An 86,495-nucleotide genomic window follows, 5' to 3' on the forward strand; every position below is an offset into this window, starting at 1 on the left:
TTTGTTACGTTCGAACTTAGCCTTAGCCATGAGATCTTCCTTATTAAACTACTTATGGAGGGTTAGCTCCATAAGTGATTTTGGTTTTTAACTATGAATTAGTTTGGGCTTATAGTAATCGAAAGATTACTCGTCGTCACCTTTTTTACCGCCAGACTGGAATTTAGAAATGATGCCTTCAGCCACGTTACGTGGAGTTTCAGCATATTTAGCAAATTCCATAGAGTAAGTTGCACGACCTTGAGACATAGAACGCATAGAAGTTGCGTAACCAAACATCTCAGCAAGTGGAACTTCAGCTTTAATCGCTTTAGTACCGCCAGGAAGGTCATCCATACCTTGAACCATACCACGACGACGGTTTAAGTCACCCATGATATCGCCCATGTAGTCTTCTGGAGTTTCTACTTCAACTTTCATGATTGGTTCAAGAAGGATAGGATCCGCTTTCATGAAACCATCACGGAAGGCATAAGAACCCGCCATTTTGAACGATAATTCGTCAGAATCGACATCATGGTAAGAACCATCGAATAGTGTCGCTTTGATACCCACAACAGGGTAACCAGCCAATACACCATTCTTCATACGTTCTTGAATACCTTTGTCAACCGCACCAAAGAATTCTTTAGGTACAGTACCGCCGACAACTTCTTCAGCGAATACATATTCTTTACCAGCTTCTTCAACATCCATAGGTTCTAAACGAACATACACATGACCGAATTTACCTTTACCACCAGTTTGACGTACGAATTTACCTTCTTGCTCAACCGATTTTTTAATCGTTTCGCGATAAGCAACCATTGGTTTACCAATGTTCGCTTCAACGTTAAATTCACGTTTCATACGGTCAACAAGGATGTCAAGGTGAAGCTCACCCATACCCGCGATGATTGTTTGACCAGATTCTTCGTCAGTGCGAACACGGAACGATGGATCTTCTTTCGCCAAACGACCAAGTGCGATAGACATTTTCTCTTGGTCAGCTTTTGTCTTAGGCTCTACAGCTAAAGAAATTACTGGCTCAGGGAATTCCATACGCTCAAGGGTAATGATGTTTTTCTCATCACACAGTGTATCACCAGTCGTAACGTCTTTAAGACCTACACATGCAGCGATGTCACCAGCGCGAATTTCTTCAACGTCTTGACGTTCGTTTGCGTGCATTTGCACGATACGACCGATACGCTCACGTTTCGCTTTAACTGGGTTATAAACTGGGTCACCTTGTTTAAGCACACCAGAGTAAACACGTACGAAAGTCAAGTTACCTACGAATTTGTCGTTCATGATTTTGAACGCTAACGCAGAGAACGGAGCTTCGTCAGATGCTTCACGAGTCGCTTTAGTTTCAGCTTTATCGTCAAGAATACCTTCGATTGCTTTAACTTCAGTCGGTGATGGCAAGAATTCAATTACAGCATCCAACATACGTTGAACACCTTTGTTTTTGAACGCTGTACCACAAAGCATTGGTTGGATTTCACAAGCCAAAGTTTGCGCACGAATACCAGCAATGATTTGCTCTTTAGTCAAATCGCCATTGTTTAGGTATTCATCCATCAATTCTTCAGATGCTTCAGCCGCAGCTTCAACCATGTTGGTGCGCCATTCTTCAGCAGTTGCTTGAAGGTCAGCAGGAATATCACCATATTCGAATTGCATACCTTGAGATGCTTCATCCCAAATGATGGCTTTCATTTCGATCAGGTCAACAACACCCTGGAAATTTTCTTCAGCACCAATTGGAATTACTACAGGTACAGGATGAGCGCCCAAACGGGTTTTCATTTGTTCAACAACACGGAAGAAGTTTGCACCAGTACGGTCCATCTTGTTCACGAATGCTAAACGAGGCACTTGGTATTTATTTGCTTGACGCCATACAGTTTCAGACTGAGGTTGTACACCACCTACAGCACAATAAACCATACATGCACCGTCAAGAACACGCATAGAACGCTCAACTTCAATTGTGAAGTCAACGTGTCCCGGGGTGTCAATTACGTTAATACGGTGTTCTGGGAATTGTTTACCCATACCAGACCAGAAACAAGTCGTAGCAGCAGAGGTAATTGTAATACCGCGCTCTTGCTCTTGTTCCATCCAGTCCATTGTTGCTGCACCATCATGTACTTCACCAATTTTGTGAGATACACCTGTGTAGAACAAGATACGTTCAGTAGTCGTGGTTTTACCAGCATCAATGTGAGCTGAAATACCAATGTTACGGTAACGAGAAATAGGGGTTTGACGAGCCATGATTTCTTGCATTCCTAAATTTTGTTGTTTAAAACAGGACGCTTTAAGCTGCCAGGCAGCTTAAAGCGATTCGATGACAAAACAGTGAAAACTGGTTTGCCACCCTCCTGAATAGGGGCTGTTTTATCCGCTTAGAAACGGTAGTGAGAGAAGGCTTTGTTGGCTTCAGCCATACGGTGCACATCTTCACGTTTTTTAATCGCTGAACCCTTACCTTCAGCTGCATCAAGCAACTCGCCAGCAAGACGTAAAGCCATTGTTTTTTCAGAACGCTTAGCAGCAGCATCTACCAACCAACGCATAGCTAGGGCAGTACGACGGGATGGGCGTACTTCCATAGGCACTTGATAAGTAGCACCACCAACACGGCGTGCTTTTACTTCGACCATAGGACGAACTTTTTCAAGAGTAGTCTCGAAAAATTCAACTGGGTCTACTTTAGATTTTTCTTGAACGCGATCTAAAGCACCGTAAACGATACTTTCAGCAATAGATTTTTTACCATCTTGCATTACGTGGTTCATGAATTTAGCGATTGTTTGGCTGCCGAACTTAGGATCCGGAAGGATTTCACGGGCAGCGACTACGCGACGTCTTGGCATTTTAATACACCTATAAATATGACACTTCAGGTTTATCCAGCATGAGTACAAAGTGTCATGTACTGTTCGCTGGCCTTACTACACGTCGCTTGAATTTCACAAAATTAAATGCAGAAATCAGACAAGCGAGACGATAAAGGATTGCAGTTCTACGGTCTTAAGAAGTTAATCTAAAAAGATTATTTCTTAGGACGTTTAGTACCGTATTTAGAACGAGACTGGTTACGATCTTTAACACCAGCGCAGTCTAAAGAACCACGAACGGTATGGTAACGTACACCTGGTAAGTCTTTAACACGACCACCACGGATAAGCACAACACTGTGCTCTTGTAGGTTATGGCCTTCACCACCGATGTAGCTTGATACTTCAAAGCCAGAAGTTAAGCGAACACGGCAAACTTTACGCATTGCTGAGTTAGGTTTTTTAGGTGTAGTTGTGTAAACACGTGTACAAACACCACGACGTTGTGGACAAGCCTTCAACGCAGGAACTTTTGATTTTTCAATCAAAGTCGTACGACCCTTACGGATCAACTGATTTGTTGTTGCCATTTGGCAATTCTCCCGTTAATAAAAAGCCTCAAAAAAATACCACTTTTTGAGGGCACACAATTGTAAGCGAAGATAGAAAAATGGTCAATATTCGAGGCCATATCAAATATCGAACACTTCCTAATATGTAGGTCAGTAGTTGCGTTTTTAAAGACGTTACCCTAGGCTTTTTTGTACTCTATTTTGTAACTTTTTTCTTGGTTGGCTTAGCTGCTTCATTTTGTTCAGATTGGGAAGCAGCAAGTTGCTCACTGCCTACATCAATTCCTTGAACATCTGCCTGAGCATATTCATCTATTTCCGATTCATCTACTGGTATGGCCGGTTTTTGCGGTTCAACCTGTGCATGAGGTTCAACCATATGTTCAGCCAAATACTCTAATCCTTGTTCTACCCGCTCACTTTTACGTTCATCATCCACAATGGCATCATCTGCTTTCTTCTTAATAATTACTTTGGCAATCGTGCCATGCCCTTCCACTGCTATGTCTTGATCAAGCTTAAGCTCGGCATTCAGATCAGTTTTAGTAAAGGGATTTAATAATCTTGGCGTTGCCTGTGCCAACAACTCCAAGGATTTTTCATAAGCCGCAATAGGAGACAGCTCTACCCCTTGGTGCTGCTGCAAATAGCTTCTGGCATGGGAAAATATCTGCTGGGCTTTCTGGTTGACATCTTCCACCAGTTTCCAGCTATAGGCTGCACCTATACCTGCTCCGGCAACCGGGGTTAATTTACTGATCAATGAAACTTTTGGCAGATGATTCAACCAGTTCCATTTCATTTCACCATTTTGATTGACCAGCCATTTTTTCAGTGACTCGCTATCATTGCTGGAACCTAGCATGTTTTGCAATTGAGCGATGTCATGGGTTTGCAGCATATTGGACACTATTTTGAGTGCCATCAATACACTCTGTTTTTCAGCAATCTGCCCCAAGTCGATTTGTTTAAACACAAACTGGACAATATCCTGTTCAGTGTCTTTGTTCAGCTCAAAGCCATAAGCACGTCCCACCTGATAAATCATGCGTAGAGACATCAGCAGTGACAAAGGTACGTCAATCGCTGAGCCAACTACACCTGTAGCACCCGTCACGGCACCCTGTATAGAGGCAAGCCATTTATTTTGTTCAGCCAAAGCCTGGCTCAGCCGTTTTGAACGTTCAACATCTTGAGTCAGTTCCTGTAAATCTTTTGCACCGGCCTGATCCAGCACGGCATCTACAGAACTCAGATTTGAAGTAAATTGATTTAAATGTTCAAAAAAATAGTCCGATACCTTGTCTGAAAAATCCGGTGAAACAAAATTAGCCACGCGACTGACCTTGCCGTACTGACGACCCAGCAATTGCCGCGATACATTAGGTAAATACTCGCGCATCATTTGTTGAGGATTATCATATTTCCTGGATTCAAATACGCTTTGAGAACGGGCACTTCCCTCAATGACATGACCATTGCTCAAGGCTCCATTGGCCTTACCAGCACGTTCGGCAGCTGCATGATTCAGTGCACTCATTCCTGTTGCACTGATCTTTTTAGCCACTCCCAAAGCATTTGAGAAGAATCCACCTGAATGTTTATTATTGGTATCTGTCATTCTTTACCCTCATCTTCTATTCTTACAATTATTGATAAATACTAGGTGTAGTCTAAGTTTATCTCAATATTAATGTGTATCTTTTAGTTAATTATTCTGGGTAAACATTACAGATGCATACTGTCAAAATAGGCATAATATTTGCCATAAGAATTCAAAAACCTTTCTGCTATCATGAATGCAACCGAAAAACATGAGTAATGCGCTGGATTGCGGTTTTTAGTTTTCTCCCTGAATCAGCTGCCTTTACTCAAAATATCACCATATAAGGGATCTGTAGATGAAGCGTGTTGTAATCACTGGTATGGGTATCAACTCATGCATTGGTAACTCTTTAGAAGATGTCACTCATTCTTTACAAAACGGGGTTTCTGGAACACGTTTTAACCCGACTTATGCAGAATTAAACTTTAAGAGCCATGTCAGTGCAGCAGCTGAACAAGATTTTGACAACATTGACCGCAAATTGAAACGCTTCATGGGCGTGTGTGCAATGTATGCCTACAACTCGGCACTTTCTGCTGTTGAACATGCCGGTTTACAAGTTGAAGATTTAGCCAATAACCCGCGTTACGGTATTACTGGTGGTTCAGGTGGCGGTTCAACCGCCTCTGTCATTGAAATGAACGAACTATTGCAAACCAAAGGTGCGCGTAAAGTTGGTCCTTTCTTTGTTCCTCGCAACATGACCAATACCATTACCGCAAACGTCGGTGTTGCATTCAAACTGCAAGGTGTAGCGCATACCATTACCAGCGCATGTGCAACTTCTGCCGATGCGATTGGTTACGCATATAACCTGATTCAATTGGGCAAACAGGATTTAATGCTTGCCGGCGGTGGTGAAGAAGATCATTGGTCACAAAGCTTGTTGTTTGATGCCATGGGTGCGCTTTGCTCTAAATACAATGACACCCCTGAAAAAGCTTCTCGCCCATACTCTGCTGACCGTGACGGTTTCGTAATTGCTGGTGGCGGCGGTTTTGTGGTGCTTGAATCACTTGAGCATGCACAAGCTCGTGGTGCAAAAATTCTTGCTGAAGTAGTGGGCTATGCAGCTAACTCTGATGGTGCAGACATGGTGGCTCCAAGCGGTGAAGGCGCAACACGCTGTATCCTGATGGCACTGGAAGAAGCGAAACAACATGGTGTTGACAAGATTGACTATGTGAACACTCATGGTACTTCAACTCCTGCAGGTGACGTGACTGAACTGAAAGCCATGGAACGTGCATTCGGTGAAGGCCAAGTACCGCCTATCAGCTCAACCAAGTCTATGACCGGTCACAGCCTGGGTGCTGCGGGCGTGCATGAAGCCATTTACTCAGTCTTGATGATGCAAAATGACTTTATTGCGCCAAACATCAACGTGACTGAACTGGATGAAGGTGCAAAACCGTTTGATATCGTACTTGAAAAACGTGATGCAAAATTGAATACTGTGATGAGTAACAGTTTCGGTTTTGGCGGTGTAAATGCTTGTCTCGTTTTCAAAAAATGGGAAGGCTAAGCTAAGAAGTGTTGATCATTCAGCCATGGATGATCAACTTCTGCCACACTGCCCTTTAAAAGGGTGAATGGATGGATGCTCCTTCTGATGCTTTCTTGTGGGTAAAAGCATTACATATTATTGCAGTCGTTTGCTGGTTTGCGGCCTTGTTCTACCTGCCACGTTTGTACGTTTACCATGCCATGAGTGAAGATACGGTGAGTCATCAGCGTTTTGAAGTCATGGAACGTAAACTGTACCGTGGCATCATGTGGCCTTCCATGATTGCCACACTGATCACCGCGCACTTTTTGGTGGATTGGGGTGATGCAACGCGTCATTACCACGATGCACTGTGGTTTTACCTGAAAGTCGGATTGGTCGGATTATTGGTAATTTATCATTTTGTTTGTGGTTATTACCGTAAAAAACTGATCGGCAATGCGCATTACAAATCACACAAGTTCTGGCGCTTCTTTAATGAAATGCCAACGCTGATTTTATTTGCCGTAGTAATTCTAGTGGTGGTTAAACCGATCTTCTAAGCATCAAAAAAGCCCTCAATCGAGGGCTTTTTTTACATTTGACAGAGAAACTTAGTTCAACATTTCCTGATTGCGTTTCATCAGCATGTCCTGATGACGTTTACGCATCCGCGGTTTATACAGGAGCTGATAAGTCACGGTCAAAATAATCAGCCAAATAGGACTGATCATCAGGGCACGCAAGGTATCGGCTTCCAGACTTAAAATAATCAAAGTAAAGAACAAGAACACCAGTACCACATAGGACATCCATATCCCGCCCGGCATTTTAAAGGTTGACTTGGCATGCAGTTCTGGGCGCAGTTTACGGTAACGGATATAGCACACCATGATGATGCTCCAGATACTGATAAACAAAATCACGCACAGCGAACTTGCTAAAGTAAAGGCTTCAACCGTATTCGGTACAAAATATTGTAATGCTGCACCTGCCATAATAAAGGCACAAGAGAATAATAAACCTTTAGCAGGCACAGCACGCTTAGACAATTGCGCCAGATTTTGCGGAGCCTGCCCTTCCCGCGCCAAGCCAAACAGCATGCGTGATGTTGAAAACACACCACTGTTCATGGAAGACATGACCGATGACAGCACCACCAGGTTCATAATAATCGCTGCTGCACCAATACCCGCATGCATGAACAATGACACAAAGGGACTTTGATCCGCAGGAATCTGGTTCCATGGGGTCACCGACATCACAATGAACAGCGACAACACATAGAACAAAATAATCCGGGTCGGAATGGCATTCACCGCCTTTGGCAAGTTCTTTTCAGGGTCTTGGGTTTCTGCTGCCATGGTTCCAATCAGTTCCACTCCAACAAAAGCAAATAAGGCAATCTGGAAACCAGCCAGGAAACCGCTGCCACCTTGCGGGAACATGCCGCCATGCGACCAGACATTACTAAAGCTGGCCAGCGAACCTCCTGGCGCATGAAAATGGTTAAACACCATAAATCCGCCAATACCAATCAGCCCTAAAATGGCCAAAATCTTGATGAGCGCAAACCAGAATTCAATTTCACCAAACAGACGTACGGCGAGCATATTAATACCGAGCACCAGTAACACGCAGGCCACGCTAATCATGGCCTGTCCTGATGGCGTAAAGGCCATACCTTCAGGCAGCCAAAAGCCAAGATAGTTGATAATGGCTGCCAGGTCTGCAATGCCAACCAGCACCCAGCCCAGCCAGTATGACCAGCCAATATAGTAGCCTGCACCCGGACCAATCAGGTCATGCGCCATATCGATAAAGGATTTGTAATGCAGGTTGGAGAGTAAAATTTCACCCAATGCACGCATCAGGAAAAAGAACATGGTACCAATGATGGTATAGATCAATAAAATTGAAGGGCCAGCCAGGGAGATGGTTTTGCCTGAGCCCATAAACAGGCCTGTCCCAATCGCGCCACCAATGGCAATAAGTTGCAGGTGACGGTTGGACAGTTTTCGTTGTAGTTCATGCGATGATGCCTTGGCATCGTCTGCTCGTGGTGTAGTGGTCATAACTGAACATCCTTTTAACATACGATTGCGTGTAAACCATGTGCTTTACATTGCCGGTCATCCCAACCAGCGACATTTACACGCCAGGCAGCACATCGGTCTCAACCGCTTTGCTGCCATACGGGGGAGATTTTTGACATTAAGGCTGTGCCGCCGTTACCGCAATTTCAATCAACCAGTCCGGATTGACTAGATCTGCCTGAATGGTGGCACGCGAAGGTGGAGTACAACCTTTCATCCAGTCAATCCAAATGGCATTAACTATCGAAAAGTCAGCAAGATTTTTAATATAAAGCTGTGCAGACAACAGTCGGGATTTATCGGTTCCAGCCAAAGCCAGCAATTCATCAATAGTGGCTAAAATTTCATGGGTCTGGCCTGCGACACCATTACCGGTGTTTTTAGGTACTTGTCCTGACAAATACACCACCTGATTAAACACAGTGACTGCGCTCATCACGGCGTTGCTATTGAACTTTTCTATATCGCTATGGGACATCTACATTTCCTTGTATCAATGAATTGAATGAATGATCTGATTTTTTAAAATTTAATCTTGAATAAAATTGACACGTGCAGTGACAGCACACATCAGCTCATAGCCAATCGTGCCTGAACCTGCCGCCACTTCATCAATACTGAGCACAGTGCCGTGTTTCGATGTACCCCACAGCACCACTTCACTACCGACTTGGGCACTTGGGAGATGAGATAAATCGACCACGAGCATATCCATGCTGACACGTCCGACCAAACTGCTGCGTTGACCATCGACTAAAATGGGCGTACCTGTTGCGGTAATACGCTGATAACCATCGGCATAACCGCAAGCCACCACACCAATACGCATATCGGTTTCAGCAATGAACTTTGAGCCGTAACCTACACTATCCCCCGCTTTAAGCTGTTGAACGGCAATGATCTCACTACGCAGACTCATTGCAGGCTGCAAGTTCCAGTCATCAATGCTATGTGCGGGGAAATCTGGAGAACTGCCGTAAAGCATGATGCCGCTACGAATCACATCTGACTGCAACTGCTGATGGCGTAAGATGGCTGCACTGTTGCTGACTGAACACGCACCCGGTAAATCATGGGTGATTGCCTCAAACAACTGGCATTGATGCTCAATGCCGTCACGTCCTAAACGCTCACCATCAGCATCGGAGAAATGCATCATGTGAGTGATGCTTTGAACATTATTCAGTTGAGATAATTGTTGCCAGATGTCGCGGTAATGAACAGCCGCAAAACCCAGACGGTTCATGCCACTGTTCATTTTCAGGTAAACATCAAACCGGGCGGGTCTGGGGAATCGGGCTAACCATTCAATCTGATATTGGCTATGAATGGTGAAACTCAAATTCAGCTCATCACAGTCAAACAGGTCTTGCTCGGAAAAGATGCCTTCAAGCAATAAGACGGGGCCTTTCCAGCCCAGAGCACGAATGCGTTTCGCCTCTGCCAAATCAAGCAGTGCAAAACCATCGGCAGATTTGAAAGCTTGATAGACGCGTTCAATACCATGACCATAGGCATTGGCTTTCACCACCGCAAAGACATGGCTATTCGGCATTTTGGTACGGGCAACATTTAAATTGTGCTGCAGTGACTGACGATGAATCACTGCAGTAATGGGACGTGGCATGTTGTTCTTCCTTGAATCAATATGACCTAAAACAGATTAGGCTGCTGAAGGGTAACGTTGGATCGATAGACCTTCGGTACTGATGTCTGGTTGATGATTCATGACCAGGTCACTGATGAGCTTGCCTGAACCGCAGGCCATGGTCCATCCCAGCGTGCCGTGTCCGGTGTTAAGGAACAGGTTTTTAAAACGTGTTGCACCAATAATCGGGGTAGAGTCCGGCGTCATTGGACGTAAACCGGTCCAGAAAGTTGCTTCTGCCAGGTTTCCGCCCGGGAATAAATCCTTGGTGACCATTTCCAGAGTTGCACGACGATCCTGGTTCAAGCCATGGTTAAAACCACTCAGCTCAGCCATACCACCCACCCGGATACGCTGATCAAAACGGGTAATCGCAATTTTGTAAGTCTCATCCAGCACCGTAGACTGCGGTGCAAATGCAGGGTCAACAATTGGAATGGTGAGTGAATAGCCTTTCACTGGATAAACCGGTAAATTCAAATTCAATGGTTTTAAGAAGTCACGTGAATAACTGCCAAATGCCAAGACATAACGGTCTGCTGTTAGCACTTGACCATCGACTACTACGCCCTTGATGTCATCCCCTTCGAACACCAGTTTTTCGACGTTTTGGTTGAACTTAAACTCTACACCCAGCTCTTTGGCCAAGTTTGCAAGTGCATTGGTAAATAGGTAGCAGTCGCCGGTTTCATCATTCGGTAAATGCAGGCCACCGACCAGTTTATCTTTAGCAAATTCCAAAGCAGGTTCCACTTTGGCCAGATCATCTTTGAGCAAAAGTTCATGCTCCACACCACATTCTTTTAACACCTGAATGTCACGTTGCACCATGTCTAGTTGCGCTTCATTACGAAAAACTTGCAAAGTGCCTTTAGAACGGTTTTCATAATGAATGCCAGTATCTTTACGCAGCTCTCTGAGGCAGTCACGGCTATACTCTGCCACCCGGGTCATGCGCTCTTTATTAATGGCATAGCTGTGCGGATTGCAGTTCTTGAGCATCTGCGCCATCCACTGTAATTGCCACATGCTGCCATCCATATTGATGGCAAGCGGAGCATGATGCTGAAACATCCACTTGACTGCTTTGAATGGAATACCCGGTGCTGCCCATGGCGTCGAATAACCTGGTGAAACCTGACCTGCATTGGCAAAACTGGTTTCTTCAGCAGGCCCAGACTGACGGTCCAAGACAGTAACAGTTGCTCCCTGTTGTGCGAGGTAATACGCACTGGCAACCCCGATTACACCACTACCCAAGACAATTACACGCATTGCTTATCCCTAACGCATACTAGTTTATTTCACTAGTATATTTTTTGATTGATAGTTTTTTTCACTGTTTTAAATACTATAATCTAGGTAATTTGATAGTTTTGTCGCGAAAAAATTCTAAAAAAAGGAAAATCATAATGCGTAAATTAGACCGTATAGATCAGCAGATTCTGGATATTTTGCAGCGCGATGGACGGATTGCCATCAGCGAATTGGCATCTCGGGTCAACCTGTCTACCACACCCTGTTCGGAGCGGGTCAAACGCCTAGAACGCGATGGCATCATCATGGGCTATTACGCACGACTTAACCCGCAACTGGTCGATCGCAACCTGCTGGTATTTTTAGAAATCAAACTATCCGCCAAATCAGGCGATGTGTTTGATCAGGTTGCACGTGATTTGGTGGAAATTCCTGAAGTTCTGGAATGTCACCTGATTTCAGGCGAATTTGATTATCTGGTGAAAGCACGTTTAAAAGAAATGAGCGCCTATCGACGTCTACTCGGCGACTTACTCAAAAAACTTCCCTCCTCCGCTTCCTCACACAGTTACATTGTCATGGAAGAAGTGAAGGAAAGTTTTTATCTGGATCTACGTTAAAAGCACAAAAAGCTTGATTCAGGGGAGATACTCAGGGAACTAATTGCTTGTATTGAGTGATCAAAAAAATTGAAGCAGATCGGAAAATTTGACTATCCGTGCTTTAGGTTGTGCCTGAGTGAGCTCTGCATTAGAGCCATAACCATAGTCCACTGCGATGGTGTCTATACCATTGCTGCGAGCACCAAAAATATCATGCTCACGGTCACCAACCATCACACATTCAGCTGGGTTTAAATTTTCCTTTTCAAGGATATAGGCAATCAGCTCCGCTTTATTGGTACGCTCACCATTCAGCTCACTGCCATAGGCATAAGTAAAATATTGCAGCAGATCAAAATGTTCTAAAATCTGCTTGGCATAGATTTGAGGTTTTGCCGTAGCCAAATACAAACGGAAACCTTTTTGCTGCAAGGTTTGCAAAGTTGCAGCCACATCTTCAAAAACATGATTTTCATATAAACCGGTCACGGCAAAACGTTCCCGATAGCCCATCAAGGCCTGTTCAGCCAAAACATCATCCACCGGCACATTTAAAATTTTCGCCAAAGAAGCCTGCAAAGGTGGACCAATAATCCAGTCGATGTTGACGTCATCGGCAATCGGATGACCTACTTTGGCCAGACCATAACGCGCTGAAGTGGTAATCCCCACTTTGGGATCAGTTAATGTTCCGTCTAAATCAATCAAAATATTCTTAATCACCAACCAACCCTTCAACTTAAATTTTTACTTCACAAATACTATCGAGACTTGGCTCAAAGTTGCCTATACTAACGCAAATTTTGTGATTTAAGGACATCATTGTGCGCCCTACTGTACTTTGCTTTTCTGGTTTAGATCCATCGGGTGGCGCTGGCTTGCAGGCAGATATTGAAGCGATTGGCCAAAGTGGCGCACATGCAGCTATTGCCTGTACTGCGCTGACCATTCAAAACTCGCAGCAGGTGTTTGGTTTTGAAGCAACCTCCAAAGAATTATTGCTGGCTCAAGCCCATGCTGTAGTCGGTGATTTACCGATTAAATGTGTGAAATCCGGTATGTTAGGCACCACAGACAATATTGCCGCTTTGGCTGAATTTTTACGTGAACATCCTGAGTATCTGTATGTACTCGATCCAGTACTGGTGGCCAATAGTGGCGGCTCGTTAGGTGATCAAGCCACACTGGTGAAAGCATTTGTGGAACTGATTCCGCTGGCTACTGTGCTGACCCCGAACACCGTCGAGCTTCGTGCCTTAACCGGCGTGGAAGATATTGACCAGGCAACGGTAAAACTTTTTGCTATGGGCGCTAAAGCGATTTTAGTCAAAGGCGGACATGAAGATACTCCTGACTATATCCGTAATGCTTTATATGTAGATGGCAAGCTGGTATCTGAAACCCGGTGTCCTCGCCTTGAAGGTCAATATCACGGTTCAGGCTGTTCGCTGGCCAGCTTTATTGCCGGCCGTTTAGCACAAGGTGACGATTTAAAACAGGCTGTCAACCATGCCGAAACCTGGCTGTTTGGCGTGCTGAAAAAGGCGGAATCCCCTGTACCGCATGGCCAGAAAATCCCTAAACGCTTTTAAACCCATGTACTGGATAAAAACTTGATGATCAATTCATTGTCCAGACTTGATCTCAGTTTTTTTACATTGTTTTTCTCTACTCAAAAATAAAGCATGTATCAATACATGCTTTATTTTTGAGCAGTGATTTGATTTATGCAATCAGGTCTTTAATGGTGGTGCTGGAACCATTATTTTTTACCGATTCAATGCCTTTTTCACGGGATTGCTCGCTTGAATAAAGTTGACTGGTGCCAATAATTTGATAATTTGCTGCCTTTAAATTGAAATAAGGCTTACCGTTTTTCGCTTCCAGACGTTCATAGCGGCTATCCTCAGGGCTATTTTTTTGCACTGATTCAATGCCATTCTGTACCGAAGCTTTAGTCTTGTACAATTCGCTAGTCAGAATCACTTCCCCATTGCCAGCTTTCAAAACAAAGCGATATTGCCCATCGCTCGCCTGACTTACTTCATACCATCCTGCCATATAAAACACTCCGCTTGTTATTGTAAAAGTTATAAAAGAATAGAATTACATTGTTAAAAAATACGCTATTTATATTAAATATAAATGACTTTTTATTTCAAAAAAAGCACATTTTATGATCACAATTTAAATCTAGATGGATATGATTTATCGCATTAAAAGGACACTGAGCTATTCTTATCAAAACCCAGTTTTCTCCAAGTACAGTTTCGATCGCAGCCCAATAACAGGCCGCCAAGAGAATAAATTGCCCATCTATTCTCTCTCTGGCTGTTGATTAAATAGGCAGACTAGCCTTAAACAATTTTTTTAGCGTAGGTCGCTTTCTGCATTTCCAATATTTCCACACAAATCTGTACATTGACTTGGCTTTGGGCTGGCATGTGCTGTTCAAGGGTGTGCAGAATCACTTGAGCAATTTGCTGTTGTAACTCTACACTACGTCCAGTCAATAAAGAAACTTTGGCATGAACATAGGCTTGTGAAGCATCTCCCAAACCAATGACATAATCGTGCTGGCAAATGGCGCGGCTTTTTAGCTCATTCGCGGCAGTGACATAAGCTCCCTCAACCAGGGCCTGATTTAAAGCAAGCAAGAGGGGTTTTGGTTCAAAATTTTCTACATTGTCGGAATATTCGAGATGGATATGCGGCATAACAACAATTCTTTAAGATGAATGACTATAGTTATAGCATGAGGGTGCTTTAATCATAAAACAGATCTGTCAATGTTTAATCAACAATGCTTCTGATAAAAACCAGTAATATGAATTCATGCAGTCACTACTTCATAAAAAAAGCTCCGGCATGTTGCCAGAGCTTTTTTGGTTTTTAATGTAGTGAATTAAGCTTTTTTTACAAATTCAGATTTTAATTTCATTGCACCAAAGCCATCAACTTTACAATCCAGATCATGACCATCACTTGAATCAGGTAATAAACGAATATTCTTCGCCTTAGTTCCGACTTTAATAACCGATGAAGAACCTTTAATTTTCAGATCTTTAATCAGGGTAACAGTATCGCCATCAGCAAGCACATTGCCATTTGCGTCTTTAATAATTGTAGACTGCTCAGTACTGCTTTCGCCTTCTTTCCATTCATGAGCGCATTCTGGGCAAATCAGTAAATCGCCATCTTGATAAGCATATTCTGAATTACATTTGGGGCAATTTGGCAAAGACATAAAAAAACCTCAAAAACGCTACTATAGCATTTTATCCGCAACACGCCTGCTAAAACCTTATATAAATTATGGAATAAAACTGCTCATCAGATGCTTTCAGCTTTCCTCTAAAACCTGTTTAAGTACAATAACATGGTTATATTTTTCACTTTTTGCTGCAGTGATGAGGCTAATTTTTTCCTGTTTAGCGATTTCGCTAATTTGCTGCAATAGCGCTACTTGTTGCTGCAATTCAGCTCTGTAACGTTGCTGAAATTCGTCCCAATGTTCGGGGTCATGCCCATACCATTTTCGCAGCTCAGTCGAAGGGGTAATGTTCTTGAGCAACAGATCAATTTTAGCATCTTCCTTTTTAATGCCTCTGGGCCACAACCGGTCAACCAAAATCCGCTTTCCATCTGAAGCTAGAACTTCAGCATAGGCACGTTTGATTTGAATTTGCATTGCAAGTGGCTACTGATCTGGAATTTCAGCATTGACCAGTAAAGTGAGCAGTTGCAAGGATTCCTGCCATCCCAAATAACAAGCTTCTACAGGAATGACGTCGGGAATACCCGATTGGGTAATATGCACTTCTGTTCCCACCGACACTGCTTTGAATTGAATGCTTACTTCAATAGTTCCCGGTAAATTCGAGTCATCAAACTGGTCTGTATAGCGTAGCAACTGGTTAGGAATAATTTCATGATAGGTACCACCAAAGGAGTGGCTGGAACCGGTAGAAAAATTGCTAAACGACATTTTGTAAGTCCCACCGACTTTGGCATCCAGATGATGAACTTTAGCGGTAAAACCATGTGGCGCCATCCATTTAACCAGAGCGTCTGGATCAATAAATGCTTTAAACACCCGTTCTGGTGGTGCGGTAAATACACGGTGCAGTTTTACTGTATTACTTTCTGTATTGGTTTCACTCATTTGCTGATCTCGCCTTATTTTTATTTTTCAAAGTTCAGTTTACTGTTGTTATGCCATGCCTATGTATGGCTTTAGTACGATATGAAGCAAGGCTTCCTTTTCTACAACTAAAAGCCACATGGCAATTTTCAAAGTCTCTCCAGATTAAATATACCTGCATTCAATCAGAAATTTCTTCATTAAAATCTGACATTTATTTCTAAATATTCTCTAAATATTTTAGTCTGGCATGTCATCAATATCATTGGGTTCTGTGCGCGGCTGGATGTTCATACAGTGCCGAAAACAGGATGAACGTTCATACGCCTGCATACGTACACGCATGATGGAACCTAGAGGCTGATGTTCTTTTACCCCATGCCATGGGTTGAAAGATAGCACATCATCCGAATAAACCCGACGTGCCGGACTGAAGGTATTTTGCTGCGGAAAATGTAAAGTTCCAATGACCTGGTGCGGTGACTCATCCTCATCCCACAACACGGCGGCATCTTCGGCATACGGTCCAGATGGGTACATAGCTGGGCGCGAATCGCATAATCGGCCGTATTACGCTTAAAAAAATCCTGTACCAGATCACGTATGCTGGAATCATCTTGAATTTGCATCGTTATGCCGGTCAGCTGCTTCACCGATTCAGATTCAGGCGCCACACTGATTTTGGCAATATAGTTGCCATAACGTAGGGCTGCCATACTGTGATAGGTTTCCCCAAGTATATGATGCTGACTACGCGTCAGTCCCTGGATAGTCGCAGAGGCCGGCAAGCCTGCACGATTGACCAGATGATCGACCCCACGCATAACTCCTCGAAAACCATGCATGACCAGTTCAGGTGCCCTTTCCCCTTCAGTAATAAAAGGCAGCATTTGCATATATTTGCGTACCGTTCCAAAAACCAGCACCGGAATATTGACCAGCAGAAAGTCCTGATTTTTTCCATCACTTGAATCTTCTGGTAATAAGCGCTCGCCCGGCACATTTAAAATTTTAGCTGCAAAACCATGTGGAGCCGGCGTTCTGTCACTTCGCAAATCACCCGGTGCAGCAGACAGACGGACTATGACATAATAATAACCAGGATGGGCAAAAACTCCCTGCGCCAGGTAATCTGGCAGGTTTTCAGGAATGGTCAAAATACCTTTTAAGAAACCATGGGATTTAGCGTGTGCATCTCGAACTGCATGACGATGCTTGTCAAAAACCTGAATATGGGTTTGAGCCATATGCTCTACAATGTACTGAATATCTTCTTGTTCATTTTCCTGTTTTTGTTCTACTTCTGGACGATAGGCCACATAATTATTGACTGCCATGCGGTGCTCCTTTCGATTCTTCGAATATGGATGAACTGCTTTTTAAAATTTATGTATTAATCTAGCAAGGAGTACTCATTATAAATGCAGTGCTTAGTAAATAATTTGAGTGTGTTTAGTAAACAAATGGGCAGATAAAATTAAGATGATGGGTTCTAAGAAAGATAAAATAATGAAGAAAAATTTTATTTTTAAATTTCAAATCAGAAATTTAAGCAGCAATATCTACAAGATTAAGAACAGACTGAATGTAATCATCCAAAAAGGTTCATTTTTAACTATGCCCTGTTCAGTTTTAATTCATTGATAATGATTTCATAAAATCCAAGTGTTAAAAAAGCCCTAAACATTAAAAATTTTAGGGCTTTTTTAAAAAGGTAAAATCAGATTTTGGATGAACCCCGATGAATTCAGACAGGCTATAAATATTAACAAAATGAATTAACTTCTAATTTCGCCTTCTAAATCTTCGTCATCATAAACATAGGCCATGCAACCCCAGCCATCGTATTCACCGCCATGCTGTTCAGCAATACTGCCAAACCACTCTTCAAGGTCGACAATGTCTGAATATTCAGGTTCCATATACACATAGATCGTGATAATCCACTCGACCGTGTCAGCGTCTTCATCTTCAAACAGGCTGATTTTTTGTTCTTCTTTCAGCAGATAAAGTGCGCATTTTTCTGCCTGTTCTTGAGTTTGAAAAGCGATGGAAAATTCAATTTCATGAGCTTCGGTCAAGTCGTCGCCATCTTCAGCCATTTGCCAAAGTACATTACCGTTTTCGTCATCGGGAAATTGTTCAAAATCGCGTGTCATGGAGCGCTTCCTTATTGTAATCAGGTACAAGCTATATCATGCTACACAGATTAGCTCAAGTTTGTTTCAGTTTCTCGATTTAACTGCGTCAATATTACTGAGGAAGCATTTCTTTCTTTGTAAATTCTTATTTTTTCAATAGATAGGCTGTTGTTAGCCTTCTATCATCTGTTCTTGCAACTCACTTTGTTCAGCCTGTTGCTGTGCCTTAAATGCTAAAACCAGGCCTGCAAACTTTAACTCTTCCAGACGTAACTTTAAAAATGATTCATTAATTCGCGCATGACTGAATGCTGTTCCATAATGATTGATCAGGATAAAGTCATCTTGCAGTGCCTGAATAAACTCCCCCATCGTGTCATGAGTCAGTTGTGATAAATACAGATCGGCCTTACTGTTAAACACATGCGTAACCAGAGCGATAGCCGAAAGCCTGCGCTTTTCTTCAACATAATCACATTGTCCCACCGTGTTTGCGGCAATGGCATTTTTTATTTTACGGCGCACTTCTTTTAACTGCTGCACGGCATGGATTTCATCATAGCCATCAATTAACTGATCCAAAACTGTTTGTGCAGGATATAAATATTGGATGCCATAACCATGAATCTTATTTTCCAATGCTTTCGAAATTGCCGCTAAGTTTTCTTGTTCTACCGCTTGATTATAAACACCACCTAATCGTTCTCTCGCCTGGGCTTCCAGGTTAAGTCGGCTATTTTTTTCCAGTTTTTCCAGATAATGTCGAACACTTTCAATCTCTGCCTTGATTTTTTCCAGCAGAAACGCTGCTTCAGTTTTAGTGACTTCTACAAAGCTCTCGACCTGGTTTTTTCGCTCTGCAACATAGTCTTCAATATCTAAAACATCCTGATACTGACTGAGCTTTTCAACCTTGTTTTTTAAATTTCCGATCTCTATACGACAGGTATTCAATTGATGATGCAGCGCATCATTTTGCTGCTCATGCTCTGCCAGATTATTGCGCGTGCGATCCAGATTCACCTGTAAAGACTCAAGATTGAGCTGTTTTTTTCTTATTCGTATGATTGCCCGATAAAGCAATCCCACCAAAATAATGGTGGTCAGGATATATAGATAAATCATTATTATTATCTCAAAATTATTATTTCAAAGAAATGTGACACATTATTTATTATTAATTTGTTTTTCAATCACTAGAAAAAGGGATATTGTGTGCGAATGATCGCACTTTTTTATTATTCCAAGATTTTCATCATCATAAATCAGTTAGCTGACAAGAAGAAGATAGCCTTCATATCATATATGTAACTTATTATTAAGATTATAGAATACTGAACAGATAAATACTTAAAACATTGATTAAAAAGGTACTTTTACCTTAATTTCAACATCTGCTCCGCTTAAAGGCTGTTTAAAAGACAGATAACTGGCATGTAAAGCCATACGTTTTAATGAACTTTGGTAGGGTTCTGGATGATAGAGCTTGTCGCCAGTAATCGGATGCCCGATATATTGCATATGCACCCGCAACTGATGCGAGCGCCCGGTAATTGGGGTCAGCAATACCCGGCTAATGTCTTCCGCTTCAGAATATTCCAAGGCCTGATACAGGGTTTTGGCAGATTTTCCCAATTCAAAATGCACAATTTGGCGCGGCCGGTTTTCCCAATCGGTAATTAATGGCACTTCGACACAGCCCTCAGCTTCAAGCTTGCCTTGAACCAGAGCAATGTAATTTTTTTTGACGGTACGTGCCTGAAACATTTTACTGACTGCCACTTCTGCTTCACGGTGTTTGGCAAACATCAAAATGCCCGAGGTGGCCATATCTAAACGGTGGGTAATTTTAGCATTGGGATATTTTTCCAGTACGCGAAAATAAGCACTGTCATGGTGTTCAGGCAAACGCCCCGGAACCGACAACAACCCGGCCGGTTTTTCAATCACCACCAAGTCTTCATCTTCATAGACAATAGCAAGCGCTTCCTGAGGCGGCATATACACGAAGTTATCGTTAATGGGCATAGTGAATACGGCATAGGGGAGAATGGGCGCAAAATAACAATCTCTGCTACCGCTGTCAATGCCGCAACACCCGGCCAGAATTATGCCTGATGCGATTTTTCCCGGGTGGTTTTATAGCTGTCTTTCAGGGTTTCTAGCTGACCATTTAAAAAATGGTTAAGGTATGCTCTGGCCTGATCCAGACTGAGCTGTTTAAAGGCCACATAATCCTTGTTTTTTAAGGTGACTAAACCAAACAGGTTTTTTTGCGGCGTGATAATTTCAATATCACTGTCCAGCTTAAATGCTAGCTGATCGGAAGCCGAATAGGCATTTAAACTAAGGCGCACGCTTTGCTGGGTATCGGTATCGGTTACGGTAAACGTGGTAATGGCCCCATTCATTTCCAGTTGCGAAACCAGTTGGCGACGCCAGTTGATTGCATCGAATTGGCTTAATATTTCTGTACTTTCAAATAATCCTAAAGCTTCTGCATCCTGCTCACTCAAGTGTTGCGGATGACGAATTTCCAATTCGTATTTTTTCATTGTTATTGGCTCATTTTAAAATGATCAACTTGCATTCTAGCAAGAGTTTTTTCAGCCGACTATTTTGTTTTTTGATGGAAAATCATTTTATATCAATTGATAAGTATACTTTTAATGATGGAATGCACATTCAGCTGGGTAAAATTTGATGCAGATTAAACAAATGAAAAGAAAAAGAATTGTTATTTTTTATTGTTTGGAAAAAATTTTTAGGGTGTTAGGGAAAACATTGGAGTTTACTTCAACTATCCCACTTTGTAAGTGATGATCTTATAGCCTATAAACTTATGATCTATAGCGTCCTAAGCCGAATCGAGACCTTTTGGGTAAGTACTACACTCACGTTGTACGCAACTGGCAGCAATCTACTCTTTCCGATCCCTTATCACACCCTTGAGACATATATTAGCCAAAGCGAATCGGGATTAATTTCCTAAGATTTTTGATTTTCTATTAATTTTGGGAATTTTTTCCTTCAAATAATTCATTCACAGAATTTTTTATCTCTTCAACCAAAATAAAGATTTTTTATTGCATAAAAACCAGAATTACTGGAATTTATCTCCAATATTCAGCGTACATCCCTGCTCACTTTAATCGGCAAGATAATAATCCACCGTAGACACTACCCGGACTTTCTTTAAATACGGCGTATTACTGTCGCGGTCTTCAATACTAAACAGGCCCTGATTGGCCGCCTTGATTTTACCTAAACGGCTTTTGGAATCTGCGGCAAATTTTTCTGCTACAGTGCGGGCATTTTGAGTCGCCTGTTCAATCATGGCCGGTTTAATGTCATTTAACTTGGTAAATAAATATTCGGTTCTTTGTCCTGAATCATCGCCACCAAAAGCAATGCCCTTTTTACCCAAGGCCACCAAGCGGCTCTGTGCAGCCCGTACTGCATCAATTTTATGGGTATAAACAGTAATGGTTTGATGCGCGGTATAACGCAGTGCCACATTGGCATCGCCGCCATATTGCTGGGCATATTTATCGGTGGTGACTGGAGCTCCGGTAGTAATTTCCGCGACGCTAAAACCTTCCGCTTTCAAGAAAGTCTGTATTTGCTGGGTTTGTATTTCCATGGTGTCGTACAGCTGGGTCAGATCCTGACTGGCAGAACTAAAACGAATCGGCCATACCGCCACATCGGCTTTGACCTCACGTTCAGACAAGCCTTTGACCGAAACAATGCGTTCATATTGTTTAATTTTGACTGCACTACTGCCCAGAATCCATCCTGCCACAATCATCCCCAAGCAAATAAAAGCGCCTAAAACCAGTGCCGATTTAAATTGATTCATGGTTCTGAATTCCTCTTCTGCTTGATTTTTTATTGTAGTTTGACCATTTTTTAGCTTGGAAACTGCAGTTTAAGTAGTGATGCTCTATCCGCATGTTTGCACCAGGCTTGTTTTTTGTAAATTGCTCAATGCGGTTTAGGTAGCCCGTATTAGATATAGGGCAACAAATGGCACTACATTCAGCAATAAAATGCCAATTTTATATATGGCCATACCACCATAATGAATGGCATCAAAAGTGGTGTCTGAGAGCTGGAACCACTTGCCATGTAGCTGTTTCATCCAGTCACGGGCAAAAATAAAGGCTAAAAACCAGATCATTAATATAATGTAATTAATCAGCAATGAACTAAGTAAAAAGCGACTCCATAAATCATCATTCATCATTTTTATTGTCTGCCTGAGTAGTAGCTTATGATTTCTAAATTAGCAGATAATGAACGGAAATGAACAACTGATTTGTATCTGGTTTCAGGCAGTTAAATATAGTTTTATCAATTTGATTTTTAAAATTTTTATCATTTATTGTTACTACAGAGAATTTTTTAGGGTGTTAGGGAAAACATGCTGTTTCACTTCAACTATTACAACTGGGTAAGCTGTAACCTGATGCCTATAAATTGGTAATCTATAGCGTTCTAAGCCGAATCAAGACCTTTTGGGTAAGTACTACACTCACGTTGTACGCAACTGGCAGCAATCTACTCTTTTCGATCCCTTTCACACCCTTGAGATATAGAATAGCCCAAGGCGTGTGGGATTAATTTCCGAAGATTTTGCAATTTTTATTATTTTCAGGATATTTTCCCGTTTTATCTGAATTTATAAAAAAATTTCCCAATTCGAGTGAAAATATCGTTTTTAATTGCGCCAAATCCATACAGATTGCAATTTTTTTCTCTACATGGAGGGCTGGCATCACAAGAGATACCAGCCCTGTTGATCCTGTTATTTCTTCTTGGTCATTTCTGAAAGCAAATCCAGTTGTATTTCCTGAATCTTAGCCAAACGATCCCACTGATGCATTAAAAGATGATCAAGTTTTTCATGTAAATGCCGAATTTCCAATTCAGCTTTCAAGTTGACCTGATAATCATTTTGCGAACGCAAACGGTCTTTGGCTTCCTGCCGGTTTTGGCTCATCATGATTACGGGCGCTTGAATAGCTGCCAAACAGGACAGCATTAAATTTAATAAAATAAACGGATATGGATCTGCAGGATGTTTCACCATTACCACCGTATTGACCAAAATCCATAAGGCCAAGAAAATGGCAAAGCAGATCAAAAAGGTCCAACTTCCGCCAAAACTTGCAATTTTATCGGCCAGTTTTTCTCCAAAGGTCCAATTCTGATCGAGCTTGTTCTCTATATTTTTGCTGATCAGCTCATGCTGTTGCATACTGTTCAACACTTCATATTCCAGATCAGTGACTTCACCTTGTTCAGATTTTAATATGGACTGCACATACTGCATACGATATTTGGTTAAATCGGCTTGGCATATAAAGTCTCCAGATGACCACTCCGGAAAATCCTTTGAGATTTCCTCTGTAATGACTTTTCGAATTGTTCCGATAGGAATCAGGCTTTTTTTAGGAAAGCTTTTCTTGCAGACCATACATGTTTGACATTCTGTTTTTCCATTCATAAGCGCGCTCTTGTTCTATTGTCACTTTTACTCTGTTTCAAAGCCACTATCCGGCTACATGGCTTGCAATATAGGCTGGGATAAATTGTATTGATTTTATACCAGCTTGCTGCAAAGACCGCTGCGTCTTTTCTACCTGAGTCGAATTTTTTAAGCGTCCTGTCGGGATTGACTTTAAATATTCAGATCATAAACAGATACGTTATCTAACAAATAGCTGACGGGTATGATGATTGATATAGGCATTTAAACCATCGCCATACTGGGCCAACTGTTTCATGTTTTCGACATGTTGATATCCGGCACTGGCATAACTATAGGTATAAATTTTTGATTTTTTCCTGAATTGAACCCGAATGAATTCCCGGCCAATTTCATAGTTGGCCACACCTGAGTCATGATTGAGATCAAGATAGTGTTGCAATTCAGTTGCCCTAAAAACTGTGAATCTAGGGTTTTACATGGGGATAATTTGACTAATTTTCAAACAAAATTGAATGATAAAATCCTCTGCTTAAGAATCAGCGATTTGCATTTTTTAATGATCAATCAAAATACAATTCATCAAAGTCTTTTATCTTAGACAGGTAAATAGGTGCGAAATTGATTTTGCTCCATGTTTCTTTAAATTTGGGATCAGCTTCAGGGTCTTCGTTTAAATTTTGCCGAACCAACTTTTTCGCGGTTAAAAAATTAATACTGGTTTCGCTTTGTATATATGGACCATGATTTTCTGAACTTTCATAACCTATCAGGCGCAGGTCATTGCCTTCTACTCTAAAGCTATATCCCCACCAACCATAGCGGCCATGTCCATAATTGACCAAGAGTTTGTTTTTCTCTATGCCCAGCATTAAATCTGGCGCGAAATACACGCCTCCATCTTCATTTTCTGAACTGAAACAGGACAGGTTTTGCAGCAATTTTTTGTATTTGCCATTTTCATTCAGCAGCACAATGAGACCACGGCGGTTACGGTCAAGCTTGCCACGGTATTCATCCATAACCCACTGCTTGGGATCTGTACTTTTGACAATCAATACCAAGTCATTTTTAGCATCTTTGTTTAAATCACCTTCAACTGCTTCAAACAGCACATATTTTTCAGGAATATAGGCTTGGTATTTGAGGCGGTCTTTTTGCAGTTTGACCTGTTCGGGTGAAGCTGAAGTTTGGGCCAGGCTTAGTGTGGGCATTGCAAGCGCCAACAGCATATAGACAGATAAAGTAAAGCACTTAAACATAGCAAATATGGCTCTCATTCAATTTATTCTTTTGTCAGCTGAACTGATGCCTTCAGAATAGCATTTACGAGCAGATTCATCGAAGACTCCGCTCACAATATATCAAATAAGGTCATCATTTTATTTATGTTATCTATTTCCATTTGAACCCATCAAAAAACCCACCAAATAGTGGGTTCTTAGACAGCCATAATCATTGCTATAAATTTTATTCTACACAGCACTTGCTACAGCCTTCCACTTTTTCAGTCGGCCAATTCATTCTTGCACGTTTATATGCCAATTCGTAATTTGCAAAATATCCAATCACAATTTGGTCATCAAATTTTGGCAGGTCTTCGCAGCCCAGTGTCGCATTATGTATATAGTGTATGCCTTTAGCTGCAGGTTGTTCATCTACAATAAATTTGATCATTGATAGTCCCCTAATAATTTTTATAAAGTTCAACTATAAATAAACCCATATAAATATTATGGATTTAATTCAATATTAAAATTATGCCTTTATTGAGTGAAAATCAAGCGGTTTTACATGAAATATCAGTGACATTCTTTAAATAAATATTTCTTAAAAATTTTGTATAAACATATATTTTCTTTACATTTTCAAGGCAGTTTTTTCCTGTTATTTTCTTGTCCAAAGCGTACCCAGCATATCAGCATAATAATTAGTATCCTGATACATCAGGGCACCCGCACAGGCAAGGCAAAGACAGAATGGACAGCAAAGTCGCCCAAATTCATTCACCTGTGGAAATCACGGAATTTGCTATTCCGCCTGTAGTCGCGGTTGATACACTGCGATAGAATGCCCAGCCAACAAAAAAGCCCTATGGATGAATAGGGCTTTTGTTCAAAACAGAGGGTAACTGTTTGAGGTGTGCAGCTTAGGCAATTTTTTCGTTAAATTTATTGCCAAGGCATTTGGTACACGGTGGTAGACGATCAGTACCAATTTCTAAGTAGACGCGATGTCCACATTGAATACAAAAATAGAAGCCTGTTCCGGGTTTTTCGCCAGCAGTAACCATTTTTGTTCTCCATAGGTTTTAGAAATGGTGAACTCAGTATACCCCTATCGTGATGATTGTCTATTGATCATTTCGACAATTGATAATGGCATAATTGCAATAAATAATTTCTGTAAAAAATTTTGACTGCCTATAAAATTATCGAAAACTTACCCATTTGGAAGATTAAATAGGTACGTCCTTCCTTTTTATATAAAAATCTAATTAGGAATTCCTTTGCGCATAGGATTTAAAAACCAATTAGAAATTTTTTCTATAAACACCCAAACATCATTATTTTCAGGTTTAATATATTCATTTTTATTAGGATCTTCACCCATCTTTTCAAATATTTGAATCAACCAATTCGGACCATGACTAGTTGCTTGTAAATTTGTTAACCAAGATTCCAGCTCACCATTTGGAACCACAAATAATCCGTATTCTGCAAGTTTTTGGAAAAGATTAGATAAGGCTTCTTTATCTTGACCTCCTAAAATATTTATACCTCCATCTCTTTTCATATCTCGACCAGAATCAATAAACTTTTGTTTAAGTGCTTGTCTTGTATGGGCGAGAGGATTTCGCTCAATCTCTGGCAATGAAGCACAGTCTAAAAAGTCACTCCATACACTACCACCATCTTTCAGAATATCGATATCCACTATACCAGCTACTGGTATACCTAACTGACGCAATGGCTTGATGATAGTTTTGACTGTTTGCTTGTTCTGAGCATTAAGAAACAGACAATTTGGAATCCCCTTGTCAGTAAATTTTAGCAATCTATCATTGATTTCCTGATAGAAAGCACGGTCAGCATCTGACTCTGTTACTACGACAAATTCGTAAAATAATGCGCTTAGTACGCCTACAGAACGTAATAAAGGATTTCTCATCAATGTCAAAATATCTTCATTAGGTAGAATTCTTGAAGTAGCTACTCCGTCTCTATATGTTAAGCGGACTATATTTACAGGTGCGCCAGACTGAATACATCCCATAATAAAGTTTGGACTATGTGTGGCGACAAATAATCTCTTATCCGAGTGAGACATAATACTTGCCACTTCTTTACCTAAATTAAATGCTAAAGATGGGTGTAGAAATGCTTCAGGTTCATCCATTAAAAGAATAGATGGATCGCCGGCTACCATTTCCGTAACCATTCCAGTAAATGCCTTTACTCCATCACTAGCATGCTCAATAGGCACTGCATTTCGATGAAACTCTACAGCTTCTTTATGAATTCCCCTTTCCTCTAAATCATTTTCAGGTTCTTTAATCGATAAACGTAATGAAAAATTTCCTAAGTTTGTGGGATCAATAACAAGATACTTCCCAAAAGCTTCATAAATTATTCTTCGTACTTGAGCTCTCTTTTCATCATCCCTGAATAGCATTTGAAAGCTTGAATGCGGTGGGCCTTGAAGATTTCCAGCAGATTGAGAATTAATAAGATTAATTCTATTATTTCCATTTAAAATCAATGTACTATATCTCAAAAACCAACTGCAAAATTGAGAAACTCGTGCATTTGGATTCATTAAAGCATTTTTATATTCAGGTAAATGTACTTGTTGTCTTTCACCATTTCGACCAACTAAAATATGATCTGAATAGACCATTTCATTAAAATGTGGCTCTAGTTTAATTTTATTTATTGTTTCTTCAATTGCGTTCTCTTGAATAGCTACAAACTCAATTCTGTCTATGATCTTATTATTTGAATTATTGTTACCATCTATACAAAATTGATTTAATTCTCTAAGAATTTGACTTTTTCCTGAGTTATTCGGTCCTACAAATACAGTAATTGGCAAAGCATCAACATTTGTTTTCTCTGTATCTAAAGCTCTACCTGACTTTAATTGAATATTCTTGATCATAGTTATTTTCTGAAATAAAAAACCCACTTAACAGTAGGTTCTTTTTTAAACAATATCAACAACTTTAATCCACCCCAACCCTCCTTTTTAAAAGGAGGGAGTTTCCCTCTTTTTCAAAAAGGGGCTAGGGGAGATTTTAAAAAAGATTAAGCCACATTCCCTTCCAAGAAGTCCTGTGCAAAGCGTTGCAATACACCGCCCGCTTCATATACAGAAACTTCTTCTTAGGTATATAAACGGCAAGTGACTGGCACTTTAATCATTTCATTCTTACCGTCATCGGTAGAGTTCTCAATCGCTAAAGTTACATATAGAGGTTTTTCATATGTTATCTTTTAATTATCATAAACACTTAAATTACCTGTTCTCCACATCTCACCATCCCAACATAAAACATCATCTAAATTCTTCATTATGGGGTGCTGACGTAATCGAGGTGATCCATCTTTTTTGTACCATTTATTGACAAGCGTTATAGGTGTAGGTGGATAGACTTTTTTTCTATCGTTCAGATTAGGCTGCCAAAAATAAACAATTATAGATTCAGCCTTTTCTAAAAAAGTTCTAGTTGCTTCAGCTGGATATTCTGCTTGTGCTAACCAAATTTCTTGTTCTCGGGTCACTAAAGGGGCTTTATGATGGTTTTTCAACCTATTGTAAAAACTACCTTCTGTTATTCCACAATACTGAATATCCAAATCTCTTTCGTATTTACCTTTTCCAGTAATAATATATAACCCATTAGATTTTTGCTTATTTTCTAGAACTTCATCGAGAGTAAAAGGACCTTCCCAATTCAGAATTATAGTATGTTGTTCCATTTGTATCTCTATTAAAAAACCCCACTTAACAGTAGGGTTTTTTTCAAACAATATCAATAACTTTAATCACCCCTAACTCCTCTTTCTTACAGAGGAGAACACCCTCCTTTGGAAAAGGAGGGTTGGGGTGGATTTAACAAAAATCAAGCCACATTCCCTTCTAAGAAGTCCTGTGCAAAGCGTTGCAATACACCGCCCGCTTCATAAACGGAAACTTCTTCTTCGGTATCCAGACGGCAGGTGACAGGCACTTCCACAATCTGGTTTTTACCATCATCGGTTGAACGTTCAATCACCAAAGTCAAGGTCGAACGTGGCGCAATATTACCCACTACGCTATACAGCTCGGTACCATCCAGCCTCAAAGTCTTACGGTCTGTGCCCGGTTTAAACTCAAGCGGCAACACGCCCATACCCACCAGGTTAGTACGGTGAATACGCTCAAAACCTTCAGCAACAATTGCTTCTACACCGGCAAGACGTACACCTTTGGCAGCCCAGTCACGGCTAGAACCCTGACCATAATCCTTGCCTGCAATCACAATCAAAGGCTGTTTACGGTTCATGTAGGTTTCAATCGCTTCCCACATACGCATCACTTCGCCTTCCGGCTCTACACGCGCTTTTGAACCTTGCTTAATTGTGCCGTCCGAACGAACCACCATTTCATTAAACAGTTTCGGGTTTGCCAAAGTCGCACGCTGTGCAGTCAAGTGGTCGCCACGATGAGTTGCGTATGAGTTGAAATCTTCCTCAGGTACGCCCATTTTCGCCAGATATTCACCAGATGCACTATCCAATACAATCGCATTCGATGGTGATAAATGGTCAGTAGTGATGTTGTCACCCAAAATTGCCAGCGGACGCATATTGCTTAAAGTACGCGGTGCAGCCAATGCCCCTTCCCAATATGGCGGACGGCGGATATAAGTACTTTGCGGACGCCAGTCATACAATGGACTTGCCGCTTTTTCTCGCTCGCCCAAATCAAACATTGGAATGTAAACTTTCTTAAATTGCTCTGGTTTTACCGCAACTTTTACCAGCGCATCAATTTCTTCATCCGATGGCCAGATGTCTTTTAAGTAAATTGGATTGCCGTCTTTGTCTGTACCTAGTGCATCTTTTTCGATGTCAAAACGAATCGTTCCGGCAATCGCATAAGCCACAACTAAGGGTGGAGATGCCAGGAACGCCTGTTTTGCATAAGGATGGATACGGCCATCGAAGTTACGGTTACCTGAAAGTACCGCAGTGGCGTACAGGTCACGGTCGATAATTTCTTGCTGAATTTTTGGATCTAAAGCACCCGACATACCGTTACAGGTGGTACATGCATAAGCCACAATACCAAAACCGAGTTTTTCCAGATCATGCAGTACGCCTGCTTCTTCAAGGTATAAAGCCGCTGCCTTGGAACCCGGTGCAAAAGAAGATTTCACCCAAGGCTTACGGGTTAAGCCCAGTTCATTGGCTTTACGTGCCAATAAACCTGCTGCCACTGTATTACGCGGGTTTGAGGTATTGGTACAAGAGGTAATCGCCGCGATAATCACCGCGCCATCTGGCATTAAGCCATCGGTACGGTGTTCAACTACACCGGCAATGCCTTTTTCTTTCAAGTCAGATGTAGATACACGGGCATGCGGGTTCGATGGCCCTGCAATGTTACGGGTCACAGTTGAAAGGTCGAAACGCAACACACGCGGATATTCCGCCTGCTTCATGTCTGATGCCCAAAGACCAATTTCTTTGGCATAAGCTTCAACCAGTTTCACCTGCTCTGCTTCACGACCGGTTAAAGTCAGATAATCAATGGTGTTCTGGTCAATAGAGAACATCGCCGCAGTTGCGCCATATTCAGGGGTCATGTTGGAAATGGTGGCACGGTCACCCACAGACATGCTGTCTGCGCCTTCACCAAAGAATTCCAGATACGCACCCACGACACGTTCTTTACGCAGGAATTCAGTTAAAGCCAACACGATATCGGTTGCGGTAATACCTGCCTTACGCTGACCCACCAGTTCCACACCAATAATGTCTGGTAGACGCATCCAAGATGCACGGCCCAGCATCACGTTTTCAGCTTCCAAACCGCCCACGCCCACAGAAATCACGCCCAAGGCATCGGTATGCGGGGTATGTGAATCGGTACCGACACAGGTATCCGGGAATGCCACACCTTCACGGTTTTGAATCACTGGAGACATTTTCTCCAGGTTGATCTGATGCATGATGCCGTTGCCCGCAGGGATCACATCAACATTTTCAAAAGCAGTTTTGGTCCATTCAATAAAGTGGAAACGGTCTTCATTACGACGGTCTTCCACTTCGCGGTTTTTACGGAATGCATCCGGATCGAAACCGCCGTATTCCACTGCCAGTGAGTGATCGACAATCAGCTGGGTTGGAACAACCGGATTGACTTTAGATGGGTCACCGCCCTGATCAGCAATCGCATCACGGAGGCCTGCAAGGTCAACCAGTGCCGTTTGCCCCAAGATGTCATGACACACCACACGTGCCGGATACCAAGGGAAATCGTGATCTTGTTTACGTTCAATCAGCTGACGTAAAGACTGTTCCAGAATGGCAGGATCACAACGGCGTACCAGCTGTTCGGCAAGTACTTTTGAAGTATAGGGAAGTTTTGCATATGCGCCTGGCTGAATATCTTCTACGGCTTGGCGTACGTCATAATATTCGAGCTGGGTACCTTGCAGTGGTTTGCGGTAGTTGTTGTTCATAGCTTACCTGCCTCTTGAATCATTTTTTCTTTACTACGTAATTGTTGTTGCGAGTTACAATCGGTTCAACGGCATAGTACACCGCCGAAAACCCATTTCCCAAATCTTTTATATTTCATATATTTAGATATAAAAACAGGTGTTTTAGAAACATATTGTTACATAATTTTTGGGATATTTGCTCTAATCGTGCTTTTTTTGGAAAAATAGCGGGAAATAGGCCTCATTCTTTAGTATTAGATGTGCCTAAGCGAATACAAAAACAATCTTGTTCTGTAATATTTATCCCAATCGTTTAAGTAGATGTAAAGCTTATATTTTTTATATTGCATTCGCTCTTGTCAGGCATTAAAACCTAAAAAATAGCGTTAAGCTGCAAATCTGATGATCTAGCACTGCTTTGGATGCTTATCTTTTGAATATGCTTGTTGGGTAATACCTATTTTTTCATCATTCCATCATTCTAAACCCTTGGAATATCGCGTCACAAAAGATATTCAAATGACAAAAAAATGATAAAGGGTAAAAATAAAAAAATAGCCATTCTTGGCTTAGAGCAGCGTTTTTAAAGCTGTCGATCTTGTAGTTCACACATGGTCATTTCAACAAAACCACATTATCCTGAATTTCAGTAAAGCTAAGCAATCTGGGCTTTTTGTTTGCCTATCTGCCTGGCATGCTGCAAAATATCTACAATTAATGATTTGTGAAATATACCCAGAGGCTAATCATGGCAACGTCGACTGCTTTTATATCATTCACTTTAAATGGTGTAGATGCACAAAAATTCCTTCAGGGCCAAGTGACTTTAAATACCGAAGCCTTAGCAGAAAACCTGCCTCGCTATACCGCGATCTGTAGTTTAAAAGGACGTATCCTGTTTGGCTTATGGCTGAAAAAAATCAATCCGGAAAGTTTTGAAATTGTCGTCACTGCTGACCAGGCAGAAGAATTTGCCAAGCACATTAAAAAGTTTGGTGCATTCTCAAAAATGAAACTGGAACAAGCGGGTCAAGTATTCCCTACACTAAATGGCGATAGCACCGATTTTTCTACCACTGAAACCGATATCGCTGCTTGGCAGCTTCAAGCCATTGAAGCAGGTCAGGCCTGGATTGAAGCGACAACGGCACAAGAATTTCAGCCGCAAGAACTGCGTTTACATCAACGTGAAGGTGTACATTACGACAAGGGCTGTTACTTGGGTCAGGAAATTATTGCACGCCTCTGGTTTAAGGCCAAACCAAAACACTGGTTGCATTTGGTTCAAGGTACCGGTGATGTTCCTGCTGCTGCAACACAATTGAATAATGATGTAGAAGTGGTCAACAGCATTGCTGTGGATGGCGGCTATAAAGCCTTAGTCGTAGCGAAACCTGCTGCGCTTGAAGAGCTGGGATTACAAGTGCTAGATTTGCCTGAAGCCTTAAATGGCGAGGTGGCACGTCCACAATAATATTCAAGTTGAGCAATCCCATTAAAAAAGCCTCCCGAATCGGAGGCTTTTTAAAATCACAAATTAAAATCGTGAAAAAGTTTGTTCATGTCTTTAATGACATACTCTTTAAAATGGAATGCACGCGCATGTTTTGCATCAATACGTGCAGTCTTTCCCTCATGTTCAAAGATATAAACACCATCTTCTTTGCTCACCAAAAAGTTTTTGCCTAATCTCATCAACAATGCATCAAATTTATCTTCATCTGGAATGCTTTCATCCAGATTAATCTGATCATATGCCCGTTTAATACCTTTGATGAACATTTATCTACTCACACATTGATTCAGCCGCGATTTAAACAAAGTTTGACTTAAAAACAAAGTAGCGTTTACCTGTTCTGCATTTATATCTGGTTCAGTGCGTTATAGTTTTAAATTTTAAGATGCTAAACAATACATGTACAAAGCTCTTCAACAACTTAAGGCTAATTTAAGCTCGTCGGCCCAAAATTTACCCAGTAGTGATTATGTAAATATCTATGAAATTTTATTGCAATGCACAAATCATGTATTTACATTCACATAAATAAACTTATGATGTTGTATGAAGTGTTCCACATCCATTTTTAAACACATAAATGGAATTATGTGCATGTTTATAAAAGGTTTTTAAAAATATGAAAAAAATTATACTTGCTAGTCTTATTGCTTTGTCTTCAAATCTAGCGATGGCTGAAATGGCAACCAAGTCGGTTGATCCTGCATTTGCTAAAGTAGAAACACTGGTTAAAGCCAACAATATGAAAGGCGCTTATGAAGAACTTGATAAATTAGCCAAAACTGGGAATGCACAAGCACTTTATAATTTGGCCTACCTGACCCAAACCGGTCAGGGCACAACCAAGGACGAGAAAAAAGCCATCAAGCTATATCAAGAGTCTGCAAACAAAGGCTATCCGGTGGCGAACTATGTATTAGGCAAAAACTACATGACCGGCACTTTAGGTCTTCCACAAGATACAAAAAAAGCCAAACAGTATTTAGAAAAAGCATCTAAACAAGGTTTTGATGATGCCAGTGTAGATTTGGCAGTGTTGCTGTTTTCTGAAGCTACGCCAGCATCAGATAAATTGGCTTTGCAAAAATTAAATCCACTGATCAAAAAAGACAATTATCAGGCCATTCATGCCAAAGCTTTATATGACATCAGCCAGGGTTTTAAAACCAAAAAAGAAGAGCCAATTAAGCAAGGCTTAAAGAGCATTCAGGACTTGGCACAAAAAGGTTATATTCCGGCTTTAATGGCCGTGGGTAACATGTTTGCAAACGGTAAAATCGTTCCGCAAAACCTACCAGAAGCGAAAAAGATTTTTGAGGCTCTAGCCAAAGAAAATATACCGCAAGCGAAAGAATCTTTAGCTGTGGTGGATAAAATGATTGCTGATCAAGCCAAAAACCCACCTAAAGATGCAAAGAAAAGCTAAGCACTGAAAATCAAAAGCCCCAATCTCGGGGCTTTTTTTATAGGTGTGATTTTGTGGTTATTGAAGTCAGCTAAAACTTTAAGCCCACCAGACAGTAATTAAAATGCTCACTACAATGAATCCAAAAATGGTGCTCATCAATAAGGGCGTTAAGGTTTTCTCATTTAAACCATAGGCTTGACCTAATATGCCAAAGATGGTCGGCATCGGTAAAGCGGCTATCAGGGTTCCGGCATAGACCATTTCCTGACTGACATCGGTTAAATAACTTAAACCCAGAAACATCAGCAAAGGCATGAGCAGGTTGCTGGAAATCACCAGATAAAAGCTTTGCATATTGACGTATTTTAATGTCAATCCCACCATTCCCCCACCAATCGAGAACAAAGCCAAAGGCGAGGCAGTTTGCCCCAATAGAGCCAAAACCTGATCCAATAGTTTAGGAATATGAATCTGGAACACGGCACAGGCTATCCCCAGCATCACGCCCATAAATAAGGGGTTTTTTAATAAGGTCAGTACCGTGCCCTTGATGATTTGTGCAAGGTTGGCTTTTTGCGAAGTTCCGAGTTCTGCCAAAATCAGTACAACTGGAATAAGCAGTACACTTTCAATGATCACCACCAAAGAGGTATAGGTCATCGCCTTTTGCCCCATCAGCAAGGTCAATACTGCGGTACCAATCAGCCCGGTATTCGACATGGCCGCACCCAGCGACAGAACTGAAGACTGCGAACGATTATTTTTAAAATAATGTGAAACAATAAAAAATGCCGTCACATATAAAATAAAAGTCACGCCACTATAGACAAAGAAGTATTCTGGATACCAAATTTCATGCAAATCTTTTGCGGCCAAGGATTGAAAAAATAAAGCAGGTAGCGCAATTTTAATGACAAAAGCACCAATGCTATTCACCTGTTCTTTTGTTAAAAGCTGCAACTTTACCGAGAGATAACCTAAAGCTAATAGAAAAAAGATCGGTACAATGACCGCAAAGACCATATTGAAATTGTCCTTTCAATCAATGAAATAACAGGGTCAGGCCCTGATCAATCAGAGCCTTCAAGTGAAACATTCAAGCTAAATTTAGAGATGTGTTATTAAAAAGCACGAAACAACGCTTTTAATCCATGCGGCTGACAACGCAAATATTGCGGTGCGATTTGAATATTTTCACCCAATTCTGCTGCAGCATGCCATGGCCAACGCGGGTCATACAGCATAGCACGAGCAAGGCCAATCGCATCTGCCTGCTCATAATGTAAAATGCCTTCAGCCTGCATCGCTTCGGTAATTAAACCCACGGCAATCACAGGAATGTTGACCGCCTGCTTAACAGCATGGGCGAATGGAACCTGATAATTGGCTTCCAGGTGGATGTTTTGATTTATATGCAAACCACCACTCGACACATGAATATATACTGCACCGAGTTGCTCTAGAGCCTTGGACAATCCAACCGATGAGGCCACATCCCAGCTGTCCTGCCCTTCCATCCAGTCTGTTGCAGAAATACGTACGCCTATAGGATAACCTTCTGGTACTGCATTTTTCATCGCCTGAAAAACTTCCAGGGTCAAGCGGATGCGGTTCTCGAAACTGCCGCCATACTCATCGCTACGTAGATTCGATAACGGCGACATAAATTGGTGCAGCAAATAGCCATGCGCTGCATGCAATTCGATTAAATCAAAACCGGCATCCACAGCGCGCTTGGCAGATTCAGCAAAGTCTTGAATTATTTGCTGGATTTCATCCTGCGTCAATGCATGCGGTGCATGGTCGTCCGGATTAAAAGGAACATCACTTGCCGAAACAGTCTGCCATCCCTGAGCATGTTCAGGTGCAAACTGCCCACGGCCCGCCCAAGGTTTATCAGTTGAGGCCTTACGCCCAGCATGAGCTAATTGCACGGCAAAAGGCATAGGCGAAAGTGTCTTTATTTTTGTCAATAATGCCTTGATCTGATCACGTTGCCTATCATTCCACAGCCCCAAATCGGCATAACTGATGCGTCCTTCAGGTTGCACTGCAGTTGCTTCGACAATACATAAGCCTGCACCAGACAAGGCATAATTTGCCCATTGCTGTTCATGCCAATACGTCACTTCTCCCTGTTCTGTTGCCGAATACTGGCACATCGGAGCAATCACGATTTTATTAGTTAATTTTAATGAGCCAAATTGAATTGGTTGAAATAATAACGACACTGTTACCCTCTTAAAAAGCTTTAGTTATGCTTAATCCTGCGCTCCAGTTTAAACCATCCGCTGGTTCAAAAAAGCGCCCATTCCCATCATTTACAATCACGGAACCGACATAGTTTTGATCAAATAAATTATCTACCCGGGCAAAAGTACGGACTTTCCAATCGACCTGTTTCCAGACATAACCGGCATTGGCCGAGACGACACTATAGCTTGGTGCAGCATCGCTATTTGCATCATCGACATAGACTTTATCCATATAGCGTACATCCACACCTGCATTAAATCCGGTTTCCGGTTGCCAGCCCAAAGCTGCAAAAGCCTGATTTTTGGCGATGCCTGGAATCTTGGTTCCCTTCTGCACAGTGCTGTCTGGAATCGCCGCATCAAAAGTGGCATCAATAAAGCTATAACTGGCTTCAGCCTTTAAATGTTGCCACAAGTTTTTATTCCAGGACAGCTCTAAACCTTGGCGCAAAGTTTGATCTGCATTTTTATAGGTTGCCCGCCCATCAATGGTGCCTGCCGAGACAATGTCATCTTTAGTTTTGGACTGGAAAATGGCGGCAGTAAAATGACCTAAAGGGTTTTGACTTTTTAGCCCCAGTTCATAGTTGTCACTACTGGCAGGTTTTAAATTGAAATTCATGCCATCATTTGCGGAATAGGCCATTTCAGTAAAGGTCGGTGTTTCAAAACCTTTGGCATAGCTGGCATAGGCATTGAACTGGTCGTTGATTTTCCACGTTAAAGCGGCTGATGGTAAAACCTTGTCATAATCGGTCTTACCGCTGTCATCCGCATTGCCTGCCACAATATAGTGATCTTTAGACTCATAATGCACATTGCTATAACGTAGCCCGGCATCCAACGTCCAACTTGGCAACACATCCCAAGAGGCTTGTAGATAAGGGTCTAAGTTCCATAAAAGATTCTGTTCATCACGGCGTAAATTACCTTTTACGCCAAACTGCCCATTGGCATTAAAGTTTTCATAACCTTGACGGTCTTCATCCATATAATCGAAGGCCAGACCTGCTGTCAGGCGTGTATTTGGTAAAAGATTCTTTCCAATCCAGCGGATATCTGTACCATAATAGCCACGGCTAAAATCTATCACACCACCTGCATGGCGCGGATTATTTTGCGGCGCTTGAGGAATCGATTGATATTGTGTGACTTCACGATGCCCTACATAAGCCATGGCATACAGTTCATGCTGATCAGTGACTGGTTTTGACCAGGTCAGCCCGGTCTGGGTTTGATTAAGTTCCTTGCGCACGTCATAGATATTGTTGGCATCATTGACCTGTTTAGGATTGGCTTGCCACTGTTGTCGGGTTAGGCCTTGCGGATCATCCGCATTGATGTCGACATGATTCACAATCCAGTTTAGCTTGGAGCCATCTGCTAAGTCCCAGCTCAGTTTGGCATTGCTTAAGACTTTATTAGCAGCGCTATGATCACGGTAGCCATCGGTATCGAAATAAGATGAACTGACCTCATAGCTCGGCTCACCGGCTTGATCTGCACCGCCTTGCAGTACCACATCGGCACGACTTTTATGATGACTACCGCCTGAATAACCCACTTCAATGGAATCTTTGCCTTCACCCTGTTTGGTCGAAGTTAAAATTGTACCGCCAGATGAGTTGCCATAGAGTGAAGAAAATGGCCCACCCAGTACTTCAATATGGCTCAGACTGCTTAAATCGATATTTGAGGTTTGTCCCTGGCCATCCGGCATGGTTGCTGGAATTCCATCAATATATAAACGGACACCACGCACCCCAAAGGTTGAACGTGCGCCAAAGCCACGCATAGAAATCTGCAAATCCTGCGCATAGTTTTCACGATTATTCAGTTGTAAGCCCGGTACACCTTTTAATGTTTCAGAAAGATTTACCCCTAAGTTATTTTCATTTTGCTTTTGTTCAACACGATAGACCGATGCAGGCGTTTCAAGCCATGCGGTATCTGTTCGGGTCGCTTGAATTTTTATTGTGGGAAGTAAAACGGGTTCCGTAGAACCTGTTTGTGCATATAAGCTTTGGCAGATACATGCGGTCAAGCAAAGCAAACTTGTATTCAAGGAACCCCGAAGATATTTACTTTGCATAGATCGGTACCTGCTTTTTAAATTAGAAGATGATTTTTGATCCTAAGCCTAATACAAATGCATTATCGACATTATTGGTTGAACCCGGGTTAATCACGTATTGTAAATTTGGACGAATCATTAACCACTTGGTCGGATAATAGCTATAGTTCAATTCCACATTATATTCCGCACTGGCATCAAATACAGGGTTTGTTACACGATCGTTTACATGTACCCGGTTTACCGCTAAACCAAGAATATCGTTCGGCTGTGAGTCGAATAAGCCAATATATTTCACGCCCAGTTGCTGTGAATTATCCACTTTATTGGTGGTGCGATCATGCCAGGTAAAGTTGGCAAAACTATGCAAACCTTGCTTGCCAGAACCGGTAGAAGTCAATTGCTGCTCTACAGCCAACCAGCCTGCAAAGCTACGGTCTTCGCCAACAGTGCCTTTTGCATAAGCAACATCATATTGGTTTTTAGCTTCATCGGCCGTGTTGTACATACCACCTACACGGTAACTACCCGGTAAACCATTCACCAATGATTTAGGCGTCCAGATCACTTCCACAGGAATAGTGACACCATCTGCATTGTCAGTATCCAGATTCCAGCCGTGACGTTCCAAAGCATTTTCAGGATTAAATTCATATACACCCACTTGTGCCGCAATTTCAGGAGTCGCCTGGTATTTCACGCGACCACCCCATTGCGCAACCGGGGTATTCATCCAGATATTGCCTTGCCATTTACCCATTTGTGCTGCACAGAAAGCATTGCTCTGGAAATCACAAGCCATCACGTTAAAGTCCATCCCCATGCCTAAACGGCCGACTTTCACGCTGATGCCTTGTTCTTTAAAATTCTTTTCAATCGACAATTCGCTTAGACGAGTTTTTTGGTTGCCACGACCAAAGTTAGCCTGCACATTGGCAAGTTGCGGTGCAGCAGGATCTTGCAAATCATCCAGCGTTGTACTTTGGCCTTGGCGTGCGCTGACTGCAGCACGAATCGTTACCCCATCCCAGCCTGCCAGTTTTTCCATATCTAGCGCCGAGCCTAACCAGAGTTGGCTGGCTACTGTTGCAGCATGATCTTCATGACGACCACCTTCTGCCAGATAAGCAGCATCTGCAGCAATATTGGCATCAAACTTCACCCCTTGCCCGGCCAGTTCGCTACGTTTACCGTTCCAGTCGCCCAATAAATACTGACCATTTAGATCAAATGCTTCAGCGGCTTGAGTTTGGGTCATGGCAGCCAACATAAATGCAGGTAATAGAGCTAGACTAAATTTTTTCATGAGAGAACCAGAATATGGGAAATTTTTAGGTAAAAATCAATTCATTGAATTGACATTATTATGTGAAAATTACCTAATTTTTAAACTCTTATCTCAGCTTTTTTTTTATCACTTATTCAATAAAAAGTTATAAATTAGTATAATTAAAAGTATATATGTTTTTATTTTTCATTATTTTAAGTAACCAAAATTTCAACAAAACCACCTAATCTTTGATCTGCTATTTAATTCAACCATTTGGTTTATTTTTAAACTATTTATACATTATCAAAAAACCAATAAAAATGAGGCTTTACCCAGCCTCTTTATAATCAGTACTTGCATTCACTGACTTACAACCCGATATTAGCTCTAAATACGCACCATTGAACCGCATATGCCCGAATTACCTGAAGTCGAAACCACAAAAACCAGTTTATTGCCTTTGCTTGATCAAGCAGTAATTTCCGTAAAAGTCCGGGAATCACGCCTGCGCTGGCCTATTCCGGAAGATATTGAAAAACTCAACGGGCAAAAATTAGTCAAACTGACCCGTCGCTCTAAATATATTCTGGCTGAATTCGAACACGACAGCATGCTTTGGCATTTAGGCATGTCGGGTAGTTTTCGCCTGTGTGATCCCCATACGGAATTGCGTAAACATGATCATCTGATTATTCAATTTGAAGGTATTGAACTCAGATATCATGATCCGCGCCGTTTTGGCTGTATTTTATGGCTTGATCAAAACTCGCAAACAAAACTGATTGATACTTTAGGCCCAGAGCCGTTAAGTGAAGCATTTAATGCCGAATATCTGGCTGAAAAATTTAAAAAGAAAAATGTCGGGGCCAAAGTTGCGATTATGGACAACCATATTGTGGTCGGTGTGGGTAATATTTATGCCACTGAAAGCCTATTCAATTTAGGCATTCATCCTGCACAACCCGCTTCCAGTCTCAGTTTTCAGCAAATTGAACAGTTGGTTGTAGAAGTTAAACGGATTTTAAAACAGGCCATTGACCTAGGTGGATCAACCTTACGTGACTATAGTAATGCCATGGGTGAAAATGGTTATTTCCAGCAAACCCTGTTAGCTTACGGCCGTGCCGGTGAGATGTGTGTGAACTGCGAAACCACTTTGGAAAATTTAAAACTGGGACAGCGTGCATCGGTATTTTGCCCGCAATGTCAGCCCTTAAAAAAAGTTAAAATAGCCAGTCAGAAAGCCATTAAAGGAAGCAAAGCATGAAATCTGCCATCGTTCGACATATCCTGGTTAAGGATAAAGTGCTTGCTGAACAGCTAAAAAAGAAAATTAAGGATGGGGCTGATTTTGCCAAAATTGCCAAACAGCATTCCACTTGTCCATCGGGTAAAAAAGGTGGTGAACTGGGTGATATCAAGAAAGGACAACTGGTAGGCCCGATTGATAAAGCCGTGTTTACCTTGCCTGAGCGTGAACTGCATGGGCCGATCAAAAGCCAGTTTGGCTGGCATTTACTGGAAATTAAATTTCGGATGGATTAGTCATCAACCCCTTCCTCCTCTTAGGAGGTGAGGAATATATTCCGCAAGGGAGAGGTAAAAATAAAAAACGGCACCCAAAGTGCCGTTTTTTATTTACTTGAAATTACAGGGGTGGACGTTTTTTCAATTCATCACGAATTTCGCGAAGCAATTCGATATCGGCTGGGGTAGTTGGTGTTTCCTCTACCGGGCCTTCTTGTTTACGTAAGCGGTTCATAAATTTAACCAACCAGAACACCACCCATGCCAATAACAGGAAGTTAATCAGGATGGTCAGAAAATTACCATAGGCCAAGACATTTACACCTTGTGCCTGTGCTGCCGCCAAGGTAGTTGCATTGTTCGGATTATCACCGAGGACCAGGAACCAGTTTGAATAGTCAACATCACCACCGAGAATCCAGCTGACCAACGGCATGATGATATCTTTTACAAATGAATCAATAATTTTACCAAATGCACCGCCAATGATCACACCGACAGCCAAATCCATAACATTGCCTTTGACAGCAAATTCCTTAAACTCTTGAATAATACTCATGACTTTCTCCAGCTTATCTTGATGCTATTCTTTATTAAAATATTTTGAGAGCTGTATCGCACTATAAATGTGAGGTTAACAGCCTATTATTTCTTGTAATTTACTTGGAATTTAACATCTTGAACATATTGATTTTCCAATTATAAACAAAAAAAATGCTACCACTGACGTGATAGCATTTTTTCAATCATTTAAATCAGTTCAAACTGATTAAATCATTATTTACCAGAACGGTTACGTTTACGTTCATTTTCAGTCAAGTAACGCTTACGAATACGAATTGACTTAGGTGTTACTTCAACTAATTCATCATCTTCAATGAATTCAAGTGCCTGTTCAAGCGTATATTCAACAGCAGGAACTAGAGTTAACGCTTCATCAGTACCAGATGCACGTACGTTGGTTAACTGTTTCGCTTTAGTTGGGTTAACTGTCATGTCGTCAGAACGTGAGTTAATACCAATGATCATGCCTTCGTAAACTTCTAACTGAGGTTTAGCGAATAGACGACCACGGTCTTGCAGTGTGAACAATGCATAGCCAAGGCAAGTACCTTGAACCATAGAAATCAACACACCGTTTTGACGTTTCGCAACAGTACCTTGTTTCATTGGACCGTAATGCGAGAAGCTAGACGTCATGATACCAGTACCAGAAGTCATGGTCAGGAATTCAGAACGGAAACCGATCAAGCCACGTGAAGGAACAGTAGCTTCAATACGGATACGGCCTTTACCGTCAACTTCCATATTGGTCATTTCGCCTTTACGGTGACCCATTTGTTCCATTACAGCGCCTTGGTGCTGTTCTTCAACGTCAAATGTAACGTTTTCATAGGGTTCTTGTTTTACGCCATCAACTTCTTTCAAGATTACTTGTGGACGAGATACGCCCATTTCGAAGCCTTCACGACGCATGTTTTCAATCAGAACTGAAAGGTGAAGTTCACCACGACCAGAAACTTTGAAACGGTCTGGAGAATCAGTATCTTCAACACGTAATGCTACGTTATGAATCAATTCGCGATCTAAACGTTCACGAATGTTACGTGAAGTTACGAATTTACCTTCTTTACCAGCAAACGGTGAGTTGTTTACCTGGAATGTCATGGTAACTGTTGGTTCATCTACAGAAAGCGCTGGAAGTGCTTCAACAGCTTTCGGATCACAAATCGTGTCAGAAATGTTAAGCGCATCGATACCTGTTACACAAACGATATCGCCTGCAGAAGCTTCTTCAACGTCAACACGATCTAGACCATGGTAACCCATGATTTTTAAGATACGGCCGTTACGTGTTTTGCCTTCTTTGTCGATCACAGTCACTTGTGTATTCAATTTAACTGAACCACGTTGAATACGACCAACACCGATAACACCTACGAAGCTGTTATAGTCAAGTGAAGACACTTGCATTTGGAATGGACCATCAACGTCAACTGCTGGTGGTTCAACGATGTCTACGATTGTTTGGAACAATGGAGTCATGTCGTCAGCAAGTTCTTCTGGAGAAGGACCAGCAACACCACGAAGACCAGATGCATAAACAATTGGGAAGTCTAACTGTTCGTCAGTACCACCAAGGTTGTCGAACAAGTCGAATACTTGGTCAATTACCCAGTCAGGACGCGCACTTGGCTTGTCGACTTTGTTAATAATCACGATTGGTTTCAAACCGCGTGCGAACGCTTTTTGCGTTACGAAACGAGTTTGTGGCATTGGACCTTCTTGTGAATCCACAAGAAGAAGTACGCAGTCAACCATCGACATTACACGTTCAACTTCACCACCAAAGTCGGCATGTCCCGGGGTGTCCACGATGTTAATGCGGTATTCAGTGTTAGTACGAGCATCAGTCCATTTAATTGCAGTGTTTTTTGCAAGAATGGTAATACCACGTTCAGACTCGATAGCGCCCGAATCCATGACACGCTCGATCTCACCCGCGCGATCGCCAAGAGCACCTGATTGTTGCAAAAGTTTGTCTACAAGAGTGGTTTTACCATGATCGACGTGCGCAATAATGGCAATGTTACGGAGAGTTTTAATATCTGACATGTAAATTCGATACGTATTAAATTTGAGGGCAAATTATACAGAAAAAACTAAACTTTTAGTAGTGACAGTTTATTGACAGTTACAAGTTTTTTTGGCTATTCGCCTTTTTTTGGGTTTGTAAACGCGTGTAACTCGATTAGAATAACGCCAAATTGCTGCTGTACCTTCCTTACATGTCTGATTTAAAAAACTCTCCCGAGCAACAAAATCGTCTTGATTTGGTCTACGGATTAAACGATCGACCTAAACCATTTATCGCTTTTTTGGCTGCTCTGCAACATTTACTTGCGATTATTGTCCCAATTGTCACGCCCGGATTGCTGATTTGTTTAGCGCTTGGCGTTTCAAAAGAAGACACTAATATGATTCTTTCGATGTCTTTGGTGATCTCAGGGATTGCAACCTTTCTACAATGCAAAAAAGTCGGCCCTTTTGGCGCAGGCTTACTGATTGTTCAAGGAACTAGTTTCAACTTTATCGGTCCTATTATCGGGATTGGTTCTGCTATGGTCGCTGCAGGTACGCCGGTTGAAGCGGTGATGGCTTCTATTTTTGGTGTGGTGATTGCAGGTTCATTTATTGAAATGGGCGTTTCACGCATTTTACCTTGGGTAAAACGACTGATTACTCCGCTTGTTACAGGTATTGTAGTACTGCTGATTGGTTTAACCTTAATTAAAGAAGGTTTAATCAGTATGGGTGGCGGTTATCAGGCCATGGGTGATAAAACCTTTGCCAATGCAGATAACCTGATCATGTCATGTACCGTATTGGCGATTATCATTGTCTTGAACCGTGTCCGTATTACCTGGGTAAAAAGCTCAGCCATTCTGATTGCCCTGATTATTGGTTATGCCCTTGCCGGTTTCATGGGACATCTTGATTTTTCCGGCTTGAAAGATGCACCATTAGTACAAATTCCAACCCCAATGCACTTTGGTATAAGTTTCTCATGGAGCTTGTTTATTCCAATGGCATTCATTTATTTGGTGACCTCACTAGAAGCGATTGGTGATATTACCGCGACCTCTAAAATTTCCAACCAGCCCGTAGATGGTGCGAAATGGATGGAACGTATTAAAGGTGGTGTATTGGTCAATGGGGCTAACTCATTCCTTGCAGGTATTTTTAACACTTTCCCAAGTTCTGTTTTTGCGCAAAATAATGGCGTGATTCAGCTTACTGGGGTGGCGAGCCGTTATGTGGGTATCTGGATTGCCGCATTATTGGTCATTCTGGGCTTGCTGCCTGCTGTTGCTGGCGTGATTCAGGCTGTGCCACAAGCCGTACTCGGCGGCGCAGTCATGGTGATGTTTGGTGCAGTGGCTGCCTCAGGTATTAATATTCTGTCAAGCATTCATCTTGACCGTCGTGCCCTACTGATTATTGCCATTTCTCTGGCACTCGGTTTGGGTGTTGCACAAGTCCCACAAATTTTGGAACATCTTCCAGAATTATTCCGTAACATCTTCAGTTCAGGTGTAGCGACTGGTGGTATTGCCGCATTGCTCTTAAATATTATTCTTCCTGAATCGAAGAAATAATTTCATTTCAGCATCAACTCTGCCCAGCATTGTCTGGGCAGAGTTTTTCAATGGCGAGATAAAAAATGGATCCAAGAAGTGAAGTTGTCATTCGACAGCATGAATATCTTTCTGGACGTGTGCTTTTAGTCAATGCACCGACTGATGATTTACTTTCCAATCTAGAGAAAGACATCACCCCATGTTTGTGGACATGGAATTATAATGAATTTCAATATTTTCAGTCACAACAGCCCGCTGTACATTTTGGCGTAGAGCTTCCTGAAGGCAGTTTTGACCAGGCCATTATCTTTGTACCGAAGTCCAAAGAACTGTTAAATTATGTCCTGCATAATGTCGTCAGCCGTCTAGGTTTAGGGGCTTCCATCTTCCTGGTGGGTGAGAAGAAAGGTGGCGTTGAGCGTGCAGCCAAACAGCTGCAGCCTTATGGTAAAGCCGTCAAACTGGATAGCGCACGCCATTGCCAGTTATGGCAGATGACGATTGAATCGACGGTTAAAGAAAAAGCTTTGGCAGATTGGGCCCAAGAATATACTGTTAGCACACCAAAAGGTGATCTCAGCATTTGTGCCCTTCCCGGCGTATTCAGTCAAAATCGTCTGGATGTCGGTACAGCGGTATTTTTACCGTTTTTATCGCAAGTCACTTCAGGTAAAATTGCCGACTTTGGCTGTGGTGCAGGGATCATCAGTGCTTATTTGGCCAAACTGAATCCCAAAAACCGTATTTTTGCCATGGATGTTGACGCATTCGCATTAGCCTCTACCCGCATGACCTTTGAAAAAAATAGCCTATCACCAGAACAGCTGGAAATTACCGCTGTGACGGGTATTGAAGACGCTCCTCTTTTCTTGCATGCCATTGTCAGCAATCCGCCTTTTCATCAAGGCATTCATACCGATTACAATGCCAGTGAAAACTTGTGCAAGACTTCACGACGTCATTTGAAATCGGGTGGCGAATTATGGATTGTGGCAAACCGCTTTTTAAATTATCCATTACTCATTGAACAAAGCTTTGGTCAATGTACCACCAAAGCAGATCAACAAGGTTTTAAAGTGCTGTTCGCTAGCACTGAAAAAAATCTTAAGGAACAACGATGAGCGAAACTCAATCTGCACATTTACAGCGTAAGCTGGGTGCACGTCATTTGAATATGATCGCCATTGGTGGTTCTATCGGTACAGGCTTATTCCTGGCTTCTGGTGCAACAATTGCCAATGCCGGTCCGGGCGGTGCTTTACTGGCTTACTGTCTGATTGGCATCATGATTTATTTCCTGATGACCAGCCTGGGCGAGCTTGCAACCCACAACCCAACTTCAGGTGCCTTCTTTACCTATGGCACCAAATATGTCGAAGGCGGTTTTGGATTTGCATTGGGATGGAACTATTGGTACAACTGGGCCATTACCGTTGCATTTGAACTGGTTGCAGTTCAGTTCATTATGAAATTCTGGTTCCCGGATATTCCAGGATTCTACTGGAGTGCCATTTTCCTTGCCGTTATTTTTGCTATTAACTCACTCTCTGTAAAAGGCTTTGGTGAAACTGAATTCTTATTCTCTTTGGTCAAAGTCATTGCCATCATTGTGTTTATTATTATTGGTATTGCCATGATTGCGAAAATCATGCTGACGCCAAACATGGTGACTTTTGCCAACTGGACTAAAGGTGATGCACCATTTGTTGGTGGTTTGCAGGCCATGATCGGTGTCGCCATGATTGCCGGATTCTCCTTTCAGGGCACAGAGATGGTGGGTGTGGCTGCGGGTGAATCGAAAGATCCTAAAAAGACCATTCCAGTAGCCATCAAGCAAATTTTCTGGCGTATTTTATTGTTCTATGTGGTGTGTATATTCATTATTGGTACGCTAGTGGCTTATGATGATCCACGCCTGTTACAAGCGGCAGCAAGTGAAAACATTACCCTTTCACCTTTTACCTTATTGTATGAAAAAGTCGGTTTTGCTTTCGCCGCAGGTTTAATGAATGCCGTAATCTTAACTGCGATCCTGTCCGCAGGTAACTCAGGCATGTATTCATCCACCCGTATGCTGTTTGACATGGCACGCAAAGGCAGTGCACCAAAAATCTTTGGTAAACTAGATTCGCGTGGTGTACCCATGAATGCACTGTATGCCACCACAGCAATTGCCGCGCTTTGCTTTCTCACCACTTTTATTGGGGAACAACAAGTATTTAACTGGTTGTTAAATATGTCAGGCATGTGTGGTTTTATTGTCTGGCTAGGCATTGCCATTTCACATTACCGTTTCCGCAAAGGTTATTTGGCACAGGGTTATAAACTGGAAGATTTAGCGTATAAAGCCAAGTTTTTCCCGTTTGCGCCTTGGTTTGCGTTTATTCTTTGTACCATTGTCGTGTTGGGACAAAATTATCAAGCTTTCCTTAGCGGTGACTGGCTTGGCATGTTATCTACTTATATCAGCATTCCATTATTTTTGGTGATTTGGCTGGGTTATAAATGGAAAAACAAAACCAAGTTGGTTTCTTATCAAGACATGGATGTTAAGCCCATGAATCCTGATCAGGACTAACTCTACTGTTGTCATAAAAAACAGCCTTTTGGCTGTTTTTTATGTTTATGATCCTCAGTAATGTGCCAAAAATTCTTTCAAGGCAAAGCTGACTTCATTTTTATGGGTGGTACATAAACCATGCGGTGCACCCTTAATTTGCTCTTCTACCCCATGTTTTAAAAGTTTGACCGCCTGCTGACTACAAATTTCTGGCGGTACAATTTCATCTGCTGTTCCATACATAACCAAAGTAGGTACAGTAATCTGGGTTAAATCTTCACGTAAATCTGTTTCTGAAAAAGCATGGATACAATCGTAATGTGCTTTGATTGACCCCTGCATGGCAATACGCCAGAAATTTTGTATCACCCCTTCTGAGGTTTTATTTAATAATTTGTCGTAGCCATAAAATGATTTAGCAAAATCCAGATAAAAATCGGCTCTATTGGCCAATAAATTGGCACGCATTTCATCAAATACGTTTGAATCTACACCGTCTGGATGATCCTCTCGCTTAATCATCAGAGGCGTTACCGCGGCAATGAGCGCGAGTTTAGTCACCTTTTGCTGGCCATATTTTGTCGTATATCTTGTTACCACTGCTCCACCGGTAGAATGTCCGACTAAAGCAAACTCGGTTAATCCGAGGTGTTCAATAAGTTGATGCAAATCTTGTGCATATTGATCAATACTGTGCCCTGCCCAAGGTTGACTTGACCTTCCATGACCACGTCGGTCAAATGCAATCACCCGATAGCCATGTTCAGCCAGAAATAACATCTGGTCTTCAAAAGCATCACTCGATAAAGGCCAGCCATGGGAAAAGACCACCACAGGACCATCGCCCCAATCCTTATAATAAATCGAGGTTCCATCTGTTGTTGTTAACATCTGTGTCATTTTTTCACCCTCTTTTTATTGTGTATATGGGTATTTATTAGAACAAGATCAAAATAAAACTGTGTATTAAACAAGTTATGCTTATGTAGCACGCAAAAAAAAGCAGCCTTGCGGCTGCTTTTTTTAAATCAGTTCAATAATAAATTATTGAGCTGCAGGAGCTTGTTGAGCAGGTTCTGCAACAACTGTACGGCTACCAGAAATAGTCGCGAATACACGACGGTTCATAGCACGGCCTTCTTTAGTGTTGTTGTCAGCAATCGGTTGATCCCAAGCGAAACCTTGAGTAGACAAACGAGCTGGATCTACATTGTATTCATTTACAAGTGAAGATTTAACAGAGTTAGCACGAGCTAAAGATAAACGTTCGTTCAATGCACGTGGACCAGTGTTATCTGTGTGACCTTCGATGCGAGCAGTAGCGTTTGGATATTCAACTAACTTCTCAGCAACTTTAGCGATTTCTGGTTTGTATTGGTCTTTGATGTTTGATTTGTTTGTATCAAAGAACACGCGAAGTTCCATGTTAAGGTCTTCAGTCAACTCTTGTGGAGCTGGTTGAACTGGAGCTACAGGCTCAACTGGAGCAACTTCTACTACAGGAGCAGCAGGCTTCAAGTGACCGCCAAGAACTACGTTAAGACCAGCTAAAGCTGTATAGTTCCAGAATTTTTCGTCGAAGTTATAAGTACCACGAGCTTCAGTACGTAGAGATAAAGCATCGTTTAAGCGCCAGAAAGCACCAAGACCAGCGTTACCTAAAGTACCTTCTTCGTCACTATGGAAAGCAACATCATCGATGTCATATTTGTAATGACCAGCACCTAACAATACATAAGGCTTAATTTTGCTGTCATAGTTTTTAGTGATCAAATCAGAAGTAGCATAGAAGTTACCATTGATTTGAGTTTGTTTGTATTCTGAACCAGCAACGCCAGTACCGTCTACATCACCTTTAACTTGGTTATATTCAGCTTCAAAACCTAACCATGGAGTTAGTTCTACACCAACTGCAGCACCTACAAACAAATCGTCTTGTAGTTCAGGACCATTTGTTAATTCGCCATCCTTACCGCCATTATTGTGTTGGGTGTCTTGCCAAGTATAACCCAGCATTAATGGAGTAATAGTTACGCCTGCGTTTGCAGCAGCTAAAGGAGCAGCTACGAGCATTGCCAATGCAATACGACTCATTTTCATGGATTTATCCTCCAGAGATAACAATTGTTGTTCAAGCTCAAGCCTTAAGTTTTTACTACCCTGAGATAGGCTTTTTTATACCCCAGTTTTATTCTTAAGCTAGTCACTTTGAATCATACAAACACTTTATTTTTTTTCCAAGTGCTTGATAATTTTAATCAAGTAAATTATTGACAAAATTACTTACAATTTCCGTTGTAATTCGGTAATTTTTTACTCAATTTATTCTTATGAATAGCTTATTGTCACTTGCAAATTATTTTAACAGCTTTCTTATAAAGTTGAGAAATAAATCTTACCCGCAAAAAAAACAATTAAAAAACAAAATATTAATAACACACATAATTAAAAAAAAATATATTACAGGATCACTTTAAATGCTTTTTCAAAACAAAAATGGCTTCACGTTGGTTGAACTCATCGTTACTTTGGCAATTTTTGCCATTCTGGCGACCATCGCTTTACCTTATTTTCAAGATATAAAAGCCAAACAGGAAGTCAATACCACTACCAATAAACTAATTTCAACGATTCAATTGGCCAAATCTCAAGCCGTTCTCTATCATAGCAATGTGGTGATATGTCCAAGTCAAAATAAAGTGAATTGTCAAACAAACCAATGGACTACCGGTTTACTGGTTTTTTTCGACAGCAATAAAAATAGACAAATTGATACGGGTGAAAAAATTATTTATACAGAATCTACCGATTTAAAATATGGGCACTTAGACTGGAAAGGAACTTTGAGTGTTCCCAGCTTAACTTTTCAAGCGGAAAATGGCTTGCCCATAGGTTCAAATGGTAGTTTTTATTATTGTTCAATGGTTTCTGATCATCACCAAAAACTGGTTCTGAGTGCGATGGGACATATGCGGATAGAAAACCTATCGAGCTGCTAAAAAACTTGTCAGTCTAAAGACGTAGAGCAATCCCACTTTATTCCTGCTCATTTTTCAATATACTGCTTAGGCTTGGAAAATAATTCCCTAAAAAGTCAATCTCGGAGAAAAACAATGACAGACATCGTAATCGTAAATGGGGCACGTACTGCAATGGGCGGCTTCCAAGGTAGCTTGGCCAGTATCACAGCTCCTGAACTTGGCGCAGCATGTATCAAAGAAGCGATTGCACGTGCTGGATTACAAGCAACCGATGTCGAAGAAGTCATTATGGGCTGCGTGCTCCCTGCTGGTCTGAAGCAGGGACCAGCCCGTCAGGCAATGCGCAAAGCCGGCTTACCTGATTCAACTGGTGCAGTGACTATTAATAAGTTATGTGGTTCTGGCATGAAAGCGGTGATGCAAGCGGCTGACATGATAAAAGCCGGTTCTGCTGAAATTGTGGTTGCAGGTGGCATGGAATCTATGACCAATGCACCATATATCCTGCCTAAAGCACGTGGTGGCTTCCGTATGGGGCATGGTGAAATCAAAGACCATATGTTCCTGGATGGTCTTGAAGATGCCGAAACAGGCCGCTTAATGGGTTCATTTGCACAAGACACGGCAAATACACGTGGCTATACGCGTGAACAAATGGATGCCTTTGCGATTCGTTCATTAGAACGTGCACAAAAAGCCGTAAACGAAGGTTACTTTGCCGATGAAATCGTGCCTGTAACCGTATCGAGTCGCAAAGGTGATGTGGTGGTTGATAAAGATGAACAACCCTTTAACGCGAACATTGCCAAAATTCCAACGCTTCGTCCTGCATTTGCTAAAGATGGCACCATTACGGCTGCCAATGCCAGCTCGATTTCAGATGGTGCTTCTGCGCTTGTACTCACCTCGAGTAAAAAAGCTGCTGCGAAAGGCTTGAAGCCTCTTGCAAAAATTGTGGCTTATGCTTCAAATTCACAGCATCCCTCAGAATTTACCATTGCTCCAGTCGGTGCCATTCAGAAAGTTTTAAATAAAACTGGTTGGGATGCACAAGATGTCGATCTTTGGGAAATTAACGAAGCATTTGCCATGGTGACCATGTGCCCAATGGATGACTTCAAACTTGATCCAGCTAAAGTAAACATTAATGGTGGTGCATGTGCACTCGGCCATCCGGTGGGTTCTACCGGTTCTCGTATTATCTTGACGCTAATCCATGCACTTAAACGCACTGGCGGCAAAAAAGGGATTGCTACCCTGTGTATTGGTGGTGGTGAAGCAACTGCAGTGGCGATTGAGTTGCTTTAATTGTTTTGAAGTCTCCCTGTGTTAAAGAGGGAGACCGGAATATCCCCCCTCTCTCTAACTCTCTCCCTGAGGGAGAGAGCATAAGAAAATCCCTCAACAGAGGGATTTTTTTATGCTTACACTTTTTTATATTTTCATCATCAAAATTTAAGCTGAAGCCTGCTAAATTAGAACCATCAAAAACAACAACAAAGGCTTATCATGCAACTCAATCATTATCTGAATTTCCAAGGTGAAACCGAAGCTGCCTTTAACTTTTATAAATCAGTTTTTGGTGGTGAGTTTTCCAATCTTACCCGTTATGGTGAGTTGCCAGCGCAAGAAGGTGTCACGCTATCTGAAGCAGATAAAAATCTGATCCTGCATGTCTCACTACCGATTAATGCATTTACAGAACTGATGGCATCCGATACCAATGATCAATTCTGTGCACAAAATAATACCGTTTTCACCCAAGGTAATAATCACTATATTTCAATCAATCTGAATGCCCATGAACAAGCAGAAGCAAAACGTTTATTTGACGCGTTATCTGTGAATGGACAAATTGAAATGCCATTAGACAAAACTTTTTGGGGTGCGCTGTACGGTGCATTTACCGATCAGTTCGGCATTAAATGGATGGTGAATTGCCAATTAGAAGCAATGTGATCTCAATTTTTTATTCAAACACGCATAAAAAAGCCGGAATCAATCCGGCTTTTTTTAACATCTGCTTAAAACAATCAAGCACCTGTTTGATAATGGGCTTTTTCAACTGCAGTTGAAGCTTGGTATGGGTTAGTAAAGTCGCCTAAACCAGCCGCTGCGTCCTGAATGTCTTTACCTTCTTTAATCACGAAAGTATCGAAACCAGAACGCTTCATGTAGTTCAACACGTCTTTGAATACATCGCCAGTTGCACGTAGTTCGCCTTGGAAACCTTGACGGCGAAGAAGCGCTGCAAATGAATAACCACGGCCATCGTTAAAGCCGGCAAATTCGATAAAAATTGCATCTAACTGGTCAAGCGGAAATTCATGGGTTTCAGGAGAAGCATCTACAGTGATGTAGAGTGCTTTTTTGCCTGACACATTAGCAAGCTGGTCTAACTGTTCAACAGTTAGAACCATGTCACCTTGTGGTAATACGCCATCTTCACCAATAAGCTGGTAGGTATTGTCTGCAATCGTGCCATCTTTAGAGAGCACTTGTAGTGCGGTATTAAGCATATGCACGCTCCTTGAATGGTTGAATGCCAACACGGCGGTAAGTATCGATAAACTCTTCACCCTCATTACGCAGGTCAAGATAGGTATTTAGAATTTCTTCCACTACATCTGGAATACGGTCTGCTGCAAATGATGGCCCAAGGATGTCACCAATTGAAGCATCGTGGTCCGCATTACCACCCAAAGTGATTTGGTAGAACTCAGCGCCTTTTTTGTCTACACCCAAAATACCGATGTTACCGACATGGTGATGACCACAGGCATTCATACAACCTGAAATGTTGAGATCCAATTTACCTAAGTTGTAAATAGTATCCAGATCATCAAAACGTCGTGAAATCGCTTCTGAAATCGGAATTGATTTTGCATTCGCCAATGAACAGAAATCACCGCCTGGGCAGCAAATGATGTCAGTCAAGAAACCAATGTGCGCACGAGCAAGATTGTGCTGATCGAGAATTTGCCACAATTCAAACAGGTCTTTTTGTGGCACATCTACCAAGGCAATATTTTGTTCGTGTGTGGTACGGAACTCACCAAATGTGTACTTGTCTGCAAGATCTGCAATCAGGTTCATCTCTTCAACCGTCATGTCACCCGGTGCGATACCGGCACGTTTCAAAGAAATCGTAACAATACGGTAGCCTTGCACTTTATGAGCATTGGTGTTGATGTTGAACCACTGCTTGAACTTCGGATGCGCTGCAAACTGTTCAGTAAAGTCTTCATCGGCATAAGCTTGATAATCAAATGGCGTGAAGTTTTCATCCATTTTTGCCAAGGTGTCTGCATCGATTTTTAAAGTTTTTACAGTATGTGCAAATTCAGCTTCAACTTTTTCTGCAAATACGGCTGGCGTTAAAGCTTTTACTAAAATCTTAATACGGGCTTTGTATTTGTTGTCACGGCGACCGTGCAAGTTATACACACGCAGTACTGCTTCTAAATAAGCAATCAAATCTTCACGTGGCAGGAAGTCACGAATAAAGCTACCAATCACAGGGGTACGGCCCAAGCCACCACCGACTTTGATTTTATAGCCGATCTCGCCTGCTTCATTACGCACGATGTATACACCGATGTCATGGAAGGAAGTTGCCGCACGGTCAGTTTCTTCTAATGCAGAAACCGCAATTTTGAACTTACGTGGCAAGAAAGCAAATTCCGGGTGGAATGTAGACCACTGACGAATCAATTCACAGGTCGGACGTGGATCTGCAATTTCACCCGCAACCACACCGGCATACTGGTCAGTGGTGGTATTACGGATACAGTTACCTGAAGTTTGAATTGCATGCATCTGTACTGATGCAAGTTCTTGCAACATGTCCGGTACATTTTCTAGTGCAGGCCAGTTAAACTGAATGTTTTGACGTGTTGAAACGTGTGCATAACCACGGTCATAGTCTTTGGCTAATTCCGCAATTTTACGCAATTGTTTTGAATTCATCAGACCATAAGGTACTGCAATACGCAACATTGGCGCATAACGTTGTACATAAAGGCCGTTTTGCAGACGAAGCGGACGATATTCATCTTCCGTCAATTTACCTGCTAAATAACGTTCCGTTTGGTCACGGAACTGTGCAACACGTTCATTGACCAGTTGCTGGTCAAAATCAGTATATAAATACATGGCGTACAGCTAGTAGTTTCTATTATAACGGCGGACAGCATAACGAGATTTGATCTATCAACAAAATGCGTTTTTTACATATTTAATAGCGGTTTTATTGATAAGTGTGCCAGATCTTCACAGATATAAAGCCATTCGGCCTTTTTGGATTCATTTCCAGTGATATTGCTTATTTTATTTATTCTTTAGCATTTATTTTCATAAAAAAAAGCCCAACGAATTGGACTTTTTAAATTTAACCTAAATAACCCGAATCGCGGATAAGGTTTTTTCTTTAAAATCATAAAATAACTATAATTTTATGATTAATTTGAATCAGTTTTTAGTGTTATCAGATCAAATCATAGGCTTTTTTATGCTCAAACTGATGGATAAGTCTCAAGATGAATGATCTCACTTCCTTAAGCAGGATTCGGGTTAAATAGGCAGTTTATTTTTTATCGGGTAAGGCATAAGCAACCACTGAGTCACCCATCTTGGTACCGAATGAACCATGACCACCAGCCATGATTACCACATATTGTTTACCATTGGCTTCATAAGTCATTGGAGTCGCCTGGCCACCTGCAGGAAGACGACCTTTCCAAAGCTCATCACCGTTGGTGACATTGATGGCGCGGATGTAATTGTCCTGGGTTGCACCGACAAACATCAGATTACCCGCAGTAGAGATTGGACCACCCAGCATTGGTACACCCATTTTGAATGGAGGCAATGGAATAACCGGAAGACTGTCACGGATGGTACCGATACGACGTTTCCAGGCCACTTTATGGGTATTTAAATCGACACCCGCGACAAAACCCCAACTTGGTTGTTTACAAGGTAGGCCAAATGGAGAGAGGAACGCGCTGATTTCAACACCGTAAGGCACACCATACATTGGCTGTACACCAGCTTCGGTACCTGCACCTTTAGCAGTTTTAGGACGGTTTGGATCTTCAGGGATCAGTCTGGACACAAATGGCAAGCCAATCGGGTTCATCAAAGCAATTTGACGGTCTGGGTTGACCGACATACCGCCCCATTCAAACACGCCCAGGTTACCCGGGAATACCAAAGTGCCATTTTCAGAAGGTGGTGTATAAATACCTTCATAGTTCAATTTCTTGAAAGATACACGGCACATTAACTGGTCAAACATAGTGGCACCCCACATCTGTTTATCGGTTAATTTTTCTTTCGGTGCCATGTCAAAATCAGAGAACGGTTGAGTTGCTGAATAACGTTCGCCTTTGGTTTGCGGACCGCGTTTCACCGTTTGTGACACTGGACGCTCAGTAATCGGCACAATTGCTTTACCGTTACGACGGTCAAGCACAAAGGCATTCCCTGTTTTCGTCAATACATAGATGGCAGGAACGATGTTGCCTGATTTATCTTTAATGTCAGCTAAAGAAGGTTGTGCTGGTACATCCATATCCCATAAATCATGATGGGTGGTTTGGAAATTCCAGACCAACTTACCGGTAGATGCATTCAGCGCAAGCATTGAGTTGGCATAACGTTCATCTAACTCGGTACGGTGACCGCCATAAATATCAGGCGTACCTACACCGGTGGGCACATAGACAATATCCAGTTTTGCATCATAGGCCAAAGGTGCCCATGCATTTGGAGAGTTGTGAACAAATTTTTGACCCGGTGCTGGAATCGCATTTGGATCTTCTGCACCTGTATCAAACACCCAAAGCAGTTCACCGCTATTCACATCGTAACCACGAATGACACCAGAAGGCTCTTCGGTCGAATAGTTATCGGTGGTTGAACCGCCAATAATAATGGTTGTACCCGTAACCACTGGCGGAGAGGTCGGGATATAACCGCCTGGGTATGGAAATGGCATATCTTTTTGCAGATCCACTTCGCCATTGGTACCAAAGTCAGAACATGGCGTACCGGTTTGCGAATTCACCGCAACCAGACGACCGTCATTGACAGGTAGAATCACTTTTTGAGGACATTCAGCAGAGGTGGTTTTCTTTGCAGCTAAACTGGTTTCAAAACCAGCCGTATTGTTGACATCAAAATAAGAGACACCACGGCAAGTTAAATGCTGATAGGTATGATCAGCTTTAAGTTTAGGATCATAGGTCCATTTGGCCTGACCTGTTACAGGATCAAGTGCAGTCAATTTTTGGTGAGTTGTACACATGTACATATTGTCACCGACTTTAATTGGCGTGACCTGATTGGTGGTTTCAGCTGAGTCGTTTGCAGTTTTGAATTCACCAGTGTGATATTCCCAAGCCAACTCCAAGTCTTTTACGTTTTCAGAATTAATTTGTTTTAATGGAGAATAACGTAAACCAGACTGAGTACGGCCATAAGCTGGCCAGTCAGCATCTGCTACACCCGGAATGGGCTGCGATGTTGCAGGCTGTTTGGCGCTTAACTCACCCCGAATTTCTTGAGGATCATTAAATACCGAGTAGATCATTACAGCAATGGTGATGGCCAATGTGCCTGTAAGCGCCAGTTTTGCGCCTTTAGTATTTTCAAATCCGCGAGTCGCGGCAGGAATCAGTAATAAAAGACCAAAGACACCTAAAATGTCCAGACGTGGTGCGAGCGCAAAGAAGTCAGAACCCACTTCCCAAAGCCCCCAAACCACAGTACCCAATACCAGCAATGCATAAACCAGAAGTGCCGAACTTTTTAGTCTTTGCAATAAAACTGCAGTAACGATGAAGAATAAACCTGCAATAATGTAGTACCAAGACCCACCCAACACTGCAAGATATATTCCTCCGAGCAGCAGCACTAAACCGAAAATGATGGCAACTACAGCCAAAACCGTTTTTAAAACTGAACCTGAAGAGGGAGTGCTCATATTGACCACCTATTTTTAAGATTCTTTTTAAAGCTCATACCTAAATTTAAATATGAGCACCTTTTTTAATTTTTAGATTTTAAATATCTGAATTAAATCAGCCTTTATAAAGAGAGGTGTGCTCCAAGCATCTCATGATAAAATCCAAGTACTTATCATCTAGAAACTAGAACGCGGTTTGGAATTTAATACCGCCAACCCAGGCATTTTCTCCATTTTTATATGCACCCACCTGGTGGATATATTGAACATTGGGACGAATGGTTAGCCAGTTTGTGGCATGGATACCGTAATAAATTTCGGCATTGTATTCTTCATTTTGTAGACCACGGACATCTACATTATTGTTAGCGATGTTTGCATCATTGACATCATCATTGATATTGATGCGAGCTACACCGACCGCAATCTCATCTTGAGGACGAGAATCCATTAAACCTTTATAAACCAAACCAATATTTTGCATGTCGCTAACTTGGTTTGTGTCAGTATCATGTACAGTTAAGTTTACAAAGCCACTCAAGCCACGAGAAGCATCGCCGTGATGAGCAGTCAGTTGCTGTTTGGCAACCACCCAGCCACCTTGATGATGATCTTGTTGATTGGTGATGCTACCGATGACAGCTGCAACTGCAGTACTGTAGTAATAACCGGCACGGTATTCACCCGGAAGTTTTGCAGCACCGAGTTTCGGTGTCCAAACCACTTCAGCTGGGATCATCGCGCCATGAGAACCATCGGTGCTTAAATTGAAGCCTTTACCACGCTCTAAGTTTTCAGGGTTATATTCATAAGCACCGACTTGTGCATACACTTCCGGAGTCAGGTTGTATTTCACCCGTGCAGCCCATTGGCTGACTGGCCAGTTGTACCATTGATCACCGACCCAGTTACCCACTTGTGAACCACAAAGCGCTAGGTTCTGAAAATCGCAGTCGAAGCTGTTGAAGTCTTCACCTTCACCAAAACGACCGACTTTCACGTCTAATTTTTGGTCCAGAAATTTTTTCTTGATCCAGAAGTCAGTTAAACGCCAGGTTTGACCACGGCCCCATACTTCTTGTACTGAACTTTTATGACCGGTCAAGGCATCGGAAGTTTGAGAGAGTGAACGACCATTCCGTTCGGTCACGGTAATTTGCGCTTCAGTGTCTTGCCAACCTGCAATTTTCTCTAAGTCTAAATGAGCACCTAAAGCGAATTGATCGGCATATTCAGTGCCATGACTTGAATGGTTCTTGGAGTCCAGCAGCGTCGCCAGTTCACCTGTGTAGCCAAAGCTGAAATCGTAACCTTTAGCTTGGAGCTCGCTACGTTTACCATTCCAGTCGCCAAACATCCACTGGCTTTGCGGGTCAAAAGCTTCTGCTGCATGTACTGTTGAAATGACGCAGCTTAGGGAGATTAAGCTCACACCCAAACTAAATGTTCTACTTAATTTTTTCACAGTAGATCACCTTTATATTATTTTTTTGTAATATTTATGCTACTCCTGTTTTTCTGTAACCTTGGGCACAAATTGTTAATACATTGTTTTTAAATTTTAATATTTTAATCGCCTGTTAAAGCTACCACTTTCCAGTACCTAAACGCTGCCCCACATGCAGATATTCTGTCTTTGAACGTGAAAACTTGATTGGACAAGCCAGCTGTGTTTCAGTCTGTTGACTTGCTTCATCCAGCGGGACTTCAACCACCCATTGTCGTTCTTGTGCCAGTGTGGAATGTAAGGCTTCATCCAGATTTAAAACCGGCTCTACACACACATCCTGATCGGCAAAGATCACTTGCCACTCTTGCCAAGTTTTCGATTGAATCTTTTCCTGAAGCGCCCGTTTGACTACTTGCTGATCTGCCGGGTCAAAGGAAGCACCTTTTTCGCTTAGTAGCGGCAAGTCTAAAATTTGCGCCAGTCCCGACATAAACTGGGGTTCCAAACTTCCAATCGATAAATAACGGCCATCCTGAGTCTGGTAATAATCGTAGAAGGTTCCGCCATTTAAATGCGACTGCTGCGGATATTGTTTGGTATTTCCTGCCAATGTGGCTGCTGCGGCCATATTATTTAAAGTGGCTACACAATCAGTCATGGAAACATCAATATATTGCCCTACGCCGCTTTGCTCGCGCTCCACCACGGCAGCCAGAATTCCAATCACGGCGTGCAAGGAACCGCCTGCAACATCGGCAATCTGGATGCCCATCGGCGGGGGTCCACTGTCCTGCCGACCGCTATGCCCTGCCACCCCCGATAAAGCTAAATAATTAATGTCATGTCCTGCCTTATCTTTATAGCTTCCGGTCTGGCCATAGCCGGTAATCGAACAATAGATCAGCCGGGGATTCAGGGCTGCAAGCGTGGCATAATCCAAGCCCAGCCGTTGCATCACTCCCGGCCTAAACTGCTCAATGACAATATCGTATTCAGTAATCTTCTGTTTAATCAGTTCGATACTCTGCGGATCTTTTAGATTTAAAGCGATAGACTGTTTATTACGGTTTAAGTAACTGTGTGCCGTCGCCTGTCCATTGGCATAAGGCGGTAACAGCCGAATCAAGTCTGGACGGGTAGGCGATTCAATATGGATCACTTCTGCCCCCAGGTCTGCCAAATATAAAGTCGCGAATGGACCAGGGAGCAAGGTAGAAAAATCAAGAACTTTTAATCCTTTTAAAGCCGTTGTCATATCCAGTTTTACTCTTTTTATGTTGATTTTCCATTCATCTTAGAAATATAAAACTAACAAAACAATGTCATGTTCAGCCATTTACCTTGATCATTTCGGCAATTTAAGATGTAAATAAGGTAAAACAACTATTGTAAATTGCCATCCAAATCATTTTTAGCGTCATTTAGGTCAACTGCAAGTGAATATAAAAGAGAAAGAGACTGAAGGATTTAATATGAGTCGCGATACCATCAGTATCCACTTTGTTAACGCGGCTCTAACAGGCGTAAAACGTCTAGGAATGGACGTCGAAACTTTATTGTCACATGTGGGGATTGAGGCGGAACTATTACGTCAGCCTAAAGCGCGTATTTCTCCAGAACAGTACACCCGATTTATTAAGATGTTATGGATGGTGACCCAGGACGAACATGTCGGCTTTGATGTACAGCCACGTCGTTTGGGCACTTTTGCCATTATGTGTCAGTTGATTATTCACGCGAAAACGCTAGGAGATGCCTTAGAGCTTTCTTCTCAGTTCTACAAACTGTTTGGCGATGATTGGGCGGTGACTCTAGAACGTGACAAACATGAAGCACGTCTGGTTCCGCAAATTCCAACAAGCATGGATCCTGATCATTTCATCACTGAAAGTATGCTGATGATTTGGCACGGTTTGGCATCTTGGCTGATAGAACGTCGTTTACCGCTTGAACGTGTACATTTTAGTTATCCACGCCCAAATCACGCTGAGGAATATGATGCGCTGTTTTTTGCACCAGTCATGCAGTTTGATATGCCTCGTACCGAAATTACCTTTGCTGCGGACTATTTAGATTTACCCATTCGTCAAAATGAAGACACGCTGGAAGAATTCCTCAAAGCAGCGCCGGCACAGTTGCTGGTCAAATTCAAAAACACCAACTCGCTGACCTCTCGTATCCGTGAAGTGTTGAAGAGCCAGATTGGTGAAGAAATGCCTACCTTGAATGATGTGGCATCGATGTTGTATCTATCTCCGCAAACCCTGCGCCGTCGTCTGGCTGCGGAAGGTAAAAGCTATCAGGGCGTTAAAGATGCCTTGCGTCGTGATGCAGCCATTCACCTGTTGCTCAATCCGGGCTTGACCCTGGAAGATGTCGCGCAGCAAGTCGGTTTCAGTGAAACCAGCACCTTCCACCGTGCATTTAAGAAATGGACTGGGGTAACACCGGGTCTGTATCGCCAGTTGCACGGTTATCACTGATCAACATCAGTAAATCTTTTTTAAGACTCTCTTGCCCAGGTTTCGACCTGGGCTTTTTTTATTAACCAAAAACATCATCTGACCTGAACCGTTCTCATCATTGCACTTCAAAAATTAATCATTACACTCAAGAAAGTATAAAAATTTTAAACGCATAAAAGGGACAGACTATGAGCGAGGCTTACATCATCGATGCCATTCGCACACCGCGCGGAAAAGGAAAAAAAGACGGTTCACTACATGAAGTGAAACCGATTAGCCTGCTGACCACCTTGCTGAATGAACTGAAAGACCGTCATCAACTCGATACATCTAAAGTAGATGACATCGTGCTGGGTTGTGTTACCCCGATTGGTGACCAAGGTGCCGATATTGCCAAAACTGCTGCCATTGCCGCAGGTTGGGACAATGATGTGGCCGGGGTACAGATCAACCGCTTCTGTGCCTCAGGTCTGGAAGCCGTGAACCTGGCTGCGCAAAAAGTCCGCTCAGGCTGGGAAGATGTTGTGGTCGCTGGAGGAGTCGAATCCATGTCCCGTGTGCCGATGGGTTCAGATGGTGGCCCTTGGGCACTGGACCCTGAAACCAATATGGCCTGCGACTTTATTCCGCAAGGCATTGGGGCCGACCTGATTGCCACCATTGATGGTTATAGCCGTACCGATGTAGATACCTTTGCCGCAGATTCGCAAAAGAAAGCCGCAGCTGCACAAGCCAATGGCTATTTTAACAAGTCCGTCATTGCGGTAAAAGACAAAGCAGGCGTAACTATTTTAGCCAAAGATGAATTCATCAAACCTACCACGACAGCGGAAAGCTTGGGCAAACTCAATCCAAGTTTTGCCATGATGGGACAAATGGGTTTTGATGCCATCGCACTGCAAAAATACCCTGAAGTGGGTACAGTCAACCATGTACATCATGCCGGAAATTCATCAGGTATTGTTGATGGTGCTGCAGTGGTTCTGGTGGCATCAGGAAAAGCCGTGAAAGAACAAAATCTAAAACCGCGTGCCAAAGTGTTATCGACTGCACTTGTAGGCTCTGATCCGACCATCATGCTGACCGGCCCTGCTCCGGCTGCACGTAAAGCACTGGATAAAGCGGGTTTAACTATTGATGACATCGACCTGTTTGAAGTCAACGAAGCTTTTGCAGCAGTAGTGATGCGTTTCATCACTGAACTAAAAGTTGATCCTGCCAAAGTCAACGTCAATGGTGGTGCGATTGCTCTGGGACATCCACTAGGTGCAACCGGTGCGATGATTTTGGGCACACTACTGGATGAACTTGAACGTCAAGGCAAAAAACGCGGTTTAGCTACGTTATGTGTTGGTGGCGGTATGGGCATCGCAACCATTATTGAATTGGTATAAGGAGAACAAAAATGAGCGCAATTCAATTTGAAAAAAATGCCGATGACATTGTCATACTCACACTAGATTCTCCCAACCAGTCTGCCAACACCATGAATGCAGATTTCCGTGAAGCCTTGACTGAAACTGTGGAAAAACTAAAAGCCGATGACAACATTGCAGGCATTATCTTCCGTTCTGCCAAAAAAACCTTCTTTGCTGGTGGTGACCTGGATGAACTGATTCAGGCCACACCTGAACATGCCACAGAATTCTTCAACATGATTGAAGACATGAAAGCCAAGCTGCGTTATATCGAAACCCGTGGCATTCCTGTGGTTGCTGCACTGAATGGCACAGCACTGGGTGGCGGCTGGGAACTGGCATTGTGTTGTCATCAGCGTATTGCATTAAATGATTCCAAAGCAAAATTCGGCCTTCCTGAAGTCACACTCGGATTATTGCCTGGCGGTGGCGGTATCGTGCGTATGGTGCGCCTGCTTGGTCTGCAAAATGCTTTTCCTTTACTCATGGAAGGCAAGCAATTTGCTGTTGATAAAGCCAAATCTTTAGGACTGATTCACGACACAGCCGATTCTGAACAGGAACTTCTATACAAGGCCATTGCCTGGGTCAAAGCCAATCCGCAGTCTGTACAACCTTTCGATGTAAAAGGCTATAAAATTCCGGGCGGTACGCCATCTTCACCGGCGGTAGCACAAATGCTGGCGATTGCTCCTGCCATGCTACGTGACAAGACCAAGGGCTGCTACCCTGCACCTGAAGCGATTATGGCAGCTGCGGTAGAAGGCGCTCAGGTCGATGTCGATACTGCGCTAACCATTGAATCGCGTTACTTTACTTACCTCGCCACCGGTCAAATTTCCAAAAACATGATCGGCACCTTCTGGCATGGTTTAAATGCGATTAAATCTGGTGCCAGCCGTCCAAAAGACATCGCCAAATGGAAAACGTCTAAAGTTGGCATTTTAGGTGCTGGCATGATGGGTGCAGGCATTGCCTATGCCACGGCGTCCAAAGGCATTGCTGTGGTTTTAAAAGATGTATCTCTGGAGGCTGCTGAAAAAGGCAAAGCCTACAGCCAAAAGCTACTGGATAAAAAAGTATTGCAAGGTCGTTTAACTGCCGAGAAAAGGGCTCAGATTTTAGCATTGATTCAGGCAACGGCAGATGCTGCGGATCTGCAAGGTTGTGAGCTGATTATTGAAGCGGTATTTGAAAATCCGGAACTGAAAGCCAAAGTCACGCAAGAAGCTGAACAGTATTTGGCGGACAGTGGCGTGATGGCATCCAATACATCGACCCTACCGATTACTGGGTTGGCTCAAGCCTCTAAAAATGATCAGAGTTTCATTGGACTGCATTTCTTTAGCCCGGTCGATAAAATGCAGCTGGTGGAAATCATCAAAGGTCAAAATACATCCAATGAAACCCTAGCCAAAGCTTATGACTATGTGCAGCAAATTGGCAAAACTCCGATTGTGGTGAATGACAGCCGTGGTTTCTTTACCAGTCGCGTGTTTGGAACTTTTGTGCAGGAAGGTTTACGCCTGCTAGCAGAAGGTGTACACCCTGCCCGTATTGAAATGGCCGCACTGAAAGCGGGTATGCCTGTGGGTCCACTGGCTATTCAGGATGAAGTCTCTTTAACCTTATCTGAACATGTTGCGAATGAAGCGCGAAAAGCATTACAGGCTGAAGGCAAAGACCTGCCACGTTCAGGGGCAGATGATGTAATTCACAGCATGATTCACGAATTTGGCCGTAAAGGTAAAGCTGCAGGTGCAGGCTTCTATGACTATCCGGAAGGTGGCAAAAAACAGCTTTGGGATGGCCTGAAAAAATGGCAGCAAGACACCGACATTTCTGAACAGGAAATGATTGACCGCTTCCTGTTTGTGCAATCGCTGGATACTTTACGCTGCCTGGAAGAAGGTGTACTGGAATCGACGGTTGATGGCAATATCGGCTCTATTTTCGGAATTGGTTTTGCCCCTTGGACCGGCGGTGCGTTGCAATACCTGAATCAATATGGCCTAGAAAAAGCCTTGATTCGTGCCAACAGCCTTGAAGCTAAATACGGTCAACGCTTTAAAGCACCGCAATTGCTAAAAGACAAGATTGCCCAAGGCGAAAAAATTTAAACTTCATCTTGTAAAAAAAGAGAGGCGAAATGCCACTGCTGTCCCATAGTTGAAGTCCATGTGTTAGATTCGCGAGTGTGGCAGGGATGCCACACATTCCCCATGCCCTTGCGCTGCGTTTTAAAGCAGTGCTTAAAACTGGCTCAGGATGTCGTGTATGGGGAATAAGGACTTTTCTTGCGAACTCAAAATATATTTTGAGTTCTCATTTTGGTCTGTCAAAAGTAGGGTTCAGCCTACGCAAAGCCATTTACACTTCTAAATAAAAGACAAGGCTGTAAAAAATATAAATATCAAACACTTAAAGATAAAAAAATCATTATACTGATTCAATACTGAAATAAAATTCAAATTATGGGATAGCAGTGGGCAAAATGCTTCTCTTTTTTTGCACTTGAGCACGATGCTTTTTCAAGCCACAGAATCCCATCTGCTTTTGCTGGCTTTTATGTTATAAAGTTACATAAGTTTTAAATTTTTTTATTTATCCAGTGGGTAGACCTCTTATGACAAATCACTCTTCTCCTGAAAAATCACCTTGGGGTTGGAAAGCCGTTATTATTGTTTGTATTTTAGGCGCAGTATTTATGGGCATCTTTTATCTGGCCCTGAGCAATGACCCAGACTATATGCCAAGTCAAAAACGTAATCAGACGCATACCGCACACCAGCAGCAGTCTTCAGCTTCTGAACCTAATGCTGCAGAAATGAACATGACTGAAGCAGAACATGCGCATATGGCCGATCATGACGCATCTGCTGCCGCTGGTCACTGATTCTAGACCATAAAAAAAGCGAGATCATCTGTCTCGCTTTTTTTGAGTCTTATGTGATGATTTCTTTGATTAATCCAGTTTTAAATACATATCAATATGCGCAATGCCGCAATCCAGATATTCCTCACCCTGCACAGTAAAGCCAAGTCCTGCATAAAACTGAATGGCATGTACTTGCGAAGATAGTTTCAAAAATTTGCGCTGTTCATTCTTAGCTCGCTGAATGATCTGCAGCATCAACAACTTGCCAATGCCCTGCCCCCGATAAGATTTTAAAACTGCAACACGACCAATACTGTTATTTTGCAATAACCGCGCAGTCGCAATCGGTTGATCCTGATCATAAACCACAAAATGCAATGAGACGGCATCTTGCGCATCCCATTCGTCGGCAGCAGCAATGTTTTGTTCATGAATAAAGACCTGCTCACGAATCAATTTGGCATCATTGTGCAATTCGTCCCAACTGCCTGTGCGTATCGTAAATGGGGTCATCAACCATCATCTTCCTAAAAATAAAAACATCTTTTAAACTGCTTTATTCATTTTAAATTAACACTTACAGCCAATATCCTGCTGATCCCATTGATCATTCAGCAGCAATTCCAGGGAATGTTTTTGAATGCCATACATCTGTTTTAAGGCCTGAATCTGCGCCAAAACCTGCGGGTCTGGCGCTTGATAATCTTTGCGTTTGGTGGCCAGAATCATCTTGTTTTTACTGGTATGTTCCAGCGCCACAAACTCAAATACCTTGGTTTCATAGCCATACGCTTTGAGCAGCAAGGCACGAATGGTATCGGTCAGCATTTCGGCCTGCTGTCCGGCATGAATGCCAAACTGCAGCATCGGTTTCAGCACTTCAGGGCTTTTTAATTGTGGACGCAATTCTTTATGACAACACGGCGCGCACATGATCATTTGCGCATTTAAGCGGATACCGGTATGAATGGCAAAGTCAGTTGCCACATCGCAGGCATGCAGCGCAATCATGACATCCAGATGTTCAGGCTGATAGGTACGGACATCGCCCTGAAAAAAATCCAGTTGCTGAAAGTCTGAACGTTGCGCAACGCCTTGACAAAATTCCACCATTTTCGGATTCAGCTCGACCCCGGTCACAAAAGGAGTTTGGTCGTGTTTGGCCAGATAATCATATAAAGCAAAAGTTAAATAACCTTTGCCTGAACCAAAATCAACCACACGCAGTGCATGATCGTGTTGGCTAATCTGTTCCAAGGCGCCCGAGAAAATTTCAATAAATTTATTAATCTGTTTCCATTTACGCGCCATGCTCGGAATAATCTGTGTGTTATGATCGGTAATTCCAAGCGGTTGTAAAAAGTAACTGTCTTGATCGACATAGCGATGCTTGGTACGGTCATGGCCTTGCTGTGTCTCTGCCGGATTCACGGTAGTAGTCGCCTTTTTACTACTGCTCAGCAGGGCTTTCTTCTTATTTTTTTTCAGTTGCAGTTCTTCGCTCGTGGTAAACAAATTGGCCTGTTTAGATTGAGCCAACAGCGATTGCACCAAAGACACAGCTTCTGCCAAAGGATAATTTTTAGTGACATCTTGAGTCTTGTAACGATACAGACAGCTGAGCACAAGCTGGTTTTGCAGTGAAATGACTCGTAAGGTCATTTTCTCCAAATGCTCAAGTTCACCTTTATACTGACTAATAATCATTCGATCAAAACTATGTGTTTCAATGGCTTGCTGAAAGGCATCTAAGAATTTTTGTTCCTGAATAAAAGGAGAAGCCGGTTGAGACATACAAATCACTCGAATAAATGAAGCTATAGTTTAAAACTTCTTACTTTAAAGGTAAAACTGCATTATTATACAAATGTATTTTTAATTATAGAAAATAAATAATGACAACATCTCAGCTGCAGGCTTACGATCCACATGAAGAAAAAATTAATGCGATCAGTCATGCACTTGGCGCACTATTAGCCCTTATTGCCAGCATTTTTATGCTGATTAAAGGCAGCTATTTACCGCTCGGGCAATTTATCGGCTTATGCGTTTATGCACTAAGCATGATTTTACTTTTTTCTGCATCGAGCCTGTATCATTATGCAGAATCGCCACAACGACGCGGCTGGTACAAAAAACTCGACCACACTGCTATTTATTATCTGATTGCGGGAACCTACACCCCATTCTTGGCCATCGCCATTCCTACAGCTAAGGCCCATTATTTATTGATTGCACTTTGGCTGATTGCTCTTATTGGTACACTATTCAAGTTAATTTTCATCCATCGTTTCCAAAAAATTTCCCTGCTTGCTTATTTGGGCATGGGATGGATGGCTTTGCTGGTAATGGATGATATGCAACGCTTTTTAAGTGCTCAAGCTTTGACCTACTTAGTTATTGGAGGGCTTGCTTACACCGTGGGTGCATTGTTTTATGCCTTAAAAAGAGTAAGATATACCCACGCTATCTGGCATATTTTTGTATTAATAGGTGCAGGATCACAATTTCTGTCTATCTATCTGTACGTGATTTAACCCTCTCATTCTTCATTTCAGTGACCCTGAGCGAGTCGAGTAGAGACGGTTGTTCGTTGTTTTTTTAAGAAATTACGCCTTTTTTAAAAAGATTACGCTTTTAAAACTAAGTTTTTTTATTTTTAGTAAGTGTAAGGTCATCCATGGCGTCATCAAATTCTATTGTTGCTTCAGAAGAAGTAGCAACTAACTCAAAATTCCGCGTTCTTACTGCGAGTCTTGTAGGTACAACAATCGAGTTCTTCGATTTTTATATTTATGCAACAGCGGCAGTCATTATTTTTCCACATCTGTTCTTTCCAGCAAGCACAGATCCAACCACTGCAACCATTCAGTCTTTAGCCACCTTTGCGATTGCCTTTATTGCACGCCCGATTGGTGCTGCACTGTTTGGACATTTGGGTGACCGGATTGGTCGTAAAGCAACCCTGGTCGCGGCATTACTCACGATGGGTGTTTCGACCGTATGTATTGGTTTACTTCCAACTTATGCACAAGTTGGTCTTGCTGCCCCCTTATTGCTTGCTCTTTGCCGTTTAGGTCAAGGCCTTGGCTTAGGTGGTGAATGGAGTGGTGCGGTTCTTCTGGCCACTGAAAATGCACCTGAAGGCAAACGTGCATGGTACGGCATGTTCCCACAACTTGGGGCGCCGATCGGCTTTATCTTGGCTACCGGTTCTTTCATTACCCTTGGCGCATTCATGTCTGAACAGGACTTTATGCAATGGGGCTGGCGTATTCCGTTTATTTCAAGTGCTTTACTGGTCATTATGGGTTTATGGATTCGTTTGAAACTTCATGAAACTCCTGCCTTTCAAAAAGTATTGGATAAGCAAAAAGAAGTAAATATTCCGTTTAAAGAAGTGTTGACCAAACACTGGGGCATGCTCATTCTGGGTACGATTGCAGCTATCTGTACCTTCGTTGTGTTCTATTTGACCACAGTATTTGCACTAAACTGGGGAACCACCAAACTCGGTTACACACGTTCTGAATTTCTGGAACTGCAATTGGTTGCCACATTATGCTTTGCTGTATTCATTCCACTTTCTGCCGTTTTTGCGGAAAAATTTGGTCGTAAAGCCACATCCATTGGCGTATGTATTGTTTCAGCATTGTTTGGCCTGGTGTTCTCAAGCATGCTTGAATCTGGCAACACTATTATCGTGTTCTTATTCTTATGTGTTGGTTTGGCGATCATGGGCTTAACTTATGGCCCGATTGGGACAGTACTTTCTGAAATGTTCCCAACTTCAGTACGTTATACCGGTTCAGCATTAACCTTTAACCTTGCAGGTATTTTTGGGGCGTCTTTTGCACCATTAATCGCAACTAAGCTTGCAACGACCTATGGTTTATATGCTGTCGGTTATTACTTAACCGCTGCTTCTCTCCTTTCACTGCTTGCCTTCCTGGCCATTCGTGAAACCAAAAATGATGATGTAAACAACCAGGTTTAATCTCATTTCTGAATAAAAAAACCAGCGTTATCCACGCTGGTTTTTTTATATGTTTTTTCTCACTGCTTCAGATCTGTTCATCACTTAACATCTGTTGATAAAGCTCTTCAAAGACTTTTCGATCGCCACCTGACTGGTAATAACTGGGAACAATGTAAGTCACCAGCTGACGGTATCTTTCAGTTCCGTATAAGTGATCCAAGAAAGCTTCCACATTCTTTTCATCAATCCCAAAGGCCGTGATCAGTTGCTGAAACTTTTGATAAAACCTGCTGGCAAATTCTGGTGTATTGACCACATCGCTTTCGGCTTGTTGAAAAGCCTGTTCCAGAGCAATTAAACCCGCTTCAAGCTGTGCCGATTGAGGTTCTGTTAAAGCAAAAAACTGACCGACCTCTTCTGAAAAAGACATGCTCTTCTCCTATTCCGTTCTCATTGTTATAAAACAATCTTGTTTTACAGTATGTCAAAAATTGTTCCTGAAACCGATCTTCAAGATTTAAACCAATTCAATAATATCAATCGTCGGCGGTACCCGAAAACGAAACGGCACACCGACCAGCCCTGTACCTACTGTGACGAATACATCAGCATTTTGATGCTCATATAAACCTTTTTTATGTCCAAGAATGGAAACTTTTTTCATGATGTAATTGGTCAGCCAAGGCAGTTCCACCTGCCCGCCATGGGTATGCCCCGACAGCATGAGCGGACGTGTCGGTAATTGCGGTACCATATCTACCGTATCCGGATTATGTGACAAGATGACCCAAGGTTTGTCTTGCGGCAAATCTGGCATATAACGCATATCGGTTTTACCGGCCCATAAATCCCCCACGCCTAGCAATCTGAACTCATCGAATTCAATCATCTGTCCTTCAATATCAATCACATTATTGACTTTGAGCGCATGCCGCAACAGGTTTTGAATCGGTGGTCCCGGGTACTGCTCATCATGATTGCCATTGACTGAATACACCGGAGCATTGATGTTTTGTAAAATGGCCAGCTCATCTGCCAGTTTGTTTTCTGGTTCATAGGTCCAGTCCCCTGCCACCACCACCAGATCGGGATTCTGCTGATTGATTTTATCGACAATAATTTTCAGCTGACGTTCATGCCCGGAAAACAGTCCAATATGTAAATCGGCAATCAAGGCCAGTTTGACCGGACGCTGCAGGTTTTGTTCCGAATTGAGCTGATATTGCAGGGTTTTAACCCCGACCATTTGCGGTTCAATAAAGCGCGCATAAATCAGCACGCAACTCAGCAAGAAAATAAACACCGCTTGGTGAATAGAGTAATAACCACTCCAACCGGCAAATAAGCTAAAGAAAAATAATGGGAAAAGTAAATAAGATAAATAAAAGGCCAATAAATGTACAAAGGCCTTAAAGGGATGAATGGTTTCTGTCCGTGTCTGGCTTAACCAAGCCTGTGCGATACCCCACACCGCAAGCAGAGCGAAACAAATATAAAAATAAAAAGCAACTGCGTGCGAATCCCACATATTATCGTCTCTAATCATTACGATGATATTACATCATTCATCTATTACGATATTTATCTTTTCACAGCTGGCAATTATACTCAAACCAAATTTTGGTATCGTTTTACAATATATGACGCAATCTTCTCATCGACTTACACACTTAAATACTGCGAAATCATATAGATCTCATAGCTATAAAACCGCAGTATTACTTAGTTGTAGCCTGATTCTGGGGATTCCTGCATGTTCAACCCTGCCTAAACAGATTCCCCAACCGGTTGAATATTCATTCGACACCAAAACCGAACAGACTTCCCTAGCTAAAATCATTGTGCCGTTGAGGGAGCATAACCCGAATCTGACCGGTTATCATGTTTTATATGACCCGCTGGAAGCTTTGGCGGCACGTATCCATTTAATTGATAAAGCAGAAAAAACTTTAGATTTACAATACTACATTTGGGACAATGATAAAATTGGATCGCTGGCCCTACACTCCATCATTAAAGCAGCTGACCGTGGCGTAAAAGTTCGTTTATTGATGGATGACAACAATGCCAAAAAGATGGAAGGCATTTATCTGGCTCTCGATCAGCATAAAAATATTGATGTGCGCCTGTATAATCCTTACCGTTTTAGACATTACCGTGCCATGGACATGGTGCTGGATTTAAAACGCATTAACCGTCGCATGCATAACAAAAGTTTTATTGCAGATAACCAGATTGCATTAATTGGCGGTCGCAATATGAGTAACCAGTATTATAACGTCAGTGACAATTATCAGTTTTCCGATGTCGATGTGATGCTGGTCGGTGCTGCATCGGATGAAATTATTCATTCCTTCGATGAATACTGGAATGACGATTATGCTTTTCCGGTCAAACAAATAGTCAATCCAAGGCATTATTCATTACGCTTTGACAGTCTGAAGCAACAGCTGGAAGAGCACTATCAAAACATTACCGTACAGAATTATCTCGATTTAGCCACCCGATCGCATGCTTTTGAAGACTGGCTCAATAACAGTATTCAATTTGACTGGGTCAAAGCCGAAATCGTCAGTGATTCACCCAGTAAAATCAGGGCAAAGGCCAAAAAAGAACAACATCTGAATTTTCAGCTGATTAATCGTTTAGAAAAACCTGAACACAGTGTCGATATTATTTCCGCTTATTTTGTTCCGGAAAAAAAAGGCGAAAAGATGCTGAGTGATCTGGCTCAAAACAATATTAATGTGCGGGTACTGACCAATTCCTTTAAAGCCAATGATGTGGCTTTGGTGCATGCCTTTTATGGCAAATATCGTAAAGATTTACTCCAGAATAATGTCCAGCTTTACGAGTTTCTGTCTGTACCGGAAACCGAAAACCTGAATGCCAATACCAAGGAAATTGCAGAAAAAGCCAAAGTCAGCATCAAAGGTTTAAGCCGTTCCAGCTTGCATGCCAAACTCATGACCATAGATGAGAAGCAGGTTTTTATTGGTTCTTTTAATTTCGACCCACGTTCTGCTTATTTAAATACCGAAATTGGTGTATTGCTGGACAGTCCGAATCTGGCCAAAGCGATTCATTCCACTATGGATCAGAACCTGTCTAAATATGCCTACAAACTGGTGTTAAATGCCAACAATCAAATCAACTGGCAGATTAAACGGCATGATGGCAGCATCAAAACCTATCAGAAAGAACCCAAGATGAAATGGTGGCAAAAAGCAGGTGTTATAATGATTTCCTGGTTACCGGTTGAAGGCTTTATGTAAACCTTCATGACTGCTTGGCCAGAAGTGTTGAAGGTGTAGTCTTCAGTACTTTGTGCTGTAAGCGGGCCAAGCCTTCGATCATTTGATTTTGCACTTCCTGAGTTAAGCTTTCAACATTATGCCCTTCTACAGAAATCGCCGGCAATGCCATTAAATGTGCCGTTACTTTAGGCATTTCCAGCACTTTTTTGACATGTTCGGCAAAGCCCAGATCATCAATAAACGGCGCCACCGTATCCAGTTGTCCATCCTGATTGACATAGCAGATCAGGCAAATTTGCACCGGACGCTGGGCTTCAATCGCTGCACCTAAAATACGGCCATAGATTTTTTTAATTTTGCTGCCATCCGAAGTGGTCGCTTCAGGGAAAAACAATACCGGAATATCCTGTTTTAAAAAGCTGGTAATTTGCTCTTTGATTTTAATTGAATCCCCAGAACCGCGTTTAATAAATAATGTGCCACCGCCCTTGGCCAGTTTCCCCAGTAAGGGCCATTTTTCAATTTCCGCTTTTGCCAAAAAGAACACCCGGGCACCGGAACCTAAAACGGCGACATCCAGCCAGGAAATGTGATTGCTCACCCATAAGGCCGGTTCACGCGGAATTATTCCATGTACCTGAATTTCAAGGTTAAAAACCTTACACAACTCGCGGCAAAAATGCTGCACATAACGGGTATTACAGGGATTATTCGGATCTTTATATAAACGGTGACGATAAACCAGATAAAATCCTTGAATAATCGCCCCTAAAACAGCCACTAACTTTCTGCTATATAAGAAAAATTTAGACAGGCCATTTAACGAAGAATGTTCAGTTACAGAGGATTGATTCATAGAGGGATCACTAATTACCAGCTACAGCGTTTAATCATTTATTTTCTGCATTCTATACTGTTCATTTTAATCTTGCATTGATCATAAAAACCCAAATCGGCTATTTATTTTCTCAATTTAGCAAACAGAGTTCATAAATTATTTATTTCTATCATAAATAAAGAGATTAAATCATGCGCTGAAAATTAAAAACTAAATGCATATAAACCTGCATTCTTTGATGCTTTTAATCATTTACTCTGAGATTTCCCTCATCATAACAATGCGGGGTGGACTGAATATCTTGTTACGATGCTTTGCTAAGTTTTTGCTATTTTTCCCTCTCCCTGCTCATTTTCAACTAAAATGAAGTTTTAACGCAGTAGAGATCATATTTAGTGGAATATTTTGAGCAACATCAAGGGAGTGAACGAACAATCCTAGTGAGTGTATCGGTACAGCTGTTAGATGACCTTGATGCAGAAGAATTTCATTTACTGGCCCAATCTGCGGGTGCCGAAATTTTAGAACATATCACCGCTCAACGTATAAGACCTGATCCCAAACTGTTTATCGGTTCTGGCAAAGCAGAAGAAATTGCCGCTCTGGTACAAGATCTCGAAGCCAACCTGGTCATTTTCGATCATTCGCTGACGCCGGCTCAAGCCCGTAATTTAGAAAAAATCATGCTATGCCGCGTGGTTGACCGTACCGAACTGATTTTAGATATTTTTGCTCAACGTGCACGTACCTATGAAGGTAAATTGCAAGTCGAACTGGCACAATTACAGCATTTATCCTCACGTTTAGTGCGTAGCCGGAGTAATCTCGACAGTCAAAAAGGTGGGATCGGCTTACGTGGTCCGGGTGAAACCTTGCTTGAAACAGACCGCCGTTTACTGCGTATTCGCATGGGACAACTCAAAACCAAACTGGATAAAGTTCGCCAAACCCGCATGCAAGGTCGTGTTGCACGTCAAAAAGCCGCTGTGCCAACTGTATCTTTAGTCGGTTATACCAATGCCGGCAAATCCACCCTGTTTAATATTTTGGCCAAGAGCGATGTTTACGCGGCAAATCAGCTGTTTGCAACATTGGACCCAACACTGCGTCGTTTGGAATGGGACGGGATTGGACGTTTGGTACTGGCAGATACCGTGGGTTTCGTGCGTAATCTCTCGCATTCTTTGGTTGAATCTTTTAAAGCGACACTTGAAGAAACATTAGAAGCCACATTGCTGCTTCATGTGATTGATTCCAGCAGCCCGGATATGCTGGAACAGATTGAAGCCGTAGAATCGGTACTCAAAGAAATTGGTGCCAATGTGCCGGTACTTCGTGTCTATAACAAAATTGATGTGAGCGGTGAAGATGCCAAGATTGTCTATGCCAAACCGCATGTACCCGATCGTGTGTATGTATCAGCACACTCAGGCCAGGGTTTAGACCTGCTTCGTCAAGCGGTACAAGAATGTTTGATGGGGCAAATTCAAAGCTTCGAATTAGCGTTAAAGCCTGCATATGGCAAATTGCGTAACCAATTGTATGCCTTGAATGTCATTCAATCTGAAAATTATGATGATGTAGGCAATCTGCATTTGCATGTGATTATGGCACCGCAAAAGCTGGAACAGCTGATTAAACAGGCGCATTTGCCTATCGATGAAATTCTGGGGCACAAGGCCGTACAATTTAAGCGGCCGCTTGAAGAATTTGAAATAAAACGATAAATCGGTTAAAACGTGACAAGTATAATTATATTTATTGGTAAAAAATGGACTGGATAAGAACAATCGACTGGCCAGCTTGGATTGGCACACTGGCATTAATCATCTGCTTCCGTGAAGGAGCAGTATGGTTAAGCACACAATTTCATCATCCTGAGCTGGGTAATCTGCTGGGTTTGATCAGCCTATTGGTAACTTTATTTATTTGTAGAAATTTCAACAAATTACCGGCGCGTTTAGTCGACACCAATAACAAGATCATGAAAGAAAGTGCCTTTGCTTTTTTGCCCATTAGCGCCGGCTCACTGATTATGCTAACCCAGATGGGAAAAGAAATCCCTGCATTCCTGCTGGTGATGTTTATCAGCACCCTGATCCCCTTGTGGGTCTATGCAAAAATGTCCAAGCGTTGGTTATAGGGAAATCATATGTTCGCAGTCTTCTACGGTTTAATGATCACGCTGATCGCCTATCTGGTCGCAAAACCTATTAACAAACGCTTTCCGCAAGTTCCGGTGATTGTGATAGGCATGTTTTTGATTATTGGACTGCTGTTTGTATTCGGCATTCCTTATGAATCCTATATGATCCAGGTCAATCCACTTTTTAATCACCTCTTGGGCTATGTCACCGTTGCATTGGCCATTCCCCTTGCCGCCATGCGTTATGATGATCTGCCGCTCAAAGCCATGCTTGGAATTCTGGTTTTTGCCAGTATCAGTGCGGTGGCTTTGCCTATGGGACTTGCCTATTTATTGCATATGACCGATTCAAGCATAATGGCATTTGCTACTCGTGCCGTAACCACACCAATCGCCATCAATATTGCTACCCTATTACATGCTCCGATTAGCATGGTCATTCTTATTGTAATTTTATCCGGTGTTATTGGAGCTGCCTTTTCTCCGTTGATCCTGCGTCATATCAATGATGAACGCGCTTCGGGTCTGGCATTGGGCTTGGCTGCACATGCCATTGGAACAGCACAGGCATGGCAAAGAGGCAGTGTGGCAGGACGCTATGCCGCATTTGGCATGGCAGTAAATGCTGTATTTACTGCCATTTGGCTGCCAACGTTTATACTCTATTTGCAAAAAATGTGACCAAACAGTCATTTGTATTGATAATGATTGTTGCTTGTCAAAAATACTCCTAGTATCAGGAGTACTGTCAGTGGAATGAAGGAACATTCAAAATGGTCAAGATGAAACTTACTATTGCATTAATCTGCTCAACTTTAGCGAGTTTTGCCCTAGCTCAAGACCTTACAGGAACGTGGAAAAATATTGATGATAAAACCGGTTCATCAAAAGCCATTCTTGAAATTCGTCAGGAAAATAATGGCACTTATACTGCACAAGTGGTCAAAGTCACTCCACGTCCTGGCTATACTCCCAAAGAAATTTGCGTCAAATGCCCTGCACCCTATACCAATAAGCCCATTCTAGGCATGGATGTCTTGAAAGGTTTAAAACATATAGAAGGACTCAACTATGCGAATGGTAAAATTATCGATCCGCTATCTGGTCATATTTACAGTATGAAAGCAAAATTAAGTGCCAATGGAAAACGTTTAACCCTGCGCGGTTATGTCGGAGTTTCCGCTTTAGGACGCAGCCAGACCTGGATTAGAAACGACTAAATATGACAAAAAGCTGTACTATGTGGCTTTTTTATTCACTGATATTTAAATAATTCACATTATTTTTAATTATTATGAAGCAATGTGTTGACTAATTTTTAAACGATAACTATATCTTTAATACAGACAAGAAAAATATTTTCCACGCTCCTAGGAGTTGATATGAAGAAGAATCTATTATTTGCTGCTTTTGTTAGTGTAATTTTCAGTGGGAATCTATTGGCAAATGATCTTACGGGAACATGGAAAACCATTGACGACAAAACAGGCTCGTCAAAAGCGGTTCTTGAAATGCGTCAGGAAAGCAATGGGACTTATACGGCAAAAATTGTAAAAGTAACACCACGTCCGGGTTATACCCCGAAAGAGACCTGTGTAAATTGTCCAGCACCTTATACCGACAAACCTATCTTAGGATTAGATGTTTTAACGGGATTAAAATCTATCGGTGATAATCAGTTTGTAAATGCCAAAGTTCTTGATCCACTGAACGGTAAAATCTATAGCGGCAAAGCAAAATTAAGTCCGAATGGTAAACGTCTCACTCTACGTGGTTATGTCGGTGTATCCGCACTTGGCCGTAGCCAGACATGGATTAAACAAGATTAAAGTATGTTAATTACGGTTCAGCATAGATGGGGAACATGATACGAATGAGAGCTTAAAACTTTTATCCAAAAAGGCCGCAAATTTCGTAGTTCTGCCCCATTTTAAATAAGTCAACAGGATGGCTTGACTTAAATAGATGAGGAAATTTTATGAAAAAAATAGCAATTACCACTACATTTTTTGTAGCACTATTAAGCAGTGTTTCAATTTTTGCTGAGGAGATAACCGGTACATGGATACAAATCGATGATAAAACAGGTTCACCTAAGACACTGATTGAAATTAAAAAACAAACTAATGGATCTTATTCTGGAAAAATTATTAAAGTAACACCACGCCCAGGTTATACACCCCGAGAAACCTGTTTCAAGTGTCCACCACCCTACACAGATCAACCTATATTGGGATTAGAAATCTTTCAAAGTTTACAACATGTTGATGGAAATAATTATGCAAACGGTCGTGTACTTGATCCTTTAACAGGAAAAATATATGGCTTGAAAGGGCGAATTTCTCCCAATGGTAAACGTCTTATATTACGTGGTTATGTGGGAATTTCTGCCTTGGGTCGAACTCAAACCTGGATTAGAAACGACTAAATATGACAAAAATCAGTATTATGGTGCTTTTTACTCAATGATATTTAAATAACGCACATTATTCTTCATATCCATGACGCATCATATTGACTAATTTTTAAACACTCCTAATATGTTTTTTATTAATTAAAAAAATATTCACCACAACCGCAGGAATTTATATGAAAAATAATATCTTACTTACTGCTCTTGCCAGTTTAATTTTTAGTGGGAATGTATTGGCACAAGATCTATCGGGTACATGGCAACAAATTGATGACAAGACAGGTTCACCCAAAGCCATTATCGAAATTCGTAAAGACGCAAATGATATTTATACTGGTAAAATTATCAGAGTGACACCTCGTCCAGGTTATACACCGCAAAAGACATGCAACAACTGCCCTGCACCGTATACCAATCAACCCATTCTAGGCATGGATGTCCTTACTGGTTTAAAACACGTGCCAGATACCAATAATTATGAGAAAGGCCGGGTCATCGATCCTTTAGCAGGTAAAATTTATGATGCCAAAGTTCGACTGAATGCGAGCGGAAAACGTCTCACTTTACGTGGCTACATCGGTATTTCAGCATTGGGTCGCAGTCAAACCTGGTTACGGGTCGATTAATCCAAGTCCCTGCTTTTAATTAAAAAGCCACAATAGAGTGGCTTTTTATCCAAATCAGCTTAAAACTGTTTGCTTGACTCTAAAGTATATTGACTAATTACTTTATCTATCTAATATATCCGTTAATTAAAAAATGAAAGATTAAGTGAGAGTCTTATATGCAAAAGAATCTATTGCTGGCTGCTTTTGCTGCTGCACTTTTCAGTGGAAATGTTTTCGCTCAAGACATTTCTGGAACATGGCAGCAAATTGACGATAAGACCGGTGCTGCGAAAGCAATTATTAAAATTAATAAAGAAACCAATAATACATTTACCGGGAAAATTATTAAAGTTACTCCTCGCCCAGGTTATACCCCACGAGAGACATGTAATAATTGTCCAGCACCATATACCAATCAACCAATTTTGGGTATGGAAATTCTGAAGGGCTTAAAACATGTATCTGGAACCAATAACTACGAAAAAGGCCGTGTTATAGATCCTCTAGCGGGTAAAGTTTATGATGCCAAAGTTCGACTGAATGCAACAGGCAAGCGTTTAACTTTAAGAGCTTATATGGGTATTTCCACCTTGGGACGCAGCCAGACCTGGATCAGACTTGACTAAGTACCTCTGAACAAAAAAGCCACATGATGTGGCTTTTTTAATTTTGATGATCTCGATGATTACATCATAGGATTATCAACTTTAAACAATTCTTTATCTTCTAATCGATAAGCGATTAGCTGATGTCCCCAAACACACCCCCCATCCACATTCTGAATCTGTGGCGTAATGGTTTTCCCTTGTAATGCGGCCCAGTGTCCAAAAATCAACTGATGAGTTTTAGCAGCTTTGGATTCAAACTCAAACCAGGGCTGAAAGCCTTCAGGCATTGGATCATCCAGTGAATCTTTAAAGCAGAATTCCATTTGCCCTTCTGCATTGGTTAAACGCATACGGGTCAGATAATTGGTAATACAACGCAAGCGCTCATTGCCTTGCAAATCATCTGACCAAAGATCAGGTTTTTTACCGTACATTTCCGCCAAGAAAGCATCCACTACAGCAAAATCATCATGGGAAATAATCGCTTCAATTTCTTTTGCCAATGCCGCAGTTTGCTCTGCTGACCAAAGGCAAGGAATACCCGCATGCGTCAATATGGTTTGTTCATTCGGAAACAGGCATAAAGGCTGTTTCCGTAACCAGTCAATTAAATCATCGCTATCAATAGCATCAATCACATCACTGGTTTTATCTCTTTCATTTAGCTCTTTTAAACCACGTGCACACGCCAACAGGGTTAAATCATGATTACCCAGTACTGTAGCTGCCACATCACGATCCACCAGTTTTTTGACAAAGCGTAGTGTGCCAACCGAGTTTTCACCCCGCGCCACCAAATCGCCAGCAAACCAGATAAAATCATGATCCGGATCGAACCTGATTTCTTTCAACAAAGCTTTTAAGGCTTCAAAACAGCCTTGAACATCACCAATCACATAATTGTATCGAATATTCGAAGCTGCCACTTAATCCACCATTTGATCTGCTAATGCAACAAATTGAGCCAGCGTTAAAGTTTCTGGACGTGCCATTGGATCAACACCCGCATTTTCAAAACCTTCTTCAACCAGCATGCCTTTTAAACTATTGCGCAAGGTTTTACGACGTTGGGTGAATACATGTGAAACCAGACGGGCTAAAGCTTTTTCACTTTTTGCCACAATCGGCTTGGTTGCATAAGGCTCTAGACGGAAAACTGCAGAGGTGACTTTAGGTGGTGGATTGAATGATCCCGGTGGTACTTCAAACAAGAAAGTCGGTTTGCAATAATACTGAATCATCACTGACAAACGGCCATATTCTTTGCTGTTTGGTGATGCGGTAATACGGTCAACCACTTCTTTTTGCAACATGAAGTGCATGTCTTTGACTTTGTCACCAAATTCCAAGAGGTGGAACAACAGCGGTGTCGAAATGTTATAGGGTAAGTTACCAACCACACGAAGCGGACGACCTTCTGCAAATAAATTGGTGAAGTCGTATTTTAATGCATCGGTTTCAATAATGGTTAAACGTTCAGGATGCGGTACACGACCTGGTAAACCTGCCGCCAAATCACGATCCAGCTCAAGCACGGTCAAAGCATCACATTCACCAATTAAAGGCGAAGTCAAAGCTGCAAGACCCGGACCAATTTCAACAATATTTTCACCTGCACGCGGGTTTACCGAACGTACAATTTTTGCAATGACACGTTGGTCATGTAAGAAGTTTTGACCAAAACGCTTACGCGTGTGATGCCCTTCATCTTTTGGGTTTAAGGCATTAATTTGATACATAAAAACATTTCCAACGTGAGTAATGAGTAAAAATCAGTGGCGAGCCAAATCTAGGGCTAAATCGACAGCAACGTGCAAGCTTGAACTTTTTGCCAGTCCAGTCCCTGCAAGGGAGAGCGCTGTGCCATGATCTACAGAAGTACGGATAAAAGGTAAGCCCAAAGTAATGTTAATGGCTTCACCAAATCCTTGAGATTTTAACACAGGTAAGCCCTGATCGTGATACATCGCCAGAACAGCATCGGCATCTTTTAAATTTTCCGGGGTAAACAGTGTATCGGCAGGCAAACTCAGGCTCATATTGATGCCCTGTGTACGGTAACTTTCCAGCACCGGATTAATCACTTCAATTTCTTCCATGCCCAAGTAGCCACCCTCACCGGCATGTGGATTCAGACCACAAACTAAAATACGCGGATAATCAATCCTGAATTTGGTTTTCAAATCATGAATCAGAATATCAATCACTTGATGCAATCGTTCTGAAGTAATAGCATCCGGCACATCACGTAAGGCCAAATGGGTAGTCGCTAGCGCTACACGTAAAGTCTTGGTGGCCAGCATCATCACTACACGCGGTACCCCAGCAAATTCCTGGTAATATTCGGTATGACCACTAAAGTGAATACCCGCTTCATTGATAATAGATTTTTGCACAGGTGCTGTAGCCACACCTACACTTTTACCCTGCATGGCATAATCTGCTGAACGACGTAATTGTTCTAAAACATAGACAGAATTTTGTGCATTGAGTTGTCCCAACACCACCTCAGCATTTAATGGCACATGTTCTACATATAGCTGTCCTTGCGCCGATGATTCAGCTTGGCCTTGATACTCTAGCAGCTCGATATCAATATTTAATAATTCGGCACGTTGCTTTAATAAATCAATGTCGGCCAATACTACGACTGGTCGCTCATCAATACGATCCGCTAAACTTAGACAAATATCTGGACCAATACCGGCAGGTTCACCACTAGTGACATATAAAGGAAGCATAATTCATCCAAGTAAGCTTGATGATCAACATTATAACGCGAATGCGGAACAAGAAAGCTGAAGCTGTGCAAAACAACCTATAGATCAAATATTTTAATCAACGATATAGTTAGTAATTCGTATTACATCGATATTTTTCACTTTAATATTCCATTGAAAACAGGATGTTAAATTTTAATCATCAGTTGTTCTAAACAGCAAAAATGCTGAATAACAAGATTTTTCATGCCGATAAAATTGTGTATGTTGCTTTCAAGGAAGGCATGCAAAATTGTCAGTTCCCGAGATGAAAGACAATCTTTTTATCTTCATTTACCAACCCTCCTTTTTAGATTCTCCAACCCTTCCATTTTCATTCTTGTTCTTTTAAAATATAGCGCTTGAAATTTTATATTTTCATTGTGGTTCTCCTGGCTTTCAGGTAGAATTCGGTCTCCTTTTGTTTGGACAGCTTCCATAGTCCAAACCAACTATAATAGGTAGTGGTTTAATGAAAACTCTCAGCGCTAAGCCAGCTGAAGTTCAACACGACTGGTACGTTGTTGATGCTTCTGGCAAAACTTTAGGTCGTCTTGCGACTGAAATCGCTCGTCGTTTACGCGGTAAGCATAAAACTTCTTATACTCCTCACGTTGACACTGGTGATTACATCGTTGTGATCAATGCTGAACAAGTTCAAGTGACTGGTAAAAAATCACTTGATAAGAAATATTATCGCCATACTGGTTTCCCTGGTGGTATTCGTGAAACTAATTTCGAGAAATTAGTTGCTCACAAACCAGAAGAAATTTTCCAACGCGCTGTAAAAGGCATGTTGCCAAAAGGTCCTCTTGGTTATGCAATGATCAAAAAAATGAAAGTGTACGCTGGTACTGAGCATCCACATACTGCTCAACAGCCACAAGTTTTGGACATCTAAGGGATACAGCACATGGCTACTAACTATGGTACAGGTCGCCGTAAGACCGCAACTGCACGTGTTTTCTTATCAGCTGGTACAGGTAAACTCGTAATCAATAACCGTACTCTTGAGCAATATTTCGGTCGTGAAACTGCTCGTATGGTTGTTCGTCAACCTTTAGAGCTTCTTGAAGCTACTGAAAAATTTGACCTTTACATCACTGTTGCTGGTGGTGGTATCGGTGGTCAAGCTGGCGCTATCCGTCACGGTATTACTCGTGCATTGATCGCTGCTGACGAATCTGTTAAACCTGCTCTTCGTCAAGCTGGTTTCGTTACTCGTGATGCTCGTGAAGTTGAACGTAAGAAACTTGGTTTACGTAAAGCTCGTAAACGTCCTCAATTCTCTAAACGTTAATTCGTTTACCGAATCGGACAAAAAGCCTTGGTTTATCCAAGGCTTTTTTATTGCCTATTACAAAGAACTGACGAATAAAACGAATCGATACCCATAAACGATCACAACCTATAGTTATTGGCCATCATACAAAAACCAGTGCCTAGCCATCTGCAAGTTAAAAATGGGTACAGCAAAAAATATAAATTTCATTCATCACCATTGAACCGTGATTTTATAGCCCAATTTTAGTATCCTATCCTATTCATTTATCACTGCTTCGGATTATGTCAATCGAAAATGCACCTCCTCAAGGAATCACGCTTTACAGTCATGCGGATGATTTTCGCTCACACTGGATACGCTATGTACTTGCCGAGAAGCAAATCAAATATAATCTAATTATTGTAGATGAAGATGATGAAGATCTCGCCAGTCTAAATCCCTATAACCAGCTTCCTATGATGATTGAGAATGAGCTTAAGCTCTTCAATAGTGGCATTATTTCCGAATATCTAGATGACCGCTATCGTCAAAACAAGCTCTATGCCGATGCTCCAATGCCACGCGCAGAACAACGTCAGTATATCTGGCGTTTTGATCAAGACTGGTTAAAACTGGCTGATATTATGCTACGTCATCCAGATACCCTGAATGAAAAAGAGAAAGTAAAAGCTCAAAAGCAACTCAGAGATACGCTTATTTCACTTACCCCTCTATTTCAGCATTTTCCCTATTTTATGTCGGAAAGCTTTACAATTTTAGATTGTATGCTAGCACCCATTTTTATACGTTTAAAAGCCATGGGTATTGAATTACCTAAACAGCATTGCCGTCCTATTCATTTATATTGTCAACGAGTTTTTAGTCGGCCTGCATTTATCAAGTCCTTAACGATGCAGGAAAAAAACCGCTACAGTGAATTTTTGGTAAATTAATCGAGCAAAATCATGTCTGAACAAGAATTGAATCTCCCCCCTACCCGCCCTTATTTAGCACGTGCTATTTATGAATGGATTTGTGACAACAACCTTACCCCTTATTTACTGGTTGATGCGACTCAGCCCAATACCAGGGTCCCGGAACAATTCATTCAGGATGGTCAGATTGTTTTAAATATCGTGCCTCATGCTGTACATCAGTTAACCATGAGTAACGATGCTATCACCTTCTCTGCGCGTTTTGGTGGCGTTTCACGTGATATCTATGTACCCTTAAATGCAGTGATGGGCATTTATGCACGTGAAAATGGGCAAGGTTTATTCTTTGATCCAAATGAATATGAAGGTACCCAAATCGCTGAAGATACTTTAAAATCTACTACAACTTCAGAAGAAACTGAACAACCTAAGAAAAAACCGAGCCTACGGTTATTAGACTAAAATAATATGGAGCAAGTGAATGGCTTTTGATTTAGTACAATATTTTGCTGAGCAGATTAACACTCAAAAGCCTCAGCTTCTCGAACATTATTCTAGAGAAGATCGAAAAACTCAGCTGTTAGAAATTAATGCGCTGGTATTAGGTAAACTCATTTCACTTTGGCGAACCGATGATAAAAAAGTTTACCAAGAAATTTCCTCGCCAGAGGATCTGTTTATTCAAGAGGTTGCGCGACATCTTACAACATCTTCAAAAAATCAGTCCAGCTTGCCTAAAAATGAGTTAGAACCAACAGTAACTGAAATATTAAAATTACAACTGGCAGAATTAAAACAGCTTAATGATATTGGAAATCTGAATATCAGAGGGTTACATGAGCTTATATTAGGACAAATTGAGCACCTATCTGGTCAAGCTTCTGATTGGGTTTGGTCAACAAACGAGCTAACAGAATTAAAAGGCTCTAAACCAATTGAACAAGAAGAGATATCATTAGACTCAACAATGAAGGAGTTTAGTCAAATGGTTCACCAGAATATCCAGCAGCATGATGTTGAAGAAGTTTCAGTTGTAAGCACCCCAACCTGGGCAAAGATTGTTGAGCCTGTCGTTGCAATCGCAATTCTTTGGGTACTGATCTCTGCAGCATGTAATATTTTTGCTTAACATTTGCAAAAATTCCGATCTTAAAACCAGCAAATGCTGGTTTTTTATTGCTTA

The 86,495-nt window shown here is 41.9% G+C and carries 84 protein-coding genes and 2 pseudogenes; 34 read left to right on the top strand and 52 right to left on the bottom strand.

The window, feature by feature from the left end; all coding sequences use genetic code 11:
- Positions 1 to 126: 126 nt before the first annotated feature.
- From fusA to LZZ98_RS13030, 4 genes are all read right to left on the bottom strand, one after another.
- Positions 127 to 2,265, bottom strand: a complete 2,139-nt coding sequence (fusA, locus tag LZZ98_RS13015) for an elongation factor G (RefSeq protein ID WP_086175354.1) — start codon at positions 2,263 to 2,265, stop codon at positions 127 to 129.
- A 131-nt stretch (positions 2,266 to 2,396) separates the two neighbouring features.
- The gene (gene rpsG / locus LZZ98_RS13020) at positions 2,397 to 2,867 is read right to left on the bottom strand and encodes a 30S ribosomal protein S7 (RefSeq protein ID WP_004648014.1); all 471 of its coding nucleotides are present in this window, start codon (positions 2,865 to 2,867) and stop codon (positions 2,397 to 2,399) included.
- A gap of 179 nt (positions 2,868 to 3,046) precedes the next feature.
- A complete protein-coding gene (gene rpsL, locus LZZ98_RS13025) occupies positions 3,047 to 3,421 on the bottom strand; it encodes a 30S ribosomal protein S12 (protein ID WP_004648013.1) in 375 nt (124 codons plus the stop codon).
- A 178-nt stretch (positions 3,422 to 3,599) separates the two neighbouring features.
- A complete protein-coding gene (locus LZZ98_RS13030; protein WP_237788217.1) occupies positions 3,600 to 5,024 on the bottom strand; it encodes an EcsC family protein in 1,425 nt (474 codons plus the stop codon).
- Between the two features lie 280 nt (positions 5,025 to 5,304).
- Between LZZ98_RS13030 and LZZ98_RS13035 the strand changes: the two genes are divergently transcribed.
- The gene (locus LZZ98_RS13035) at positions 5,305 to 6,534 is read left to right on the top strand and encodes a beta-ketoacyl-ACP synthase II (protein ID WP_237788218.1); all 1,230 of its coding nucleotides are present in this window, start codon (positions 5,305 to 5,307) and stop codon (positions 6,532 to 6,534) included.
- A gap of 71 nt (positions 6,535 to 6,605) precedes the next feature.
- Positions 6,606 to 7,058, top strand: a complete 453-nt coding sequence (gene hemJ, locus LZZ98_RS13040; RefSeq protein WP_237788219.1) for a protoporphyrinogen oxidase HemJ — start codon at positions 6,606 to 6,608, stop codon at positions 7,056 to 7,058.
- Positions 7,059 to 7,109: 51 nt separating this feature from the next.
- On the opposite strand, the gene LZZ98_RS13045 is transcribed toward hemJ, so the two are convergent.
- The 4 genes from LZZ98_RS13045 to LZZ98_RS13060 all read right to left on the bottom strand — a co-directional run bounded on the left by LZZ98_RS13045 (position 7,110) and on the right by LZZ98_RS13060 (position 11,514).
- Positions 7,110 to 8,570 (bottom strand): amino acid permease, encoded by a 1,461-nt coding sequence (locus LZZ98_RS13045; protein WP_237788220.1) that lies wholly within the window; start codon positions 8,568 to 8,570, stop codon positions 7,110 to 7,112.
- A 139-nt stretch (positions 8,571 to 8,709) separates the two neighbouring features.
- Positions 8,710 to 9,069, bottom strand: coding sequence for a RidA family protein (locus LZZ98_RS13050; RefSeq protein ID WP_166170803.1), 360 nt, complete (start codon positions 9,067 to 9,069; stop codon positions 8,710 to 8,712).
- 51 nt (positions 9,070 to 9,120) lie between these two features.
- Complete coding sequence (gene alr / locus LZZ98_RS13055; protein ID WP_237788221.1) at positions 9,121 to 10,218, bottom strand: alanine racemase; 1,098 nt, start codon at positions 10,216 to 10,218, stop codon at positions 9,121 to 9,123.
- A gap of 36 nt (positions 10,219 to 10,254) precedes the next feature.
- On the bottom strand, positions 10,255 to 11,514 hold the full coding sequence (locus LZZ98_RS13060) for a D-amino acid dehydrogenase (protein WP_237788222.1): 1,260 nt from the start codon (positions 11,512 to 11,514) through the stop codon (positions 10,255 to 10,257).
- 137 nt (positions 11,515 to 11,651) lie between these two features.
- Here LZZ98_RS13060 and LZZ98_RS13065 point away from each other — a divergent pair, with 137 nt between their 5' ends.
- The gene (locus LZZ98_RS13065) at positions 11,652 to 12,116 is read left to right on the top strand and encodes an Lrp/AsnC ligand binding domain-containing protein (protein ID WP_086197651.1); all 465 of its coding nucleotides are present in this window, start codon (positions 11,652 to 11,654) and stop codon (positions 12,114 to 12,116) included.
- Between the two features lie 60 nt (positions 12,117 to 12,176).
- On the opposite strand, the gene LZZ98_RS13070 is transcribed toward LZZ98_RS13065, so the two are convergent.
- Complete coding sequence (locus LZZ98_RS13070; RefSeq protein WP_237788223.1) at positions 12,177 to 12,821, bottom strand: HAD-IA family hydrolase; 645 nt, start codon at positions 12,819 to 12,821, stop codon at positions 12,177 to 12,179.
- A gap of 101 nt (positions 12,822 to 12,922) precedes the next feature.
- Here LZZ98_RS13070 and LZZ98_RS13075 point away from each other — a divergent pair, with 101 nt between their 5' ends.
- The gene (locus tag LZZ98_RS13075) at positions 12,923 to 13,690 is read left to right on the top strand and encodes a hydroxymethylpyrimidine/phosphomethylpyrimidine kinase (RefSeq protein WP_237788224.1); all 768 of its coding nucleotides are present in this window, start codon (positions 12,923 to 12,925) and stop codon (positions 13,688 to 13,690) included.
- Positions 13,691 to 13,823: 133 nt separating this feature from the next.
- On the opposite strand, the gene LZZ98_RS13080 is transcribed toward LZZ98_RS13075, so the two are convergent.
- The 21 genes and pseudogenes from LZZ98_RS13080 to acnD all read right to left on the bottom strand — a co-directional run bounded on the left by LZZ98_RS13080 (position 13,824) and on the right by acnD (position 31,609).
- Complete coding sequence (locus tag LZZ98_RS13080) at positions 13,824 to 14,159, bottom strand: YegP family protein (RefSeq protein ID WP_237788225.1); 336 nt, start codon at positions 14,157 to 14,159, stop codon at positions 13,824 to 13,826.
- A 296-nt stretch (positions 14,160 to 14,455) separates the two neighbouring features.
- Positions 14,456 to 14,815, bottom strand: a complete 360-nt coding sequence (locus tag LZZ98_RS13085) for a 5-carboxymethyl-2-hydroxymuconate Delta-isomerase (protein WP_237788226.1) — start codon at positions 14,813 to 14,815, stop codon at positions 14,456 to 14,458.
- Positions 14,816 to 15,003: 188 nt separating this feature from the next.
- The gene (locus LZZ98_RS13090; RefSeq protein WP_237788227.1) at positions 15,004 to 15,345 is read right to left on the bottom strand and encodes a zinc ribbon domain-containing protein YjdM; all 342 of its coding nucleotides are present in this window, start codon (positions 15,343 to 15,345) and stop codon (positions 15,004 to 15,006) included.
- A gap of 96 nt (positions 15,346 to 15,441) precedes the next feature.
- On the bottom strand, positions 15,442 to 15,789 hold the full coding sequence (locus LZZ98_RS13095; protein WP_237788228.1) for a DUF488 domain-containing protein: 348 nt from the start codon (positions 15,787 to 15,789) through the stop codon (positions 15,442 to 15,444).
- A gap of 9 nt (positions 15,790 to 15,798) precedes the next feature.
- Positions 15,799 to 16,263, bottom strand: coding sequence for an SRPBCC family protein (locus LZZ98_RS13100; RefSeq protein WP_237788229.1), 465 nt, complete (start codon positions 16,261 to 16,263; stop codon positions 15,799 to 15,801).
- 219 nt (positions 16,264 to 16,482) lie between these two features.
- Positions 16,483 to 17,579, bottom strand: a pseudogene (locus tag LZZ98_RS13105) (catalase family protein).
- A 441-nt stretch (positions 17,580 to 18,020) separates the two neighbouring features.
- Positions 18,021 to 18,401: a ribonuclease E inhibitor RraB gene (locus LZZ98_RS13110; RefSeq protein ID WP_237788231.1), complete on the bottom strand. Its 381-nt coding sequence runs from the start codon at positions 18,399 to 18,401 to the stop codon at positions 18,021 to 18,023.
- Between the two features lie 153 nt (positions 18,402 to 18,554).
- Positions 18,555 to 19,508 (bottom strand): DUF4041 domain-containing protein, encoded by a 954-nt coding sequence (locus LZZ98_RS13115; protein WP_237788232.1) that lies wholly within the window; start codon positions 19,506 to 19,508, stop codon positions 18,555 to 18,557.
- A 237-nt stretch (positions 19,509 to 19,745) separates the two neighbouring features.
- Positions 19,746 to 20,411 (bottom strand): RluA family pseudouridine synthase, encoded by a 666-nt coding sequence (locus LZZ98_RS13120; protein ID WP_237788233.1) that lies wholly within the window; start codon positions 20,409 to 20,411, stop codon positions 19,746 to 19,748.
- An 80-nt stretch (positions 20,412 to 20,491) separates the two neighbouring features.
- Positions 20,492 to 20,938 carry a hypothetical protein gene (locus tag LZZ98_RS13125; protein ID WP_237788234.1) on the bottom strand — a complete coding sequence of 149 codons (447 nt, stop codon included), beginning with the start codon at positions 20,936 to 20,938 and terminating at the stop codon, positions 20,492 to 20,494.
- 593 nt (positions 20,939 to 21,531) lie between these two features.
- On the bottom strand, positions 21,532 to 22,245 hold the full coding sequence (locus LZZ98_RS13130; RefSeq protein ID WP_237788235.1) for an SIMPL domain-containing protein: 714 nt from the start codon (positions 22,243 to 22,245) through the stop codon (positions 21,532 to 21,534).
- A 135-nt stretch (positions 22,246 to 22,380) separates the two neighbouring features.
- On the bottom strand, positions 22,381 to 22,629 hold the full coding sequence (locus LZZ98_RS13135) for a DUF6868 family protein (RefSeq protein ID WP_237788286.1): 249 nt from the start codon (positions 22,627 to 22,629) through the stop codon (positions 22,381 to 22,383).
- A gap of 564 nt (positions 22,630 to 23,193) precedes the next feature.
- On the bottom strand, positions 23,194 to 23,895 hold the full coding sequence (locus LZZ98_RS13140; RefSeq protein WP_086175375.1) for a DUF1003 domain-containing protein: 702 nt from the start codon (positions 23,893 to 23,895) through the stop codon (positions 23,194 to 23,196).
- Between the two features lie 202 nt (positions 23,896 to 24,097).
- Positions 24,098 to 24,319 (bottom strand): hypothetical protein, encoded by a 222-nt coding sequence (locus LZZ98_RS13145; RefSeq protein ID WP_237788236.1) that lies wholly within the window; start codon positions 24,317 to 24,319, stop codon positions 24,098 to 24,100.
- 121 nt (positions 24,320 to 24,440) lie between these two features.
- Entirely contained in the window at positions 24,441 to 25,091 is a 651-nt protein-coding gene (locus LZZ98_RS13150; RefSeq protein ID WP_237788237.1) for a hypothetical protein, read from the bottom strand.
- 256 nt (positions 25,092 to 25,347) lie between these two features.
- Positions 25,348 to 25,554, bottom strand: coding sequence for a hypothetical protein (locus LZZ98_RS13155; protein WP_237788238.1), 207 nt, complete (start codon positions 25,552 to 25,554; stop codon positions 25,348 to 25,350).
- Positions 25,555 to 26,026: 472 nt separating this feature from the next.
- Complete coding sequence (locus LZZ98_RS13160) at positions 26,027 to 26,170, bottom strand: zinc ribbon-containing protein (RefSeq protein WP_237788239.1); 144 nt, start codon at positions 26,168 to 26,170, stop codon at positions 26,027 to 26,029.
- 200 nt (positions 26,171 to 26,370) lie between these two features.
- Entirely contained in the window at positions 26,371 to 28,038 is a 1,668-nt protein-coding gene (locus tag LZZ98_RS13165; protein WP_237788240.1) for an ATP-dependent nuclease, read from the bottom strand.
- A gap of 146 nt (positions 28,039 to 28,184) precedes the next feature.
- Positions 28,185 to 28,346: pseudogene (locus tag LZZ98_RS15630) on the bottom strand (hypothetical protein); the annotation flags it as partial.
- Between the two features lie 27 nt (positions 28,347 to 28,373).
- Positions 28,374 to 28,859, bottom strand: a complete 486-nt coding sequence (locus LZZ98_RS13170) for a hypothetical protein (RefSeq protein ID WP_237788241.1) — start codon at positions 28,857 to 28,859, stop codon at positions 28,374 to 28,376.
- A 143-nt stretch (positions 28,860 to 29,002) separates the two neighbouring features.
- A complete protein-coding gene (gene acnD, locus LZZ98_RS13175) occupies positions 29,003 to 31,609 on the bottom strand; it encodes a Fe/S-dependent 2-methylisocitrate dehydratase AcnD (RefSeq protein ID WP_237788242.1) in 2,607 nt (868 codons plus the stop codon).
- Between the two features lie 730 nt (positions 31,610 to 32,339).
- Here acnD and ygfZ point away from each other — a divergent pair.
- Positions 32,340 to 33,065 (top strand): CAF17-like 4Fe-4S cluster assembly/insertion protein YgfZ, encoded by a 726-nt coding sequence (gene ygfZ / locus LZZ98_RS13180; protein WP_237788243.1) that lies wholly within the window; start codon positions 32,340 to 32,342, stop codon positions 33,063 to 33,065.
- A gap of 56 nt (positions 33,066 to 33,121) precedes the next feature.
- Here the strand turns inward: ygfZ and LZZ98_RS13185 are convergent, their stop codons facing one another.
- Complete coding sequence (locus LZZ98_RS13185; protein ID WP_086175382.1) at positions 33,122 to 33,373, bottom strand: hypothetical protein; 252 nt, start codon at positions 33,371 to 33,373, stop codon at positions 33,122 to 33,124.
- A 353-nt stretch (positions 33,374 to 33,726) separates the two neighbouring features.
- Here LZZ98_RS13185 and LZZ98_RS13190 point away from each other — a divergent pair, with 353 nt between their 5' ends.
- Positions 33,727 to 34,533, top strand: coding sequence for a tetratricopeptide repeat protein (locus LZZ98_RS13190; RefSeq protein ID WP_237788244.1), 807 nt, complete (start codon positions 33,727 to 33,729; stop codon positions 34,531 to 34,533).
- Positions 34,534 to 34,611: 78 nt separating this feature from the next.
- On the opposite strand, the gene LZZ98_RS13195 is transcribed toward LZZ98_RS13190, so the two are convergent.
- The 4 genes from LZZ98_RS13195 to LZZ98_RS13210 form a co-directional block, all read right to left on the bottom strand.
- Positions 34,612 to 35,538 (bottom strand): AEC family transporter, encoded by a 927-nt coding sequence (locus LZZ98_RS13195; protein ID WP_237788245.1) that lies wholly within the window; start codon positions 35,536 to 35,538, stop codon positions 34,612 to 34,614.
- 98 nt (positions 35,539 to 35,636) lie between these two features.
- A complete protein-coding gene (locus tag LZZ98_RS13200) occupies positions 35,637 to 36,746 on the bottom strand; it encodes an NADH:flavin oxidoreductase/NADH oxidase (RefSeq protein WP_237788246.1) in 1,110 nt (369 codons plus the stop codon).
- Positions 36,747 to 36,756: 10 nt separating this feature from the next.
- Complete coding sequence (locus LZZ98_RS13205; RefSeq protein ID WP_237788247.1) at positions 36,757 to 38,862, bottom strand: TonB-dependent receptor; 2,106 nt, start codon at positions 38,860 to 38,862, stop codon at positions 36,757 to 36,759.
- A gap of 22 nt (positions 38,863 to 38,884) precedes the next feature.
- Positions 38,885 to 40,150, bottom strand: coding sequence for a carbohydrate porin (locus LZZ98_RS13210; RefSeq protein ID WP_237788248.1), 1,266 nt, complete (start codon positions 40,148 to 40,150; stop codon positions 38,885 to 38,887).
- Positions 40,151 to 40,526: 376 nt separating this feature from the next.
- On the opposite strand from LZZ98_RS13210, the gene mutM reads away from it, so the two are divergent.
- Both mutM and LZZ98_RS13220 read left to right on the top strand, forming a co-directional pair.
- Positions 40,527 to 41,381: a bifunctional DNA-formamidopyrimidine glycosylase/DNA-(apurinic or apyrimidinic site) lyase gene (gene mutM, locus LZZ98_RS13215; RefSeq protein ID WP_237788249.1), complete on the top strand. Its 855-nt coding sequence runs from the start codon at positions 40,527 to 40,529 to the stop codon at positions 41,379 to 41,381.
- Positions 41,378 to 41,659 (top strand): peptidylprolyl isomerase, encoded by a 282-nt coding sequence (locus LZZ98_RS13220; RefSeq protein ID WP_180044018.1) that lies wholly within the window; start codon positions 41,378 to 41,380, stop codon positions 41,657 to 41,659. The genes mutM and LZZ98_RS13220 overlap by 4 nt, the downstream gene beginning before the upstream one ends.
- Before the next feature lie 103 nt (positions 41,660 to 41,762).
- Here LZZ98_RS13220 and mscL read toward each other — a convergent pair whose 3' ends face one another.
- Positions 41,763 to 42,200 (bottom strand): large conductance mechanosensitive channel protein MscL, encoded by a 438-nt coding sequence (gene mscL, locus LZZ98_RS13225; protein ID WP_237788250.1) that lies wholly within the window; start codon positions 42,198 to 42,200, stop codon positions 41,763 to 41,765.
- A gap of 218 nt (positions 42,201 to 42,418) precedes the next feature.
- Positions 42,419 to 44,257, bottom strand: a complete 1,839-nt coding sequence (gene typA, locus LZZ98_RS13230) for a translational GTPase TypA (protein ID WP_086175392.1) — start codon at positions 44,255 to 44,257, stop codon at positions 42,419 to 42,421.
- 173 nt (positions 44,258 to 44,430) lie between these two features.
- Here typA and LZZ98_RS13235 point away from each other — a divergent pair, with 173 nt between their 5' ends.
- The 3 genes from LZZ98_RS13235 to LZZ98_RS13245 all read left to right on the top strand — a co-directional run bounded on the left by LZZ98_RS13235 (position 44,431) and on the right by LZZ98_RS13245 (position 48,361).
- Entirely contained in the window at positions 44,431 to 45,801 is a 1,371-nt protein-coding gene (locus LZZ98_RS13235; RefSeq protein WP_237788251.1) for a uracil-xanthine permease family protein, read from the top strand.
- A 65-nt stretch (positions 45,802 to 45,866) separates the two neighbouring features.
- Positions 45,867 to 46,904 carry a class I SAM-dependent methyltransferase gene (locus LZZ98_RS13240; protein ID WP_237788252.1) on the top strand — a complete coding sequence of 346 codons (1,038 nt, stop codon included), beginning with the start codon at positions 45,867 to 45,869 and terminating at the stop codon, positions 46,902 to 46,904.
- On the top strand, positions 46,901 to 48,361 hold the full coding sequence (locus LZZ98_RS13245; protein WP_237788253.1) for an amino acid permease: 1,461 nt from the start codon (positions 46,901 to 46,903) through the stop codon (positions 48,359 to 48,361). Before LZZ98_RS13240 ends, LZZ98_RS13245 begins: the two co-directional genes overlap by 4 nt.
- 54 nt (positions 48,362 to 48,415) lie before the next feature.
- Here LZZ98_RS13245 and LZZ98_RS13250 read toward each other — a convergent pair whose 3' ends face one another.
- Complete coding sequence (locus LZZ98_RS13250; protein WP_237788254.1) at positions 48,416 to 49,243, bottom strand: alpha/beta fold hydrolase; 828 nt, start codon at positions 49,241 to 49,243, stop codon at positions 48,416 to 48,418.
- Between the two features lie 144 nt (positions 49,244 to 49,387).
- Entirely contained in the window at positions 49,388 to 50,443 is a 1,056-nt protein-coding gene (gene omp38 / locus LZZ98_RS13255; RefSeq protein WP_237788255.1) for an outer membrane protein Omp38, read from the bottom strand.
- A gap of 377 nt (positions 50,444 to 50,820) precedes the next feature.
- Between omp38 and LZZ98_RS13260 the strand changes: the two genes are divergently transcribed.
- The 3 genes from LZZ98_RS13260 (at position 50,821) to LZZ98_RS13270 (ending at position 53,283) form a co-directional block, all read left to right on the top strand.
- A complete protein-coding gene (locus LZZ98_RS13260) occupies positions 50,821 to 51,342 on the top strand; it encodes a GspH/FimT family pseudopilin (RefSeq protein ID WP_237788256.1) in 522 nt (173 codons plus the stop codon).
- A 114-nt stretch (positions 51,343 to 51,456) separates the two neighbouring features.
- Complete coding sequence (locus tag LZZ98_RS13265) at positions 51,457 to 52,632, top strand: thiolase family protein (protein WP_237788257.1); 1,176 nt, start codon at positions 51,457 to 51,459, stop codon at positions 52,630 to 52,632.
- Positions 52,633 to 52,833: 201 nt separating this feature from the next.
- Entirely contained in the window at positions 52,834 to 53,283 is a 450-nt protein-coding gene (locus LZZ98_RS13270; RefSeq protein ID WP_237788258.1) for a VOC family protein, read from the top strand.
- 74 nt (positions 53,284 to 53,357) lie between these two features.
- Here the strand turns inward: LZZ98_RS13270 and LZZ98_RS13275 are convergent, their stop codons facing one another.
- From LZZ98_RS13275 to LZZ98_RS13295, 5 genes are all read right to left on the bottom strand, one after another.
- Positions 53,358 to 53,843 carry a DUF934 domain-containing protein gene (locus LZZ98_RS13275; RefSeq protein WP_237788259.1) on the bottom strand — a complete coding sequence of 162 codons (486 nt, stop codon included), beginning with the start codon at positions 53,841 to 53,843 and terminating at the stop codon, positions 53,358 to 53,360.
- Entirely contained in the window at positions 53,836 to 55,479 is a 1,644-nt protein-coding gene (locus tag LZZ98_RS13280; protein ID WP_237788260.1) for a nitrite/sulfite reductase, read from the bottom strand. Before LZZ98_RS13280 ends, LZZ98_RS13275 begins: the two co-directional genes overlap by 8 nt.
- 430 nt (positions 55,480 to 55,909) lie before the next feature.
- Positions 55,910 to 58,312: a glucose/quinate/shikimate family membrane-bound PQQ-dependent dehydrogenase gene (locus LZZ98_RS13285; protein ID WP_237788261.1), complete on the bottom strand. Its 2,403-nt coding sequence runs from the start codon at positions 58,310 to 58,312 to the stop codon at positions 55,910 to 55,912.
- Between the two features lie 166 nt (positions 58,313 to 58,478).
- Positions 58,479 to 59,759, bottom strand: a complete 1,281-nt coding sequence (locus LZZ98_RS13290) for a carbohydrate porin (protein WP_442862712.1) — start codon at positions 59,757 to 59,759, stop codon at positions 58,479 to 58,481.
- A gap of 121 nt (positions 59,760 to 59,880) precedes the next feature.
- A complete protein-coding gene (locus LZZ98_RS13295; protein WP_237788262.1) occupies positions 59,881 to 60,999 on the bottom strand; it encodes a CaiB/BaiF CoA transferase family protein in 1,119 nt (372 codons plus the stop codon).
- A 217-nt stretch (positions 61,000 to 61,216) separates the two neighbouring features.
- Here LZZ98_RS13295 and LZZ98_RS13300 point away from each other — a divergent pair, with 217 nt between their 5' ends.
- The 4 genes from LZZ98_RS13300 to LZZ98_RS13315 all read left to right on the top strand — a co-directional run bounded on the left by LZZ98_RS13300 (position 61,217) and on the right by LZZ98_RS13315 (position 66,523).
- Complete coding sequence (locus LZZ98_RS13300) at positions 61,217 to 62,227, top strand: AraC family transcriptional regulator (RefSeq protein ID WP_086175406.1); 1,011 nt, start codon at positions 61,217 to 61,219, stop codon at positions 62,225 to 62,227.
- 170 nt (positions 62,228 to 62,397) lie between these two features.
- Entirely contained in the window at positions 62,398 to 63,603 is a 1,206-nt protein-coding gene (locus LZZ98_RS13305; RefSeq protein WP_237788263.1) for an acetyl-CoA C-acetyltransferase, read from the top strand.
- An 11-nt stretch (positions 63,604 to 63,614) separates the two neighbouring features.
- Entirely contained in the window at positions 63,615 to 65,747 is a 2,133-nt protein-coding gene (locus LZZ98_RS13310; protein ID WP_237788264.1) for a 3-hydroxyacyl-CoA dehydrogenase NAD-binding domain-containing protein, read from the top strand.
- 506 nt (positions 65,748 to 66,253) lie between these two features.
- The gene (locus tag LZZ98_RS13315) at positions 66,254 to 66,523 is read left to right on the top strand and encodes a hypothetical protein (protein WP_237788265.1); all 270 of its coding nucleotides are present in this window, start codon (positions 66,254 to 66,256) and stop codon (positions 66,521 to 66,523) included.
- Positions 66,524 to 66,592: 69 nt separating this feature from the next.
- Here the strand turns inward: LZZ98_RS13315 and LZZ98_RS13320 are convergent, their stop codons facing one another.
- Complete coding sequence (locus tag LZZ98_RS13320) at positions 66,593 to 67,018, bottom strand: GNAT family N-acetyltransferase (protein ID WP_237788266.1); 426 nt, start codon at positions 67,016 to 67,018, stop codon at positions 66,593 to 66,595.
- 57 nt (positions 67,019 to 67,075) lie between these two features.
- Entirely contained in the window at positions 67,076 to 68,299 is a 1,224-nt protein-coding gene (locus tag LZZ98_RS13325) for a class I SAM-dependent methyltransferase (RefSeq protein ID WP_237788267.1), read from the bottom strand.
- A gap of 101 nt (positions 68,300 to 68,400) precedes the next feature.
- On the opposite strand from LZZ98_RS13325, the gene trhA reads away from it, so the two are divergent.
- Both trhA and LZZ98_RS13335 read left to right on the top strand, forming a co-directional pair.
- The gene (gene trhA, locus LZZ98_RS13330) at positions 68,401 to 69,042 is read left to right on the top strand and encodes a PAQR family membrane homeostasis protein TrhA (RefSeq protein WP_237788268.1); all 642 of its coding nucleotides are present in this window, start codon (positions 68,401 to 68,403) and stop codon (positions 69,040 to 69,042) included.
- 143 nt (positions 69,043 to 69,185) lie between these two features.
- A complete protein-coding gene (locus LZZ98_RS13335; protein WP_237788269.1) occupies positions 69,186 to 70,502 on the top strand; it encodes an MFS transporter in 1,317 nt (438 codons plus the stop codon).
- A 67-nt stretch (positions 70,503 to 70,569) separates the two neighbouring features.
- Here the strand turns inward: LZZ98_RS13335 and LZZ98_RS13340 are convergent, their stop codons facing one another.
- On the bottom strand, positions 70,570 to 70,914 hold the full coding sequence (locus LZZ98_RS13340) for a hypothetical protein (protein WP_237788270.1): 345 nt from the start codon (positions 70,912 to 70,914) through the stop codon (positions 70,570 to 70,572).
- A gap of 87 nt (positions 70,915 to 71,001) precedes the next feature.
- Entirely contained in the window at positions 71,002 to 72,012 is a 1,011-nt protein-coding gene (locus LZZ98_RS13345) for a metallophosphoesterase (protein WP_237788271.1), read from the bottom strand.
- 112 nt (positions 72,013 to 72,124) lie between these two features.
- Here LZZ98_RS13345 and LZZ98_RS13350 point away from each other — a divergent pair, with 112 nt between their 5' ends.
- The gene (locus tag LZZ98_RS13350; RefSeq protein ID WP_237788272.1) at positions 72,125 to 73,759 is read left to right on the top strand and encodes a phospholipase D family protein; all 1,635 of its coding nucleotides are present in this window, start codon (positions 72,125 to 72,127) and stop codon (positions 73,757 to 73,759) included.
- Positions 73,760 to 73,763: 4 nt separating this feature from the next.
- Here LZZ98_RS13350 and LZZ98_RS13355 read toward each other — a convergent pair whose 3' ends face one another.
- Entirely contained in the window at positions 73,764 to 74,597 is an 834-nt protein-coding gene (locus tag LZZ98_RS13355) for a lysophospholipid acyltransferase family protein (protein ID WP_237788273.1), read from the bottom strand.
- A gap of 377 nt (positions 74,598 to 74,974) precedes the next feature.
- Here LZZ98_RS13355 and hflX point away from each other — a divergent pair, with 377 nt between their 5' ends.
- The 8 genes from hflX (at position 74,975) to LZZ98_RS13395 (ending at position 80,372) form a co-directional block, all read left to right on the top strand.
- Entirely contained in the window at positions 74,975 to 76,306 is a 1,332-nt protein-coding gene (gene hflX, locus LZZ98_RS13360; RefSeq protein WP_237788274.1) for a ribosome rescue GTPase HflX, read from the top strand.
- A 44-nt stretch (positions 76,307 to 76,350) separates the two neighbouring features.
- Complete coding sequence (locus tag LZZ98_RS13365; protein ID WP_237788275.1) at positions 76,351 to 76,722, top strand: hypothetical protein; 372 nt, start codon at positions 76,351 to 76,353, stop codon at positions 76,720 to 76,722.
- Between the two features lie 9 nt (positions 76,723 to 76,731).
- Positions 76,732 to 77,406 (top strand): LrgB family protein, encoded by a 675-nt coding sequence (locus tag LZZ98_RS13370; RefSeq protein ID WP_237788276.1) that lies wholly within the window; start codon positions 76,732 to 76,734, stop codon positions 77,404 to 77,406.
- A 92-nt stretch (positions 77,407 to 77,498) separates the two neighbouring features.
- Positions 77,499 to 77,945, top strand: coding sequence for a DUF2147 domain-containing protein (locus LZZ98_RS13375; RefSeq protein WP_237788277.1), 447 nt, complete (start codon positions 77,499 to 77,501; stop codon positions 77,943 to 77,945).
- A gap of 162 nt (positions 77,946 to 78,107) precedes the next feature.
- Positions 78,108 to 78,554, top strand: coding sequence for a DUF2147 domain-containing protein (locus LZZ98_RS13380; protein WP_237788278.1), 447 nt, complete (start codon positions 78,108 to 78,110; stop codon positions 78,552 to 78,554).
- 149 nt (positions 78,555 to 78,703) lie between these two features.
- The gene (locus LZZ98_RS13385) at positions 78,704 to 79,153 is read left to right on the top strand and encodes a DUF2147 domain-containing protein (protein ID WP_237788279.1); all 450 of its coding nucleotides are present in this window, start codon (positions 78,704 to 78,706) and stop codon (positions 79,151 to 79,153) included.
- A 161-nt stretch (positions 79,154 to 79,314) separates the two neighbouring features.
- Positions 79,315 to 79,764: a DUF2147 domain-containing protein gene (locus LZZ98_RS13390; RefSeq protein ID WP_237788280.1), complete on the top strand. Its 450-nt coding sequence runs from the start codon at positions 79,315 to 79,317 to the stop codon at positions 79,762 to 79,764.
- Between the two features lie 158 nt (positions 79,765 to 79,922).
- Positions 79,923 to 80,372 carry a DUF2147 domain-containing protein gene (locus LZZ98_RS13395; protein WP_237788281.1) on the top strand — a complete coding sequence of 150 codons (450 nt, stop codon included), beginning with the start codon at positions 79,923 to 79,925 and terminating at the stop codon, positions 80,370 to 80,372.
- Positions 80,373 to 80,431: 59 nt separating this feature from the next.
- Here the strand turns inward: LZZ98_RS13395 and LZZ98_RS13400 are convergent, their stop codons facing one another.
- From LZZ98_RS13400 to pdxA, 3 genes are read right to left on the bottom strand one after another with little or no spacing between them, the layout of a single operon-like run.
- Positions 80,432 to 81,265: a symmetrical bis(5'-nucleosyl)-tetraphosphatase gene (locus tag LZZ98_RS13400; protein WP_237788288.1), complete on the bottom strand. Its 834-nt coding sequence runs from the start codon at positions 81,263 to 81,265 to the stop codon at positions 80,432 to 80,434.
- 15 nt (positions 81,266 to 81,280) lie between these two features.
- Positions 81,281 to 82,093, bottom strand: a complete 813-nt coding sequence (gene rsmA, locus LZZ98_RS13405) for a 16S rRNA (adenine(1518)-N(6)/adenine(1519)-N(6))-dimethyltransferase RsmA (RefSeq protein ID WP_086175427.1) — start codon at positions 82,091 to 82,093, stop codon at positions 81,281 to 81,283.
- A gap of 33 nt (positions 82,094 to 82,126) precedes the next feature.
- Positions 82,127 to 83,095: a 4-hydroxythreonine-4-phosphate dehydrogenase PdxA gene (pdxA, locus tag LZZ98_RS13410; RefSeq protein WP_237788282.1), complete on the bottom strand. Its 969-nt coding sequence runs from the start codon at positions 83,093 to 83,095 to the stop codon at positions 82,127 to 82,129.
- 490 nt (positions 83,096 to 83,585) lie between these two features.
- Between pdxA and rplM the strand changes: the two genes are divergently transcribed.
- The 5 genes from rplM (at position 83,586) to LZZ98_RS13435 (ending at position 86,441) form a co-directional block, all read left to right on the top strand.
- A complete protein-coding gene (gene rplM / locus LZZ98_RS13415; RefSeq protein ID WP_004811299.1) occupies positions 83,586 to 84,014 on the top strand; it encodes a 50S ribosomal protein L13 in 429 nt (142 codons plus the stop codon).
- A gap of 12 nt (positions 84,015 to 84,026) precedes the next feature.
- Positions 84,027 to 84,413, top strand: coding sequence for a 30S ribosomal protein S9 (rpsI, locus tag LZZ98_RS13420; RefSeq protein ID WP_086175429.1), 387 nt, complete (start codon positions 84,027 to 84,029; stop codon positions 84,411 to 84,413).
- 266 nt (positions 84,414 to 84,679) lie between these two features.
- On the top strand, positions 84,680 to 85,330 hold the full coding sequence (locus tag LZZ98_RS13425) for a glutathione S-transferase N-terminal domain-containing protein (RefSeq protein WP_237788283.1): 651 nt from the start codon (positions 84,680 to 84,682) through the stop codon (positions 85,328 to 85,330).
- Positions 85,331 to 85,342: 12 nt separating this feature from the next.
- Positions 85,343 to 85,774, top strand: a complete 432-nt coding sequence (locus tag LZZ98_RS13430; protein WP_237788284.1) for a ClpXP protease specificity-enhancing factor — start codon at positions 85,343 to 85,345, stop codon at positions 85,772 to 85,774.
- A gap of 19 nt (positions 85,775 to 85,793) precedes the next feature.
- Entirely contained in the window at positions 85,794 to 86,441 is a 648-nt protein-coding gene (locus LZZ98_RS13435) for a hypothetical protein (RefSeq protein ID WP_237788285.1), read from the top strand.
- Positions 86,442 to 86,495: the final 54 nt, after the last annotated feature.

Origin of the sequence: Acinetobacter sp. SM34 (assembly GCF_022012365.1) — a bacterium.
In the GTDB taxonomy this organism is placed as follows: Bacteria; Pseudomonadota; Gammaproteobacteria; order Pseudomonadales; family Moraxellaceae; genus Acinetobacter.

Coding starts and splice junctions, on each gene's coding strand:
- fusA (WP_086175354.1), bottom strand. CDS start 2,265: ATGGCTCGTCAAACCCCTATTTCTCGTTACCGTAACATTGGTATTTCA.
- rpsG (WP_004648014.1), bottom strand. CDS start 2,867: ATGCCAAGACGTCGCGTAGTCGCTGCCCGTGAAATCCTTCCGGATCCT.
- rpsL (WP_004648013.1), bottom strand. CDS start 3,421: ATGGCAACAACAAATCAGTTGATCCGTAAGGGTCGTACGACTTTGATT.
- LZZ98_RS13030 (WP_237788217.1), bottom strand. CDS start 5,024: ATGACAGATACCAATAATAAACATTCAGGTGGATTCTTCTCAAATGCT.
- LZZ98_RS13035 (WP_237788218.1), top strand. CDS start 5,305: ATGAAGCGTGTTGTAATCACTGGTATGGGTATCAACTCATGCATTGGT.
- hemJ (WP_237788219.1), top strand. CDS start 6,606: ATGGATGCTCCTTCTGATGCTTTCTTGTGGGTAAAAGCATTACATATT.
- LZZ98_RS13045 (WP_237788220.1), bottom strand. CDS start 8,570: ATGACCACTACACCACGAGCAGACGATGCCAAGGCATCATCGCATGAA.
- LZZ98_RS13050 (WP_166170803.1), bottom strand. CDS start 9,069: ATGTCCCATAGCGATATAGAAAAGTTCAATAGCAACGCCGTGATGAGC.
- alr (WP_237788221.1), bottom strand. CDS start 10,218: ATGCCACGTCCCATTACTGCAGTGATTCATCGTCAGTCACTGCAGCAC.
- LZZ98_RS13060 (WP_237788222.1), bottom strand. CDS start 11,514: ATGCGTGTAATTGTCTTGGGTAGTGGTGTAATCGGGGTTGCCAGTGCG.
- LZZ98_RS13065 (WP_086197651.1), top strand. CDS start 11,652: ATGCGTAAATTAGACCGTATAGATCAGCAGATTCTGGATATTTTGCAG.
- LZZ98_RS13080 (WP_237788225.1), bottom strand. CDS start 14,159: ATGGCAGGATGGTATGAAGTAAGTCAGGCGAGCGATGGGCAATATCGC.
- LZZ98_RS13085 (WP_237788226.1), bottom strand. CDS start 14,815: ATGCCGCATATCCATCTCGAATATTCCGACAATGTAGAAAATTTTGAA.
- LZZ98_RS13090 (WP_237788227.1), bottom strand. CDS start 15,345: ATGTCTTTGCCAAATTGCCCCAAATGTAATTCAGAATATGCTTATCAA.
- LZZ98_RS13095 (WP_237788228.1), bottom strand. CDS start 15,789: ATGCAAATTCAAATCAAACGTGCCTATGCTGAAGTTCTAGCTTCAGAT.
- LZZ98_RS13100 (WP_237788229.1), bottom strand. CDS start 16,263: ATGAGTGAAACCAATACAGAAAGTAATACAGTAAAACTGCACCGTGTA.
- LZZ98_RS13110 (WP_237788231.1), bottom strand. CDS start 18,401: ATGACACGCGATTTTGAACAATTTCCCGATGACGAAAACGGTAATGTA.
- LZZ98_RS13115 (WP_237788232.1), bottom strand. CDS start 19,508: ATGATTTATCTATATATCCTGACCACCATTATTTTGGTGGGATTGCTT.
- LZZ98_RS13120 (WP_237788233.1), bottom strand. CDS start 20,411: ATGCCCATTAACGATAACTTCGTGTATATGCCGCCTCAGGAAGCGCTT.
- LZZ98_RS13125 (WP_237788234.1), bottom strand. CDS start 20,938: ATGAAAAAATACGAATTGGAAATTCGTCATCCGCAACACTTGAGTGAG.
- LZZ98_RS13130 (WP_237788235.1), bottom strand. CDS start 22,245: ATGAATCAATTTAAATCGGCACTGGTTTTAGGCGCTTTTATTTGCTTG.
- LZZ98_RS13135 (WP_237788286.1), bottom strand. CDS start 22,629: ATGAATGATGATTTATGGAGTCGCTTTTTACTTAGTTCATTGCTGATT.
- LZZ98_RS13140 (WP_086175375.1), bottom strand. CDS start 23,895: ATGAATGGAAAAACAGAATGTCAAACATGTATGGTCTGCAAGAAAAGC.
- LZZ98_RS13150 (WP_237788237.1), bottom strand. CDS start 25,091: ATGCCCACACTAAGCCTGGCCCAAACTTCAGCTTCACCCGAACAGGTC.
- LZZ98_RS13155 (WP_237788238.1), bottom strand. CDS start 25,554: ATGATCAAATTTATTGTAGATGAACAACCTGCAGCTAAAGGCATACAC.
- LZZ98_RS13160 (WP_237788239.1), bottom strand. CDS start 26,170: ATGGTTACTGCTGGCGAAAAACCCGGAACAGGCTTCTATTTTTGTATT.
- LZZ98_RS13165 (WP_237788240.1), bottom strand. CDS start 28,038: ATGATCAAGAATATTCAATTAAAGTCAGGTAGAGCTTTAGATACAGAG.
- LZZ98_RS13170 (WP_237788241.1), bottom strand. CDS start 28,859: ATGGAACAACATACTATAATTCTGAATTGGGAAGGTCCTTTTACTCTC.
- acnD (WP_237788242.1), bottom strand. CDS start 31,609: ATGAACAACAACTACCGCAAACCACTGCAAGGTACCCAGCTCGAATAT.
- ygfZ (WP_237788243.1), top strand. CDS start 32,340: ATGGCAACGTCGACTGCTTTTATATCATTCACTTTAAATGGTGTAGAT.
- LZZ98_RS13185 (WP_086175382.1), bottom strand. CDS start 33,373: ATGTTCATCAAAGGTATTAAACGGGCATATGATCAGATTAATCTGGAT.
- LZZ98_RS13190 (WP_237788244.1), top strand. CDS start 33,727: ATGAAAAAAATTATACTTGCTAGTCTTATTGCTTTGTCTTCAAATCTA.
- LZZ98_RS13195 (WP_237788245.1), bottom strand. CDS start 35,538: ATGGTCTTTGCGGTCATTGTACCGATCTTTTTTCTATTAGCTTTAGGT.
- LZZ98_RS13205 (WP_237788247.1), bottom strand. CDS start 38,862: ATGCAAAGTAAATATCTTCGGGGTTCCTTGAATACAAGTTTGCTTTGC.
- LZZ98_RS13210 (WP_237788248.1), bottom strand. CDS start 40,150: ATGAAAAAATTTAGTCTAGCTCTATTACCTGCATTTATGTTGGCTGCC.
- mutM (WP_237788249.1), top strand. CDS start 40,527: ATGCCCGAATTACCTGAAGTCGAAACCACAAAAACCAGTTTATTGCCT.
- LZZ98_RS13220 (WP_180044018.1), top strand. CDS start 41,378: ATGAAATCTGCCATCGTTCGACATATCCTGGTTAAGGATAAAGTGCTT.
- mscL (WP_237788250.1), bottom strand. CDS start 42,200: ATGAGTATTATTCAAGAGTTTAAGGAATTTGCTGTCAAAGGCAATGTT.
- typA (WP_086175392.1), bottom strand. CDS start 44,257: ATGTCAGATATTAAAACTCTCCGTAACATTGCCATTATTGCGCACGTC.
- LZZ98_RS13235 (WP_237788251.1), top strand. CDS start 44,431: ATGTCTGATTTAAAAAACTCTCCCGAGCAACAAAATCGTCTTGATTTG.
- LZZ98_RS13240 (WP_237788252.1), top strand. CDS start 45,867: ATGGATCCAAGAAGTGAAGTTGTCATTCGACAGCATGAATATCTTTCT.
- LZZ98_RS13245 (WP_237788253.1), top strand. CDS start 46,901: ATGAGCGAAACTCAATCTGCACATTTACAGCGTAAGCTGGGTGCACGT.
- LZZ98_RS13250 (WP_237788254.1), bottom strand. CDS start 49,243: ATGACACAGATGTTAACAACAACAGATGGAACCTCGATTTATTATAAG.
- omp38 (WP_237788255.1), bottom strand. CDS start 50,443: ATGAAAATGAGTCGTATTGCATTGGCAATGCTCGTAGCTGCTCCTTTA.
- LZZ98_RS13260 (WP_237788256.1), top strand. CDS start 50,821: ATGCTTTTTCAAAACAAAAATGGCTTCACGTTGGTTGAACTCATCGTT.
- LZZ98_RS13265 (WP_237788257.1), top strand. CDS start 51,457: ATGACAGACATCGTAATCGTAAATGGGGCACGTACTGCAATGGGCGGC.
- LZZ98_RS13270 (WP_237788258.1), top strand. CDS start 52,834: ATGCAACTCAATCATTATCTGAATTTCCAAGGTGAAACCGAAGCTGCC.
- LZZ98_RS13275 (WP_237788259.1), bottom strand. CDS start 53,843: ATGCTTAATACCGCACTACAAGTGCTCTCTAAAGATGGCACGATTGCA.
- LZZ98_RS13280 (WP_237788260.1), bottom strand. CDS start 55,479: ATGTATTTATATACTGATTTTGACCAGCAACTGGTCAATGAACGTGTT.
- LZZ98_RS13285 (WP_237788261.1), bottom strand. CDS start 58,312: ATGAGCACTCCCTCTTCAGGTTCAGTTTTAAAAACGGTTTTGGCTGTA.
- LZZ98_RS13295 (WP_237788262.1), bottom strand. CDS start 60,999: ATGACAACGGCTTTAAAAGGATTAAAAGTTCTTGATTTTTCTACCTTG.
- LZZ98_RS13300 (WP_086175406.1), top strand. CDS start 61,217: ATGAGTCGCGATACCATCAGTATCCACTTTGTTAACGCGGCTCTAACA.
- LZZ98_RS13305 (WP_237788263.1), top strand. CDS start 62,398: ATGAGCGAGGCTTACATCATCGATGCCATTCGCACACCGCGCGGAAAA.
- LZZ98_RS13310 (WP_237788264.1), top strand. CDS start 63,615: ATGAGCGCAATTCAATTTGAAAAAAATGCCGATGACATTGTCATACTC.
- LZZ98_RS13315 (WP_237788265.1), top strand. CDS start 66,254: ATGACAAATCACTCTTCTCCTGAAAAATCACCTTGGGGTTGGAAAGCC.
- LZZ98_RS13320 (WP_237788266.1), bottom strand. CDS start 67,018: ATGACCCCATTTACGATACGCACAGGCAGTTGGGACGAATTGCACAAT.
- LZZ98_RS13325 (WP_237788267.1), bottom strand. CDS start 68,299: ATGTCTCAACCGGCTTCTCCTTTTATTCAGGAACAAAAATTCTTAGAT.
- trhA (WP_237788268.1), top strand. CDS start 68,401: ATGACAACATCTCAGCTGCAGGCTTACGATCCACATGAAGAAAAAATT.
- LZZ98_RS13335 (WP_237788269.1), top strand. CDS start 69,186: ATGGCGTCATCAAATTCTATTGTTGCTTCAGAAGAAGTAGCAACTAAC.
- LZZ98_RS13340 (WP_237788270.1), bottom strand. CDS start 70,914: ATGTCTTTTTCAGAAGAGGTCGGTCAGTTTTTTGCTTTAACAGAACCT.
- LZZ98_RS13345 (WP_237788271.1), bottom strand. CDS start 72,012: ATGTGGGATTCGCACGCAGTTGCTTTTTATTTTTATATTTGTTTCGCT.
- LZZ98_RS13350 (WP_237788272.1), top strand. CDS start 72,125: ATGACGCAATCTTCTCATCGACTTACACACTTAAATACTGCGAAATCA.
- LZZ98_RS13355 (WP_237788273.1), bottom strand. CDS start 74,597: ATGAATCAATCCTCTGTAACTGAACATTCTTCGTTAAATGGCCTGTCT.
- LZZ98_RS13365 (WP_237788275.1), top strand. CDS start 76,351: ATGGACTGGATAAGAACAATCGACTGGCCAGCTTGGATTGGCACACTG.
- LZZ98_RS13370 (WP_237788276.1), top strand. CDS start 76,732: ATGTTCGCAGTCTTCTACGGTTTAATGATCACGCTGATCGCCTATCTG.
- LZZ98_RS13375 (WP_237788277.1), top strand. CDS start 77,499: ATGGTCAAGATGAAACTTACTATTGCATTAATCTGCTCAACTTTAGCG.
- LZZ98_RS13380 (WP_237788278.1), top strand. CDS start 78,108: ATGAAGAAGAATCTATTATTTGCTGCTTTTGTTAGTGTAATTTTCAGT.
- LZZ98_RS13385 (WP_237788279.1), top strand. CDS start 78,704: ATGAAAAAAATAGCAATTACCACTACATTTTTTGTAGCACTATTAAGC.
- LZZ98_RS13390 (WP_237788280.1), top strand. CDS start 79,315: ATGAAAAATAATATCTTACTTACTGCTCTTGCCAGTTTAATTTTTAGT.
- LZZ98_RS13395 (WP_237788281.1), top strand. CDS start 79,923: ATGCAAAAGAATCTATTGCTGGCTGCTTTTGCTGCTGCACTTTTCAGT.
- rsmA (WP_086175427.1), bottom strand. CDS start 82,093: ATGTATCAAATTAATGCCTTAAACCCAAAAGATGAAGGGCATCACACG.
- pdxA (WP_237788282.1), bottom strand. CDS start 83,095: ATGCTTCCTTTATATGTCACTAGTGGTGAACCTGCCGGTATTGGTCCA.
- rplM (WP_004811299.1), top strand. CDS start 83,586: ATGAAAACTCTCAGCGCTAAGCCAGCTGAAGTTCAACACGACTGGTAC.
- rpsI (WP_086175429.1), top strand. CDS start 84,027: ATGGCTACTAACTATGGTACAGGTCGCCGTAAGACCGCAACTGCACGT.
- LZZ98_RS13425 (WP_237788283.1), top strand. CDS start 84,680: ATGTCAATCGAAAATGCACCTCCTCAAGGAATCACGCTTTACAGTCAT.
- LZZ98_RS13430 (WP_237788284.1), top strand. CDS start 85,343: ATGTCTGAACAAGAATTGAATCTCCCCCCTACCCGCCCTTATTTAGCA.
- LZZ98_RS13435 (WP_237788285.1), top strand. CDS start 85,794: ATGGCTTTTGATTTAGTACAATATTTTGCTGAGCAGATTAACACTCAA.